This window comes from Pseudomonas sp. TE12508, from assembly GCF_056279485.1.
In genome coordinates, this window is record NZ_JBWCCN010000016.1 from 54,853 (window position 1) to 168,607 (window position 113,755).

The 113,755-nt window shown below is 58.9% G+C and carries 100 protein-coding genes and 3 pseudogenes (2 of these 103 running past the window's edge); 49 read left to right on the plus strand and 54 right to left on the minus strand.

Annotated features, from left to right (window positions below):
• The 6 genes from ACZ9IM_RS21620 to ACZ9IM_RS21645 form a co-directional block, all read right to left on the minus strand.
• Positions 1-732, minus strand: the 5' portion of a protein-coding gene (locus tag ACZ9IM_RS21620) for a lysylphosphatidylglycerol synthase domain-containing protein (protein ID WP_427625857.1). Its footprint begins 255 nt before the window's first position; 732 of the gene's 987 nt are visible here — the first part of the coding sequence; the start codon lies at positions 730-732; its stop codon lies off the left edge, out of view.
• Positions 729-2,015 (minus strand): cardiolipin synthase ClsB, encoded by a 1,287-nt coding sequence (gene clsB / locus ACZ9IM_RS21625; protein WP_427625858.1) that lies wholly within the window; start codon positions 2,013-2,015, stop codon positions 729-731. Before clsB ends, ACZ9IM_RS21620 begins: the two co-directional genes overlap by 4 nt.
• Complete coding sequence (locus ACZ9IM_RS21630; RefSeq protein WP_008073920.1) at positions 2,012-2,809, minus strand: endonuclease/exonuclease/phosphatase family protein; 798 nt, start codon at positions 2,807-2,809, stop codon at positions 2,012-2,014. The genes clsB and ACZ9IM_RS21630 overlap by 4 nt, the downstream gene beginning before the upstream one ends.
• A complete protein-coding gene (locus ACZ9IM_RS21635) occupies positions 2,806-3,732 on the minus strand; it encodes a DUF72 domain-containing protein (protein WP_008073923.1) in 927 nt (308 codons plus the stop codon). Before ACZ9IM_RS21635 ends, ACZ9IM_RS21630 begins: the two co-directional genes overlap by 4 nt.
• 215 nt (positions 3,733-3,947) lie before the next feature.
• Complete coding sequence (locus tag ACZ9IM_RS21640; protein ID WP_427625859.1) at positions 3,948-5,159, minus strand: MFS transporter; 1,212 nt, start codon at positions 5,157-5,159, stop codon at positions 3,948-3,950.
• Between the two features lie 453 nt (positions 5,160-5,612).
• A complete protein-coding gene (locus tag ACZ9IM_RS21645) occupies positions 5,613-9,929 on the minus strand; it encodes an Lhr family helicase (protein WP_476224908.1) in 4,317 nt (1,438 codons plus the stop codon).
• 309 nt (positions 9,930-10,238) lie between these two features.
• Here ACZ9IM_RS21645 and ACZ9IM_RS21650 point away from each other — a divergent pair, with 309 nt between their 5' ends.
• Entirely contained in the window at positions 10,239-11,123 is an 885-nt protein-coding gene (locus ACZ9IM_RS21650) for a sugar nucleotide-binding protein (RefSeq protein WP_218398890.1), read from the plus strand.
• Positions 11,116-12,045 (plus strand): NAD-dependent epimerase/dehydratase family protein, encoded by a 930-nt coding sequence (locus ACZ9IM_RS21655; RefSeq protein ID WP_427625861.1) that lies wholly within the window; start codon positions 11,116-11,118, stop codon positions 12,043-12,045. Before ACZ9IM_RS21650 ends, ACZ9IM_RS21655 begins: the two co-directional genes overlap by 8 nt.
• Before the next feature lie 149 nt (positions 12,046-12,194).
• Here the strand turns inward: ACZ9IM_RS21655 and ACZ9IM_RS21660 are convergent, their stop codons facing one another.
• The 5 genes from ACZ9IM_RS21660 to ACZ9IM_RS21680 all read right to left on the minus strand — a co-directional run bounded on the left by ACZ9IM_RS21660 (position 12,195) and on the right by ACZ9IM_RS21680 (position 16,360).
• A complete protein-coding gene (locus ACZ9IM_RS21660; RefSeq protein ID WP_427625862.1) occupies positions 12,195-12,893 on the minus strand; it encodes an OmpW/AlkL family protein in 699 nt (232 codons plus the stop codon).
• Between the two features lie 229 nt (positions 12,894-13,122).
• The gene (locus tag ACZ9IM_RS21665; protein ID WP_427625899.1) at positions 13,123-13,641 is read right to left on the minus strand and encodes a DUF3299 domain-containing protein; all 519 of its coding nucleotides are present in this window, start codon (positions 13,639-13,641) and stop codon (positions 13,123-13,125) included.
• 11 nt (positions 13,642-13,652) lie between these two features.
• Entirely contained in the window at positions 13,653-14,918 is a 1,266-nt protein-coding gene (locus ACZ9IM_RS21670; RefSeq protein ID WP_007906845.1) for an ABC transporter permease, read from the minus strand.
• Position 14,919: 1 nt separating this feature from the next.
• Complete coding sequence (locus tag ACZ9IM_RS21675; RefSeq protein WP_427625863.1) at positions 14,920-15,630, minus strand: ABC transporter ATP-binding protein; 711 nt, start codon at positions 15,628-15,630, stop codon at positions 14,920-14,922.
• A 136-nt stretch (positions 15,631-15,766) separates the two neighbouring features.
• Entirely contained in the window at positions 15,767-16,360 is a 594-nt protein-coding gene (locus ACZ9IM_RS21680) for a DUF2796 domain-containing protein (RefSeq protein ID WP_476224909.1), read from the minus strand.
• 135 nt (positions 16,361-16,495) lie between these two features.
• On the opposite strand from ACZ9IM_RS21680, the gene ACZ9IM_RS21685 reads away from it, so the two are divergent.
• On the plus strand, positions 16,496-16,843 hold the full coding sequence (locus tag ACZ9IM_RS21685; RefSeq protein ID WP_427625865.1) for a hypothetical protein: 348 nt from the start codon (positions 16,496-16,498) through the stop codon (positions 16,841-16,843).
• Between the two features lie 30 nt (positions 16,844-16,873).
• Here ACZ9IM_RS21685 and trxA read toward each other — a convergent pair whose 3' ends face one another.
• The 3 genes from trxA to ACZ9IM_RS21700 form a co-directional block, all read right to left on the minus strand.
• The gene (gene trxA / locus ACZ9IM_RS21690) at positions 16,874-17,746 is read right to left on the minus strand and encodes a thioredoxin (protein ID WP_007906841.1); all 873 of its coding nucleotides are present in this window, start codon (positions 17,744-17,746) and stop codon (positions 16,874-16,876) included.
• 197 nt (positions 17,747-17,943) lie between these two features.
• The gene (locus ACZ9IM_RS21695) at positions 17,944-18,600 is read right to left on the minus strand and encodes a class I SAM-dependent methyltransferase (protein ID WP_476224910.1); all 657 of its coding nucleotides are present in this window, start codon (positions 18,598-18,600) and stop codon (positions 17,944-17,946) included.
• Positions 18,597-19,061: a YbaY family lipoprotein gene (locus ACZ9IM_RS21700; protein ID WP_218398882.1), complete on the minus strand. Its 465-nt coding sequence runs from the start codon at positions 19,059-19,061 to the stop codon at positions 18,597-18,599. Before ACZ9IM_RS21700 ends, ACZ9IM_RS21695 begins: the two co-directional genes overlap by 4 nt.
• 117 nt (positions 19,062-19,178) lie before the next feature.
• Here ACZ9IM_RS21700 and nrdR point away from each other — a divergent pair, with 117 nt between their 5' ends.
• The 12 genes from nrdR to ACZ9IM_RS21760 all read left to right on the plus strand — a co-directional run bounded on the left by nrdR (position 19,179) and on the right by ACZ9IM_RS21760 (position 28,053).
• The gene (gene nrdR / locus ACZ9IM_RS21705) at positions 19,179-19,643 is read left to right on the plus strand and encodes a transcriptional regulator NrdR (protein ID WP_007906838.1); all 465 of its coding nucleotides are present in this window, start codon (positions 19,179-19,181) and stop codon (positions 19,641-19,643) included.
• Positions 19,640-20,773 carry a bifunctional diaminohydroxyphosphoribosylaminopyrimidine deaminase/5-amino-6-(5-phosphoribosylamino)uracil reductase RibD gene (ribD, locus tag ACZ9IM_RS21710; protein WP_427625867.1) on the plus strand — a complete coding sequence of 378 codons (1,134 nt, stop codon included), beginning with the start codon at positions 19,640-19,642 and terminating at the stop codon, positions 20,771-20,773. Before nrdR ends, ribD begins: the two co-directional genes overlap by 4 nt.
• 47 nt (positions 20,774-20,820) lie before the next feature.
• Positions 20,821-21,498, plus strand: a complete 678-nt coding sequence (locus ACZ9IM_RS21715) for a riboflavin synthase (protein ID WP_123720561.1) — start codon at positions 20,821-20,823, stop codon at positions 21,496-21,498.
• Positions 21,499-21,529: 31 nt separating this feature from the next.
• Positions 21,530-22,621 carry a bifunctional 3,4-dihydroxy-2-butanone-4-phosphate synthase/GTP cyclohydrolase II gene (gene ribBA, locus ACZ9IM_RS21720; RefSeq protein ID WP_427625868.1) on the plus strand — a complete coding sequence of 364 codons (1,092 nt, stop codon included), beginning with the start codon at positions 21,530-21,532 and terminating at the stop codon, positions 22,619-22,621.
• Positions 22,622-22,712: 91 nt separating this feature from the next.
• Positions 22,713-23,189: a 6,7-dimethyl-8-ribityllumazine synthase gene (ribH, locus tag ACZ9IM_RS21725; RefSeq protein WP_003228649.1), complete on the plus strand. Its 477-nt coding sequence runs from the start codon at positions 22,713-22,715 to the stop codon at positions 23,187-23,189.
• Positions 23,186-23,686, plus strand: a complete 501-nt coding sequence (nusB, locus tag ACZ9IM_RS21730; RefSeq protein ID WP_007906833.1) for a transcription antitermination factor NusB — start codon at positions 23,186-23,188, stop codon at positions 23,684-23,686. Before ribH ends, nusB begins: the two co-directional genes overlap by 4 nt.
• An 18-nt stretch (positions 23,687-23,704) precedes the next feature.
• Complete coding sequence (thiL, locus tag ACZ9IM_RS21735) at positions 23,705-24,670, plus strand: thiamine-phosphate kinase (protein ID WP_476224911.1); 966 nt, start codon at positions 23,705-23,707, stop codon at positions 24,668-24,670.
• Positions 24,667-25,170, plus strand: coding sequence for a phosphatidylglycerophosphatase A family protein (locus tag ACZ9IM_RS21740; protein ID WP_008073949.1), 504 nt, complete (start codon positions 24,667-24,669; stop codon positions 25,168-25,170). The genes thiL and ACZ9IM_RS21740 overlap by 4 nt, the downstream gene beginning before the upstream one ends.
• Before the next feature lie 47 nt (positions 25,171-25,217).
• Complete coding sequence (locus ACZ9IM_RS21745; protein ID WP_476224912.1) at positions 25,218-25,931, plus strand: substrate-binding periplasmic protein; 714 nt, start codon at positions 25,218-25,220, stop codon at positions 25,929-25,931.
• Positions 25,932-26,183: 252 nt separating this feature from the next.
• On the plus strand, positions 26,184-26,801 hold the full coding sequence (ribA, locus tag ACZ9IM_RS21750; RefSeq protein ID WP_007906827.1) for a GTP cyclohydrolase II: 618 nt from the start codon (positions 26,184-26,186) through the stop codon (positions 26,799-26,801).
• On the plus strand, positions 26,798-27,217 hold the full coding sequence (locus ACZ9IM_RS21755; protein ID WP_427625872.1) for an MFS transporter: 420 nt from the start codon (positions 26,798-26,800) through the stop codon (positions 27,215-27,217). The genes ribA and ACZ9IM_RS21755 overlap by 4 nt, the downstream gene beginning before the upstream one ends.
• Positions 27,217-28,053 (plus strand): cobalamin-binding protein, encoded by an 837-nt coding sequence (locus ACZ9IM_RS21760; protein ID WP_476224913.1) that lies wholly within the window; start codon positions 27,217-27,219, stop codon positions 28,051-28,053. The genes ACZ9IM_RS21755 and ACZ9IM_RS21760 overlap by 1 nt, the downstream gene beginning before the upstream one ends.
• 104 nt (positions 28,054-28,157) lie before the next feature.
• Here the strand turns inward: ACZ9IM_RS21760 and ACZ9IM_RS21765 are convergent, their stop codons facing one another.
• The 7 genes from ACZ9IM_RS21765 to ACZ9IM_RS21795 form a co-directional block, all read right to left on the minus strand.
• On the minus strand, positions 28,158-30,041 hold the full coding sequence (locus ACZ9IM_RS21765) for a TonB-dependent receptor domain-containing protein (protein WP_476224914.1): 1,884 nt from the start codon (positions 30,039-30,041) through the stop codon (positions 28,158-28,160).
• Positions 30,042-30,191: 150 nt separating this feature from the next.
• Positions 30,192-32,090: a 1-deoxy-D-xylulose-5-phosphate synthase gene (dxs, locus tag ACZ9IM_RS21770; protein WP_476224915.1), complete on the minus strand. Its 1,899-nt coding sequence runs from the start codon at positions 32,088-32,090 to the stop codon at positions 30,192-30,194.
• Between the two features lie 91 nt (positions 32,091-32,181).
• Complete coding sequence (ispA, locus tag ACZ9IM_RS21775; protein WP_476224916.1) at positions 32,182-33,069, minus strand: (2E,6E)-farnesyl diphosphate synthase; 888 nt, start codon at positions 33,067-33,069, stop codon at positions 32,182-32,184.
• Complete coding sequence (locus tag ACZ9IM_RS21780) at positions 33,066-33,308, minus strand: exodeoxyribonuclease VII small subunit (protein WP_007894317.1); 243 nt, start codon at positions 33,306-33,308, stop codon at positions 33,066-33,068. The genes ispA and ACZ9IM_RS21780 overlap by 4 nt, the downstream gene beginning before the upstream one ends.
• A gap of 260 nt (positions 33,309-33,568) precedes the next feature.
• Positions 33,569-34,714 (minus strand): Fic family protein, encoded by a 1,146-nt coding sequence (locus ACZ9IM_RS21785; RefSeq protein ID WP_476224917.1) that lies wholly within the window; start codon positions 34,712-34,714, stop codon positions 33,569-33,571.
• A 79-nt stretch (positions 34,715-34,793) separates the two neighbouring features.
• The gene (locus ACZ9IM_RS21790; protein ID WP_427625877.1) at positions 34,794-35,114 is read right to left on the minus strand and encodes a type II toxin-antitoxin system RelE family toxin; all 321 of its coding nucleotides are present in this window, start codon (positions 35,112-35,114) and stop codon (positions 34,794-34,796) included.
• Positions 35,104-35,343, minus strand: a complete 240-nt coding sequence (locus tag ACZ9IM_RS21795; protein WP_054616768.1) for a type II toxin-antitoxin system RelB/DinJ family antitoxin — start codon at positions 35,341-35,343, stop codon at positions 35,104-35,106. Before ACZ9IM_RS21795 ends, ACZ9IM_RS21790 begins: the two co-directional genes overlap by 11 nt.
• A 430-nt stretch (positions 35,344-35,773) precedes the next feature.
• Here ACZ9IM_RS21795 and ACZ9IM_RS21800 point away from each other — a divergent pair, with 430 nt between their 5' ends.
• Entirely contained in the window at positions 35,774-38,008 is a 2,235-nt protein-coding gene (locus ACZ9IM_RS21800) for an McrB family protein (protein WP_476224919.1), read from the plus strand.
• Entirely contained in the window at positions 37,941-39,134 is a 1,194-nt protein-coding gene (mcrC, locus tag ACZ9IM_RS21805) for a 5-methylcytosine-specific restriction endonuclease system specificity protein McrC (RefSeq protein ID WP_476224920.1), read from the plus strand. Before ACZ9IM_RS21800 ends, mcrC begins: the two co-directional genes overlap by 68 nt.
• Positions 39,135-39,187: 53 nt before the next feature.
• On the opposite strand, the gene ACZ9IM_RS21810 is transcribed toward mcrC, so the two are convergent.
• Positions 39,188-40,105 carry a hypothetical protein gene (locus ACZ9IM_RS21810; RefSeq protein ID WP_476224921.1) on the minus strand — a complete coding sequence of 306 codons (918 nt, stop codon included), beginning with the start codon at positions 40,103-40,105 and terminating at the stop codon, positions 39,188-39,190.
• Positions 40,106-41,101: 996 nt separating this feature from the next.
• Positions 41,102-43,249 carry a DNA recombination protein RmuC gene (locus tag ACZ9IM_RS21815; protein ID WP_476224922.1) on the minus strand — a complete coding sequence of 716 codons (2,148 nt, stop codon included), beginning with the start codon at positions 43,247-43,249 and terminating at the stop codon, positions 41,102-41,104.
• Between the two features lie 611 nt (positions 43,250-43,860).
• Here ACZ9IM_RS21815 and zorA1 point away from each other — a divergent pair.
• The 5 genes and pseudogenes from zorA1 to ACZ9IM_RS21840 form a co-directional block, all read left to right on the plus strand.
• A complete protein-coding gene (gene zorA1, locus ACZ9IM_RS21820; RefSeq protein WP_476224923.1) occupies positions 43,861-46,050 on the plus strand; it encodes a type I Zorya anti-phage system protein ZorA1 in 2,190 nt (729 codons plus the stop codon).
• Positions 46,051-46,066: 16 nt separating this feature from the next.
• On the plus strand, positions 46,067-46,810 hold the full coding sequence (zorB1, locus tag ACZ9IM_RS21825) for a type I Zorya anti-phage system protein ZorB1 (protein ID WP_476224924.1): 744 nt from the start codon (positions 46,067-46,069) through the stop codon (positions 46,808-46,810).
• A complete protein-coding gene (zorC, locus tag ACZ9IM_RS21830) occupies positions 46,807-48,447 on the plus strand; it encodes a type I Zorya anti-phage system protein ZorC (RefSeq protein WP_476224925.1) in 1,641 nt (546 codons plus the stop codon). The genes zorB1 and zorC overlap by 4 nt, the downstream gene beginning before the upstream one ends.
• Positions 48,447-51,695, plus strand: a complete 3,249-nt coding sequence (zorD, locus tag ACZ9IM_RS21835) for a type I Zorya anti-phage system protein ZorD (RefSeq protein WP_476224926.1) — start codon at positions 48,447-48,449, stop codon at positions 51,693-51,695. Before zorC ends, zorD begins: the two co-directional genes overlap by 1 nt.
• Positions 51,696-51,715: 20 nt before the next feature.
• Positions 51,716-51,877 (plus strand): annotated as a pseudogene (locus ACZ9IM_RS21840) (DUF6119 family protein); the annotation flags it as partial.
• A gap of 61 nt (positions 51,878-51,938) precedes the next feature.
• Here ACZ9IM_RS21840 and ACZ9IM_RS21845 read toward each other — a convergent pair.
• The 12 genes and pseudogenes from ACZ9IM_RS21845 to exaC form a co-directional block, all read right to left on the minus strand.
• Positions 51,939-52,286 (minus strand): annotated as a pseudogene (locus tag ACZ9IM_RS21845) (M48 family metallopeptidase); the annotation flags it as partial.
• A gap of 161 nt (positions 52,287-52,447) precedes the next feature.
• A pseudogene (locus ACZ9IM_RS21850) lies at positions 52,448-52,560 on the minus strand (integrase domain-containing protein); the annotation flags it as partial.
• Between the two features lie 996 nt (positions 52,561-53,556).
• A complete protein-coding gene (locus tag ACZ9IM_RS21855; protein ID WP_476224927.1) occupies positions 53,557-54,798 on the minus strand; it encodes a tyrosine-type recombinase/integrase in 1,242 nt (413 codons plus the stop codon).
• Positions 54,799-55,331: 533 nt separating this feature from the next.
• Positions 55,332-56,078, minus strand: coding sequence for a S24 family peptidase (locus ACZ9IM_RS21860; RefSeq protein ID WP_476224928.1), 747 nt, complete (start codon positions 56,076-56,078; stop codon positions 55,332-55,334).
• 237 nt (positions 56,079-56,315) lie between these two features.
• Positions 56,316-56,843, minus strand: a complete 528-nt coding sequence (gene ppa, locus ACZ9IM_RS21865) for an inorganic diphosphatase (RefSeq protein WP_008052339.1) — start codon at positions 56,841-56,843, stop codon at positions 56,316-56,318.
• 113 nt (positions 56,844-56,956) lie between these two features.
• Positions 56,957-57,769, minus strand: a complete 813-nt coding sequence (locus ACZ9IM_RS21870) for a M90 family metallopeptidase (protein ID WP_476224929.1) — start codon at positions 57,767-57,769, stop codon at positions 56,957-56,959.
• A gap of 6 nt (positions 57,770-57,775) precedes the next feature.
• Positions 57,776-58,432 carry a DedA family protein gene (locus ACZ9IM_RS21875; RefSeq protein ID WP_008070178.1) on the minus strand — a complete coding sequence of 219 codons (657 nt, stop codon included), beginning with the start codon at positions 58,430-58,432 and terminating at the stop codon, positions 57,776-57,778.
• Between the two features lie 342 nt (positions 58,433-58,774).
• Positions 58,775-59,236 (minus strand): GNAT family N-acetyltransferase, encoded by a 462-nt coding sequence (locus ACZ9IM_RS21880; protein ID WP_427625880.1) that lies wholly within the window; start codon positions 59,234-59,236, stop codon positions 58,775-58,777.
• A gap of 112 nt (positions 59,237-59,348) precedes the next feature.
• On the minus strand, positions 59,349-60,173 hold the full coding sequence (gene eutC, locus ACZ9IM_RS21885; RefSeq protein WP_427625881.1) for an ethanolamine ammonia-lyase subunit EutC: 825 nt from the start codon (positions 60,171-60,173) through the stop codon (positions 59,349-59,351).
• An 8-nt stretch (positions 60,174-60,181) separates the two neighbouring features.
• The gene (locus ACZ9IM_RS21890) at positions 60,182-61,576 is read right to left on the minus strand and encodes an ethanolamine ammonia-lyase subunit EutB (RefSeq protein WP_427625882.1); all 1,395 of its coding nucleotides are present in this window, start codon (positions 61,574-61,576) and stop codon (positions 60,182-60,184) included.
• A 114-nt stretch (positions 61,577-61,690) separates the two neighbouring features.
• Positions 61,691-63,061 (minus strand): ethanolamine permease, encoded by a 1,371-nt coding sequence (gene eat, locus ACZ9IM_RS21895; protein WP_476224930.1) that lies wholly within the window; start codon positions 63,059-63,061, stop codon positions 61,691-61,693.
• A gap of 265 nt (positions 63,062-63,326) precedes the next feature.
• Positions 63,327-64,847: an acetaldehyde dehydrogenase ExaC gene (gene exaC, locus ACZ9IM_RS21900; RefSeq protein WP_030129557.1), complete on the minus strand. Its 1,521-nt coding sequence runs from the start codon at positions 64,845-64,847 to the stop codon at positions 63,327-63,329.
• A 480-nt stretch (positions 64,848-65,327) separates the two neighbouring features.
• On the opposite strand from exaC, the gene ACZ9IM_RS21905 reads away from it, so the two are divergent.
• The 4 genes from ACZ9IM_RS21905 to ACZ9IM_RS21920 all read left to right on the plus strand — a co-directional run bounded on the left by ACZ9IM_RS21905 (position 65,328) and on the right by ACZ9IM_RS21920 (position 69,748).
• Complete coding sequence (locus tag ACZ9IM_RS21905) at positions 65,328-67,247, plus strand: sigma-54-dependent Fis family transcriptional regulator (protein WP_476224931.1); 1,920 nt, start codon at positions 65,328-65,330, stop codon at positions 67,245-67,247.
• 245 nt (positions 67,248-67,492) lie between these two features.
• Positions 67,493-68,842, plus strand: coding sequence for a UDP-N-acetylmuramate:L-alanyl-gamma-D-glutamyl-meso-diaminopimelate ligase (mpl, locus tag ACZ9IM_RS21910; RefSeq protein WP_476224932.1), 1,350 nt, complete (start codon positions 67,493-67,495; stop codon positions 68,840-68,842).
• Positions 68,839-69,471, plus strand: coding sequence for a flavin prenyltransferase UbiX (gene ubiX, locus ACZ9IM_RS21915; RefSeq protein ID WP_007894343.1), 633 nt, complete (start codon positions 68,839-68,841; stop codon positions 69,469-69,471). Before mpl ends, ubiX begins: the two co-directional genes overlap by 4 nt.
• Positions 69,464-69,748, plus strand: a complete 285-nt coding sequence (locus ACZ9IM_RS21920; protein WP_123498534.1) for a YceK/YidQ family lipoprotein — start codon at positions 69,464-69,466, stop codon at positions 69,746-69,748. Before ubiX ends, ACZ9IM_RS21920 begins: the two co-directional genes overlap by 8 nt.
• Positions 69,749-69,877: 129 nt before the next feature.
• Here the strand turns inward: ACZ9IM_RS21920 and ACZ9IM_RS21925 are convergent, their stop codons facing one another.
• From ACZ9IM_RS21925 to ACZ9IM_RS21935, 3 genes are all read right to left on the minus strand, one after another.
• On the minus strand, positions 69,878-70,519 hold the full coding sequence (locus ACZ9IM_RS21925; RefSeq protein WP_007894345.1) for an oxidoreductase: 642 nt from the start codon (positions 70,517-70,519) through the stop codon (positions 69,878-69,880).
• A 27-nt stretch (positions 70,520-70,546) separates the two neighbouring features.
• A complete protein-coding gene (locus tag ACZ9IM_RS21930) occupies positions 70,547-72,262 on the minus strand; it encodes a C13 family peptidase (protein WP_476224933.1) in 1,716 nt (571 codons plus the stop codon).
• Positions 72,263-72,376: 114 nt separating this feature from the next.
• Positions 72,377-72,832: a MaoC family dehydratase gene (locus tag ACZ9IM_RS21935; RefSeq protein ID WP_008009033.1), complete on the minus strand. Its 456-nt coding sequence runs from the start codon at positions 72,830-72,832 to the stop codon at positions 72,377-72,379.
• 194 nt (positions 72,833-73,026) lie between these two features.
• Between ACZ9IM_RS21935 and ACZ9IM_RS21940 the strand changes: the two genes are divergently transcribed.
• From ACZ9IM_RS21940 to ACZ9IM_RS21950, 3 genes are read left to right on the plus strand one after another with little or no spacing between them, the layout of a single operon-like run.
• Positions 73,027-73,389: a CidA/LrgA family protein gene (locus ACZ9IM_RS21940; protein ID WP_427625887.1), complete on the plus strand. Its 363-nt coding sequence runs from the start codon at positions 73,027-73,029 to the stop codon at positions 73,387-73,389.
• On the plus strand, positions 73,386-74,102 hold the full coding sequence (locus ACZ9IM_RS21945) for an LrgB family protein (protein WP_008070140.1): 717 nt from the start codon (positions 73,386-73,388) through the stop codon (positions 74,100-74,102). The genes ACZ9IM_RS21940 and ACZ9IM_RS21945 overlap by 4 nt, the downstream gene beginning before the upstream one ends.
• 10 nt (positions 74,103-74,112) lie before the next feature.
• Positions 74,113-74,703, plus strand: a complete 591-nt coding sequence (locus ACZ9IM_RS21950) for an LON peptidase substrate-binding domain-containing protein (protein ID WP_063342415.1) — start codon at positions 74,113-74,115, stop codon at positions 74,701-74,703.
• A gap of 102 nt (positions 74,704-74,805) precedes the next feature.
• Here the strand turns inward: ACZ9IM_RS21950 and ACZ9IM_RS21955 are convergent, their stop codons facing one another.
• Together ACZ9IM_RS21955 and ACZ9IM_RS21960 are read right to left on the minus strand one after the other, a co-directional pair.
• The gene (locus tag ACZ9IM_RS21955) at positions 74,806-76,122 is read right to left on the minus strand and encodes a bifunctional DedA family/phosphatase PAP2 family protein (RefSeq protein ID WP_476224934.1); all 1,317 of its coding nucleotides are present in this window, start codon (positions 76,120-76,122) and stop codon (positions 74,806-74,808) included.
• 177 nt (positions 76,123-76,299) lie between these two features.
• Positions 76,300-76,998 (minus strand): DNA-3-methyladenine glycosylase, encoded by a 699-nt coding sequence (locus ACZ9IM_RS21960; protein ID WP_427625889.1) that lies wholly within the window; start codon positions 76,996-76,998, stop codon positions 76,300-76,302.
• Between the two features lie 189 nt (positions 76,999-77,187).
• Here ACZ9IM_RS21960 and ACZ9IM_RS21965 point away from each other — a divergent pair, with 189 nt between their 5' ends.
• The 13 genes from ACZ9IM_RS21965 to ACZ9IM_RS22025 all read left to right on the plus strand — a co-directional run bounded on the left by ACZ9IM_RS21965 (position 77,188) and on the right by ACZ9IM_RS22025 (position 89,765).
• Positions 77,188-78,459, plus strand: a complete 1,272-nt coding sequence (locus tag ACZ9IM_RS21965) for a glutamate-5-semialdehyde dehydrogenase (protein WP_476224935.1) — start codon at positions 77,188-77,190, stop codon at positions 78,457-78,459.
• A gap of 1 nt (position 78,460) precedes the next feature.
• A complete protein-coding gene (nadD, locus tag ACZ9IM_RS21970; protein ID WP_465806811.1) occupies positions 78,461-79,150 on the plus strand; it encodes a nicotinate-nucleotide adenylyltransferase in 690 nt (229 codons plus the stop codon).
• Between the two features lie 72 nt (positions 79,151-79,222).
• The gene (gene rsfS, locus ACZ9IM_RS21975) at positions 79,223-79,717 is read left to right on the plus strand and encodes a ribosome silencing factor (protein ID WP_038981377.1); all 495 of its coding nucleotides are present in this window, start codon (positions 79,223-79,225) and stop codon (positions 79,715-79,717) included.
• Between the two features lie 9 nt (positions 79,718-79,726).
• A complete protein-coding gene (rlmH, locus tag ACZ9IM_RS21980) occupies positions 79,727-80,194 on the plus strand; it encodes a 23S rRNA (pseudouridine(1915)-N(3))-methyltransferase RlmH (RefSeq protein WP_003185785.1) in 468 nt (155 codons plus the stop codon).
• 10 nt (positions 80,195-80,204) lie between these two features.
• The gene (mrdA, locus tag ACZ9IM_RS21985) at positions 80,205-82,100 is read left to right on the plus strand and encodes a penicillin-binding protein 2 (protein WP_008070114.1); all 1,896 of its coding nucleotides are present in this window, start codon (positions 80,205-80,207) and stop codon (positions 82,098-82,100) included.
• 31 nt (positions 82,101-82,131) lie between these two features.
• Positions 82,132-83,235 carry a rod shape-determining protein RodA gene (rodA, locus tag ACZ9IM_RS21990; protein ID WP_161990844.1) on the plus strand — a complete coding sequence of 368 codons (1,104 nt, stop codon included), beginning with the start codon at positions 82,132-82,134 and terminating at the stop codon, positions 83,233-83,235.
• 17 nt (positions 83,236-83,252) lie between these two features.
• On the plus strand, positions 83,253-84,263 hold the full coding sequence (gene mltB, locus ACZ9IM_RS21995; RefSeq protein WP_476224938.1) for a lytic murein transglycosylase B: 1,011 nt from the start codon (positions 83,253-83,255) through the stop codon (positions 84,261-84,263).
• Positions 84,263-85,273 carry a septal ring lytic transglycosylase RlpA family protein gene (locus ACZ9IM_RS22000; RefSeq protein WP_007894385.1) on the plus strand — a complete coding sequence of 337 codons (1,011 nt, stop codon included), beginning with the start codon at positions 84,263-84,265 and terminating at the stop codon, positions 85,271-85,273. The genes mltB and ACZ9IM_RS22000 overlap by 1 nt, the downstream gene beginning before the upstream one ends.
• A gap of 182 nt (positions 85,274-85,455) precedes the next feature.
• Positions 85,456-86,613, plus strand: a complete 1,158-nt coding sequence (locus ACZ9IM_RS22005) for a D-alanyl-D-alanine carboxypeptidase family protein (protein ID WP_427625894.1) — start codon at positions 85,456-85,458, stop codon at positions 86,611-86,613.
• 80 nt (positions 86,614-86,693) lie between these two features.
• On the plus strand, positions 86,694-86,969 hold the full coding sequence (locus tag ACZ9IM_RS22010) for a DUF493 domain-containing protein (RefSeq protein ID WP_007894389.1): 276 nt from the start codon (positions 86,694-86,696) through the stop codon (positions 86,967-86,969).
• Positions 86,969-87,616: a lipoyl(octanoyl) transferase LipB gene (gene lipB, locus ACZ9IM_RS22015; protein WP_258617303.1), complete on the plus strand. Its 648-nt coding sequence runs from the start codon at positions 86,969-86,971 to the stop codon at positions 87,614-87,616. The genes ACZ9IM_RS22010 and lipB overlap by 1 nt, the downstream gene beginning before the upstream one ends.
• Position 87,617: 1 nt before the next feature.
• The gene (gene lipA, locus ACZ9IM_RS22020) at positions 87,618-88,640 is read left to right on the plus strand and encodes a lipoyl synthase (protein WP_007946663.1); all 1,023 of its coding nucleotides are present in this window, start codon (positions 87,618-87,620) and stop codon (positions 88,638-88,640) included.
• Positions 88,641-88,814: 174 nt separating this feature from the next.
• Positions 88,815-89,765, plus strand: coding sequence for a S66 peptidase family protein (locus ACZ9IM_RS22025; protein WP_476224939.1), 951 nt, complete (start codon positions 88,815-88,817; stop codon positions 89,763-89,765).
• Between the two features lie 129 nt (positions 89,766-89,894).
• Here ACZ9IM_RS22025 and ACZ9IM_RS22030 read toward each other — a convergent pair whose 3' ends face one another.
• From ACZ9IM_RS22030 to leuS, 5 genes are all read right to left on the minus strand, one after another.
• A complete protein-coding gene (locus ACZ9IM_RS22030) occupies positions 89,895-91,217 on the minus strand; it encodes a lytic murein transglycosylase (RefSeq protein ID WP_476224940.1) in 1,323 nt (440 codons plus the stop codon).
• 62 nt (positions 91,218-91,279) lie between these two features.
• Positions 91,280-91,444, minus strand: coding sequence for an alternative ribosome rescue factor ArfA (arfA, locus tag ACZ9IM_RS22035; RefSeq protein WP_046069682.1), 165 nt, complete (start codon positions 91,442-91,444; stop codon positions 91,280-91,282).
• A gap of 263 nt (positions 91,445-91,707) precedes the next feature.
• Entirely contained in the window at positions 91,708-92,745 is a 1,038-nt protein-coding gene (holA, locus tag ACZ9IM_RS22040; RefSeq protein WP_476224966.1) for a DNA polymerase III subunit delta, read from the minus strand.
• A gap of 39 nt (positions 92,746-92,784) precedes the next feature.
• Complete coding sequence (locus tag ACZ9IM_RS22045) at positions 92,785-93,390, minus strand: LPS-assembly lipoprotein LptE (RefSeq protein WP_427625898.1); 606 nt, start codon at positions 93,388-93,390, stop codon at positions 92,785-92,787.
• Positions 93,391-93,479: 89 nt separating this feature from the next.
• Positions 93,480-96,086, minus strand: a complete 2,607-nt coding sequence (gene leuS, locus ACZ9IM_RS22050) for a leucine--tRNA ligase (protein WP_476224941.1) — start codon at positions 96,084-96,086, stop codon at positions 93,480-93,482.
• Positions 96,087-96,366: 280 nt separating this feature from the next.
• Here leuS and ACZ9IM_RS22055 point away from each other — a divergent pair, with 280 nt between their 5' ends.
• Together ACZ9IM_RS22055 and ACZ9IM_RS22060 are read left to right on the plus strand one after the other, a co-directional pair.
• On the plus strand, positions 96,367-96,687 hold the full coding sequence (locus ACZ9IM_RS22055; RefSeq protein ID WP_427627975.1) for a hypothetical protein: 321 nt from the start codon (positions 96,367-96,369) through the stop codon (positions 96,685-96,687).
• A 106-nt stretch (positions 96,688-96,793) separates the two neighbouring features.
• Entirely contained in the window at positions 96,794-97,573 is a 780-nt protein-coding gene (locus tag ACZ9IM_RS22060; RefSeq protein WP_476224942.1) for a YdcF family protein, read from the plus strand.
• Between the two features lie 117 nt (positions 97,574-97,690).
• On the opposite strand, the gene lnt is transcribed toward ACZ9IM_RS22060, so the two are convergent.
• The 5 genes from lnt to miaB form a co-directional block, all read right to left on the minus strand.
• The gene (gene lnt, locus ACZ9IM_RS22065; protein WP_476224943.1) at positions 97,691-99,214 is read right to left on the minus strand and encodes an apolipoprotein N-acyltransferase; all 1,524 of its coding nucleotides are present in this window, start codon (positions 99,212-99,214) and stop codon (positions 97,691-97,693) included.
• A gap of 15 nt (positions 99,215-99,229) precedes the next feature.
• Positions 99,230-100,069 (minus strand): HlyC/CorC family transporter, encoded by an 840-nt coding sequence (locus tag ACZ9IM_RS22070; protein ID WP_007894419.1) that lies wholly within the window; start codon positions 100,067-100,069, stop codon positions 99,230-99,232.
• 5 nt (positions 100,070-100,074) lie between these two features.
• Positions 100,075-100,569 (minus strand): rRNA maturation RNase YbeY, encoded by a 495-nt coding sequence (gene ybeY, locus ACZ9IM_RS22075; protein WP_007894420.1) that lies wholly within the window; start codon positions 100,567-100,569, stop codon positions 100,075-100,077.
• The gene (locus ACZ9IM_RS22080) at positions 100,562-101,578 is read right to left on the minus strand and encodes a PhoH family protein (protein ID WP_008070090.1); all 1,017 of its coding nucleotides are present in this window, start codon (positions 101,576-101,578) and stop codon (positions 100,562-100,564) included. The genes ybeY and ACZ9IM_RS22080 overlap by 8 nt, the downstream gene beginning before the upstream one ends.
• A 225-nt stretch (positions 101,579-101,803) precedes the next feature.
• Positions 101,804-103,132 (minus strand): tRNA (N6-isopentenyl adenosine(37)-C2)-methylthiotransferase MiaB, encoded by a 1,329-nt coding sequence (gene miaB, locus ACZ9IM_RS22085; RefSeq protein ID WP_032830243.1) that lies wholly within the window; start codon positions 103,130-103,132, stop codon positions 101,804-101,806.
• Positions 103,133-103,266: 134 nt separating this feature from the next.
• On the opposite strand from miaB, the gene ACZ9IM_RS22090 reads away from it, so the two are divergent.
• Positions 103,267-103,596, plus strand: a complete 330-nt coding sequence (locus ACZ9IM_RS22090) for a DUF1820 family protein (RefSeq protein WP_007894425.1) — start codon at positions 103,267-103,269, stop codon at positions 103,594-103,596.
• A gap of 215 nt (positions 103,597-103,811) precedes the next feature.
• On the opposite strand, the gene ACZ9IM_RS22095 is transcribed toward ACZ9IM_RS22090, so the two are convergent.
• The 4 genes from ACZ9IM_RS22095 to ACZ9IM_RS22110 form a co-directional block, all read right to left on the minus strand.
• A complete protein-coding gene (locus ACZ9IM_RS22095; protein ID WP_007894427.1) occupies positions 103,812-104,366 on the minus strand; it encodes a tetratricopeptide repeat protein in 555 nt (184 codons plus the stop codon).
• 224 nt (positions 104,367-104,590) lie between these two features.
• The gene (gene hemL, locus ACZ9IM_RS22100) at positions 104,591-105,874 is read right to left on the minus strand and encodes a glutamate-1-semialdehyde 2,1-aminomutase (protein ID WP_007894429.1); all 1,284 of its coding nucleotides are present in this window, start codon (positions 105,872-105,874) and stop codon (positions 104,591-104,593) included.
• Between the two features lie 18 nt (positions 105,875-105,892).
• On the minus strand, positions 105,893-106,516 hold the full coding sequence (gene thiE, locus ACZ9IM_RS22105) for a thiamine phosphate synthase (RefSeq protein WP_427627969.1): 624 nt from the start codon (positions 106,514-106,516) through the stop codon (positions 105,893-105,895).
• Between the two features lie 18 nt (positions 106,517-106,534).
• Complete coding sequence (locus ACZ9IM_RS22110; RefSeq protein WP_008012635.1) at positions 106,535-107,332, minus strand: hydroxymethylpyrimidine/phosphomethylpyrimidine kinase; 798 nt, start codon at positions 107,330-107,332, stop codon at positions 106,535-106,537.
• A 428-nt stretch (positions 107,333-107,760) separates the two neighbouring features.
• On the opposite strand from ACZ9IM_RS22110, the gene ACZ9IM_RS22115 reads away from it, so the two are divergent.
• The 4 genes from ACZ9IM_RS22115 to ACZ9IM_RS22130 form a co-directional block, all read left to right on the plus strand.
• On the plus strand, positions 107,761-110,145 hold the full coding sequence (locus ACZ9IM_RS22115; RefSeq protein ID WP_476224944.1) for a 7TM diverse intracellular signaling domain-containing protein: 2,385 nt from the start codon (positions 107,761-107,763) through the stop codon (positions 110,143-110,145).
• Positions 110,146-110,220: 75 nt separating this feature from the next.
• The gene (locus ACZ9IM_RS22120; protein ID WP_476224945.1) at positions 110,221-111,870 is read left to right on the plus strand and encodes an acyl-CoA dehydrogenase family protein; all 1,650 of its coding nucleotides are present in this window, start codon (positions 110,221-110,223) and stop codon (positions 111,868-111,870) included.
• Positions 111,871-112,061: 191 nt separating this feature from the next.
• Complete coding sequence (amn, locus tag ACZ9IM_RS22125; protein WP_367373065.1) at positions 112,062-113,561, plus strand: AMP nucleosidase; 1,500 nt, start codon at positions 112,062-112,064, stop codon at positions 113,559-113,561.
• A 71-nt stretch (positions 113,562-113,632) separates the two neighbouring features.
• Positions 113,633-113,755: the start of a pseudouridine synthase gene (locus ACZ9IM_RS22130; protein ID WP_476224946.1), read on the plus strand. The gene runs 513 nt beyond the window's last position; only the first 123 of its 636 coding nucleotides appear in the window; the start codon lies at positions 113,633-113,635; its stop codon lies off the right edge, out of view.

The following is a 113,755-nucleotide window of genomic DNA, read 5'->3' on the forward strand; positions in this document are numbered from 1 at the left end:
GTCCAGTTTGCTCGGTAGCAGGGTGAAGATCACCGCCGCCATCAGCGACCAGTTCAGTGCGCCGAGGGCCAGTTGCAGGACGGCCATGTGCAGCGACGGCAGGTTGATTTCCACGCCGCGAATCGACCATTCCCGTCGCCTGGAAAACCGACAGGCCGCCAGATAGCCCGCGCTCAGCAGCAGCAATAACACGCCCACGCCTTGCAGGGCGTCGCTGCTCAGCTTCCAGCCTGGCGGCATTCGCACCAGTCCGCTGCTGAACACCGTGCCGGCAATCACCATGTAGCCGAACCAGTTGGTCGCCAGGCTCAGCCCGAGGATTTTCGCGATGTTGCTTTTGCTCACGCCGAGCCGCGAATACAGCCGATAACGCATGGCAACCCCGCCGACCCAGGCGCTCAGGTTAAGGTTGAAGGCATAGCTGATGATCCCCACCGGCAGGATCTGTCGCCAGGTCAGGTCCTGTCGGATATAGGTGCGGCCGATCAGGTCGAAACAGGCGTACACCAGAAAACTCAGCAACGTCAGTCCGGACGCGATAATCAGTGTGCGCACTTTGAAATCGGCGAGGGTATCGAACACTTCGCCCCATTCGATGCGTTGGGCGAGCATTGTGAACAGTACGATCAGCGCCAGAAAAAACAGCATCGTCAGCGGCTTTTTCCAGCGGTGCCAGTGGGATTTTCGCGGCGTGTCGGAGTGAGGGGCCGGCCGCGCATCAGAATGGCTCATGCCTTATCGCTCCCGGTCGGATGAATGAAGGGTTTGAGGCGCGGTTTATGCGCCGGCAGCCAACCGGCCCATGCCGGGAAATGCTGCAGGAAGTGAAACACCAGAAAACCGATGGTCATGTGCCAGACCCGTCCGCGAGGCGCCTTGTCCGCCGACATGACCTTGCAGTGGTTGCTGCTCAATTCGTCGAGACGCTCGAACAGGTCGCGGTTGAAGGCGCGGTCGCGGATCAACACATTGGCCTCCAGGTTCAGGGCCAGGCTCAGCGGGTCGAGGTTGCTTGAGCCGACGGTGCTCCAGTCTTCGTCGACCAGGGCGACTTTGCCATGCAGGGGACGGTCGCAGTATTCGTAAATCGCTACTCCGGCTCGCAGCAGATAATCGTAGGTCATGCGCGCGGCGAGTCTGGCCACCCGCAAATCCGGCTGCCCCTGAAGAATCAGGCGTACCTCGACCCCTCGGCGTGCCGCGTTGCGGATCTCTCGCAGCAGCCGATAGCCGGGAAAGAAGTAGGCGTTGGCGATCACCACGCGACGTCGGGCACTGCGCACGACCTGCAAGTACACCTCTTCGATATCGCCCGGGTGTTCGCCATTGTCGCGATACACCAGTCGCACCTGACCATCATGATCGCTGACCGCCAGTTCTGCGCGCCTCTGTCTACGGCGTTGCCACCAGTATTTGGCCCGGGCCGGGCGACCGCTTTGCAGCAAGGCGAAATGATGAATATCGGCCACCGCCGGGCCTTGCACTTCAACCGAATAATCCTGTTTGGCTTCAGGGCCGAAGTCGGCCAAATGGTCGGCGGAAAAATTGATTCCGCCGAGGAACGCAATCGTCCCGTCGACCACCACAATCTTGCGGTGCATGCGGCGGAACCAGTTGGTGCGGATGCCGAAGTGACGCGGCGCGGGGTCGAATATTTGCAGGCGCACACCTGCATTGCTCAGCGCCGCAAGGTACTCCGTGCTCAGTTCGCCGCAGCCAAAACCGTCGAGGTTGACGGTGATACGCACCCCGCGTTGAGCCGCTTCAATCAGGATTTTCTGCAGTTCATTGCCGACCTTGTCCTCGAACACAATGAAGGTCTCCAGCAGGATTTCACTCTGGGCCTGGCGCAGCGCTTCAAACACCCGTGGAAAGTATTCCTCACCGTTCTCCAGCAATTGGACCCGGTTATTCCCGTGCCAGCCGTATACGACATCAACCACTGCGGGCTTGCGCACCGGCGGAGGTGTGGAAACGTGTTCAACCGTGGTTTTTTCCATCAATGGACCGGTCATAGCTCGATCTCCACCGATAGCGGTGCATGGTCGGAAAGGTGTGACCAGGGCCGGGCCGCCAGTACTTGCGGATGGCTGGCCTTGAGGTTGCGCACGTAGATGCGGTCCAGGCGCAACGCAGGCAAACGCGCCGGGAAACTGCGCGCCGGTTTGCCATGCAACTCGGCAAAGACTTCACGCAAGCCGCAGGGCTTGAGCAGCGCATCAGCACGCAGGCGCCAATCGTTGAAGTCGCCGGCGACCACCACCGGGGCATCTTCCGGCAACTCTTCCATACGTTGGATCAGCAGCCTGAGTTGTGCCTTGCGATGACTTTCGCGAAGCCCCAGATGGACGCAGATGGCATGCACTTCCCGACCATCGCCGGGCATCCGCAGCACGCAATGCAGGATTCCACGGTTTTCATGGCCACTGATGGAAACGTCGAGGTTGTCGTGGCGAATGATCTGGAACTTCGACAACAGCGCATTGCCGTGATCGCCTGCCGGATAGACCGCGTTGCGCCCATAGGCAAATTGCGGCCACAAGGTATCGGCAAGAAATTCGTACTGCGGCATCGCCGGCCAATTGAGGTAGCGCTGTGGATGATGTTCGTGGGTGCCATGCACCTCCTGCAAAAACACCACGTCGGCGGACACACTGCGCACCGCCTCGCGTAACTCGGGCAGGATGAAGCGCCGGTTGAGCGCGGTGAAACCCTTGTGGGTGTTGACCGTCAGCACGGTAAAACGGCTCACGGCGCTGATAATTGGCTGCTGTTCATCCGTCGTTCCGACCGGTTCGGGAATGCTCATGGCAGCACTCCTTCGGCAACCGGCTCACCGGGTGCGGTGGCAAGGTCTTTGTCGAGATGCAAACGCTCAAGCAGGCGGCGGGCATCGAAGGGCGCGCGGACTTTGATGTCGTTATCGAAATAGCAGAATATTTCCCGGGCTCTGCGTGTCTTGGGTTTTTGCCGAGGCGCGATCAATTGCGGATCTGCTGGTTGCTGTCCGTGATACCAGGCCTCGATCCGGTCGCCCCAGCGTTTCAGCGCTTGGGGGGTATAACCGCTGGCGTAGAGTTCTTCGGCACCGTGCAGGCGCAAATAGACGAAATCACTGGTGAGGTCTTCGCGATACGGCCATTTGCCGGCAGTGTCAGCAATGACTAGCGCGGTGTTGTAGCGTTTGAGCAGACGGACGAAAGCGGGATCGACAAAGCTTTCGTGGCGAATTTCCACGGCATGGCGCAGCGGTTTTTTGCCGTAAGCCTTCATGCTGGCGTGACCGTTCAGGCGTGGCTCATGCTGGCGGGCGAGGGCGGCGGCCTGTTCCGTGTCGTGGGGTAATTGTTCGAGAAAGCTTTCGAACAATTCCGGGTCGAATTTAAAGTTGGGTGGAAACTGCCACAGGATCGGGCCGAGTTTTTCCTTGAGTTCCAGTACCCCGGAGGCAAAGAAGTTCGCCAGCGGCTTATGAATGTCCCGCAGGCGCTTGATGTGGGTGATAAAACGCGGCGCCTTGACGCTGAACACGAAGCCCGCCGGGGTTTCGGCGTACCACTGGGCATAACGTTCGGGCCGTTGCAGGGCGTAAAACGATCCATTGATTTCGATGCTGTTCACTGCCCGTGAAGCGAATTGCAATTCGCGCTTCTGGGTCAGCCCCTTCGGGTAGAACTCCCCCCGCCAAGGCGTGTAGCGCCAGCCTGAAATACCAATATGAATCGCCGCCATGTCGCCTCCCGTCTATGTAGCCCTCGGACAGCCTCTGTCTTTTGATGACTGCCGGGCGGGCGAGAAAGTTTCGATGGGGCTACAGACGGTAAAAGTTAGACAAAACACCACAAATCAAATGTGGGAGCGGGCTTGCTCGCGAAAGCGGTGTGTCAGTCACATCAATGCTGGATGTGCCGCAGCTTTCGCGAGCAAGCCCGCTCCCACAGGGTCCGTCAGTGACTGGCGACGATACGTTGTGAACCCTCAGCCGGTTCGACATACACCGGACCCAACCGGTCAAGACGCCCACTCCAGGCGGTCAGTGCCAGTGCGACCAATACCACCAGGCCGCCGATCCACGCGGTATGAATCAGACCCATGTGCGCCACGATCAAACCACCGCCCCACGCCCCACCGGCAATGCCGAGGTTGAACGCCGCAATGTTCAGGCCCGAAGCCACGTCCACCGCATTCGGGGTGTGATGTTCGGCCTGACGCACCACATACACTTGCAGGCCCGGCACGTTGCCGAAAGCAACGGCGCCCCAAACCAGCACGGTGGCCAGGGCCAGCCATGGATTGCCGGCAGTGAACGTCAGCACGAACAGCACGCCGGCGAGCAGGGCGAAGATGATTTTCAGGGCGCTGATCGGGCCGTGCTTGTCCGCCAGTTTGCCACCCCAGATGTTGCCGACGGCTACCGAGATGCCATAGACCAGCAGCACCAGGCTGACAGTGCTGGCGCCGAAGCCGGAAATGTCCTGAAGAATCGGCGCCAGAAAAGTGAAGGCAATGAACGAGCCGCCGTAACCGACCGCCGTCATGGCATACACCAGCAGCAGGCGCGGCTGCTTGAGCACCTGCAATTGCTGCAACAGCGAAGCCGGTTTGCTGTGGGCGATGTTTTTCGGCACGTAGAGCAGGCTGCCGATGAAGGCGATCACACCCAAAGCAGACACGGCGAGAAAGGTTTCACGCCAGCCGAAATGCTGACCGATAAACGTCCCCAATGGCACGCCGGTGACCAGCGCCACGGTCAGACCGGTGAACATGATGGCAATCGCGCTGGCGGCTTTCTCCTTCGGCACCAGGCTGGTGGCGATGATCGAGCCAATCGAGAAAAATACCCCGTGAGCCAGGCCCGTGACGATCCGCGCAATGATCAGCGACTCGTAGCTCGGCGCTTTCCAGGCCAGCAAGTTGCCGAGCGTGAACAGCACCATCAACGACAACAACAGCAATTTGCGCGGGACTTTGCCGGTAAGGGCGGTCAGCACCGGCGCGCCGATGGCCACGCCAAGTGCATAAAGGCTGACCAGCAGACCGGCGGACGGCAGGCTGACACCGAGGTCGGCACCGATGGTGGGTAACAGGCCAACGATGACGAACTCCGTCGTCCCGATGGCGAAAGCGCTGAGGGTCAGTGCGAGCAAGGCAATGGGCATGGCTGCAACTCCGGTGGATTGATTGATGGAGCGCAGTGTCGGGGTTGGGGGCGTGCGGAAAAATACAGGGATGGGCATTTGATATTTGCGTGCAGGTCAAATATCGAGTGGCGAATGAAACCCCGTGGCGAGGGGGCTTGCCCCCGTTCGGCTGCGCAGCAGTCGTAAACCGGTCAACGCGGGTGTGCCAGAAGAAACCGGTCGGCAGGTTTTGGGGGCGCTTCGCACCCCAACGGGGGCAAGCCCCCTCGCCACAGGTATTTGAGTCGGGCAGGTAATATGCGGTGAGTCGGGCGCCGGATCAGCCGCGAACCCAATGATTTGTGTTGGCGCGGATGACCCCATCGCGGGCAAGCCCGCTCCCACAGTGTTTTCTGTTGTTCACAAATATTGCATTCACAGAAGATCCCTGTGGGAGCGGGCTTGCCCGTGATGGGGCCGGTCCGGACAACATCAATGCCGGATCAGTTTGCTACGCACCTCGCCACTGGCTTGCTGATCCAGCTCCAGCCAGAACTGCTGCTTGCCGGCGATTTCGGCGGCGGCTGGCAAGCCGTCGCGATACACCAGTCGATTGCTCGCCAGCGCCGGCACTTTCGCGCCTGGCAACAGGGTGCCGGCGAGGTTCAGCGGATCCACCCCACACACCGCGATCAGACTTCCATCATGCGGTCGCCGCCTGACTTCGCGCAGCAATGGAATCGCCTCGGGCAGCGCAAATTGTTCCCCCGCCAGGCCACTGACAAACCGCCCGCCACGAATCTCGCCCCGGGCCTCAAGCCGATGGAATGTGCGCAGCAATTCCCGCCAACTCGGCAACCAGTCCGCCTCACGCTCGAGCAAGCGCCAGAACACCACGCCGTAACGGCGCAGCAAGGTCATGGCGATGTGTTCCAGGGTTTCGCTGGGTGTGGGCGCGGGTCGTTGCTTATCCACAACCGGCGCGGCAGCACCGCGGCGCAGCAACGCCCAACGCCCGGCATCGTCCATGCCGCCGACAAATGCTCCGCGCCCGCGTCGGCTGCTGCGATTCTGGCGTTTGCTGGCCGGGGTAATCAGCGCCCGCAGGCCGGCGAAGCTGTCGGCGTTTACCAGCCCGGCACCGACCAGTTCCTGCAAGGCGATTTCCAGTTCCGAGCGCAGCAGATGGGCTTCATGAATCAGCTCATCGAAAAACAGTGCGCCGTGCTGGCTGAGCGCTTCATGCACCTTTTGGGTTTTGGGCGACAGTTCGCTGACCGGCGTCTGTTCGGTCAAGCCGCTCCACAATCCGACCTGACTGCGCGGCAGCAATAGAATCGGCGTGCTGCGCAATGCCGTGCTGGTGCTCTTGTTGCGCGTGGTCAGGCGGGTCCACACCAGTTTGCCGCTGCGGCATAACTCATCCAGCCAGCCCGCCGAATAGTTTTTGAGCCGCGCCGGTAGAATGTCGCTGTCCCACGCCGAAGCGGCGGCGGGGTAGCCTTCGAACTGGCTGATAATCGCCGGCAACACCGCGCGGCCCTGGCCTTGGCTCGCGGCGGAAAGATGCTGCCAGTCGAACAGAAAACGCATGAAATCCTGCAACGCCACTGGCTCGATTTCCCGTCGCAGCCGTTTGACCGTGTAGCGATGAATCCGCGCCAGCAGATGCCGTTCGCACCATTCTTCATCAGGGGCGCCCGGGGTGAATTGCCCGCGCAGTACATAACCTTCGCGCTCCAGTTGCGCCAGGGCCTGAGTGACTTGAGTCGGCGGTAAACCAAGCGGTTCGGCAATCGCTTTCAGCGGCAACGGGCCAAACGCGCTGAGCCGCGCACGGATCACTTCCAGCACTGCTTCGTCCGGCTCCCAGGTTTCATCGAAACCGGGCAACGCCTCCAACGGTGGAACCAATATGGCCTGGGGATAAATCGCCCTCAGGCAGGTCAGTCGCTCCAGCGCCAGCCACAGCGATTGCTCAGCGTTGATCTGCAAACGGCTGGCGCGGCCACTGTCGGCCAGGGTGTTCAGCCAATCGAGCCAATTCGGGTTGGCTTGGGCCTCGGTCTCGGTAATGCACGCCAGGCTCATCAGCGCTTCATGCATTTCATCAATGCCGGTGGGCGTAGGCCAGGCTTCATCACGCACCGCAGTAATCGCCTCGGCGTCCAGCGCACCGAGATCATCGGTGGATTGCGGATCACTCCAGCGTCGGGTGAGCACTGCCTGAGTGCGGCGCTCTTCCAGCGGCGCATCATCGAGGAAGGTGTAGGGGCGGGCGCTGAGAATCTCCGCCGCCAGTGGCGAGGGTGCCGGCAAATCGCGGCTGATCAGGCGGATGTCGCCCTGTTCCATGCGCCGCAACAATGCCAGCCAGCCTTCGCTGTTCATGGCTTCGTGCAGGCAATCGTCGAGGGTTTGTTCCACCAGTGGATGGTCTGGAATCTCGCGCTCGCCGGCGAGGTTTTCCACGCAGGCGATCTGATCGGGAAACACGCTGGCGATCAAATCTTCGCTTTTCATCCGCTGGATCTGCGGCGGTACTTTGCGTCCACCGCTGTAACGCGGCAGCGCCAAAGCGACCCCGGCGTTCCAGCGCCAGCGCACGCCGAACAATGGGGCCTCGAGCACCGCTTGAGTCAGGATATGTTCGGCACTGTTGCTGTGCAGATAGTGCCAGACATCATCCAGCTCGAAGCTGTGACCGGTGGACAGCGACAGCACGATGGCGTCCTCGCTGGCGGCGGCCTGCAATTCGAAGTTGAAGGTGCGGCAGAAACGCTTGCGCAGGGCCAGGCCCCAGGCGCGGTTGATGCGGCTGCCGAACGGCGAATGGATGATCAGTTGCGTACCGCCGGACTCGTCGAAAAACCGCTCCATCAGCAGCGTGTCTTGCGACGGCAAGGCGCCGAGGGTCAGTCGCGCCCGGGCCAGGTAATCCACCAGTTGTTCGGCACTGGCGAGGTTCAGACCGAGGGTGTCGGTCAACCAGTCGAGGGCCGGCTGCAAGTTGCCGGGTGTGGCGCCGAGTCGCTCATCGAGTTGCGCTTGCAGGCGGGCCACGGCGAACGACAGTTCATCACTGCGCCCCGGTGCTTCACCGAGCCAGAACGGAATGGTCGGCGGCTGGCCCTGAGCGTCTTCGACCCGGACCTTGCCGGTTTCGACCCGCAGGATTCGATACGAGGTATTGCCCAGCTGGAAGATATCCCCGGCGATGCTTTCTACCGCGAAGTCTTCGTTGACGCTGCCGATGTTCAGCCCTTGAGGCTCCAGCAAAACGCTGTAGTCGGCGTTGTCCGGAATCGTCCCGCCGCTGGTCACGGCAGTCAGCTTGGCGCCTCGACGGCCGCGCAGGGTGCGGCTCACGGCGTCCCGGTGCAGGTAAGCGCTGCGAACACCCAGGCGTCCGTTGTAGCCCTCGGCGAGCATCTGCAGCAATGCCTGATAGTGCTTTTCGTCGAGGGTGGCGTAAGGCGAGGCTTTTCGCAGCATTTCCAGCAACGCCTGTTCCTGCCATTCCTGGCAGCTGACCTCGGCGATGATCTGTTGGGCCAGCACGTCCAGCGGTGCTTCCGGGATCAGCAACGTGTCGAGTTCGCCACGGCGCACGCAATCGAGCAGGGCGGCGCATTCGATCAGGTCGTCGCGGGTGGTGGCGAACAACCGGCCCTTGGGCGTGCCGCCGACCTGGTGCCCAGAGCGGCCGACCCTTTGCAGAAACCCGGCAATCGAGCGTGGCGAAGCGATCTGGCACACCAGGTCGACGTCACCGATATCGATCCCCAATTCCAGCGAAGCGGTGGCGATCAGCACTTGCAGTTCGCCGCGCTTGAGGCGTTGCTCGGCGTCCAGGCGAAACTCCTTGGCCAGGCTGCCATGGTGGGCGGCAACGGTATTCTTGCCGAGGCGCTCACTCAAATGTCGACTCAGGCGTTCGGCCAGACGCCGGGTGTTGACGAAAATCAGCGTGGTCCGGTGTTCACGGGCGAGGGCGGCGAGTCGGTCATAGACCAGTTCCCAGATGTCGTTGGCCATTACCGCCGACAACGGCACGGGCGGCACCTCTATATCGAGATCCCGTGGGCGGGCATGGCCGATGTCGATGATTTCGCAGTCGCGATCACGGCCAACCAAAAAGCGCGAGACCGCTTCGATGGGTTTTTGCGTGGCAGACAGGCCGATACGCACCAGCGGTTGCGAGCAGAGCGCCTGCAAGCGCTCCAGGCTCAGGGCCAGATGGCTACCGCGTTTGCTGGCGGCAATGGCGTGGATTTCGTCGACGATCACCGTGTGGGTGGTGCCGAGCATTTGCCGGCCGGAGTCGGAGCCGAGCAGCACGTAAAGGGATTCCGGGGTGGTCACCAGAATGTGCGGCGCGGTTTTGCGCATGGCCGAGCGCTCTTTTTGCGGCGTATCGCCGGTGCGCACGGCGGTGCTGATCGGCACGTCGGGCAAGCCCATCACGCGCAACTGTTCGGTGATGCCGGCCAGCGGGTTTTGCAGGTTGATCCGGATGTCGTTGGACAGGGCCTTGAGCGGCGAAACGTAGACCACCAGGGTTTCGTCGGGCAGGCCGTCCGGGCTCTCCAGGCCACGATGGACCAGATCGTCGAGCACGGCCAGAAACGCGGTGAGGGTCTTGCCGGAGCCGGTGGGCGCGGCTATCAGGGTCGAGCGGCGCTGGCGGATCAACGGCCACGCCCGGGCCTGTGCGGCGGTGGCCGTTGCGAAGGTGTTACTGAACCAGGCGCTGACGGCGGGGTGAAAGCCCGCCAGAGCAACGTCTGTGGGGATGGGCAGATTCATGGAGTAATTTATGCGGGTGGGGGCGGGAAGTTGCAAGTACCGCTCAGGATCTGGGTCGATCCTTATGGCCCCATCGCGAGCAGGCTCGCTCCCACATTGGATTTGTATGCGCCACACATCCCTTGTGGGAGCGAGCCTGCTCGCGATGGGGCCGGTTGCAGCACCGCAAATCCGGGCGATCTACACTTTACGGATGACGGTTGCGCACTAAACCCGCAAAATGCAACGATTCCGGCAATTATTGAGGACATCGCCTGCGGGCGCTGTCGATAAAGCCATCGTTCCAATCAGACTGGGCCTGCTGACTCTATGCGAATGCGCCTTATGTTACTGGGCGGCGGAAATGCCCTTGGGCAGGCGCTGATTCGCCTCGGTGCGGAGGAAGACATCGGTTTCCTCGCCCCCCGCCCACCACAAGACGGCTGGGACGCCGCGAGCCTGACGCAACTGCTCGACGATACCCGTCCGGATGCGTTGATCAATCTCGCCTACTATTTTGACTGGTTCCAGGCGGAGACCGTCAGCGAACAGCGTCTGGCCGGGCAGGAGCGAGCCATCGAACGGCTGGCCGAGCTGTGCCAGCATCACAACATTGTGCTGCTGCAACCGTCGAGTTATCGCGTGTTCGATGGCTCCCGGGCGACCGCCTACAGCGAAAAAGACGAACCGGTACCGCTGGGCCTGCGCGGTCAGGCCTTGTGGCGAATCGAGCAAAGCGTGCGCGCCACCTGTCCGCAGCATGTGTTGCTGCGTTTCGGTTGGCTGCTCGATGACAGCCCCGATGGCACCCTCGGGCGGTTCCTGGCCCGGGCCGAGAAAGCTGAAGAACTGCTGATGGCCGATGACCGTCGCGGTAATCCGACGCCGGTGGACGATGCTGCCCGGGTGATCATTTCGGTGCTCAAGCAACTCGATTGCTCCGCGCCGCTGTGGGGCACTTACCACTACGCCGGGCATGAGGCGACCACGCCGCTGGCACTGGGGCAGGCGATTCTTACCGAAGCGCGCGCCCTGCACCCGTTGGCCATCGAAGCGCCGACCGCCCAGGCTCACGCCGCGCGGCCCGACGCCGCTGAAGAACCGCAACACGCGGTGCTGGCCTGCAAGAAAATTCTGCACACTTTCGGGATCAAGCCCCGCGCCTGGCGCGCGGCACTCCCGGGCTTACTGGATAGGTTTTATCGTCATGGCTGAAGGCCCTGTTTTAATCACCGGCGGTGCCGGTTTCATCGGTTCGCACCTGACCGATGCCTTGCTCGCCAAAGGTCACTCGGTGCGTATTCTCGATGACCTCTCCACCGGCAAACGCAGCAACCTGCCGCTGGACAATCCCCTCGTCGAACTGATCGTGGGCGATGTCGCCGATGCCGCATTGGTGGCGCAGGCGATGGTCGGTTGCAGCGCTGTTGCGCACCTGGCCGCGGTGGCCTCGGTGCAGGCTTCGGTGGATGACCCGGTGAAGACTCACCAGAGCAATTTCATCGGTTCGCTGAATGTCTGCGAAGCCATGCGTCAGACCGGCGTCAAACGGGTGCTGTTCGCGTCCAGCGCGGCGGTCTACGGCAATAATGGCGAAGGCGAGTCGATCGACGAAGACACGCCCAAGGCGCCGTTGACGCCGTACGCGGCGGACAAATTGGCGAGCGAGCATTACTTCGATTTCTATCGTCGCCAGCACAGTCTGGAGCCGGTGATTTTCCGCTTCTTCAATATCTTCGGCCCGCGCCAGGATCCATCCTCGCCGTATTCCGGGGTGATCAGCATATTCAGCGAGCGCGCGCAGAAAGGCTTACCAATCACTGTGTTTGGCGATGGCGAACAGACTCGGGATTTTGTCTATGTCGAGGACCTGGTGGACGTGTTGGTGCAAGCCATCGAGAAACCGCAGGTCGAAGTCGGCGCGGTGAATGTCGGCTGGAATCAGGCGACGACCCTCAAGCAAATGCTTGCAGCCCTTGAAGCGGTAGTCGGCAAGCTGCCACCTGTGAGCTACGGCCCGGCTCGTTCCGGTGACATCCGCCATTCACGGGCGAACAACCGACGTTTGCTGGAGCGGTTTACCTACCCGCAGCAGACGCCGATGAGTGTCGGCCTGGCGCGGTTGCTGGGACGATAGATCGTTCCCATGCTCCGCGTGGGAACGCAGCCAGGGACGCTCCGCGTCCCAAGAGCGGACGCGGAGCGTCCGGTGAGGCATTCCTTTGCTGCGCGTGGGAACGATCAATGAAAAAGGCGCCTGTCGAGGCGCCTTTTTTTGCAGCGGGTTTAGAACTTGTAACCCAAACCAACCATGTAAATGAACGGGTCCACATCAACGTCGACCTTGGCCCGGGTGCCCGGCGCGACGGCGTTGTTTTCCACGGTCGCGGTGGTGTCGATGTCGATGTAGCGGACCTGGGCGTTGATCATTACGTTGTCGGTCAGCATGTAGTCGGCACCGACCTGCCAGGCCAGCCCCCAGGAGTTTTCCGCCTTGAAGTTGCTGAAGCCGTTGGCTGCGGCTTCGCTGCCGACGTGCTCGTCGTAGATCCAGGTGTAGTTGATACCGCCGCCGATGTACGGCTGGAACGCGGACTTGGAATCCAGTGGGTAGTAGACCAGGCTCAGGGTCGGCGGCAGGTGTTTGAGCGTGCCGAGTTTGCCGTTGGCGGCGCCGAGCGCGGTGCCTTTGAGCTTCACGTCATGCTCGAACGGCGAGGCCGCGAGCAGTTCGATTCCCAGGTTGTTGGTGATCATGTAGGCGAAGTTCAGACCCAGTTGCGTGTCGCTGCTCATGGTGGCCTTGCCACCCAGATCGGCGCCCTTCAGCGGGCCTTGATCGACCTTGACGCTGGAACTGTCGGCATCCGGGTTGACGGTGATCGCACCGGCCCGAACGATGATGTCACCGGCGGTGTGAGCATGGACGAGCGGGGCTGCGAGCGCGAGGGCGAACAGCGAAGCGCAGAGCTTGGACTTGTGCATGGGGGCTCCAAAGGACGTTAAAAATGTTCGATGTCCAATGGTAGGGATCCAACTGATACGGTCTTTTGACTCAGCTCAATGAAACAGTGATGGGCGGGTTTTGGTGGAATCTTTGATGGCATCATCGCGAGCAGGCTCGCTCCCACAGGGATTTGTGTTGATGCACAGATCCAATGTGGGAGCGAGCCTGCTCGCGATAGCTATCTTTCAGATCACACATAACTGCCGGTCACTCCGGCAATTCATACACATAAATCTTGTCCGCCTCCATCTGATACCCGGCATCCGCCAACTCGCTGGTGGATGCTTTCACCTGCAACGAACCTTCGATCCAGTACGGCTGATACAACTCATCTAGTTTCACGCCGACTTCGCTTTTGACATGCACGATCTGGTTCGACGGTGGCGGCGGCACATGGATGCAGGCGCCGAAATACGGCACCAGCAAAAACTCCGTAGTGCGGCCTTCTTCACTGACTTCCAGCGGCACGATGTACCCCGGTAAACGAATGTTCTTGCCATCGAGGCTCTTCACCACCGGCGCGTTCGGCATGTCCTGCTTGGCGGCCGGGGCCGATTCTGCGGACAACGCGTCGCTCATCTTCGACAGGTCATGCAGGGGCGTCATGTTCGGCACTTCTGGCGCCGCATCCGGCGGGATCATTTCCGACCAGGTCAGATCCTTCGGCTCGGCCGCCCACAACGGAAGGGCAACCAGCATCAATAGCGCAAGCACAGCGCGGGGCATCATTAATGTCCTCATAGTCGGATTGACAGGCCATCGGCCAAGGATTGGCGATACGCGCGCCAGGCCGGCACGCTGCCCATCAGCAGCGCGGCGATCAGGATGCCACCGAGCAGCGTCCATTCATATTCACTCGGCCAGGCCAGCGGCAAGTACAAGCCGTAATTCGCCTGCACGTAACCCTGCGCCACAGCGATGCACACATACAGCAGCGCCACACCGGCAATCACTCCGGACAACGCCAGGGCAAAGGCTTCCAGCACCAGCAGGGTCGCAATGTGCCACGGCCGCGCGCCCACCGAACGCAGAATCGCCATCTCTCGGCGCCGCTCGTTGAGGCTGGTGAGGATCGCCGTGAGCATGCCGATCAACCCGGTCAGTACTACGAACAGGGAGACGACGAACAAGGCTTTTTCCGCCGTGCTCATCAAACTCCACAGCTCCTGCAATGCCACACCCGGGAGGATCGCCAGCATCGGTTCGCCACGGAATTCGTTGATCTCCCGTTGCAGCGCAAACGTCGAAATCTTGCTGTTGAGACCGAGCATGAACGCGGTGATCGCTTGCGGCGTCAGGTCCATGTTGCGCGCCTGGTCGGCACTGATCCGCCCGTTGCCACGTGCCGGAACGCCGTTGTGCCAGTCGACGTGAATCGCTTCCATGCCGCCGAGGCTGATGTGCAGCGTGCGGTCCACCGGGGTGCCGGTGCGTTTGAGAATGCCGACCACGGTGAACGGTTTGTCGTCGTGTTTGACCAGGCTGATCACCGCCACGCCATGGGCCAACACCAGTTTGTCGCCGAGCTTGTAGTGCAGCGCATCGGCCACTTCGGCGCCGAGCACCACTTCGAACGGATCGCTGGCGAAGGCACGGCCGTCGGCCAGTTCCAGGTGCTGTTGATGGCCGTACTGGTAATGCTCGAAGTACGCCTCGGTGGTGCCCATCACCCGATATCCGCGATGGGAATCGCCGAGGGACATCGGTATCGCCCACTTCACTTTCGGGTTGTTGGCAAAGTGTTCGAAGCTGTCCCAGCGGATGTTATTAGTGGCGTTGCCGATGCGGAATACCGAGTACAAAAGCAGATTTACCGAGCCGGAACGCGCGCCGACGATCAGGTCGGTGCCGCTGATGGTGCTGGCAAAACTGGCCTTGGCTTCGGTGCGCACGCGCTCCACGGCCAGCAGCAGGCAGACCGACAGGGCGATGGCGAACGCGGTGAGGATCGCGGTGAAGCGACGGTTAGCCAGGCTGGCCATGGCTAGACGAAACAAATACATCTCAAACCTCGGACGGGGTGGCGGCGCGATTGAGATCGGCCAGCGACAGGTGGCGATCGAACAGCGGCGCGAGGCTCTGGTCATGGCTGACAAACAACAGGCTCGACCCGGCTTCTCGGCATTCGGCAAACAGCAGGCGAATGAAGTTTTCGCGGGCGTCGTAGTCCAGCGCCGAGGTCGGTTCGTCGGCGATCACCAGTTCCGGCTGACCGATCAACGCACGTGCGGCGGCGACCCGTTGCTGCTGGCCGATGGACAGCGAATCGGCGCGGCGGCTGAGGATGTTTTCATCCTTCAGGCCCAAGTGGGCGAGCAGGGTGGCCGCGGCTCGATCGACGCTGCCGTGGCGCTGTTTCGCCCGTTCGGCACGCAATTTGGAGAAGTGGCAGGGCAACTCGACGTTCTCGCGTACCGAGAGAAACGGCAGCAAGTTGAACTGCTGGAAGATGTAGCCGGTGTGATCGACCCGGAAGTGGTCGCGGGCGCCAGCGGAGAGTTCGGTCAGCTCTTGGCCGAGCAGGCGAATGCTGCCGTGATCAGGCTTTTGCACACCGCCGAGCAGGCCGAGCAGGGTGGTCTTGCCGCTGCCGCTGGGGCCTTTGAGGAACAGGGTTTCACCGGGTTCCAGGCGGAACGCCGGGATGTCCAGCAACGGCGGATGCCCGGGCCAGCTGAAGCTCAGGTCGGACAGTTCGATGAGTGCTTGGGTCATGTGAAACCGGTCAGGTTGGTGGTGAACCCTGTGGGAGCGGGCTTGCTCGCGAAAGCGGTATTTCAGTCACATCATTGCTATATGTGCTGCCGTCTTCGCGAGCAAGCCCGCTCCCACATTGGATTGGTGTGTCGGATCAGAATTTCAGGGCGGCAGCCTTGGCTGTTACTTCAACCCCTTGCTGCCCGCTCGGGCTGATCAGTTGTACCTGAATCTTCTGGGTGGCCGGGAATGTGTTGAAGATATTCGCCAGGTCCAGAGTCTTCAGCGCGCCCGGGGCCGAGCAGCTGAGTTGGTAATGGGCGTGGATCTCGCTGTGGTCATGGTGGTGCTCGTGACCGTCCTTGTCCGCTTCGTCGTGGTCATCGTCGGCATCTGGCTTGTCACCGAACAGCGGGCTTTCCAGTTCCTGAGTCGCGACCACGCAACCGGCGGCTTTTGGCAGATTGAACAGCACCAGCGGTTTTTCCAGCTGCGTGCGGACGGCGGTGACTTTGGCCTTGTCGGCGTCAGTGGTGGCGGCGTGTTCGAAACCCACCAGGTTCATCGCCGGGCTTTCCAGCTCCAGCTCCAGAGTCTGGCCATCCAGCGCCGCATTCAGGCGACCGACGCCATGTTCGTGGGCGCTGAGGCTGCCATGTTCATCATGATCGTGATCATGCTCGACCGCCGCATGGGCGACAGCCAGCGGCAACAAGGCAAACGGCAAAGCGAGCAGCAGACGGCGCATGACGGGTCTCCGGAAAGTAAAATGAAAAGTTTGTTATGTAATCTTATAACGAAAGTGCGGAGAGTTTGACCGTCTGCTTGGCGTTGCGCAAGACCCATGGGAGCATGCGAGTCAGGTATGGGCAGGAGCAGACTTATGTTGCGAATACGCGGAAGCATCGGCGACTGGCCGGTGGATTTGACACTGGAGCTCGATGAAGGCGACTGGGCGCAGCTCGGTGCGCAGTTGCAGGCAGCAAAAACCGAGGCGAGTGTTGCGCCCGCCAAACCGGTGAATCAGGACGATGCGCTGTGGCAGATCGCCCAGGAGTTGCTACGCAAGGCCGGACAATTGAGCGGGCCGGATTTGCTGGAGCAACTGGAAGGGTTGACGGGCAGCGCAGCGGCGGGCAAGCGCTTGTTGGTGCGCTTGCGCCACTGTGCAGACGTCAAAGTGGTGAGCGGCGGGGATACGCCGCTGTACAGCTGGCATAAGCCAGCGTAGGAGCTGCCGAAGGCTGCGATCTTTTGATCGTTAATAGAGAGCTGCGAACAACTTGCGACGGTACGTGGTCACCAGCGGGTGATCGTTGCCCAGCAGTTCGAACACTTGCAGCAAGGTCTTGTGCGGCAAGCCTTCGCTGTAGCTGCGATTGCGGATGAACAGTTTCAGTAGGGCATCCAGCGCCGCGTCGTATTGCTGACGGGCCAGTTGCTGGATCGCCAGTTGATAGACGGCCTCATCGTCCTGCGGATTTTTCGCCAGACGTGCTTTCAGGTCTGCCGCATCCGGCAAATCCCTGGCCTGACCGAGGAACTGGATCTGTGCCTTGGCGCCGGCCAGGGCAGCCTTGTGCTCATCGGTCTTGACCGCGTCGAGCACGATTTGCGCTTCACCCAGTTCGCCGCGCTCAGTCAGGCAGCGGGCGTAGAGGATCAGCGCCTTGGCGTTAGTGTTGTCTTCAGCCAGCAGTACTTTGAGGGTGGCTTCGGCGTCGGCGTAACGGCCGTCATCGAACAGCGCCTGAGCCTGTTCGAACGGGTCGGCCGCAGCGGGCGGCGGCATTTGCACGTGGGGTTCGAGCATCGTGCGCACAGCCGATTCCGGTTGTGCACCGGCAAAACCGTCCACCGGCTGACCGTCCTTGAATAGCACCACAGTCGGCAGACTGCGAATGCCGAAGCGCGCAACAATGTCCTGCTCGATGTCGCAGTTAACCTTGGCCAGCAGCAACTCGCCCTGATAGCTCTCGGCGATGGTTTGCAGCATCGGCATCAAGGCCTTGCACGGCGCACACCATTCGGCCCAGAAATCCACCAGCACCGGTTTGTGAAAAGAGTTCTCGATCACCGACTGGTCGAAATCGGCAGTCGTGGCGTCGAAAATGTACGGCGTTTCCTGACTCATGGGCTATCTCGTAAAAGCGTGGATGGGTCAACTATACGGCTTGGTGGGGGGTGGCCGGAAGCGGTGTGCCATTGAGAGGTGTGCTGCCCGACGGGACGCCTTCGCGAGCAAGCCCGCTCCCACATTGGATCTGCGGCGAACCGGGGATTTGTGATCGATACAAATCAAGTGTGGGAGCGGGCTTGCTCGCGAAGCCTTTAGAATCGCCGCGCGTGGTAAAGGCTCACATGCCGAAACTCTTCGGGTTCGGCCAGATCCGGCAAGGTCATTGCCTCCAGCATTTCAATGCGCTGATACAACGGGTGGCGAAAATCCCTCACGCGCGAATCCGCCACCAACGCTTCCCGGCCACGGCTGAGAAACTCGTCGAGCAACGGCAGGTTTGCCCGGTCGTACAACACGTCGGCCACCAGAATCAGATCGAACCGATCGGCCTCGGTGAAAAAGTCCGTCGAGTAGCTGAGCTGCACGCCATTGAGTTCGGCGTTCGCCCGACACGCGGCAATCGCCAACGGGTCCAGGTCACAGGCCACCACTTCCAGTGCCCCGGCTTTCACCGCCGCAATCGCGGCGACCCCTGAGCCGGCGCCGAAATCCAGCACCCGTTTACCTTCGACCCATTGCGGGTGCTCGGCGAGATAGCGAGCCACGGCCAGCCCACTGGCCCAGCAAAAACTCCAATACGGCGGTTCGTGAAGAATGCGCCGGGTTTCTTCCGGGCTGAAGGCGCGATCCATATTGTCGCCATCGATCAGCCACAGTTTCAGTTCGGTGCCTGGTAATTCACAAGCAATAAGCTGTGCATCCCCAAGCAGTTCACTCAACGCCTGTTGCAGGTCGAGCGGTGCAATCATGGCGCTTTGACGAATTGCAGCTGACCCAATGCCTGGGTGGTTGGCTGTGTGATCATTTGCGCCGGCAGATGCAGAATCAACTGCCCGGACTGGCTGGCGCGGCCGCGAAGCTCGACGCGGGCACCGGCCGGAAAGGACTCGGGGTTGAAACGCAGGCGAAACGGCAACACTTGATTGGTGCCGATCAGGCTGGAACTGGCGAGCAATAGTTGTGGACGATCCTTTTCGTCGATCACCAGCAACGCCAGTTCGACTTCGGCACCGGCCGGCACGCCCTGCAGGGTGCCGCTCAATTCACGTTGATAAGCCGGCAGGGGGCCGAGTTCGGTCGACGCCTTGGCTTTCTTCTGCGCCTGTTGCGGTGCAGGGCCGGGCGTTGGCGGCTGGGGCTTGGGCGCATCGCTGCCACAGGCCACCAACAGGCTGAAAAGACTGAGCAAAATGAGTGGTCGTAAAGACATTGGCGGCTCCAGCAAGTGAAATCCATAGACAGCCAGTCTGTATACCGCAAACCCTATGGCTTGTCTTGCCACGGGGATGCGCTACCATGGCCCTCCCATTTTTTGTTGCCTGCCACCATGCACTGTCCCTTCTGCGGTGCCAACGACACCAAGGTCATCGACTCGCGTCTGGTCGCCGAGGGCGAACAGGTGCGCCGCCGGCGTGAATGCCTGGCCTGCGGCGAACGTTTCACGACGTTCGAAACCGCTGAACTGGTGTTGCCGCGCCTGATCAAAACCGACGGCAGTCGCCAGCCGTTCGACGAAGAAAAACTCCGTGCCGGCATGCAACGGGCGCTGGAGAAGCGCCCGGTGAGTGTCGAGCGCCTCGAATCGTCGCTGGTGCACATCAAACACAAGCTGCGCGCCACCGGCGAACGCGAGGTCAAATCCCTCGTGGTCGGCGAACTGGTGATGGCCGAGCTGAAGAAGCTTGATGAAGTCGCCTATATCCGCTTCGCTTCGGTGTACCGACGCTTCCAGGACCTCAACGAGTTCCGCGAAGAGATCGATCGCCTCGCCCGTGAGCCGGTGAAAGAATGACCACCTCCCCCGAACAAGCCATCCTCGACGCGCATTACATGGCCCGGGCCCTGGAACTGGCGCGCAAAGGTCATTACACGACGCATCCCAACCCCCGGGTTGGCTGCGTGGTGGTGCGTGACGGGCAGATTGTCGGCGAAGGCTGGCATGTGCGCACCGGTGAGCCCCACGCCGAAGTCCACGCCCTGCGCGCCGCTGGCGACAAGGCGCGGGGCGCCACGGCTTACGTGACGCTTGAACCTTGCAGCCATCACGGCCGTACACCACCCTGCGCGGATGCATTGGTGAATGCCGGTGTGGCGCGCGTCGTTGCGGCGATGCAGGACCCGAACCCGGAAGTCGCCGGTCGCGGTCTGCAGCGCCTGGCCCAGGCCGGTATCGCCACTGAAAGCGGTGTGCTGGAAGGCGAGGCGCGCAAGCTCAATCAAGGCTTCCTCAAACGCATGGAACATGGTTTGCCGTTCGTGCGGGTCAAGTTGGCGATGAGCCTCGACGGCCGCACAGCGATGGAAAGCGGCGAGAGCCAGTGGATCACCGGGCCGGCGGCGCGTTCGGCGGTACAGCGTTTGCGCGCCGAGGCCAGCGTGGTGCTGACTGGCGCCGACACGGTACTGACGGACAACGCGCGCTTGACCGTGCGTGCCGACGAATTGGGGCTGGACGCTGAACAGACCGCGTTGGCCATGAGCCGTCCGCCACTGCGCGTGCTGATCGACGGTCGCCTGCGAGTGCCGCTGAACGCACCGTTCTTCAAGGCGGGTCCGGCACTGGTCGCCACGTGTGTCGCGGTGGAAGAACAGTACGCTAACGGCCCGGAATGCCTGATCGTGCCGGGCGATGATGGCCAGGTCGATCTGCATCAGTTGCTGGTCGAACTCGCCAATCGTGGCGTCAATGACGTGCTGGTCGAGGCCGGCCCACGATTGGCTGGCGCATTTGCCCAGCTCGGGCTGGTGGACGAATTCCAGATCTTCATCGCCGGCAAGTTTCTCGGCTCCTCGGCCCGACCCTTACTGGACTGGCCACTGGCGCAGATGAAAGACGCGCCCGAGCTCAAAATCACCGAAATCCGTGCGGTTGGCGATGACTGGCGAGTCACTGCCATCCCTGTGCCATCGGCGAGCGTATAATTCCTGGCCATTGCTCTAGCGCTGGCTCTGTTCTCGAGGAGGACTCCATGTTTACCGGCATCATCGAATCCATCGGCAGTATTCGTGCATTGACCCCAAAAGGCGGAGATGTGCGGGTTTACGTAGAAACCGGCAAGCTCGACCTGAGCGACGTAAAGCTGGGCGACAGCATTGCCGTCAATGGCGTGTGCCTGACCGCGGTTGAATTGCCGGGCAATGGCTTTGCAGCGGACGTCAGTCGCGAAACCCTCGACTGCACCGCCATGAATGACCTCAAAAGCGGCAGCCCGGTGAACCTGGAAAAAGCCCTGACCCCGACCACGCGTCTGGGTGGGCATCTGGTCAGCGGTCACGTCGATGGCGTGGGCGAAGTGGTTGCCCGTACCGAGAATGCTCGCGCTGTGGAGTTCCGCATCCGTGCCCCGAAAGACCTGGCCAAGTACATCGCCCATAAAGGCTCGATCACCGTCGACGGCACCAGCCTGACCGTGAACGCAGTCGATGGCGCCGAGTTCTTGCTGACCATCATTCCGCATACCCTGAGCGAAACCATCATGGCGTCGTACCAGCCGGGTCGCCGGGTGAATCTGGAAGTCGACTTGCTGGCACGTTATCTGGAACGCCTTCTTTTAGGCGATAAAGCCGCAGAGTCTGACTCTTCGCAAAGGCCGTCCAGTAACATCACCGAAAGCTTTCTGGCCGCCAACGGCTACCTCAAATCCTGAAGCTCAAATTTCGAAAGAAGGGGGGTGCCTTGTGGCGCTCAATAGCATCGAAGAACTGGTTGAAGACATCCGCCAAGGCAAGATGGTCATCCTCATGGATGACGAAGACCGCGAGAACGAAGGCGACCTGATCATGGCCGCCGAGTGCTGCCAGCCTGAACACATCAACTTCATGGCCAAGCACGCCCGTGGCCTGATCTGCATGCCGATGAGCCGCGAGCGCTGCGAACTGCTCAAGCTGCCGTTGATGGCGCCACGCAACGGTTCCGGTTTCGGTACCAAGTTCACCGTGTCCATCGAAGCCGCCGAAGGTGTGACCACCGGTATCTCCGCGGCCGACCGTGCGCGCACCGTGCAAGCCGCTGCCGCCAAAGACGCCAAGGCTGAAGACATCGTCAGCCCCGGCCACATCTTCCCGCTGATGGCCCAGGCCGGCGGCACGCTGGCCCGCGCCGGTCACACTGAAGCCGCCTGCGACCTGGCGCGCATGGCCGGTTTCGAGCCGAGCGGTGTGATCTGCGAAGTGATGAACGACGACGGCACCATGTCCCGTCGCGCCGAACTCGAAGCCTTTGCCGCTGAACACAACATCAAGATCGGCACCATCGCCGACCTGATTCACTACCGGATGATCCACGAACGTACCGTTCAGCGGATTGCCGAGCAGCCGCTGGACAGCGAATTGGGCCAGTTCAACCTGGTGACCTATCGTGATTCGGTAGAAGGCGATGTGCACATGGCCCTGACCCTGGGCACCGTGTGCGCTGAAGAGCCGACGCTGGTCCGGGTACACAACATGGACCCGCTGCGTGACCTGTTGATGGTCAAGCAACCAGGCCGCTGGAGCCTGCGCGCCGCCATGGCTGCGGTTGCCGAGGCTGGCAGTGGCGTGGTGCTGTTGCTCGGTCACCCGCTCGATGGCGACGTGTTGCTGGCGCATATCCGCGAAACCGCCGACCACAACGCGGTGAAAAAACCGACCACCTACAGCATCGTCGGTGCCGGTTCGCAGATCCTTCGAGACCTTGGCGTGCGCAAAATGCGCCTGATGAGTGCGCCGATGAAATTTAATGCGATATCCGGTTTCGATCTGGAAGTTGTAGAATACGTGCCCTCCGAATAATGACCGGCAATTTGCGGGCCTGTATTCGCGGTTAACACATCACTGAGGGACGCGTAGAAAACGCGTCCCGGCTCTTTAAGAGATCTAACGAATGACCCTGAAGACCATCGAAGGTACCTTCATCGCCCCTAAAGGCCGCTACGCTTTGGTAGTGGGCCGTTTCAACAGCTTCGTCGTTGAAAGCCTGGTCAGCGGTGCAGTTGATGCCCTGGTTCGCCATGGCGTGAGCGAAAGCGACATCACCATCATCCGTGCGCCTGGCGCCTTCGAAATCCCGCTGGTTGCGCAAAAAGTCGCTCAGAAGGGCGAGTTCGCGGCAATCATCGCCCTGGGCGCAGTCATTCGTGGCGGTACTCCGCACTTCGAATACGTGGCGGGCGAATGCACCAAGGGCCTGGCCCAGGTGTCCATGGAATTCGGCGTACCGGTCGCTTTCGGCGTACTGACCGTTGATTCCATCGAACAAGCCATCGAACGTTCCGGCACCAAGGCCGGTAACAAAGGTGCTGAAGCTGCCCTGTCCGCTCTGGAAATGGTCAGCCTGCTGGCGCAGTTGGAGGCCAAGTGATTAGCGACGAAAGTGATCGTTTCAACCCGCGCGATCCAAAGCCTGCGGATGCCGGCAAGCCATCGAAAAGCGTCAAGCGTCGCGAAGCCCGTCAGCTCGCGACTCAGGCGCTGTACCAATGGCACATGGCCAAGCAGTCGCTGAACGAGATCGAAGCGCAGTTTCGGGTCGATAACGATTTCAGCGATGTCGACGGCGCCTACTTCCGTGAAATCCTGCATGGGGTTCCGGCTCAGAAGGACCGGATCGACGCCGCACTGGCGCCATGCCTGGACATCACCATCGAAGAGCTGGACCCGGTTGAACTGGCGGTGCTGCGCCTGTCCACCTGGGAGCTGCTCGAGCGCGTTGATGTGCCGTACCGCGTTGTGATCAACGAAGGTATCGAACTGGCGAAAGTCTTCGGTTCCACCGACGGCCACAAGTTCGTCAACGGTGTGCTCGACAAGCTGGCCCCGCGTCTGCGTGAAGCTGAAGTGAAGGCGTTCAAGCGCTGATTGGCGCTTGCAATCGCTATGGGTGAGTTTGAGCTGATCCGCAATTTCTTCGCCGCCGCGCCTTGTGCGCAGGGCGGCGAAGGCGTTGCCCTTGGGGTTGGCGATGACTGCGCCTTGCTGGCTGTTCCTCCCGGGGAACAGTTGGCCATTTCCACCGACACGCTCGTGGCCGGTGTGCATTTCGCAGACCCCTGCGACCCGTTTCTGCTCGGTCAGCGCTCGCTGGCTGTGGCTGTCAGTGATCTGGCCGCCATGGGTGCCGCTCCCATTGCCTTTACCCTTGCCCTGACCTTGCCGACGGTGACCACCGATTGGCTGGAAGCCTTCGCCCGTGGTTTGAACCTCATGGCGCAAAATTGCGGTGTTGCGCTGGTGGGTGGCGATACCACCCGCGGGCCGTTGAGCCTGACCATGACCGTGTTCGGTCGGGTGCCGACCGGTCTGGCGTTGACCCGCAGTGGCGCTCAACCGGGCGATTTGCTCTGCGTGGGCGGAGAGTTGGGTAACGGCGCGGGCGCATTGCCGCTGGTGCTCGGCCAACGGATGGCTGAGCCGGCCATTGCTGATCCGTTGCGTGCCCATTACTGGTCGCCGCAACCGCAGCTTGGTCTGGGCATGGCGTTGCGCGGCAGAGCCACTGCGGCGCTGGATATCTCCGACGGGCTGCTCGCCGACTGTGGGCATATTGCCCTGGCGTCGAAAGTCGGGGTTCAGGTGGAGCGCAGTAAGCTGCCGTTGTCGAAGTCGCTGCTGGCCTTCCTCGGTCAGTCCGGCGCTGAGCAAGCCGCCCTGAGCGGCGGTGACGATTACGTGCTGGCCTTCACCTTGCCGCCCGCCGAGTTGCCATCATTGCTGGCGGACGGCTGGCCGATCCATGTGCTTGGGCGGGTGGTGGCGGGGCAGGGCGTGACACTGCTGGACGCCGACGGACACGACATCACCCCATCAATCCGGGGCTATCAACATTTTCGGGAGACACCGTGACAGATCATCCCAAACAGGTCCCGGCGGAGTTCGTACCGCCGTCGGTCTGGCGCAATCCTTGGCATTTCCTGGCGTTCGGCTTCGGCTCGGGCACCCTGCCAAAAGCGCCGGGCACCTGGGGTTCGTTAGTGGCGTTACCCTTCATTCCGTTGTGGCAGATGCTGCCCGATTGGGGTTATTGGCTGATGCTCGGCATCACCATGCTGTTCGGCTTCTGGCTGTGCGGCAAGGTCGCCGATGATTTGCGCGTACACGACCATGAAGGCATCGTCTGGGACGAAATGGTCGGGATGTGGATTACCCTGTGGCTGGTGCCGGAAGGCTGGTATTGGTTGCTGGCGGGGTTCCTGATGTTCCGCTTCTTCGACATCCTCAAGCCCTGGCCGATTCACTGGATCGACCGGCATGTGCACGGTGGGGTCGGGATCATGCTCGACGACGTGCTGGCAGGCGTATTTGCGTGGCTGGCGATGCAAGGGCTGGTGTGGTTTTTCGTCTGAGGCGCCAAGTGAGAGAACCGGGGATAGCGCGACGCGGGTTGCTGCTGATGGCTTTCGCGCTATTTTGCTCGTTCGCCCAGGCGGGGGATGCGCCGACGACGCCGTCCGTGATTCACCTGGCCAGCGAAGCCTGGGAAGACTTTACCGCCGCCGATGGCCATGGTTTGGGCTGGGACGTGTTGCGCGAAGTGTTCGAGCCGGCGGGCGTCAAACTGGATATTCGAATCGAACCGTATACACGCGCCATGGGCTTGGCCCAGCGTGGGGAAGTGGACGCTTGTGTCGGTTCTTATCGGGAGGAGGCGAGCGACCTGCTTTATCCACGATGGAATTTCGATTCCGACCACATCTACGCCTTGGGCTTGGCCAGCAATCCGGCGCCGACCCTGGATACCTTGGGCCGCTACCGATTGGCTTGGGTACGCGGCTACAAATATCAGGCTTATCTACCCAATGTGCAGCGCTATAACGAAGTCGTGCGGCGGACGGGAATTGCGTCCATGCTGACCCACAATCGCGCCGACTATTACATCGATGCACTGACCGAAGTCGATTACGTCCTTAGCCGAGTCACGGACACGTCGCAGTTTCGCCGCACGCATATCGCGGAATTGCCGCTTTACCTGTGCTTCGCCAATACACCTCGGGCTCGCACGTTGATGGCGCTGTTCGATCAGCGCATGGAAGTGTTGGTCAAAAACGGCCAGCTGAAACCGATTTTCGAACGCTGGAAGCAACCCTATCCGTTTGACTCGAACTGAGCACGGATCATGCGGCCGGAGAGGACTTCCCTGTGGGAGCGAGCCTGCTCGCGATGGCGGACTGTCAGCTAACACAGATGTGACTGACAATCAGCTATCGCGAGCAGGCTCGCTCCCACAGAGGGGCAGGGGGATTCGATATCAAACTTTTTGATCGTTATGCCCCATAATTCAGCCTAAGCGTCTGTAGGAACGTGCTGTTACAATGCCGCCTCTGCGAATCTTCAGTACCTATAGATCAGGAGCACACCGGTGCCTGTCGTTTTTGTCGCCGCTTCCAAGCTGCCAACGCCTTTTGCGCAATTCACCATGCATGGCTTTCTCGATGAAGAGAACGGGCGCGAGCACGTAGTACTAAGCCTGGGTGAATTTGCCGACGGTGCTCCGGTACTCGGCCGGTTGCACTCCGAATGCCTGACCGGCGATGCCTTGTTCAGCCAGCGCTGCGACTGCGGTTCGCAACTCGAGGCAGCCCTGCAGGCAATCGCCCGTGAAGGCCGTGGCGTGTTGCTCTACTTGCGTCAGGAAGGTCGCGGCATTGGCCTGCTGAACAAGATCCGCGCCTATGAATTGCAGGACGGCGGCGCCGACACCGTTGAAGCCAACGAGCGTCTGGGTTTTGCCGCCGACCAGCGCGACTACGCCATGTGCCTGCCGATGCTGGAGCACCTGGGTGTGAAGTCCCTGCGTCTGATGACCAACAACCCACGCAAGGTCAAAGCCTTGACCGACATGGGCATCGTGGTTGCCGAGCGCGTGCCGTTGCACACCGGGCACAACCCGCACAACAAACTCTATCTGGCGACCAAGGCGAGCAAGCTCGACCATATGATGGGCAACGAGCATCAGGGCGAGGTTGACCGGGCGTGACCCGCGGTCAGGTACGGCGGCGACTGTCCGTCAATTGGTGGCAATACCTGGCGCTGGCCTTGGTGCCGCTGTTCGTGATCAACGGCGTATTCGGCCAGGGCGAGGCGATTCTGCCGGTGCTGGCCATGCCGTTGTTCATCGCCGGTGTGGCCTCGATGTTTGTCAGCCTGAAGTTCTTCGGCGGCTACAAACACGCGCTGATCGCCACCCAGAAAGCCCTCGATACCCCTGATGAACCCGACGCCTGGATCGCCCTGGCCGCGAAACGCCGCACCGCGTTTCTGGCGGCCGGCCTGCCCGCCTGGATCGGTGCGCTGGCGGTATTCGTCGGGCTTGAAGCTGTTCCATTGGTGCTGCTGGCGCTGTCGACCACAGTGCTGTTCTACCTCTACCGTATCCCGCGTCAACTCGGCTGATGCGCAGTATCTGGCTGGCAGTGTCGCTGCTGGCTGTCAGCGGTTCGGCGGCTGCGGTTGAACGGGTCGTCAGCCTGGCGCCGTCGCTTTCTGAGATTGTCGTTGAGCTGAACTCGGCTGACCTTCTGGTCGGTGTGCTGGATGCTGGCGAACGTCCCGCTGAACTCAAAGACATTCCTTCTGTTGGCAACTACGGTCAGTTGGACATGGAGCGACTGCTCAGCCTCAAACCCGATCTATTGCTGTTGTGGCCGGGCAGTGTGGGGCCGGCGCAGCGTGAGCAGCTCAAACGGCTGAACATTCCCACCTATGTCGCCGAACCCCACAACCTCGAACAACTTGCCGCCCAGATTGAAGTGATCGCTACGCAGCTCGGAAGACCGGAGCGTGGCGTTTCATTGGCCGAAAATCTGCGTCAACGACTCGATTCCCTGCGCCAGCGTTATCGAAGGGATGAACCGTTACGGGTGTTTTATCAAGTCTGGGATCGGCCGCTGTACACCGTGGGCGGCGGGCAGATCATCAGCGATGCTCTAGCGGTGTGCGGGGCGCGCAATGTGTTTGCCGACCTGACGCAGCCTGCACCGCAGGTCAGTGTGGAGGCGGTGTTGCAGCGCAATCCCGAGGTGATTCTGGCCAGTGATCAGGCGCAACTCGATGCGTGGAAGAGCTGGCCTCAGGTAACGGCGGTGACGCGGGGGCAATTGCTGCTGGTGACGGACAAAGGCCTGGAGCGGCCGAGTGGGCAGATGATCGAAGCGACTGCCAAGTTGTGCCAGCTAATCGCGCCCTGTGGCGAGGGGGCTTGCCCCCGTTCGGCTGCGCAGCAGCCGTAATTCGGTTGGTGCGGTGTGTCTGATAAAACGCGGTTGCTGAATCTGGGGCAGCTTCGCAGCCCAACGGGGGCAAGCCCCCTCGCCACAAATGACCGAGTCGGCTTTTAGCGCTCAGGCGTCCAGGTCACCCCGAACATCCACGCCCGGCCTTCTTCGCGATACCCATACTGACTGCCGTCATGGCTGTACAACGCCCGGCTGTAACCCTTGTCCAGCAGGTTATCGACCTTCATTTCCAGCTTGATCTCGCGATTCAGCGCCCAACTGCTGCGCAACCCCAACAAGGCATACCCGCCTAACGGCTGCTGGTTGTTCTCGTCGTCATAACTGCTGCTCACCGCTTGCCAACTGGCACCGAGGCCGAGCCGGTCGAACTGCCGATCCAGGTCCAGGCTCAAAGTCCGCCGTGCACGACGGGCGAGGGTGTGGCCGCTGTCGCGATCCCGTGGGTCGATGATCGCCACGCCGAGGTTGCTCTGCCAGCCGAACAGCTCTTGTTTCAAGGCCGCTTCGAAAGCGTTGATCCGCGCCGAGGCGACGTTCGCCGGGCGGTTGTTGCTGCCGAAAATAATCGCGTCTTGCAGATCGGTGCGGTACAGCGAAGCTTCCAGGCGACTGGTTTCTGTCAGCTGACTGCGCCATTGCAGCTCATAACTTTTCGAGGTTTCGGGTTTCAAATCCGGATTGCTGAAATCCGGGTAGTACAGGTCGTTGAAGGTCGGTGCGCGGAAGCCTTCGCTGTAGGTCAACAGTACATCGTTGTCCGGGTTCAGCGGCAGGGTGAAGGTGCCGCTCCAGCTGTTCTGGCTGCCGAACTGCTGATTCTGGTCGCGACGCAGGCCCAGTTCGGTAGAAAAGCTGTCGGCTTGATAGCGATGCTGGATAAACGCTGCACGGTTCCAGCGGCTGTCTTCGTCGAACGCTGTGTTGCTGTTGATTCGGTCTTCGTACCAGTCGCCGCCGAGGATCAGGCTGTTGCGTTCATCCAGGGTCAGGTCGTTCTGCCAGTTCACCGAATCGCGGTAGGTGTTGAACACGCTGCGCTCGTCGCTGAGCTTGTCGAGCGTCTTCTCACGGTTTTCGCTATGGCCGAACTCGACGCGGGTTTTCCACCGGTCATTGATCCTCGCGTCGACATAACTGCTGACGCTGCTCACAGAGAACTCGCTGTAGGGCTGTTGCTGGACCGATTCAAAGGTGTTCATGTCGAAGCGGCCGAACGGATTGTCGAATGCGCTTTTGCCCTGGTTATCCAGCAGATTGGCGCCGACTTCGATGTCATCTGTGAGGGCGTGACTCAGGCTTAAGCTGACCGACTTATTGCGGTATTCATCGTGATCGCCATCACTGGGATAAGACTGGTGAGTGCGATTGATGCCTGCCGTTTCATCGAGGCTGGCACCGAGATTGAAGCGGGTCTGCGCGTCGCCGCCAGACAATCCAAGGCTGCGTTCCCAGGTCTGATTGCTGCCAACCCCCACGTGCATGCGGGGTTGCAAGCCCTGTTCGCCACCACGGCGGGTGAAGATCTGGATCACCCCGCCAATCGCATCGCTGCCGTAAATCACTGAACGCGAACCACGCAGCACTTCCACGCGCTCGACCTGTTCGATGTTGATGTGTTGCAGGTTGCTGTCGCCGGAGGTCGAGTTGCCGATGCGTTGGCCGTCGACCAGCACCAGACTTTGCGCCGACTTGGTACCACGAATGTAAACCCCCGGCAGACTGCCGCGCCCGCCAGTTTGCCCGACCTGTACGCCCGGCACCCGACGCAGTAGGTCAGTGACACTGCTCGGTTGCAGACGGTCGATATCGTCGCGGGTGAACACCGTGTTGGCGGCGCTGCTGTCGTTACGCGCTTCGACCTGACGGTTGGCGCTGATCAGCACGTCGGGCAGTTTCAGGGCCTGGTCGCGTTCGAAGGTGTCGGCCAAGAGTTGGCCGGCCGGCAGAAGCGTCAGCGTCAGGGCAAAAGGGGAGAGTTTCATGGATGATCCGAGGTGAATTCAGATACGACGCAACCCCCGTAGGAGCTGCCGAAGGCTGCGATCTTTTGATTCTGTTTTTTCAGGTTTGGAGCCGCCGAAGATCAGGATCAAAAGATCGCAGCCTTCGGCAGCTCCTACAGGGGATCGGGTTTACAAGTTCAGCAGCTGCAGGCGCTGACGCACCGCTTCTTCGATCCCAACCTCATCCAGTCCGCATTCAGCCAGCATTTGCGCAGGCTTGGCGTGTTCCACATAGGCATCCGGCAAGCCCAGGTGCAGCACCGACTTGAGGATGTTTTCGCGGGCGAGAAACTCGCTGACCGCGCCACCGGCACCGCCCATGATGGCGTTCTCTTCGACGGTCACCAGCAGTTCGTGACTGCCGGCGATTTCGCGAACCAGTGCTTCGTCGAGCGGTTTGACGAAGCGCATGTCGACCACGGTCGCATCCAGTTTCTCGGCGACTTTCAGTGCCTCGGCCAGTTGCACGCCGAACACCAGCAGGGCGACTTTGTTGCCCTGACGGCGCACGACACCCTTGCCGATTTCAATCGGTTCGAGGTCTTTCGCGATCGGCGCATTCGGGCCGGTGCCGCGCGGATAACGCACCGCCGCCGGGCCGTTGTACAGGTGGCCGGTGCTGAGCATTTTGCGCAGTTCGTTTTCGTCGCTCGGGGTCATCACCAGCATGCCGGGGATGCAACGCAGGAACGACAGGTCGAAGCTACCCGCGTGCGTCGGGCCGTCTTCGCCCACCAGACCAGCACGGTCGATGGCGAACAGCACGTCGAGGTTTTGCACCGCCACATCATGCACAAGCTGGTCGTAGCCGCGTTGCAGGAAGGTCGAATAGATCGCCACCACCGGTTTTGCGCCTTCGCAGGCCATGCCGGCGGCGAGGGTCACGGCGTGTTGCTCGGCAATCGCGACGTCGAAATAGCGCTCCGGGAAGCGCTCGCTGAAGGCCACCAGGTCGGAGCCTTCCTTCATCGCCGGGGTAATCCCGACCAAGCGCGGATCGACCGCGGCCATGTCGCAGAGCCATTCACCGAACACACCGGAGTACTTCGGCCCGCCGGCTTTCTTCGGCGCGGCGGCCGGAGCATCCACAGGTTCGAGTTTGGTGATGGCGTGGTAACCGATCGGGTCGACTTCCGCCGGAGCGAAGCCTTTGCCTTTTTTGGTGACCACGTGCAGGAATTGCGGGCCTTTCAGATCGCGCATGTTGCGCAGGGTGGCGATCAGGGTCGGCAGGTCGTGGCCATCGATCGGGCCGATGTAGTTCCAGCCCAACTCTTCGAACAGCGTGCCGGGAACCAGCATGCCTTTGGCGTATTCTTCGGTACGACGGGCGATTTCCCAGGCGCCGGGCAGGCGCGACAGGACCTTTTTACTGCCTTCGCGCATGCTCGCGTAAGTGCGGCTGGAAAGGATTTTCGCCAGATAGTTCGACAGCCCGCCGACGTTGCGCGAAATCGACATGTCGTTGTCGTTGAGGATCACCAGCATGTTGGCGTCCACTTCCGGCGCGTGGTTCAGCGCCTCGAAGGCCATGCCGGCGGTCAGTGCGCCGTCGCCGATCACCGCGATCGCCTTGCGATCACTGTGTTGCAGGCGGGCGGCAATCGCCATGCCCAGCGCTGCGCTGATCGATGTGCTGGAGTGGCCGACGCCAAAGGTGTCGTACTCGCTCTCGGAGCGACGCGGGAAGGCGGCAACGCCGTCCTTCTGGCGCAGGGTGCTCATGCGCTCGCGACGGCCGGTGAGGATTTTGTGCGGATAGGCCTGATGACCCACGTCCCACACCAACCGGTCATCCGGGGTGTCGAAGACGTAATGCAACGCGATGGTCAGCTCGATGACGCCCAGGCCAGCACCGAAATGCCCGCCGGTCTGACCGACCGTGTAGAGCAATTCCAGGCGCAACTCATCAGCCAGGGTTTCCAGCTCGGCTTCGCCTAACCGGCGCAGGCCGTCCGGCGTGTTGGCACGGTCGAGCAGGGGCGTGGTCGGGCGCTTGCGGGGAATCTCATGAAACGTCGTGGGCATCAGGCGAATCGTTATAGGTATAAAAGATGCGGCAGTTTACCTGATGCATCGCCCCCTGCCCACGCGTTGGTTTTTTTTGGCGGATACGCCGTCAGCTGCGGCGATCGACGATGTACCGGGCCAGATCGCGCAATGGCTCGGCCGCCGCGTCAAACGGTCGCAGCGCGTGCAGGGCCTGGTCGCGCAGTTCCAGGGCATAGGCCTTGGCCGCGTCGAGACCGAGCAGGGCCGGGTAGGTCGGCTTGTCCCGGGCGATATCGGCGCCCTGGCGTTTGCCGAGGGTTTCGGTGTCACTTTCAACGTCGAGAATGTCGTCCTGGACCTGAAATGCCAGGCCAATGGCCTGTGCATAACTCTGCAGGGACTTCAGTTCGTCCTTCGCGGCATGACCGCTGGCCAGGGCACCGAGCTTGACGCTGACTTCAATCAACGCGCCGGTCTTGTGCCGGTGCATGTATTCAAGGGCTTTTTGATCGAGCTTCAGACCCACCGAACCGAGATCGATGGCTTGCCCGCCGACCATGCCCGCCGGGCCCGCCGCCAACGCCAGGGCGCTGACCATCAGCAGGCGGGTTTCGGCGTCGCAACTGCTCAGGCGAGGGTCGAGCAGGGCGCTGAAGGCCAGGCTCTGCAAACCGTCACCGGCGAGGATTGCGCAGGCTTCATCGAATTTTTTATGCGTAGTCGGCTGGCCGCGACGCAGATCATCGTCGTCCATGGCCGGCAAATCATCGTGCACCAGCGAATAGGCGTGGATCAGCTCCACCGCGCAGGCCGCGCCATTGGCTTGCTCGGCCTTGCCGCCCAACGCCTCACACGCGGCGTAGGCCAGCAACGGACGCACGCGTTTGCCGCCGTTCATCACGCTGTAGCGCATGGCTTCGTAGAGGCGTGCGAGCTCGGGGCTCGGCGGGTTGAACAGGGTTTCCAGTGCCGCGTTGACGCGAGCCTGGCTGGTCGCCGAATACGCCGCAATCATTCTGGCTGATCCGCGTCGAAGGGTTCCTCGGCCAGCTCACCATCACGCTCGAGCAGCACTTGAACCTTCTGCTCGGCCTGAGCCAGCGCCGCCTGGCAATCGCGGGTCAGCCCGATGCCCTGCTCGAAAGCGGTCAGCGAGTCTTCCAGCGACAATTCGCCGTTCTCCAGACGCTCCACCAGCGTTTGCAGGTCGGCGAGGGATTGTTCGAAATCCAGTGCAGCTTTTTTGCGGGCCATGGCGGCTATTTCCGGTTGACGTTAAACCGGCGCGACACTAGCAGACATAGGGGTTATGGGCAAATGAGCGGGGCGTTTCGGACAATGGTTTTTGGGAGTCAATGCGGCCCTGTGGCGAGGGGGCTTGCCCCCGTTGGGTTGCGAAGCGACCCCTGAACCAGACGGCGTGTTTCTTCAGGCACACCGCATTCAGCAATGTGCGACTGCTACGCAGCCGAACGGGGGCAAGCCCCCTCGCCACAGTGCGGTATCGATCATGATTAATCTGTTGAGTCATCGGGATAGCTGATTTGATATCGAGTACTGCGCCCGCCGCCGGGCAGGCGTTTCAGGCAGCCCTTTTCCAGCAGTTCGGCCAGATGACGGGTTGCGGTGGCTTTGGAAACCTTTGCCACTGCCTGGTATTGAGCGGCGCTGATGCCATTATCGAAACCTCGTTCCCCGCCATCGAGCAAGCGATTCAGTACTTTGGTCTGCTCGGTCGACAGTCCGGATTCCCGATGTGCCTGCCAGAGACGCGTCTTGCCCAGTACCGACTCAATCCGCGTCATGGCCTGCTGCAAGCTACGCAGCAAAGTCTGAAGAAACCACTCCAGCCACTCGGTGATATCCAGCGTGGCTTTCTGGCTGGTTTCCAGCACTCGGTAATAGCCAGAACGATCATCCAGAATGCTCGCCGACATGGCGTAGAAACGGATGGCCTGAGCCTCATCCTGAGCCAGGGCCAGATCAGTGATCGTTCGCGTCAGGCGACCGTTGCCATCGTCGAAAGGATGCAACGTCACAAACCAGAAATGCGCGACGCCGGCCCGCAGCAAAGGGTCGAGGCCGACCTGATTTCGGCTGGCTTCAAACCAGGCCAGGAAGGTTTCGAGTTGTCGTTCAAGACCAAGGCGAGGCGGCGCTTCGAAGTGAACGGTCGGTCTGTCGAGGCGCCCGGACACCACTTGCATCGGCTCGTCGCCGCGCAAGGCTCCGACATGGATCGATCGGGCGGCGAGATCCGTGTCTTGCTCAGGAAACAGCCATTTATGCCAATCCAGCAATCGAACCAATGTCAGTGGTTCAGCGAAATGCCGGGTCGCGTCGAGCATCAATTGCGCAAGGCCTTCGCTGCGCTGGCTGATTTTATCGCCCGCGACCTGTTCCAGCCCCAATCGTCGCGCCAATGACGAACGAACCGAGCCGATATTCAGCTGTTCGCCCTCAATCGCCGACGAGGTCACGATGTTCTGCAACAGCGCATCCAGTTCGCTTTGCGCGCTCAACGAGCGGCCTACCGAACTGGCCATGCCCATCAACCGACCTTGCGCCTGAACGCAGTCGCGTAACAGTGGCGCCAAACGCTCGGCTTGCCATTGAAAGTTCGGCCAATCAGGATGCTGCCAGATCCAGTGAGGTGCCATGAACTGCTCTCGAAATGATTGTGCCGAATAATGACGCTATTCGGCTCATATGGTGAGCCGAATATGACGCCTATTCGGCTCATCGTCTAGCTACTTCCGAGTCAGCAGGCTGCTGACCAATTCGCTCCTGCGCATCTTGGTAAGCGGCTTCACGCTCGCGCTTTCCAATTGCAACCACAAACACCACGACCTCTTGATCCAGAACCTGATAGATCAGGCGATAGCCGGCGCTGCGGAGCTTTAGCTTGTAGCAATCTGGCAAATTACGAAGTCGGTTGGCTTCGACGCGAGGGTTCTCCAAAACCTCAGCGAGCTTCTTTTTGAACTGCTGGCGCAACGTGTCGCCCAGTTTGTTCCACTCTTTCAACGCGCGACGATCAAATTCGAGGCTATAGGTCATCCAGACTGACCTTGACTCGCTGAGGTGCGGCGAGACGTTCGGTGACCACTGCGATGAGTGCTTCATCCTCTTCACTAAGTAATGCAGCTTTGAAAGGCAATTTACCGCGCTCGGCGACATATTGAAGGGTTTGGCGCAGGAGCTCGGAAGGCGTTACCCCGAGCTTTTCCAATTCGGCAAATGAGCGCTGCTTCAGGTCATCGTCTATACGGATGTTGATGGAAGCCATGGTGATATACCTGTAATGACGTTTGTCGTTACGGTAGCAATTGTGTCCCTGGCCCGACAACCCCTGATCCAGGGTTTCAGATGACAGGTACGCTTTCTTCCAGACATTAAAAAGCCGGCTTGTGGTTAGCTTTTTATCGTTGTAGGTATTTGAAAATCAATAAGTTATGGTTTTTATATAACCTTCAGTTCCCCCATTTGTTCCCCCACTTTTTGGCGTTTTTTCCTGATTTTTTTCCGGCAAAGACCGGCTTTTTTTGAACCGGGTTTCCTGAGTTTTTTGTTGTTCAAATTGAGTGGTCGAACTTTCCTGGTGCGTCTTCAAAAAACTGAGTCGATACTGCCATTTTGCTACCCAACGAGGGATACTCAGCCACAATTGTCAATACCTCGGTGGCATCAACTCCCCCGCAGCGATTAAAGGGATTTACATGACTAATACATACAAAGGAACCTCTGCTCAGCCCGTTTGGTTCGTCGGTGCAGCCTATGGAAAAACGGATGACCAGACGCAACGATTTCTGAGCGAAGGGATCTGGGAAAATGGCTACAACGACAAGCACCTGGACCTTGTCCGGAGCATGCAAGTCGGCGAGCGCATTGCAATCAAATCGTCCTATACCCAGTTACACGACTTGCCGTTCGATAATCGAGGTAATCGAGTTTCGGTTATGGCGATCAAGGCGATCGGTGTCATCACCGGAAATCGCAATGACGGAAAGCAAGTCAGTGTTAATTGGACGCCGCTTCAGCCAGGACGTAAATGGTATTTTTACACCCATCGGGGCACCATCTGGCGTGTAGTGCCTGGCGACTGGAAGAACGATGGGCTGATTGCCCTAACGTTCGACGATGCACCTCAAGACATTCAGCGCTTTTGCAACGCCCCATATTGGAGAGCGCGCTTCGGAAGCCAAGGGGCAGGTCTCGAAAAGTTTGCCTGGACCCGTTTCTACATGGCTATTGCAGATGGACTGCTTGAGTACCGACACAATCGAAAAGCCTTGGTGGCAGGACTGCAGGAGATATCAACCCGAGTGGCAGCACTTGGTTACCTTGACGCTGATACCTATCCGAATGGCGAGCGCGGCTTTGTACGGGATATTTGTCCGTTCACCGTAATGGGGGCGTTCAACCGGCAAACCACGGAGATAAACCGTCAAACCATCGCGGCTGAGATAGCGAAATTTCTGGGTGTAGATCAGTCGGTGCCCAAATCTTTTGAAGGTGTGCCGGTGCTGCACAACCTGAAGTCCTGGTTCTTCCCTCCGGAGAATAAACGCGATGCTGATCATGTCGATTCCCTGTGGGATACTTTTGCGGCTGCAATCGTCTACGCCGACAGTGAAGGAGATCGGGGAGAGGTGGCGCGAGCGGCTTTTGCTAAAGCCTTCGAGAACAGCAATGGGCGTCTAGGTGTCGCCTGGAACCTGACAATGGGACTTTACTGGGCCAGGCCCTGGGCCCTACTCAGTCTCGATGAGCTCTCCAGGAAGTTCATCAGGAACACGCTGGCCATTGCCATCAACACGAATGGCCCGAGTAAACGTTGTAACGCTTCGGATTACCTCCAGGTGGTAGATATCCTTGAACCTCGATTTCAGGAGCCCTCATATCCTGCCCACTCTTTCCCAGAGTTGTCGCTTCAAGCGTGGAGCTTTGAGCCTGAAGTAATTCTGGATAACGACGAAGAGCTCCAAGAAGAATTAAGCGCGGATGAAGCGTTGGAGGTAGGTGGTGTCGAAGAAACGATCGTCGTGTATTCGGCTATACCGGCCTATACCTTGGACGACATACTCATAGAAGGTTGCTTCTTGGAGTACGTCGAGCTGGAAAGCATGCTCATTCGTTTGCGTGAGAAGAAGAATCTCATTCTTCAAGGCCCGCCCGGTACAGGTAAGACGTGGCTGGCCAAGCGGCTGGCTTTCGCATTGATTGGCGCACGAGACATCAAGAAAATCCGCTCGGTGCAGTTCCATCCGAACCTGTCCTATGAAGACTTCGTAAGAGGTTGGCGTCCTAACGGTCAGGGCGGTCTTGCCTTGGCTGAGGGTGTTTTCATGGAGGCAATCAAAGCCGCGCTGAAAACTCCCGATTCGACTTTTGTAGTCGTTATCGAGGAGATTAATCGGGGTAATCCGGCGCAAATATTTGGTGAACTTCTGACTTTGTTGGAGGCGGGTAAACGCACTCCGAGCGAAGCGCTGGAGTTGAGCTATCCAGACTCCGACGGCAATCGAACCTCCGTGCATATTCCTGAAAACCTCCATGTCATTGGTACCATGAACATAGCGGATCGATCACTGGCTCTGGTCGACCTGGCTCTGCGGCGTAGATTCGCGTTCATCGGGTTGACCCCGAGGTTGGGTAATCGCTGGCGCAAGTGGGTGACCGAACAGGCTGGTGTCGATGCACGACTGGCGCAGGACATCGAACAGCGAATGGCTCAGCTCAATGCCAAAATTGCAGAGGATGATAGGCTCGGTCAGCAATTTCAGATCGGCCATAGCTACGTAACGCCGAGCAATTTGCTTGAAGAGGGCACTACGCGAGACTGGTTCATTCGAGTGGTCGAAACCGAAATTTCTCCGTTGCTTGATGAGTATTGGGCGGATACACCTGCCAGAGCAAAAGAGGCGGTGGCAAATCTTTTGTCGGGTTGGTGATATGACTGACTTGACGCAAGGGGGGGCGCCGCAAGCCTTCGAGAGAACTGTCGGCCGTATCCCGGTCAGAAATCTTTGGCTTCTGATGCTGTATGCCTCGGATCTTTACCGGACACTCGGCCAAGCCAGGACTGCGAGTGAAACCATGCCGGATGAGTTGCCTCGCTTGGTTGGCGAGATCCTGGCCAATGCCGTCGAAGCTCGTATGCGACGGCACCTAGGGCTTGGTTATCAGCATAGCGAAAAAATCCTCAACCGAGTTCGCGGGCGAATTGACGTTCTGACCACCGAGCGCAGGCAGTTGCTGATGCGCGGTCAGATAGCCTGCCGGTTCGACGAGCTGACACTGGACACTTCGCGTAATCGCTTCGTACGCGTGGCCCTGGAAAAGGTATCCGGGCTGCTGTATCAGCACCCCGTTGGTAGACGCTGTCGTCAACTCGCGCAGCGCATGACCGAGATGGGGGTATCTGATCAGGGGGTGAATCGCTCACAGATCGACCTTGATCGATTTGGCGCGCACGATTCGGCGGAGCGCCTGATGGTTTCTGCTGCGAAACTGGCCTACGACATGGCATTGCCCAATGAGTCTGAGGGCAAGCATTTTGTGCAGCAGCCTGAACGGGATGAGGTCTGGGTGCGTCGCCTGTTCGAGAAGGCAGTGGTAGGTTTTTATCGTGTGGCGCTGACGGATGGGTGGATCGTACGGCCTGGTGTGAAATTAAAATGGTTTTCCAGCGATCGTACTCCTGGTCTAAATTCGGTCTTCCCGCAGATGACCGTTGATATGATTCTTGAAAACTTGGATTTGGGGCAGCGGATGGTGATCGATACCAAGTTCACGTCCATCTACACGAAAAGTAATTACCGAGACGAGACTCTGCGTAGCGGTTACCTCTATCAGATTTACGCGTACCTTCGCTCACAGGTCGCTGACTCGGACATCCTCGCACAGAGCGCCAGTGGATTGCTGTTGCACCCTGCCATAGGTGAAACAGTCGATGAAAGTGTTGTCATACAGAGACACTACATCCGCTTTGCGACGGTGGATCTTGCTGCGAGCAGTAGAGACATTCGTGAGCAACTGCTGAGGATGATAAAACCGGATCCACGTTGCACAGCTTGATTTTTCGGTATGGGAGGACTCAGCTTCTGCTGAGCCTACCTAGCCGGGGGGGCTCAGTTAGATGCAGCGGTTTTTAGACTGTCCGAGTTGCTTGCTTGGTTAATACACATATCGATCACGGATTTTTTTTGTGTCTCATCTTTCGCAAGGTTCACGAGCGCGATGCATTGCTCGATCACACCTCTTGTATGGATACCTTGGGTCAGATTTTGGGCAGCGACACCGGTGGAAAACATTTTGCCTAAATTTTGCGAGAGTCCGGTGCTTTGGCCGTTGTCAACATTTGAGGCAAAGCTGCCGAATACGGACATGGCATCGCGCTGACTAATATCAAAGGTTTTCTCAAGCGCTCTTCTGTCTTCGTCCACTTTGTCGTCCAAACGTGTGATTTTTTCTTTCAGCGGCTCGACAGCAACTTTTACTTCATTGCTACTCAAAGGTTCTTTTTTATCGAGTTTTTCCTGAATGGTTTGGGGCAGTATCTGGGTGCTCTTAAGCTCTATGATATCGTCGGTCAGGGCTTTCTTTATCACGGAAGCCTGAGCTTTGGGAGCTGAGCTAAGCGTTTCGACTGATTTGTTATAGCTTTCCACCTGAGCATCCAATGTCTTCAGTTTTGCAATGGCTTCATCTCGGCTTTCCAACGTTTTAGTCAATTGTTCTATCTTCATTTTTTGCTCGGCTTGCCGCTTTTGGTCTTCAGCGCTGTTCTGATGGCCCCTGCCATAGGTGGCATAGATTTCCTTTAGTTTCGTGTCATCTGCAGAGCCTTCCTTCTTGGAAACGGCAACCGGAACGTAGGCCGCATCCACATTTTTAAAACCCAAGTTGAAGGTGACGCCGGTTGACTCGGTGGTAGGAGCCGAGATATCGATCCCCAGAACTTGTTTCGAGGTGTAGACCAGCGGAGCTTGTTGCAATGGAGCACACCCACTGATCAGAAAGGTGATGGCGAGCAAGCATTTATTCATTCTGAACTCCCTGTAGGGGGAAGGTGCAAATGTTGTTAAGTTCCACTTTCGCGGTATCGAGAGTTACCAAAAGCTCTTTTGTGGCGTCACGTGTAGGGTTTATAAAAACGGCGGCACACTTATCCTTAGATATTGCGAGATAGGTTTCCCTAGCATAGCCCAGGGAAACACCTGTGGGGCTTGTCACTACCCCAATCCCAAAGCTTTCAATGTAAACGGCCTCATCGAGCGGTGAGGTGTTAATGGTGAAGATAGGTAATCCAAAACGCTGCTGGACGCGAGTGCTACCTTCATAGACGTTGATGACACTACAGCTCGAGACGCAAGAAGCTAACAATACGATGGATGCGACAGCTAAAATTTTATATGAGGCGTTACGACGTTCCTTCGTGGGGCGTGAACGGATCTGCACAAAGTACCCCGCTGAGTTAAAATCGCACCGTGCCTTAAGTGATAGATGATTTTACTTGAATGTCAAATCGCCTGGTCGCGATTTTTCGGATGCCATACTTAACATGTCCGCCATTTCTGCTTTACGAACAGAATTACGGCAGCAGATCCTAGGCATCGAAATGGAATAGTTGAGTAGTGATTTACCGATCAACCTGGCGGGTATCGTTGTAGCCCTTTATAGAACGCGAACTCATCCATGATCAGTCGCTTGGGTTGTACTTGTGGTTAGCTTTTAATCGAAATAATCAATTGAAAACAAAAGAAAAAATGTGTGGGTTTTTGGGTGTTGTTCCCTCATTTTGTTTCCTGGTTTTTTTGGTTTTTATTACAGGTTTTTTCGGGATTTCCCCGGTAAGAATATGCCTGGAGGGCCAAGAGTAAATGAAGGGGAATGCTTGCTGGTAGGCAGGTCGTTTGAAAATGTCGCAGTGGCGACACGCAATGCTTTAGATATGCGGACCGTGATAAATTCACGGTCCGCTACTCGCGGATATTGCCCTTTGTTTTCGTTCACCATGCGAGGGGCGTCAAGGTTTGAACCTCTCACTCATTTGCAGCTTCTTCGATAGGTACCAATTCTGCCTCGCTATGTTCGTCGTCATCGTTGATCGTCATGGATGCAGGCAGGCGTTTAATTACCTTAACGCCCAAATCGACGAACTTGTCGACTGTTTTGGTCAGGCTGCCGTGTTCACCACTCAGAGTGGTCATACTTTCTGTGTACGTCTTCTGTACGGTTGAGAGCTGGTTGCCCAGCCTTTCCATTTTCTCCACAAACACCCGCAATTTGTTGTAAACCTTGGAGGCCTGCTGGGCGAGTTCAAAGGTACTTTGATTCTGTCGCTGAATGCTCCAGAGGTTTGAAACGACACGCAGTACTGGCAACAGTGTGGTTGCGGTGACAATTGCTATCCGTTGCTCATAGGCCGACTGAAAAACGGATGGACTGTGTTCGGCGGCGACCAGATACGCAGGTTCCACGGGCATGAACAAGAACACGAAATCAGGTGAGTTCATCCCGGTCAATTCCGGGTATTTCTTACCGGCGAGGCTGCTAATGTGAGTTTTCAGTGCGAGTACATGTGCAACCAGTGCGGTGGCACGTCCCTCATCGGTCTCTGCTGACACATAGTCTGTATAGGCCACCAAGGACATCTTGCTGTCGATGATGATGTGCTTGCCTTCCGGTAATTGAATGACAAAATCTGGTCGATTATTTTCAGCATCGTCATTCTTGAAGTTGGCTTCTCGTTGGTACTCGAAGCCTTTGCGCAAACCTGCTTGCTCAAGCAGCATTTCAACCTTCTGCTCGCCCCACGTCCCCTGCAGCTTTTTGTCACCTTTTAGCGCCTTAGTGAGGTTTGACGCCTCGGTGGTGATCTGCGCATTCAGCTCCATCAGCTTGCCTAGTTCGCTCTTCATTGAACTTTGGCCCTGCACTGTATCGGTGTGCACTTGATCGACCCGCTGCCGAAAAGACTCCAGCTGATCCTTGAAAGGTTTCAGCAAGGCGTTGAGCCCTTGGCGACTTTGCTCTGAAAAGCTTTGCTGCTTAGTTTCAAAAATATGGTTTGCGAGGTTTTGAAACTCCTGTTTGAGTTGCTCCTTGTTCTCTTGCAGTAACTGGAGCTTTTCATCTGCCGCCTGTTGGTCTTTCTGTCGGCCGGTGTTGAGTTGCGCGACGTCTGCTTGTGCTTCGCTCAGCGTATTGCGCAGGTTACGCAGTTCGCTTTCCAGGCTAAGCACTTTTACTCGCGTATCGTCTAGATTCTGTTTTTGTTCTACGGCTTGCCCGAGCTGCTCACGCTGTTTCTTGGACTCTTCACTTATATTTTCCAACCGTTGATTCAGCTCCGCGTTCAGACTCTTGACCTCAGTCAGCTGCAGCGATTGCTCCGCGCTTTGGCCCAACTGCTCGCTTTGAGTCCTCAACTGCTCCTGGGCTTTTTCGAAACGAAGGTGCAGAGCCTCATTGGCAGTTTTGAGTTCAGTCAACTGTTTGCCCTGCTCTAGGCTCTGCCCTAGCTGCTCACGCTGTTTCTCGGACTCTTCACTAATATTTTCCAACCGTTGATTCAGCTCCGCGTTCAGACTTTTGAACTCGGCCAGCTGTAGCGATTGCTCCGCGCTTTGTCCCAATTGCTCGCTTTGTGCCTTCAACTGCTCCTGAGCTTTTTCGAAACGAAGGTGCAGAGCCTCGCTGGAAATTTTGAGTTCGGTCAGCTGTTTGCCTTGCTCCAGGCTCTGCCCAAGTTGTTCCCGTAGGGAAGTGTTCTCATTTTGCTGTTCGCGGATCTGCGCCGAATGCTCTTCGATTTTCTTGGTATTAGTAATAATTTGAGCGATTTTGTCCTGTGTCCGCGCCTGCTCTGCAATCAGCTTTTCTTGTGAGGCGCTCACCTGTGTAGCCAGGATTTTCTCAATATTACGCATCTCGTCCAACGCATTGCGCAATTCTTGATGCTGAGCCTGTTGCTCCGAAAGCTCATTGACCAATTGATTTTCACGTTGTTTGGCCAGAGCCAGGTCACTCGACAATTGCTGTTGATCGGTTTGTGCTTTGCTGTGCAACTCGGCGGTTAGCTGAGCCGCTTTGCTAGCGAAAAAGCGGCTTCCAACCCAATAGCCGATTATAAGAAACGCGAGACTGAGGGCAAAAAAAATCGAGAGTGTGATGAGGTCCTGAGGCATCGTGAAATCCTTTCGAGAGGAGTTTCCGGTTAAAAAGCACTGATATCTAGATGATGGCATTGCGCGTCTGAAGCATAGACGGTCAATAAGATAGGACGAGCAAATAGTCCTTTATTTGGCCTCTTTTTCTCAAAATTCCGACGACGGCGAGATCGATTCTGATTGATACGTCGACCTGTACATCTGGCGACTCTTTTCGTGATTAACGACATATTGTTGTTTGCGTAAGCGAGGTAAGGGCATCACTCCCCTTGGCCATTTCCAGTGGATCACTATGCAATGAGGCTCATCTGCACTTGAGAAGGATTCAATGTAGGAGGCGTTAATTTCCGATCACTTATAGCTTTACCGCTTATTGCGCGAGGGCTAAGGTGATGGCGAAAGGACATAAAAATGACGTATGTCCAGGGATGGTTTTTAGGCGAGTTGTCGTACTACAGACACTGCCCAGTCCCCTCCCATTTTTCTCGTTACACCGAGGAAGAAAAGCCAGTCAGGTTTTCTTTCCGTATCGCCACTGTCTGAAAAACGACCCGGCTTCGAGCGAACTGACGGTCGTGCGCGTAAGTACTAGGCAGTGCTAACGGTTTGATTCTTTGAAGGCAGTGGATATGGATTACTCGACGTTGTTGCGGCTGTGGGAAGGCGCGAGCTCTGAGCAGTTGATCGCACCCAAGGTAGTCATCGGCCTGGTCGTTGTTTTATGCCTCTGGTACCTCGTACGCTATTTTTACCGATCCTTCAGATTAAGCCGCCGTCTGAAAAAAATGACTGCAAGCCTGGTCCGCGCCAAGACACTTCCACCTGCCGGGCTTCGGCCCGAGCTCGAGCGGTTATTCAAAGGGACAAGACTAGAGAATTCGTGGGATGAGTACTCGGAAACCTTGCACGACCAATTTGAGTATCGAGAAGGTGAGCAGGTGTTGGTCCGTTCGCGCGCGACTGCTGGGGCTGCCCACTTTTTTTCAGTGCAAAGTGTGATTGAAACGCCACTGGGCACAGAGTTTTACAAGCATCTGCCTGGAATTTTGACTGGGATCGGCATTGTCGGTACGTTTTTCGGATTGATGTTGGGGCTGCAGCACTTTGATCCGAGTACTCCCGAGCAGGTAAATGCCAGCGTCGATAAGCTTCTCAAGGATGTGTTGTTCGCCTTTATTGGTTCGTTCATCTCCATCATGGCCTCCATTGCCGTCACGATTACCGAAAAGTGGCGGCTGGGTCGATGCTACAAGCATCTGGAAAAACTGAATGAAACAATCGATGGTCTTTTCGACAGTGGTGTAGGCGAGGAGTACCTCGCTGAACTGGTTAGGTCCAGTGCTGAAAGTTCGGTACAAACCCGTCAACTAAAAGACAGTCTGGTCACGGACTTGCGGGAAATGCTGCAAAACCTCGTCGATACCCAGGTTCGCGAAAGTCTTAGGTTGGCCGACACGCTGTCCACGACTTACCGCGATTCTGGGCAATTGCTTGCCGATCAAATCAGCGGTGCGATCGAAAATAGTTTGAAATCCCCACTTGAAGCCATTGCTGGTGCCGTGCAAACGGCGAGCGGCGATCAATCCGGCCTGGTGCAGAATCTGCTGCAGGATGTGCTGATCGCTTTCATGAACAAGCTTGAAGGAATGTTCGGCCAGCAATTCAATGGTCTGCACGAAATGATGGGGCAGTCCATGGCGACTATGCAGTCGATGCAACAATGCTTCGCTACCCTCATCCAGGACATGCGTTCGGCCAGCGAGACGTCTACTCAAACCAGCTCCACCATGATTGCGCAGTTACTGGCGGATATGCAGGCCGGGCAGAACGCCATGCAAGCAGGCATGAACGAGATGTTAGCTAACTTGCAAGTATCGATCACTCGCATTGGTAACGAAGGCGAGGACGCGGGGGCTCGTATGGCGCAGCAGTTAGAGAAGCTGTTTGCTGATAGCGAAGCCCGTCAGGAAGCCATGGCGGAAAATCTCCAAGCGTTCGTTGAATCCATCAAGCAGAACATTGGCCGGGGCCAGCAAGATACGATGGCCGAAATCGCGAGCTCTGTGGAAGTGCTCGGTGAGCAGTTGTCCTCGGTCTTCAAGCAACTAGAGTTGGGACGGCAGCAGATGGATCAGTCCACTCGTGCCGCTCAGGCAGATCTCCATCAGGGAATGCGGGAGGTCGTTGGCGGATTGGATGGACAGGTTAAAACTTTACTGCAGGCGATTGCCGAGCAACAAAAATCATCCCAGGACACCATTAAGGCTCTGAGCGCACAAACCGAGCAACATTTGCAGAGCATGCAGCTCGGAGCGGACAAAATGCATGCCGCTGCCGAACGCTTTGAAAGCGCAGGGCAGAGTGTCGCTAAGGCCAGCGAGTCGACAGCTGGGTTGCTAGGCACGGTTCAAGGTGCTGGCAGCGAGCTTGCACTGGCCTCTCACGAGTTGAATAACGTTGTTGCTGACTATCGAAATAATCGTGAGGCGATGAGCAAAACTCTCGCTGTGATCGAGGGGATTGTTGCCAGTGCTCAGGTTGAGGCTGGTGGACGTAGCCAGTATCTGCTGGATCTGAAACAGCAGACTGAGCGGATGCAATCGCTCAATCGTGAGGTTCAGGAGTACTTGGAGAATATCAGCAGCGTGCTGGGCAGCGGTTTCAAAGAGTTCGGCGATGGGATGGACAGAGTCCTAAGTCAAACCCTTGGTAGTTTGGATAACGAATTAGACAAAGCAGTTAAGAGCCTGGCGGCGGGTGTTGAGGGTGTGAGGGATAGCGTCGAAGCCTTCATTGATGTAGCCGAAGCAGCCAGATAATAACGGAGGCTCGCCCATGCTTGGTAAACGAATGCCTTCGACTGCTCGCTCCAAGGATGAAGGGGAAAAGCCGTTCTGGATTTCTTTCGCTGACCTGATGACGGCGATGATGATTCTGTTTCTAGTCGTAATGGTGGCATCACTCAGTTCGGTGACACAGCGAATAAACCAGGCTGAACAGGGGGAAAAACAGCGAACTCAAGACATTGTACGGCTATGTGATCATCTGAAACTTAAGGCGCGTAACTCCAGTACCACAATCTTGGTGGACTGTAAGGACAACCGTATCAGCTTCGGCGAGGCGGGACGTTTTGGTCATAACTCGTACTCCTTGAGTGATCAGGGGCAAACCGCTCTCCAGGATGTCTTGCCCTTGATCCTGGACGCCGCGGACAGCGAGGAAGGCCGTAAGTGGTTCAAGCAAGTAGTCATCGAAGGTTTCACTGACACGATTGGTTCGTATCTATACAACTTGCATCTGTCCTTGCAGCGTTCGGAATGGGTCATGTGTAGCCTGCTAGACAGCCGTAGTCCTCTACAGAAAGGCCTTTCTGCGGAGCGTCAGCAACAGATTCGGTCAATGTTCCTGGCCGGTGGTGTTTCATTCAATAACGCCAAAGATACCAATGAGGCCAGTCGTCGTGTCGAACTGCGGATGCAGTTCTACGGGTTGAAAGAGCAGGGGGAGAACCTCAAGGCTGAAGTTCCGGTATTTATCGGTACTGAATCGGAGAAATGCCAGTTGGTAATGACACCATGACCAATGCGTTGGCAAAACTAACGGCATCTATAGAACTAGGCCTGATCGCATATAGTCTCGCCGTCGCGCCTGAACCTTTGACCAGGTTTCCTCGTTTGCAGAAAGCCAGTGTCGATTTGTATGAGCGCTTTGATCGCGCCAAGAAAGCATTGCTTCCTCCTCAGGAAAAGCGCCGTGTAGCTATCAACAGATTCAGAAACGCCCTATCGCTAAATCCCTCTGAATGGCGGATGGTTTTTGCCGGCTTGGCTGACAAGAGCGAAAGGGTCGGGCCGCTGCTTGAAGATGAACAGCTTTTTGATCGAGTGCACAGCGAGGTCCGCCAGCGTATAGAACGGCAAAAATTTAGTAGGCGCGATTGGTTGGCGCTGTGCTTTAGCTATTTTGGTTACGAGTCGGATACGCCGGCTGATAATGCCAATTGGTGTGTGCTCCGCGATGATGTCCGCCAAGGCTTCGAATGTGTGAGAAGTCAGCAGAAACGCGAGAAAGAATGGATTCAAATCGTCCAACATCATCAGGAACTATTCACTGATCAAGCCGGAGCGATGCTTGGTGAGCTGATGTTCAACGGCGAGATCAGCGACTTGTCGTTGCTTCAAACCATCGCGCAGATACCTGTTAGCAGTTGGTTATGGCGTCGGATTTTCAACGTGCTGCTGTCGCGAATCTCCAATCTGGATGACGTTGAGTTTTCGAAGCGCATACCAGATTTCGTTGAGATAGGTCAGCTATATGATCGGTATTTGAACGACATCTTAATAGCTTGCCTAACCCGCTATCACCACGCGTACTATCGCGAACAGCCGTCGACACTGCTCAAGCAAACGGCACAAGATAATTGGGGAAGCCCGCAAATTCTCTCCAAGCAAAACAGCTGGCTGCAGTATGTGAAAAAAGACGTCTGTGCCATGGTCGTCGCCTGGTTTGCTAAAGAGGATCTTGAGCATTTCTTCAAACTGCTCAAGGGAGACGCCGAGGTTGATCAGGCACGACTGCACTACTGGCTGCGTTTTGCTAACCAGATGAGCTACACGCGGATTGTTATGGGGGCAGATGCCTGGAATGAACGTGGTAGAGATTTTGTTCATTTCCGCGAAAAAAATAAAGGACGTTTAGGCAAGTTGATGGGCGGTCCTGGTCACAACAATGCCGTGATAATGCAGATTGGGAAATACCTTTTCGTAGAGTTTTCAGGTACGGGCAACGCTTGCTTTGTGTACAAGGCAGACGATGCCCCATTCAATCCGGAAAAGTATCAGCTTGATTTGAAATCTGATCTTAAGCAGGCAGACAGGGCAGTGCAGCGGATGCTGCATACCCCGGCACCCTCCAGACCTACTCGAATTGAAGGCTGGCTGCACAAATTTGATAACGCTCTGCGCGGGCTTCGTATATCCATTCAAAGTCAAACTGGTGAGACAAATATTGTTAAGCCAAGGCAGGCACCTTATGCCTATGAGGCCCAAGTCCAGGAAGCGTTGAAAAGCATCGAGCACCAAATCTTTGATATGCGATCCAAAGGGGGGGTTTACCAAGTTCAGTTGAGCCAAGAAGACTTGTCTGCTATAGCGGCGTTACAGCGCCTTGGCTTCAAACCCGTTAGTGCGAACCCACTGAGGTTCTGGAAAAAATGATGTTCAAACGTTTTCTATCCAGTAGCGGCCTGCTGCCGAAAGCTCCTTCTATGGACCAACAGCTCGCTTACCGGGTTGAAGAGCAGGGCCTCAGCTTCCCACTAACCCTCGCCAACGATGCCAAGTCGTGGCCATTGGCAAGTTATCTGGATCAGTTGGAGGAGGAAGAATATGCCTCACAATTGAGTGACAGCTGGCTGCTGCCCTGGGATGAGCTGTATAGGCTACTCGACAATCCTGAGCACATCACAAGCCTGCCTTTACTTGGCCTGCCGCGGTTGTCCGGGCTGCTCCCTCAACTCAGCAGTCATGGGAGCCTCGCGTCGGATGACTTTAAGGTGTCCATTGGAGCATGGCGGGATGCAGTATCAAGCGCCACCGTACAGTTTCAGCGCACGGGTGCCATTGTCCAATACGGAGGGAAAACCGAGCTGCTGCCTGAAGCTGCCTGGATGCTGCTCGGAGCAGTACGTCAGCTCTACATGTCCCAACAAGAAAAACCGGGTGAAGCTACAAACCAGATCGGATGGTCAAGCATTCGCAAGTTAGCCCGTAAGGCGAGGGCGGGCATGGACGGCTTCCTCGAAAAGACGATCGTGATCAAGCCTGAAAGCTTGCGGCTGAACCCTCGAAAATCGACTTTCGGGAACACTCCCGTTATTGAGTTGGAGCCCTCGTTCGAAGGCCAACCGACAAACTGGTTAGAGAGCTTTGATGCTCACAAGCAAGTTCAGGATCGGTACCGCGTTACTGATGCAGACGGGTGTCTGACCCATGTACTGATCGAACCGGAAGTAAAGTCGGTGCTGGATTATGTGCGCTCGCTTCCTGGGCGGCGAGTTGCTGGCGATGATGCGCTCTCGTTTGTACGTAATCCATACAGCGTATTGGGGGACAGCGCGGGTCACGTTCTGGATGCCGACACTTACGAAAAAGAGCTTGCTGACGCAGGGATTTTTTTCCACCGCTTTCTTCTGGGGCCTGAGCTTGATGAGGCTGGTCTGCGCATCTTAAGTGTGAAATTAACCCTCGAGCCTATTTCGCCTACACCACAAGATCCGGTCGAAATGTTTTTCAGCGCGGCTTACGAGTTTGCTCCCTTCGTCCACGAGTTACAGCTCAAGCTCGCAGCTGGGATGCCGGCCGGGTTTTGGCAGGGGTACGAACTTGAGCTCAGCGACTTCGACTTGCGTCAGATGTCGGGCATCGGAGAGCTGCTCAAACGTTGGCAAAATGAAGCCGCTGGTGCCGAATTCGACTCGGTATTGGACCTTTCACTCTATGGCGATAGAGTCACTGGAATTGGAGAGGCCGAGCGAATCACCTCGCCCTTCCTAGTAAAAGAGGCGACGGAGAATTGGCTACCCAGGGATATAGCTGATCTTGGCTTGGATGCCGAAATACTAGGCCGGTGGAATCCCTCTGATCGAGAGCATTTTGACGCGTTTGAGCGACGCTTGGATGAAGCCCGCGCGGCAGGTGACAACACAGTCTTCCTGTATGAATCGGAAACGTCTTTATCGATTTCTGCTGCGGAGCAATTACTCGACGTCTGGTCGAAGAAAATAAGTACACCTTCAACCCCATCTCAAGACAAGGTTGAGAAGACCAGTCGCGCAGTTCTCCAAATCGGCCATAACATTGATGAGCCCACATATGTTCAGCTTCGCCAAGCGGCGCTGCGAGCCGCCCTGGATGCTCAGCCTGAACTACCTTCGTTGCTCAAGCCTGAAGTCGAGTTGAGAGAGCACCAGCTTCAGGGGGTGGCATGGCTACAGCAGCTATTCCGCTTATCTCCATCTGACGTATCTGGCTGCTTGCTCGCGGATGACATGGGATTGGGTAAGACAATCCAGTTGCTGACTTTTTTGGTTTGGTACCTTGAGCAATATCCTCAGGACAAACCGACACTGATCGTGGCGCCCGTTTCGTTACTGGATAACTGGGAGCGTGAGCTACAGCGATTCTTTTTCTCTGACGCTATCCCTGTTCTCAAGCTATACGGTGCCGAGCTGAGCGCCGTGAAATTCAAGAAAGATGAAATTCCCAATGATTTGAAAGCCAAGGGCATCAAAAATCTGCTTCGCCCGGGTTGGATTGGCGGAGCTCGAATCGTATTGACCACTTACGAAACACTTCGCGATCAGGAGTTCTCTCTTGCTCGCCAGCAGTGGTCAATTGTCGTATGCGATGAGGCGCAGAAGCTCAAGAACCCAGCGGCATTGGTAACTCAGGCCATCAAGGCTATTCCTGCGCGATTCCGGGTGGCGTGTACCGGTACTCCCGTCGAGAATACCTTGATCGACCTCTGGTGCCTGTTCGATTTTATCCAGCCGGGATTCCTGGGTGGACTCAATCAGTTTGGTCGCGAATATCAGCGGCCGATTGAAGCGGCCCTCGAGCGAGACCCAGCAACGCTAGAGCGACTGAGGGTCCTGATTGACCCGCAAACGTTGCGGCGTACCAAGCAGGATATCGCAAAGGATCTACCGGCCAAGATCGAGGATACCGCCTGCCGCTCCCTGGCTATGCATACCTTGCAACGCAATCTCTACCTGTCCGAAATTACGGCCTACAGCCAGAAACAACAGCTAGAGGAACATCTCGATCAGAAAACCTCGGGCATGCTTGGCCTGCTTCATAAGCTCAAGCTCATTTGTGCTCATCCCTACAGCGTTCAGCCAGACCAACGCTTGCGTGAGCACTCCCCCAAACTGTGCTGGCTGATGCAGACACTAGAGTCCATCAAGAAAGCCGGCAAAGGTGACAAGGTCATTGTCTTCACCGAGTTGCGGGATATTCAGCGCGAATTGCAGCATGCCATTTTGGAGCGTTTTGGATTCCGCGCGACTGTTATCAATGGTGACACCAGTACCAGCAGTCAGAGTGCGAACAGTCGGCAGAGATTGATCGACCAGTTTCAGGAACTGCCAGGGTTTGCGGTGATTATTCTGTCGACCATCTCTGTAGGGTTCGGCGTGAACGTGCAGGCGGCTAACCACGTGATCCACTTCACTCGCTGCTGGAACCCAGCCAAGGAAGATCAGGCTACAGATCGTGCTTATCGGATAGGGCAGGAGAAGGATGTATATGTGTATTACCCGACGATCCGGGATTCTGAAATGCCTACCTTTGAGGCGACCCTTGATGAACTGCTGAGTAAACGGCGGTCGCTGGCGCGGGACATGCTAAGTGGGTCAGCAGAGATCCAGACGTCCGAGTTTGGTGAGTTGCTAGGTGCACGCTAGGCAAGGCCAGCAAATTTCCTCGCCAAGATTACACCGTGGTTTATGGGATCATGCGAAAGCCATATACCGACGGATCGATTGACTTACCGTTCTTTAGTAAAGTCAGCCTACAAGCAGCTTGTGAGCGAATCCGTCAGTTCGGGCTTTCCATTGCAATTGAGCTTATAGACAAGCCTGCTTAACGACCTCCAGAGAAGTGTGTTTAGCGCTTACGAGCGCTGGAAGCTCGACTCAGCCCGACCTTTATAGTCCTTCCACCTCAATCCCATGCTCAGCCAGCCATTCCTTGCGCTTTGCATAATCAGGCATGGCGCGCTCGAGCCGTAGCCAGAACTCTGGGGTGTGGTGCGGCTCGTGTAGATGGACCATTTCATGGACCACGACATATTCGGCGATGCGTTTGGGCAGAAGGATGCTCTTCCAGTGGAAGTACAGAATTTCACCTTTGCCGCATGAGCCCCAGTGATAGCCAAGATCCTGCACCCGTACACCGGTGGGGGAAACGTCCATACGTCCTTGGTACTCTTTTGTCCGCAAGGCGAGCCAGTTACGGGCATGTAGGCTGTACCAGCGAATAAAGTGCTCCCTTGAGGGGCATTACGGTTTTCCTTTTCGTCGTTCTGTGAGCGACGGATTCCCAAGGGGATATAAATGATGGGCAGGATTCTAACCCAGGATGCCTCAGCAAGCTGTCTGACAGTACTGGATGCGGTTATGCAGCCGGAAATTGGGAGTGCAGGACAAAACCGTATGACCGCCCCGTAATGCCCGCCGCCAAATAGGTTGCGCAACGCCTGCGGTCCGGCATAACTCAGTTGCCGTCTATATCCGAAATTACGCCGTCGCGTCTACCGACCAATGCCATGATCAAATTCCTCTCGAAGCCAAAACTTTTAAAACCTTCCCCACGTCATCCCGCCAAGAATGTTGAGTGTTATCAGGGATCAAGGCCCCTGCGACCTGTGAGGGTTGTCCACTAACGCGGGACTGACGGCTCCTTACGACCGGGAGCTTGGGCATCTCATGATCTAGCCTCCTGAGCACTTCCGAAGAAGCGGGCGGGTGGAGGCTGCATTGGCTGACGAGACCAGCGCCGCGAGATCCTGAGTCGGGTGAAGGCAGTGAAGCGATGACCGGGGCATGCCTGACTGTCAGTCAGGTGCAGTCCATTCCGTGGGCTGCGGCACCATCATCTGCATCGCTGTTGCTGGTGACTTCGGTGTTTGTCATGCTGATTGTCACGAGGGGGAATGCCGCAAAGCCTTGTACGAGATGGGCTGCAGCAGCGGTAGGAGCGCCCGTCTCTTTCCGGGAGAAAGAGACGGGCGCAGGTTGGCGCAATGAAATGGCCAAGCGGATGAGTTGCTGCAGCGCAGCTATGAAGGGGGTATGAGTTGCCGCAGTGGGCGCTCTGATAGAAGTAGGCATCCATCACATCGCTGTGACCGTGCGAGCCGCCGGACGCTAATCGCACTTTGGGAGAACCACCACGGTGTGGCGTAGCCTTAAAGGTTCGGGCTACCTGGGTTGCTGTCAACGACAGCGCTTTGCCCGATCTTTTCTACGCCGGTGGATAATTTGGGTCAAGGCGGGATTTTGCGCTCTCTCTGCGGCAGCTTGCGGTCTTGGCGGGTCCTGGAAATCGGTGGTGCCTCCTGGATTCCGAGGTGTTTTATTCTTTTTTTAATGTAGGTCCCTTCAAGCAGGGAGGCTACGCATCCCTGCTTGAAGGGACCCGGCTTTAAAGTCCATAACCAGAGATCTCGTGGCGCTACACTGGTGTTGGTTGCACCGCGGTTCCGGGATTGTCGCCTTGATACGTGTGCCTCAAGATCCTCCGCATTCAGCGGTTTCCGTCTCATCATTCTCCCGAGCTTTCGCGTTGAGCCTTATCCGCGTGTTCAGGTGTGGATGTAGCGTAGATGGCCCACGCGTGCATCAGCTCCCGTCGCTTATCAAAAAAGTCTGATCGAGAATATGCGCTTTCCGTTTCCCCGCGCTCGTCATGGGCCAGTGCGAGCTCGCAGATATCTCTCGGGAAAGGCGTCTTTTCACCTGCCCAGTCCCGGAAGGTTGAGCGGAAGCCGTGACGAGTGATGTGCTCATAACCAAGGTCATGCAGCAGATTACGGATGCCATTGGCGTGCATCACGCCACTGCGACCGCGTCCCGGAAAAACGTAAGGGCTCTTGGCGTCGATTTTCGGAAGGCCTTTCAAAAGTGAGACCACTTCCGGCGCTAGCGGGATCGCGAAGGCTTGTCGCGTCTTCATGCGTTCGTCCGGTAAGGACCAGCGACCTGAGTTCAGATCAAACTCATCCCAGCGCGCAAACCGCACCATATGCGTTCTTGCTCCGGTCAGAATCAGCAACTGAGCCGCCACGGAGACGTGACTCGGATCCTTACTCAAGGTTTTCATCAGTTTGGGAAGATCCTGCCACTGCAGTGCCGGATGGTGGGCGCGTTTTCGTGCTTTCTTCTTCTCATGCCGGCTGAGCAGGTTTTCCAGGTGGCCGCGCCAGCGTGCCGGATTCTCTCCAGTCCTGAGACCTCGGGCTCTGGCGGCATCCAGGATTTGTTCGATTTGCCCACGTACTTCGTCAGCCGTCCGCGTTTTGGTTGCCCAAAGTGGTTGCAGTGCCTTGATCAGATGTTTGGTCTCGATCTGGTCAGCTGACAGCTTCCCTATTGTAGGGAAAGCATAGAGCTCGAGTTTTCTCAGCCAGCCCTTGCGCCATTTCTCTGACCAGCTCGAGCCATGGGCGTCTCGGTAGTCAGTGGCCAGCTTCTCGAAGGTAATCAGCTGCGCCAGTTCCCGGCGTGCGGCTTCCCGCTGAGCCGCTTGTTCAGCCTGTCGTTTCGCGAGTGGATCAGTGCCATTGAGGATCTGGATTTTATTTTCATAGGCGGCTGCGCGGGCTTTTTTCAGGTCAAGCTGAGGGTAGCTCCCCAGACCCATCTCCCTGCGTTTGCCATTCAATTGAAAGCGGAGCACCCAGGTTTTTCGTCCTGAGGGTTTCACTAAAAGACGAAGCCCGTCACCGTCTTCGTACGTTCCAGCCTCAACCAAATTTTTGACTTGATTTGCGGTCAGCTTGCCCATTTTTTCGCCCTCTGTTCCCCCACTTGTTCCCCCACATACGCGTGGAACGCCTCGGATCAAAACGGAAGTCACAGGAACGAAAATAGGCTGAAACCCTTGATCTATCAAGGCTTCAGAGGGTTTTAGTAGATGAGAGTGGCTTTCAAAAAGACATTAAAAAGCCGGCTTGTGGCCGGCTTCTCGGGGACTGGCTTGGTTTATTTTTGGTAAACCGCGCCAGCCTTCAAAACGTACACCCGGATCTTGCGTCCGGCTGTGGGACTTGGCGAGAAAGTCATCTGCCTTGTCGGTGCGATCTGAGCCTGAAGAAGGGTCGATGCGCAAATGTGGGGCGCAGCATACTGATTTTTTTGAGGAATTCCCAGCGGGAAGTGCCGGGTAGAGCGATGGGGTATTTGTTGGTAGGTTTCTGTATAGGGCCGGGCAGTTGGGTTTCGGGTCGATTGCCAGGATCGCAGCCTTCGGCAGCTCTACAGGGGCCTGCATTTCCCTATCCCACCAAGGAGCTACCGCAGGCTGCGATCTTTTAACGCTTACAGGAAGGGCACGGAAGGTCGGCGTTTATTGAGCGTCGACCACCAGAATACCCACCCCAATACCCTGATGTTTTGCTTATCGATCTGCTCGGCACTAAAGATCTCGTCGGGATACTCGGCTTTGTTATAGCTGCGCAATCGCAACGCATTCCCTGGCATCCGGTGCAGGTATTTGATCCGCAGCATCCCGTCATGCTCGATCGCATAAATTTCCCCATCAATAACCTGAGTCAGCCCACGGTCGATCGCAAGCGTGGAGCCATCTTCAATCTTTTCGCCCATGCTGTTGCCGATCATGTGGGTACAGATAGCATTGGCGTGGTTGATTTCCAGGGAGTCCAGGTGGCTGCGAGGCAGGCGGATGGATTGGCTGGGGTCTTTGACGATGTGAGTTTTGTTGGAGCCCGGGGCGGTGGCTGTTTCTATATAGAAGGGCAATTCGACGTCGATGGGCTCGATCACCGTGTAGATGCCGCGGATGGCCTGGGCATCGAAGGTGTTGCCGGACTCGTCGAGCACGCGCAGGCGTGAGGACTCTTTCGGGCCTTCGCCGGTTTTCAGCCAGTCGCTGTTTACGGACAGTAGTCTGGCGACCTCTTCCATGCGGTAGGCGGGCACACCTCGGGTGTACCAGTTGTGGATATTTTGCGCTTCCGTGTCGAAGAAAGCGGCAAATCCAGTGGTTGTGATTTTCGCTGTTTCGAGGAGTGCTTTAAACCGTGGGCCGCTAGTGTTCTTTTTCATAAACACGAGTCTACTGGCGCAGGATGGGGGTTTGAATAAACGATCCGTTCAAATTTCGAGGGAAATTTAAGACTGGATGTAAGGCGCTTTTAGTGGAAATTAAACAAGCAAAAACCGAAGCCAAGAAGCGTTCCACGTACCGTTAAAGGTTAGTGTCTGAGCGGAGCGCGCACAAAAAACCCCGGATCAACCGGGGTTCTTCTTCAAACGTCGCAGCTAGCAGCTTACCGCGGCTTCTCAGCCTTTATAGGCAGCAACCGACTTGGTGATCGCGTCGCGGGCGGCATCTGCGCCGGCCCAGCCTTCGATCTTCACCCATTTGCCTTTTTCGAGATCTTTGTAGTTCGCGAAGAAGTGCTCGATCTGCTGAATCAGCAGCGGAGGCAGATCGGTGTATTCCTTCACATCGACGTACAGCTGGGACAGCTTGTCGTGTGGAACCGCGATCACTTTGGCATCGCCGCCGCCGTCGTCGGTCATGTTCAGGATGCCGACTGGACGCGCGCGGATTACCGAACCTGGGGCAACCGGGTAAGGGGTCACGACCAGCACGTCGAGGGGATCACCGTCGTCAGCCAGGGTGTTGGGGATGTAACCGTAGTTGGCCGGGTAGAACATCGGGGTGGCCATGAAACGGTCAACGAACAGGCAATCGCTGTCTTTGTCGATTTCGTATTTGATCGGCGCGTGGTTGGCCGGGATCTCGATCGCGACGTAGATGTCGTTCGGCAGGTCTTTGCCAGCCGGAATCTTGCTGTAGCTCATTGGGCGGTGCCCCCGTTAGTTGACCAAAAAAACTTGGCCGGATTGACCAAAAAGTGGCGGCGATTATAGGCATATTCTGCCACCGTTGCCATGCGCCAGAGGTCGTGTAGACCTTAGTCGTGTGCCTGATAGACAGGGTTCTCGGCCAGAAGTTGCTGCAATCGGGCCAATGGGTCCTGCCGATAAAACAGCTTCAGCTGCTCATAAACCTGTGGATAAGCCTCGTGCAGCAAATCCGGGGCGCTGAAGAAATACTCGCTGGTGACGGCGAAGAACTCGGCGGGGTTTTCCGCTGCGTACGGGTCGATGGCGGTTTCGGCGTCCGGGTTGCGGTCCAGTTGCCGGTCGAGGTCGTCATAGGCTTCTTGCATGATTCTGGCCCAGTCGCTGACGCGCATGTCGGCATGCAGCGGGGGGAGGCCATTGGCGTCGCCGTTGAGCATGTCGAGTTTGTGCGCGAGTTCGTGGATCACCAGGTTGTAGCCTTCCCAGCCACCGCTGGCCATCACGCCGGGCCAGGCTAGGATGATCGGGCCTTGCTGCCAGGCTTCGCCGCTGTGTTCGCCGTCCCATTCGTGTTCGACGCCGCTGGCATCGCGATGGCGCTGGGGGCTGAGGAAATCGTCGGGGTAGAGGATGATTTCGTGAAAGCCCTGATACCAGTTCAGATTGCCCAGATGCAGCAGCGGCAATTGGGCCTGGGCGGCGAGCAGCAGGCGTTGCTCCTGGTGAAGCTCGACGCCGGGCAGGGCGGTCAGGTGTTTGTCTTGCAGGAACAGCACGCAGGCTTCCCGCAGCCACTGGTCTTCGGCTGCGCTGATGCCATCGAGAAAGCTCAGGTGATGGCGCACCCGTTGCCACATGTCGTCGGCAATCGGATGCCTGGCCAGGGTGCGCCGGCGTCGCCAGGCGCTAAGGAACCACATCGTGAGTCAGCGGGGTTCGGCTTTGGACGCGGCATGCCCGAGGCGGCTGCGGATCACGCTGATGATCATCGGTAGCAGCGACAGCAGGATGATGCCCACTACCAGCAGTGACAGGTTTTTCTTGATGAACGGTACGTTGCCGAAGAAGTAACCGAGGGTGACCAGGCCGCCCACCCAGAGGATGGTTCCGAGAACACTGAAGGCAAAGAAACGCGGGTAAGGCATTTTGCCGACACCGGCGACGAACGGGGCAAAGGTGCGGATGATTGGCATGAAGCGCGCCAGGGTCACGGTTTTGCCGCCGTGCTTGTCGTAGAAGTCGTGGGTTTGTTGCAGATAGTCGCGGCGGAATATTTTCGAGTTCGGGTTGCTGAACAGCTTTTCGCCGGCGGTGCGGCCGATTATGTAGTTGGTGCTGTCGCCGAGAATCGCCGCCAGCATCAGCAGGCCGCCCAGCAGCACCGGGTCCATGCCGCCACCGGCCGCTACGGCGCCGGCGATGAACAGCAGGGAATCGCCCGGCAGGAATGGCATAACTACCAGACCGGTTTCGCAGAAGATCACCAGAAACAGAATGGCGTAAATCCATGCCCCGTAGTTAGTTACCAGCAGGTCGAGGTAAACATCGAGATGCAGGATAAGGTCGATCGGGTTGAAATCCATGGAAAGCACCTGTGGTGATGGCCCGACTCTGCAGGCCTGTGCGGATGGCTTCGCGTAAGACTACAGCTAACTGTGATTTTTCTTACGAGCCGGAAGAATGGGCATTATACGGGGAGAGAAGTGAAAAACGCCTCGAGTTTGTAGCGGGGGATGTCGATGGGGCGACCATGGGGCTGTTGGCTTTGCACAAACCTTGTGGCGAGGGAGCTTGCTCCCGTTGGGTTGCGAAGCGACCCCTAAACCAGGTAGTCACGGTTTTTCAGATACACCGCATGCTCAGGTTTTACGACGGCTGCGCCGCCGAACGGGGGCAAGCCCCCTCGCCACAAAGGCCTCAGTGCGTTACAGCCCCTCACTGATCGGCAACACGTAGTTCTTGAACTCGGTGTCTTCCCTGAACCCGATGGATTCGTAGGTTTTCTGCGCGACTTCGTTGTTGCTGCTGGTGGAAACGCGCATGCGCACCGCATTGGTTTCCTTGGCCATTTTTTTCGCGGTACGGATCAGGTTGTCGGCCACCAACTGGCGGCGGGCGTCTTCAGCGACGTAGATATCGTTGAGGATCCACACGCGTTTAAGCGAAAGAGACGAAAAGCTTGGGTATAACTGACAAAAACCCATCAGTTTGTTGTTGTCGTCATCGGCCAGGGCCAGGTAGATCACCGATTCCTTGCGCCGCAGACGTTTCTCGAGGAACGCCCGGGACGAGTCCGGATACGGCAGGGAACCGTAAAACTCACGATATTTGACGAACAACGGGGTCAGCAGGTCGAGGTGTTCGAGGGTCGCTTGAATAATCCGCATGGTAGGTCTCGTCTTCAAGTGGCTGTCTTACGTGGTGACGGCGACGGGAAACCCTGGCGGCCGTGCATCGATCCTGCCTGAAACCTGAATAGAAACGCAATGCGGAAACGGTTCAGGTATCCGACGGGCTCAGTAGGAAATTACCTTTCATATCTGCACTAATGTCCGACTCCAGCGTCTGAACCTGGGCTTCGTCCTTCAGACTGACCCCCGATAACTGCCGCCGACAGGCTTCGCGCATCAAATACAGCAAGCGGTGTGCCGCCATGCCGTAACTCAAGCCTTCGAGCCGAACATTCGAGATGCAGTTGCGATAGGCGTCTGTCAGTCCGACTTTGGGATTATAGGTGAAATACAACCCCAGGCTGTCTGGTGAGCTCAAGCCGGGGCGTTCGCCGATCAATATGACCACCATTTTTGCGCCCAGCAGCTCGCCGATCTCGTCGGCTACAGCTACACGGCCCTGTTCCACCAGAATCACCGGCGACAGTGACCAACCCTCAGCGGCTGTCTGTTCTTCCATGCGCGCCAGAAACGGTAAGGTGTGGCGATGAACGGCCAATGCCGAGAGGCCATCGGCCACCACAACGGCCAAATCGATGCCGCCAGGATGGCTCAGCGCGTAGTCGCGCAGGGTCTGCGCCGACTGATCACTCAACTTGCGCCCCAGATCGGGGCGCTGCAGATAGCTGTTCCGGTCCGTGGCGGCGCTGTGCAGCAGCAAACTCTCACGTCCACGCTCGGCCAGTTGCGAACCGAGCCCCCTGTGGTCGAACGGCAGGTGCACCGCATCCCGGGCCTGTGCATGGGCGTACTGAAAATCCAGCTGTGCGCTGGTCGGCATACTGGTGCCTGTACGACCGAGGGCAATACGTGCCGGGGTCAGGCGACGCAGTTCCAGCAATGGGTTCTGCGGATCGACAGGTGGTTTATCCATCTCAATACTCATCCCAGTTGCGCCATGGCTTGACGGAAGGCCGGCGGCAGGTTGTCGCCGAAGTGAATTTTGCCGTCTGCCTGGGTGAAGATGCCCATGTTCGCCAGCCACTGTTCAAACTCCGGCGCCGGTTTCAGGCCCAGGGTTTTGCGGGCGTAGAGGGCGTCGTGGAACGACGTGGTCTGGTAATTGAGCATGATGTCGTCAGAGCCGGGGATGCCCATGATGAAGTTGATCCCGGCTACGCCCAGCAGGGTCAGCAGGGTGTCCATGTCGTCCTGATCGGCTTCGGCGTGATTGGTGTAACAGATGTCGCAACCCATCGGCACGCCCAGCAGCTTGCCGCAGAAGTGGTCTTCGAGGCCGGCGCGGATGATCTGTTTGCCGTTGTAGAGGTATTCCGGGCCGATGAAGCCTACGACGGTGTTTACCAGAAACGGTTTGAAATGGCGTGCCACGGCATAGGCGCGGGTTTCGCAGGTCTGTTGATCGATGCCGTGATGGGCGTTGGCCGACAAGGCGCTGCCCTGGCCGGTCTCGAAATACATCAGATTCTGGCCCAACGTGCCGCGATTCAGGCTCAAGCCCGCGTCATAGCCTTCCTGCAAGACGTTTAGGTTGATACCGAAACTGGCGTTGGCCGCTTCAGTGCCGGCGATCGACTGGAACACCAGGTCCAGCGGAATGCCGCGATTCACCGCCTCGATGGAGGTGGTGACGTGGGTCAGCACGCAGGCCTGTGTAGGAATTTCGTAGCGCTGGATGATCGCATCGAGCATTTCCAGCATGGCGCAGATCGAAGCGATGCTGTCAGTGGCCGGGTTGATGCCGATCATCGCGTCACCGTTGCCGTACAGCAGTCCGTCGAGAATGCTCGCGGCGATGCCGGCCGGTTCGTCGGTGGGGTGATTGGGTTGCAGGCGTGTCGAGAGCCGGCCGCGCAAGCCCAGAGTGCCGCGGAATTTCGTGATCACGCGGATTTTCTGCGCCACCAGCACCAGGTCTTGCACGCGCATGATCTTCGACACGGCGGCGGCCATTTCCGGGGTCAGGCCCGGGGCGAGGGCACGCAAGCTCTGTTCGTCGGCGGCGTCGCTGAGCAGCCAATCGCGAAAGCCACCGACAGTGAGGTGGCTGACCGCTTTAAAAGCCTGTTTATCGTGAGTGTCGATGATCAGCCGGGTGACTTCATCGGCCTCGTAAGGAATCAGTACTTCCTGCAGGAAGTGAGTCAGCGGGATGTCAGCCAGGGCCATCTGCGCGGCCACTCGCTCGCCATCGTTGAGGGCGGCAACGCCGGCCAGAAAGTCCCCGGAGCGCGCCGGGCTGGCTTTGGCCATGACGTCTTTGAGACTGTCGAAGCGGTAGGTCTGGGCGCCGACGGTATGGGCAAATACGGCCATGGGGCGGTGTCCTCCTGATTCAATAAATAACTCAAATGCACCGCCGAACCCTTGTGGGAGCTGCATGCACTTCAATATGGCAGGCGCCGGGAATCAGCCCGGCGCCGGTGCAACTCAGACGCCTTCGAGCATCGCATCCGCCGGTGCGTCGGAACGCTGCTTGGCCGTCAGTTGGAAATACAGGTAACCGGCCGCCATGAACCCGAGGAACACACACCCGATCAAGGTGTTGAACCACGCCATCGCCACCAGGCACACCACGGCCAGAAACAGCGCGATGCCCGGTACGATCGGGTAGCCCGGTGCGCGGAAGGTACGTTCCAGGTTCGGCTCGGTTTTACGCAACTTGAACAGGCTCAGCATACTGATGATGTACATCACGATGGCGCCGAATACCGACATGGTGATCATCGCAGCCGTCAGCGTCATGCCCTGCAGGTTGATCAGGCCGTCGCTGTAGATCGCCACGATGCCGATCACGCCGCCCGCCAGAATCGCCCGGTGCGGCGTCTGGAAGCGCGAGAGTTTGGCCAGCCCTTTGGGCAGGTAACCGGCGCGAGCCAGGGCGAAGAACTGTCGCGAGTAGCCGAGGATGATCCCGTGGAAACTCGCCACCAGGCCGAACAGGCCGATCCAGACCAGCATGTGCATCCAGGTCGAATTATTGCCGACCACGGCTTTCATCGCCTGAGGCAGCGGATCGTTGATGTTCGACAGTTGACGCCAGTCGCCGACGCCGCCAGCCATCACCATGACGCCGATGGCCAGGAACACCAGGGTCAGAATGCCACTGACGTAAGCCCTGGGAATTGTGCGTTTCGGGTCCTTGGCTTCCTCGGCAGCCATGGCGGCGCCTTCAATGGCGAGGAAGAACCAGATCGCGAAAGGTATTGCCGCAAAGATGCCGGGGATCGAGGCGATGGTGAATTCGTTGGACCCCGACCAGCCATTGAGCACGAAATTGCTGAAGCTGAAGCCCGGTGCGACCACGCCCATGAACACCAGCAACTCGGCGACCGCAAGCACGGTGACCACCAATTCGAACGTGGCAGCGATGCTCACGCCGAGGATATTCAAGCCCATGAACACGAAATAGGCACCAACAGCGGCGATCTTCGGGTCCAGTTCCGGGTATTGCACGTTGAGGTAGGCGCCAATGGCCATGGCAATTGCCGGTGGCGCAAAGACGAATTCGATCAGGGTCGCAATGCCGGCGATCAGTCCGCCTTTTTCGCCGAAGGCCCGTCGGCTGTAGGCAAACGGCCCGCCAGCGTGGGGAATGGCGGTGGTCAATTCGGTGAAACTGAAGATAAAGCAGGTGTACATCGTCGCCACCATCAGGGCGGTGACGAGAAAACCCAGGGTCCCTGCGGTGCCCCAGCCGTAACTCCAGCCGAAGTACTCGCCGGAAATCACCAGGCCGACGGCAATGCCCCATAGATGCAGGGTGCCGAGTGTGGGTTTGAGCTGTGTAGTAGAAGTCATAAGTCCTCTCTGTCTTTTTTATTGTTTGATCTGTTGGACTTTCGGGTATGGCATTTATGTGTGGAGCAGGCACGCAAAGCCCATGCCAGACAGGCAGGGCGACGATTGGTGTGTCGTTGAGGACGCCATCGCGAGCAGGCTCGCTCCCACAGGGTCAGGTGGTGAATCAACTTTTGGGGGTTGACCCAAATCCAATGTGGGAGCGAGCCTGCTCGCGATTGCCATCTGAAGGGCGACACCGAAACATCGGTATCGCCCCCGGTTTTTAGAAGAAGCCCAACGGATTGATGTCGTAGCTCACCAGCAGGTTTTTGGTCTGCTGATAGTGATCGAGCATCATTTTGTGGGTTTCACGACCGACGCCGGACTTTTTGTAACCACCGAACGCGGCGTGAGCCGGGTACAGGTGGTAGCAGTTGGTCCACACGCGACCAGCCTTGATGGCGCGGCCCATGCGGTAGGCGCGGTTGATGTCGCGGGTCCAGAGGCCGGCACCCAGGCCGAACTCGGTGTCGTTGGCGATGGCCAAGGCTTCGGCTTCGTCCTTGAAGGTGGTGATGCTCACCACCGGGCCAAAGATTTCTTCCTGGAACACGCGCATTTTGTTGGTGCCCTTGAGTAGGGTCGGCTGGATGTAATACCCGGTCGCCAGGCTGCCCTCGAGTTTTTCTACCTTGCCGCCAGTCAGCAGTTCGGCGCCTTCGCCCTTGGCGATTTCCAGGTACGAAAGGATTTTGTCGAATTGCTGCTCGGATGCCTGGGCGCCGACCATGGTGTCGGTATCCAGCGGGTCGCCACGTTTGATTTGCAGGACTTTGTTCATGACCACTTTCATGAACTCGTCGTAGATCGACTCTTGCACCAGGGCGCGGGACGGGCAGGTGCAGACTTCGCCCTGGTTGAAGAATGCCAGCACCAGGCCTTCGGCGGCTTTCTCGATGAAAGTCGGTTCGGCTTGCATGATGTCGGCGAAGAAGATGTTTGGCGACTTGCCGCCCAGTTCCACGGTGGACGGAATGATGTTTTCGGCGGCGCATTTCATGATGTGCGAGCCGACCGGGGTCGAACCGGTGAAGGCGATCTTGGCGATGCGCTTGCTGGTGGCCAGGGCTTCCCCGGCTTCTTTGCCGAAGCCTTGCACCACGTTCAGCACGCCGGGCGGCAGCAGGTCGCCGATCAGTTCCATCAGCACGGTAATGCCCAGTGGCGTTTGCTCGGCCGGTTTAAGGACCACGCAGTTACCGGCGGCGAGGGCCGGGGCGAGTTTCCAGGCGGCCATCAGGATCGGGAAGTTCCACGGAATGATCTGCCCGACCACGCCCAGCGGTTCATGGATGTGATAGGCCACGGTGTTGCCGTCGATCTCGGCGGCGCTGCCTTCCTGGGCGCGGATGCAACCGGCGAAGTAGCGGAAGTGGTCGGCGGCCAGCGGGATGTCGGCATTGAGGGTTTCGCGCACGGCCTTGCCGTTGTCCCAGGATTCGGTGATCGCCAGCACTTCCAGGTTCTGTTCGATGCGATCGGCGATTTTCAGCAGGACCAGCGAGCGAGCCTGGGCGGACGTGGCGCCCCAGGCATCGGCGGCGGCATGGGCAGCGTCCAGGGCCTTTTCGATGTCTTCGGCTGTGGAACGCGGGAATTCGGCAATAGGTTGGCCGTTGACCGGCGATGTATTGGTGAAGTACTGACCTTTGACAGGCGCGACGAACTCGCCGCCGATGTAGTTACCGTATTTGCTCTTGAACGAAACGATAGCGCCTTCAGTACCGGGGTGAGCGTAACGCATGATGGGTTTCTCCTTGGCTTTTGTGCTTATAAGGGAGGACGCGCTAAAGCGCTGCATTAAGCGTAGAGCAAAGGTCGGGCCACTGCGTTGCAGGTCAGGTAAATCAAGGCCTTGCGTGTTTTTTGTCGGACAGATTGGCGGCGTTTGTGACGCTTGCGGTACAACCCCCGTGACACTTTGTACCGTTTGTGGCACAGCTTGTGACCGATGGGTCTTGCCAGCATTGCAATGCGTCGATGGCTGGAGGATGCTGGGCCTCAAATTGCCACACAGGTAATCCTCTGTGGCGAGGGAGCTTGTGTGGCGAGGGGGCTTGCCCCCGTTGGGCAGCGAAGCAGCCCCCAAGCAATTCACCTCGATTTACCAGACACACCGCATGCTCAGGATTTACGACTGCTGCGCAGCCGAACGGGGGCAAGCCCCCTCGCCACAGGAAGTGGCTATAGGTAAGCACTCACCTATCGGGGAGAATAATAAGAAATGCACGATAACCATTTGAGTCGCCATGCCCAGCAAGTGCTGACCGTGACCCAAGGCAAATCCCACCTGCATGGTCCCGGCAGCGATCCGTCCATTGCCCGTTCCTGGCTGCGTTGTCTTGAGGATTATCATCTCGACCCGGCCCTGACCATGGCGCCGACGGTACTGGAGCATGGCCGCGTGCTGGAAAGCCGTGAACGTTTGCAGCAAGTACTGCAGATCGCCGGCACCGAAATGACCAGCCTCCACCAGCAACTTTCCGGCGCTGGCCACGCGGTGCTGCTGACCGATGCTCGCGGGGTGATCCTCAACTGTGTCACAGCGCCTAGCGAACGGAAGATTTTCGAGCGTGCTGGCCTTTGGCTTGGCGCCGACTGGAGCGAAGCCTGCGAAGGTACCAACGGCATCGGCACCTGCCTGGTGGAGCGCCAATCCCTGACCATCCACCAGGACGAACATTTTCGTGGCCGACATACCGGCCTGACTTGCTCGGCGAGCCCGGTGTTTGATCCTCACGGCGAGCTGCTGGCGGTGCTCGACGTGTCTTCGGCGCGTCACGAGGTTTCGCGGCAGAGCCAATTCCACACCATGGCCTTGGTCAATCTGTCGGCGAAGATGATCGAGAGCTGCTATTTCCTGCGTTACTTCGACAATCAATGGTTGCTGCGTTTTCACCTGCAGGCCGAATCTGTCGGGCTGTTCAGCGAAGGGTTGCTGGCGTTTGACGGGGAAGGGCGGATTTGTGCGGTGAACCAGAGTGCGCTGAATTTGCTGGGGCATGTTCGTGGTGGGCTGTTGGGCAAACCGGTGGAGGCATTTTTCGACTGCTCGCTGGATGAATTGCTCGGCCGTGCGAGCGCCAATGCCAGCGCCAGCTGGCCATTGCGCACCCGTGACGGGCGGCGGTTGTTTGCCGTATTGCGCGGGCAGCCGCGCAGTATTCCGGTGCCGGTGGTGCAAAGCCCGATGGTTGCCGAGCGTCCGCGCTTGTCAGGCATTTGCCTGGGCGATGCCGCGTTGCAGGAGGATTTCCGCAAGGCCTTGCGCGTGTTTGAACGGGACGTGCCGTTGCTGATCAATGGCGAAACCGGTTCCGGCAAGGAAGCCTTCGCCAAAGCCGTGCATCAGGCCAGTCAACGGGCAGCAAAATCGTTCGTCGCCCTCAATTGCGCGGCGATCCCCGAAAGCCTGATCGAGAGCGAACTGTTCGGCTATCGCGGCGGCAGTTTCACCGGCGCTCGTAAGGAAGGCATGCGCGGCAAGTTGCAGCAGGCCGATGGCGGTACTTTGTTCCTCGATGAAATCGGTGACATGCCGCTGAGCATGCAGACCCGGCTATTAAGGGTGTTGGAAGACCGTCAAGTGGTGCCGATTGGCGGTGAGCCGGAACCGGTCAATGTGCGGATCATCAGCGCCACTCACCGCAATCTGCTTGAGCGGGTGCAGGACGGCAGTTTTCGCGAGGATTTGTATTACCGGCTCAATGGGCTGGAGGTTGCGTTGCCGGCGCTGCGCGAGCGCGCTGACAAATCACAGTTGCTCGACTTTTTGCTGGCCGAGGAAGCGGGCGGGGAGACGGTGCTGATTGATGCTCCGGCGCGGCAGGCCTTGCTGGATTTTGCCTGGCCGGGGAACGTGCGGCAGTTACGCAATGTGCTGCGGACTCTGGCAGCGCTGTGTGATGGCGGGCGGATCGGGCTGGAGGATTTGCCGGCGATGATTCGCCAGGCCCGGCCGGTGACGGCGTCGGCGGTTGAAGAACCTTCCGAGTATCCGCTGGACGATGCCGAGCGGTTGGCATTGCTGACGGTGCTGGAACAGCAGCGCTGGCATATGACGCATACCGCTGAACAGCTGGGTGTCAGCCGCAATACCCTCTACAGAAAGTTGCGCAAACACGGTATCGCCCGCTCTGTCTGACTGATTGAGTCCTGTGGCGAGGGAGCTTGCTCCCGCTCGGCTGCGCAGCAGTCGTAAAGTCGGCAATCGGGTGATCCGAATGACCGCGTTGACTGGTTTTGGGGCTGCTTCGCAACCCAGCGGGAGCAAGCTCCCTCGCCACCAAAAGCGTGCCGGATCAGCCAAACGGTTGCCTCACGCTCAGCTAAAGAGTGCGATTTTCCCCACCCTAAGCTAACCTGCGGCCATGTTTTACGAGGTCGACTATGCACATTCATATTCTTGGTATCTGCGGCACTTTCATGGGTTCGATGGCGGTTCTGGCCAAAGAGCTGGGCCATCATGTGACGGGCTCCGATGCCAACGTCTATCCGCCAATGAGCACTCAGCTGCAAGCCCAGGGCATTGAGTTGACTCAAGGTTACGACCCGGCGCAGCTCGATCCGGCCCCGGACCTGGTGGTGATCGGCAATGCCATGTCCCGCGGCAACCCGGCCGTCGAATACGTGCTGAACAAAGGCCTGCCGTACGTCTCCGGCCCGCAATGGCTGGCCGATCACGTGTTGCAAGGCCGCTGGGTGCTGGCGGTTGCCGGCACTCACGGCAAAACCACCACCAGCAGCATGCTTGCCTGGGTCCTGGAGCACGCCGGCATGAGCCCGGGTTTCCTGATCGGCGGCGTGCCGCAGAATTTCTCGGTGTCGGCACGTTTGGGCGGCACACCGTTCTTCGTGATCGAAGCCGACGAATACGACAGTGCATTTTTCGACAAGCGCTCGAAATTCGTTCATTACCGCCCGCGTACGGCGATCCTGAACAATCTTGAGTTCGATCACGCCGACATCTTCCCCGATCTGCCGGCCATCGAGCGGCAGTTCCACCATTTGGTGCGGACCATTCCAAGCGAAGGCCTGGTGATCCATCCGACCACCGAACCGGCATTGCTGCGGGTTATCGAAATGGGCTGCTGGACCCCGGTGCAAACCACCGGTGCCGGCGGTCAGTGGCAAGTCAAACTGCTCAGTGAAGACGGCTCGAAATTCGAAGTGATGTTCGAAGGCGCCGTTCAAGGCGCGGTCGAGTGGGACATGACCGGTCAGCACAACGTCGCCAACGCCTTGGCCACCTTGGCCGCCGCTCGTCACGTCGGCGTAGTGCCGTCGATGGGCATCGCTGCACTGAGCGCGTTCAAAAGCGTGAAGCGGCGGATGGAAAAGGTCGCGGAAGTCCGTGGCATCACCATATACGACGACTTCGCCCACCACCCGACCGCCATCGCCACCACCCTCGACGGTCTGCGAAAACGCATTGGCGATGCGCCGTTGATCGCGATCATCGAGCCGCGCTCCAACTCCATGAAGCTTGGCGCGCACCGTGATGGCTTGCCGGAAAGTGTGGTCGATGCCGATCAGGTGATCTGGTATTCCCCGGCCAACCTCGGTTGGGATCTGGGCGCCACTGCGGCGTTGTGCACTGTGCCGTCGATCGTCAGCGATTCGCTGGAAGGCATCATCGAGCGCGTGAAGAGCCAGGCTCAGCCCGGCACTCATGTGGTGATCATGAGCAACGGCGGCTTCGGCGGCCTGCACGGCAAACTCGCCGAGGCGCTGCAATGAACAACGGCCCGGAACGCATCACGCTGGCGATGACCGGCGCTTCGGGCGCCCAGTACGGTTTGCGCCTGCTCGACTGCCTGGTGCGTGAAGACCGCGAGGTACACTTCCTGATTTCCAAGGCTGCGCAACTGGTGATGGCTACCGAGACCGATGTCTCGCTGCCGTCCAAACCACAGATGATGCAAGCCTTCCTCACGGAATACACCGGCGCCGCCGCCGGGCAGATTCGGGTGTACGGCAAGGAAGACTGGATGTCGCCAGTGGCGTCGGGCTCTGGCTCGCCAGCGGCGATGGTGGTGGTGCCGTGTTCCACCGGGACCTTGTCGGCTATCGCGACCGGAGCCTGCAACAACTTGATCGAGCGGGCTGCCGATGTGACGTTGAAGGAGCGCCGCCAGCTGATTCTGGTACCGCGCGAGGCGCCGTATTCGAGCATTCATCTGGAGAACATGCTCAAGCTGTCGAACATGGGCGTGACGATTTTGCCGGCGTCGCCGGGCTTCTATCACCAGCCGCAGACTATCGATGACTTGATCGACTTCGTCGTGGCGCGAATTCTCAACTGTTTGAATATCCCGCAAGACATGCTGCCGCGTTGGGGCGAACACCATTTGAGCAGCGATGAATAAGCTGCTGATCATCCTGCTGGCTTTGCAATTGGCGGGCTGCGCCACCGCGCGCACCCTCGATGCCGCCAAGCCTGGAGCGCCGGTGGTGTATTCGGGGACGCGTCTGGATTTGTATGCGATGAACGGCGGGTGCTGCGCCATGGACCGATTTGGCGCCGAAGCGCCGAGTTATCCGGCTGTTGACCTGCCGGCCAGCGCCTTGCTCGACACGTTGCTGTTGCCGCTGTCGTTGTTGACGGTGATTGGTGTCAGTTTTCAGGCGACTGGCGGATTGTAAGAGAGCCATGTGGCGAGGGGGCTTGCCCCCGTTGGGTCGCGCAGCGGCCCTCCGTTTCTTGAGTCGCCTGGATTTGCGACTGCTTCGCAGCCGAACGGGGGCAAGCCCCCTCGCCACAGGTCCGCTGAATTACTTGCCCAACTTGCGCAACTCATCCGACTCGACAATCCGCACGCCATCCTGCTCTTCCAGCGCCAGGCGCCACATGGCGCGGGCCAGTTGGCAGGCTTCGATGCCGTGATACTTGCCCGGAATCAATTTCGACAATGGGCCGGCAACCCGCTCGCCTAGTCGCGGCTCGACGCGATCGCCCAGCAACAGCGAAGGCCGGCAAATGGTCAGCTGCGGCCAATTCTGCGCGCGCAATGCGTGTTCCATCTCGCCTTTGACCCGGTTGTAGAAAATCGAGGATCTGCGATCGGCACCCAAGGCGCTGATCACGATCAAGTGCCGTGCGCCCATTTCTCGCGCACGTTTGGCGAAAGCCACCACCATGTCCAGATCCACCGCGCGAAACGCTTGCTCGGAGCCGGCCTGTTTGATCGTGGTGCCGAGGCAACAGTAGGCAATGTCGACGCGACCGTTCAATTGCGGCAAAAACACCGCCGGGTCGCCGACCGGGTTTTCCAGGTGAGGATGCTCTGCCAGTGGCCGGCGTGAGGGGGCTAATACCCGTGTAATCGTTGGCTCGTTGAGTAGACGGTCAAGCAAATGTTCACCGGTTAACCCGGTAGCTCCGGCAAGCAATACATGCTGAGGCGTCAAGTACATAGTAATTCCCCCTTGATACTATTCAGCTTAGTTGCTCTTTTCATCCTTGCTGATAGAGACACTTTGCAGTGCCTTTCGTGCCTGTTGTTTGCGCAACAGCTGCCAGTGGCTGAGAACGGTTTTCGGCGCCCAGATCTGTGGCTCGGAAGCTTCGAAGCTGTCGGCCAGTTCACGCTCGGCCACGGTGGCGCTGGCCAGTTTGAAGGCTTGCTCCAGATCGTCGGTCTGGTTCAGCGCCTGGGCGAACAGCGCGTCGCCGAAGTACGTGAAGTTGGCTTCTTCCGAACACCCGAAGGACACTCGATCGGCGCGCGAGGCGGTCATGATCAGGGTGCGTTCGTCCTTGAGGGCGGGAATGAAGCCGCCGGAATAGCACGATGAAATCACGATGATCTTGTCGCGCTTTTTCAGGGGCGCGAGGACGGCGGCGAGTTCGTCGGCCGGCAAGTCGGCCAGTTCCATGCGTGGCTGGTCGAGTACCAGTTCGTGTTCACTGGAGCCATGGCTGGTCAGATAAATGAACAGCAAGTCTTCCGGGCCGCTGCGCTCGGCCAGGGTCTGGGCGGCGCGGCGCAGGTTTTCCCGGGTGGCCATCGGCCGGTCGCCGAGGTGATCGCGATGGTTGACCAGGCGGATCTGGCCGAAGGCGCCGAAACGGCTGGCGAGCATGTTGGCGACGTAGTCTGACTCACGCAGGAACACGCTCTGCTTGCCATCGCCGCCGAGGGTCAAGGTGTACAGTTCGACCGCCGGGGTCGAGGCGGGGACGTTGGCCAGCGCATCGTCGAGCAAGCGTCCCTGGGCCAACAAGCCGAGTTCGAGAGGGTCGGGCAGCAGCTTGCCGTCGGCGTCGCGTACGCGCTGACTATTGACCCAGGTGCCGCTCTGCACCGTGCCATCGGTCAGCACCAAAGTACCTTGGCCCTGATAGTTGTCGCTGTCGAACTGGCCGACATAGAAACTGCCATCAGCCAGGTTCAAGCGACCTTGACCGGTGAAACGCCAATCGCTGAACTGACCGATGTAGTGACTGCCATCGGCGCCGATCAACTCGCCCTTGCCGCTGAGCACGCCTTCCTTGAACTGACCGAGCCAGACATCGCCATCGGCGTTCTCGTAGCGGCCCTTGCCGTGCAGTTGATTGTTCTTGAAACCGCCGACATAGATATCGCCATCGGCGCTGTTGAAGGTGCCATTGCCTTCCAGCTGACCGTCGGCGAAATGCCCGGTGAACTGATTGCCGCTGGCATCGCTGCGCTGGCCTTCGCCGTTGGGTTTGCCGTGGGCGAATTGACCCTGGTACTGGCTGCCGTCTGCGAGTTCCAGACGACCGAGCCCTGAATATTGATCGGCCTTGAATTCGCCGCGGTAGGTCATGGCGTTTTCTTTGAGGGTGCCTTCACCGTCGCGTCGACCCGCCTTGAAACCGCCGGTGTAGCTGCTGCCAGTGGTGGTCAGCGTGCCTTGGCCGTCGAATAGTCCTTGCTGGAATTGCCCGCGATAGACCTCGCCGTTGCTGCCATGCCATTCACCCTGGCCATGCCATTGGCCTTTGTCGAACTGGCCGGCGTACCAGCTGCCGTTCGGGTAATCGATGCGGCCTTCACCTTGCAGCAAACCATTGACCAGATCACCGCGATAGCGTCCGCCGTCCGGCAGGCGGGCATCAGGGGGCAACAGCGATTCGCCATCGCCGCAAGCGGTGAGCAACAGAGTCAAAGCAAGGAGTGCAAGTGAGCGCATAGCGGGATCCGGGCAATTAGGCGACCGAGTATGCCGCAGCTATGTGTCGCATTTATAGAGACACGGCACAGACACGGCGCGAAACAGCGTGAGCTGCTTCGCATCCGGGATGCTTTACACGAAGCAGAGGGACAGTGGCTCGGCGATATATGCCGGTTTGTCCGACCCTTCAATTTCAAGCGTGGCGGTTGCCTTGAGCAACCATTGGCCGGGTTTCTTCTCGATGACCTCGTTCATGTCAACCTTGAGTCGAACCCTGGAATTGACCTTCACAGGCTGGATGAAACGCACGCTGTCCAGACCATAGTTGACTACCATCTTTGCGCCTTCGGGCAGGATGAGGATGTCTTCCATCAGTTTGGGGATCAGCGACAACGACAGGAAACCATGGGCGATGGTGCTGCCAAAAGGTGTTTGCGCGGCTTTGACCGGGTCGACATGGATGAACTGATAATCACCTGTGGCTTCTGCGAACAGGTTGATGCGTTCCTGGTCGATGGTGAGCCATTCGGAACGTCCGAGTTCCTTGCCGACATAATCTTTGAGCTCTGCAACTGGAACATAGGGCATTGAGACTCTCCTTGGGTCATCGGTTTTATAGTTTTCGAGTGGGGGGATTTGACCTCCCTGCGAACCACTTTAGATCAACATGGCAAATTGCTCCGGTCAACTATCCATGCTTTTGGCGAATGCCGATTCATAGCGTTGGCGTGCTTATAATGCCGGGCCCCTTCTTTGTGGGGAGCACGCGTGGGAGAGAATGGATGTTGTTACGTGGCCTGACCTGGCTGGTGCTTTTTCAATTGCTCGGCACCGCCCTCAACCATTTGTTTTTGCCGGTACTACCGGGGCCGATCATTGGCCTGCTGTTGCTACTGGGATATCTGATTATTCGCGGTCAAGTCGGCGAGCCGCTGAACCTCGCGGCCAGCAGCCTGCTGCGTTATCTGCCGTTGCTGCTGGTGCCGCCAGCGGTGGGCGTGATGGTTTACGCCGCCGATATCGCCGCGGATTTCTGGGCGATCACCGGTGCGCTGGTGTTGTCGCTGCTGCTATCGATGGCCTTCGCCGGCGTATTGATGCAGCGCCTGGTCAGGCGTCACGCTCATCGCGAGGACGACCAATGATTTTCGATTGGCAGGGCGCCTGGGCGTCGGTGATTCATCATCCATTGTTCGGTATCGGCATTACGTTGGGCGCGTATCAATTGGTGCTGGCGGCATACGAGAAAACCCGCTGGATTTTTCTGCAACCGGTACTGGTTTCCATGTTGCTGGTCATTGTTGTCCTGGTGGGTTGCGGCCTGAGCTACGCCGAATATCGCAAGAGCACCGAGATCCTCAGCATCTTGCTCGGGCCGGCCACTGTTGCGCTGGCGGTACCGCTGTACCTCAATCTGCGGCGGATCCGGCAGTTGTTCTGGCCGATATTTACTACGCTGGTGATAGGCGGCGTGGTCGCCACGGGCATGGGTGTGTTGCTGGGTTGGGGCTTCGGCGCCGAACACATGATCCTGATGACCATGGCACCCAAATCGGTCACCTCGCCGATTGCCATGCTGGTGGCAGAGCAGATTGGTGGCGTCGCGGCGCTGGCGGCGGTGTTCGTGTTGATTACCGGGGTAATCGGGGCGATCTTCGGGCCGGGTCTTTTGACTCGTCTCGGTGTCCACAGCCCAGAGGCTCGAGGCATGGCCCTGGGCATGACCGCTCATGCGGTCGGCACCTCGGTGGCCTTGCAGGAGAGTGAAGAATGCGGTGCCTTTGCGGCGCTGGCGATGAGTCTGATGGGCGTAGCCACGGCGGTATTCCTGCCGTTGGCGGTGTCGATGGTGGTGTAAGGAAATGTCTATGAGTCTGCCGCTTTTTCCGCTGAACACGGTGTTGTTTCCGGACTGCATCCTCGACTTGCAGATCTTCGAGGCGCGCTACCTGGACATGATCGGTCGCTGCATGAAACAGGGCGGCGGCTTCGGCGTGGTGTGCATCCTCGACGGCGAAGAAGTCGGCATCGCCCCTGAAGGCTACGCACGGGTCGGGTGCGAGGCGCTGATCACCGATTTTCATCAGCAAGACAATGGCCTGCTGGGCATTCGGGTGAAAGGCGGGCGGCGCTTTCATGTGGTGCGTACCGAGGTGCAGCGCGACCAGTTGATCGTCGCCGAAGTCGAATGGCTCAAAGATGAACCCGAACAACCGCTACAGGATGAAGACGCTGACCTGGTCGCGCTGCTCAAGGCCTTGGCGGAACATCCGATGGTCGAAGCGCTGAACATGGGCACCGAAGCGACGGGGCAACAGTCGCTGGCCAATCAGTTGGCGTACCTGTTGCCGTTTGCCGAGGTGGACAAGATAGACCTGCTGCAACTTGATGATCCGCAGCAGCGCCTGGATGCGATTCAGGCGTTGCTGGATGAGTTGCAGGGTGAGTTGTTTGCCTGATGTCCGCTAAAAAGATCGTAGCCTTCGGCAGCTCCTACATTAAATTGGTGTACACCCTGTAGGAGCTGCCGAAGGCTGCGATCTTTTGATCTTTTGATCTTTTCAGTACGCGTATCTCAACATCGCATGCGGCATGTGCCTCAACACAAAGAAACCGAACAACGCCACCAACGACGGTAATACCAGCCACCAGATTTTCGGCGGCATGGCGTCGAGCGAAGTCTGGCGTTGAGTCAGCCAAAGGCTGGCCGCGCACACGCACGCCGCCAACATCGCGCCGGCCAGTACATCGGTCGGCCAGTGCGCGCCCAGGTACACCCGTGACAAGGCAATCATAAGCGCTGGCAAGCAGCCCACCAACAACCAGGTCAGGCGCATGCGCGGCGGTTGTCCGCGCCCGGCCAACACCGCGAGCGTCAAGAACAGCGCGAAAGAGCCCGAGGCATGGCCGCTGGGCATGCTGTAGCTGGTCAGCGGGTCGCTCAGCACTTCCGGGCGCACGCGGGCGAAAAAGTGCTTGGTCGCGGTATTGCCCAGTGCGGTGAAAAGCAAAGTGCCGCCTGCGAAAAGCGCGTGCCGCCATTGTCGTGTCAGCAACAGCAAGACTGTCAGCAGCGCGCTGAACATGAACATGTTGCGGAATTCGCCGATCAGCGTGAACACCACGGCCACTTCATCGAGCACCGGGCTGCGGTGTTCCTGTATCAGGGTCATCAATCCTTGGTCGAGGGCGGTCAGGTGCGGGTAGCCGATGAACAGACCGATCAGGATCAACAGGCTCATGCTGCTGATCCAGATGGTCGCCCGGCGATGGCGGCGCAGGCTGCTGTTTGCGCTCAGACCGACCATCACCGCAATGCTGCCGGCGACAATTGCGGCTTCAGGCCAGAAACCTTCCGGCAATGGCAAGCGGATCGCTGCCCCGGTGGCCCAGCCCGGCAGGAGATAGGCGATGCTCCAGCCTGCGGCAGCCAACAGGCTGACGACGGCGAAGCGCGGGAAGGGCATGTCGCACATCCCGGCAACCATCGGTAGCATCGGCCGCAAGGGGCCGATAAAGCGGCCGACCAACAGGCTGGCGATGCCATAACGCTGGAAATACGCCTCGGCCCCGGCCATCCATTCCGGATGATGGCGCAACCCCGGCAGGCGACGGATGTTCTGGTGGAAATGTCGCCCTAAAAAGTATGAAACGATGTCGCCCAGCACGCCGCCGAGGAAACCCAATAGCAGCGTTTCACCCAATGACAACGCGCCACTGCCGGCCAGCACCGCCACGGCAAACAGCAATACTGTGCCGGGCACGATCAGCCCGGCAATCGCCAGGCATTCAATGCAAGCCACAATGAACACTGCCGCGGCCAACCACTGCGGATTGACCGTCAGCCAACCGGTCACGCTATCGAGCCATGGGCCCATAAAAACAACTCCATCGAATAATCAATTGGCCTCAAGGGACAAACGCAATCTTCAAAACGCTACAGGTCTCATGTGGGAGCGAGCCTGCTCGCGATAGCGGATTGTCAGACGACATCTACTTCGACGATCAGTCTGCTATCGCGAGCAGGCTCGCTCCCACAATGGATTTTCAATAATTCAGGACAACAAAAAATAATCGCGCCCTTCGACTTGCCCCCGGCGCAGCGGGTTGCGCGTGCAATAAAGTGCGTAAGCCGCATCAACAAAACGGTACATCAAGTGTTCGTCGCGCCCGTGGGGAATGCCCAGGCGTGTGGTCTGGATAATGTGGCCGGGCGCCGGCCCGACATCTTCCACCAGCAGTACTTCATGGTCGAAGCGCTTGGCGTCCCAGACCGGCACCTTCAGCCCCAGCGCCTTGCAAAGCAGCGTCTGCCCGGCACACAGCTTTTGTGAGGGGCGAGGGCGGCCCTGAGCATCGGGATTGTTCAATAGCATCTGCGCCAGACTCGCTGGCCCGCTCAGTTCATCGACCCACGGATAGGCTGATTTGATCAATACCGCATTACCCGGACCCTGAGCGCTGAAGTTCAACGAATCGCCACCGCGCGCGTAATACATATAGATGTGGCCGCCATCCAGAAACAAAGCCTTACGCTTTTCTGTGTAGCCAAGGGAGGCGTGGCTGCCTTTTTCTTCGCAGTAATAGGCTTCGGTCTCGATGATCCGGGCACTGAGCCACAGGTCGCCGACCTTATGGCGGATGATTTTGCCCAGTAAATCCCGGGCCAGCGTTTGGGCATCGCGGTCGAAAAATGCATCCGGCAACCCCGTGGGCTGGCGCGTAGCGGACGCAGAAACAGGCAGGTTGGTCATGATGAACAGCGTTTATCAGGGCTGATGGAGCCGTGATGATAACAATATGCGGCTTAATCACGGCTGAACGTCGGCAAATTGCGCTCCATTTCGACCATCCGCCTGTCACCGCTGTTAGTCCCGGGACGCGACAGCTATAATCTGCCGCTTTACTCTTTACCAAGACCTTAGCAAAGACCATTGCAGACCATGACTGAGTCCGTTCTTGACTACATGACCCGTTTGGGTCGCGCCGCCCGCGAAGCTTCCCGCGTGATCGGCCGTGCCAGCACCGCGCAGAAAAACCGCGCCTTGCAGGCGGCTGCCAATGCGCTGGACGCTGCACGCGCCGAGCTGACCGCGGCCAATGAACTGGATTTGACCACCGGCCGCGCCAATGATCTGGAACCTGCTTTGCTGGAACGCCTGGCACTGACCCCGGAGCGCATCGACGGCATGATCGTCGGTTTGCGTCAGGTCGCGGCACTGCCGGACCCGGTGGGTGCGATCCGCGACATGAGTTATCGCCCGTCGGGCATCCAGGTCGGCAAGATGCGCGTGCCATTGGGCGTGATCGGGATCATCTACGAATCACGGCCGAACGTGACCATCGATGCCGCCAGCCTGTGCCTGAAGTCTGGCAACGCGACCATCCTGCGTGGCGGCTCCGAGGCGATTCATTCCAACCGTGCCATTGCCGCCTGCATCCAGCGCGGCCTGGCCGAGGCCGGTCTGCCGGCCGCCGTGGTGCAAGTGGTCGAAACCACCGACCGTGCGGCCGTCGGCGCATTGATCACCATGCCGGAATACGTCGATGTCATCGTGCCCCGCGGTGGTCGTGGCCTCATCGAACGAGTCAGTCGCGATGCCCGCGTGCCCGTCATCAAGCACCTGGACGGCATCTGTCACGTCTACGTCAGTGCCCACGCCGATCTGCCGAAAGCCCAGCGCATTGCGTTCAATGCCAAGACTTACCGTTACGGTATCTGTGGCGCCATGGAAACCCTGCTGGTGGATCAGGCAGTCGCCAATGAGTTCCTGCCGTCGATGGCTGCCCAGTTCCGCGAAAAAGGCGTCGAACTGCGCGGTTGCGAGCGCACCCGGGCGATCATCGAGGCTGTTGCGGCCACTGAAGAAGACTGGCACACCGAATACCTGGCGCCGATCCTTTCGATTCGCGTGGTCGACGGTCTGGATCAGGCCATCGAGCACATTAACAAGTACGGCTCCCATCACACCGATTCGATCGTCAGCGAAAACCTGGCCGACACCCGGCGTTTCGTGGCTGAAGTCGATTCGTCTTCGGTAATGATCAATACGCCGACGTGCTTTGCCGATGGCTTCGAATACGGATTGGGTGCCGAGATTGGCATTTCTACTGATAAGCTGCACGCCCGCGGCCCGGTGGGCCTCGAAGGGCTGACCTGCGAGAAGTACATCGTGGTCGGTGACGGTCAGTTGCGCGGCCAGGAGTCGCTCTGACTTGGGCGACTTCGACCCGTCAGCCCAAGTGACCGCCAGCGAGTCCCAGCCTCGACGCATTGGCGTGTTGGGCGGGACCTTCGACCCGGTGCACATCGGCCATTTGCGCGGTGCATTGGAAGTCGCCGAATCGCTGGCGCTCGATGAATTGCGTCTGACACCCAGTGCCAGGCCGCCTCATCGCGGTACGCCGCAGGTGTCGGCGAAGGACCGTCTGGCGATGGTCAAGTGCGCGGTGGCCGGTGTGCCACCGTTGGTAGTGGACGCCCGCGAATTGCAGCGGGACAAACCGTCCTACACCATCGACACCCTGGAACTGATGCGCGCCGAACTGGCCGCCCCAGACCAGGTTTTTCTACTTTTGGGCTGGGACGCATTTTGCGGCCTGCCCACTTGGCACCGCTGGGAAGAGTTGCTCCAGCATTGCCACATCCTGGTGCTGCAACGCCCGGATGCCGACAGCGAACCGCCGGATGCCTTGCGCAACCTGCTGGCAGCGCGCTCGGTGAGCGACCCGCTGGCCCTCAAAGGGCCGAGCGGACAGATTGCATTCGTCTGGCAGACGCCGCTCGCGGTATCCGCCACCCAGATCCGTCAACTGCTGGCCAGCGGTAAGTCGGTACGTTTCCTGGTGCCCGACGCGGTCCTGGCCTACATCGATGCGCACGGGCTTTACCGTGCGTCGAACTGAAAAAGGGCGCGCTTCAAGGCACGTGAATGCGTGTATCGAAGCGCCCGAACACACGAGCAAAACGAGTTTTATATGACTGACAAAGACGTAAACAAAGTAAAGCGCAAGGGCACGTTCAAGAGCGCTCCGCTGCCAGTAGTGGCCAATACCGGCCCGGAACTGCGCGGCGAAGAGCTGGTCAAGGTTGCCGTAGCGGCCCTGGAAGACGTCAAGGCCCAGGATGTTCTGGTGATCGACGTTCGTGAAAAGCAGAGCATCACTGATTTCATGATCATCGCTACCGGTACTTCCAACCGCCAGATCGGCGCGATGCTGGATAAGGTCCGCGAGGCGGTCAAGGCTCAGGGCGTCAAGCCGTTGGGTGAAGAAGGCAAGGGCGACAGCGACTGGGTGCTGCTGGATATGGACGACGTCATCGTGCACATGATGACTGCCAGCGCTCGCCAGTTCTATGACCTGGAGCGTTTGTGGCAGGGTGCCGAGCAGAGCCGTGCCGGCAGCGCCGCGCACCACAGCCCGGAAAACACCCATGAGCATTTCATCAAGCTCAACAAAGACCAGCAATAAGGGACCGCTGTGCGACTGCGACTGATCGCCGTCGGTTCACGCATGCCCAAATGGGTGGAAGAAGGCTGGCATGAATATGCCAAGCGTCTTCCGTCCGAGCTGGCGCTGGAACTGGTGGAAATTCCGCTCAACACTCGCGGCAAGAACGCCGACGTGGCGCGCTTTATCCGTCAGGAAGGCGAAGCCATGCTGGCCAAGGTCGGGCCGAATGAGCGCATTGTCACCCTCGAAGTCCACGGCAAGCCCTGGAGCACCGAGCAACTGGCGGTTGAGCTCGATCGCTGGCGGCTGGACTCGCGCACGGTGAATTTCATGGTCGGCGGCCCCGAAGGGCTGGCGCCGGAAGTCTGTGCCCGGGCGGATCAACGCTGGTCGTTGTCACCGTTGACGTTGCCGCACCCGCTGGTGCGGATTCTGATCGGCGAACAGCTGTATCGTGCCTGGACAGTGTTGTCCGGCCACCCTTACCACAAGTAGTTCTGCCCTCATGCCCCAGCCGATCCGTATCAAGGACCACGAAAAAGACGCCCGTCTGGTGCGTGGCCGCGTCGTGTTCGGGGCCATTGCAGTGGTGGCGCTGATTGGCGTGCTGATCGCGCGGCTGTATTTCCTTCAGGTGATCCAGTACGAGTACCACTCGACACTGTCGGAAAACAACCGCGTCCACGTACAGCCGATTCCGCCGACTCGCGGGTTGATCTTCGACCGCAATGGCGTGGTGGTGGCCGATAACCGGCCCAGCTTCAGCCTGAGCATGACCCGCGAACGCTCCGGTGACTGGCAGCAAGTGCTCGACGTGATCGTTGAAGTGCTGGAGCTGACGCCCGAGGACCGGGTGATTTTCGAGAAGCGCATGCGTCAGGGGCGCCGACCGTTTGAGCCGGTGCCAATCCTGTTCGAACTGAGCGAAGAGCAGATCGCCCGCATCGCGGTGAACCAGTTCCGCCTGCCTGGTGTGGAAGTGGTCGCGCAGCTGGTGCGGCATTACCCGCAGGGCGCGCACTTTGCGCACTCGGTGGGTTACATGGGGCGGATCAACGAGAAAGAGCTCAAGACGCTCGATCCGGTGAGTTACAGCGGCACCCATCAAATTGGTAAAACCGGCATCGAGCGGTTTTACGAGCCCGAGCTGCACGGTCAGGTCGGTTACGAAGAAGTCGAGACCAACGCCCGTGGCCGCGTGTTGCGGGTGCTCAAACGTACCGAGCCGATTTCCGGCAAGGACATCGTCCTGAGCCTGGACATCAAATTGCAGGAAGCCGCCGAAGCCGCGCTCGGCGGTCGTCGTGGCGCGGTAGTGGCGCTGGACCCGAAAACCGGCGAAGTCCTGGCGATGGTCAGTCAGCCGAGTTTTGACCCGAACCTGTTCGTCACCGGCATCAGTTTCAAAGCCTATTCCGAGTTGCGCGATTCCATCGACCGGCCATTGTTCAACCGCGTGTTGCGCGGTCTGTACCCGCCGGGCTCGACGATTAAACCGGCGGTGGCAATTGCCGGCCTGGATGCGGGCGTGGTCACCGCATCGACCCGGGTCTACGACCCCGGTTACTACCAACTGCCCAATTACGATCACAAATACCGTAACTGGAACCGTACCGGCGACGGTTACGTGGATCTGGACACGGCGATCATGCGGTCCAACGACACCTACTTCTATGACCTGGCGCACAAGCTGGGGATTGATCGGTTGTCGGCTTACATGAGCAAATTCGGTATTGGTCAGAAGGTCTCTCTCGACATGTTCGAAGAGTCGCCGGGGTTGATGCCGACCCGGGAATGGAAGCGCGCAACCCGTCGTCAGGCCTGGTACCCGGGCGAAACGCTGATTCTCGGGATCGGTCAGGGCTACATGCAGTCCACTCCGTTGCAGTTGGCGCAGGCCACGGCGCTGGTGGCCAACAAGGGTGTGTGGAATCGTCCGCATTTGGCCAAGACCCTCGAAGGTGCGAAGCCGGTGGACGAAAATCCGATGCCGGACATCATTTTGCGCGACCCGTCGGACTGGACCAAGGTCAACCACGGCATGCAGCAGGTGATGCACGGTGCCCGCGGTACGGCGCGCAAGGCATCCATCGGTGCTCAATACCGGATTGCCGGCAAAAGTGGTACGGCCCAGGTGGTCGCGATCAAGCAGGGCGAAAAGTACGACCGCTCCAAGGTTCAGGAGCGTCACCGCGACCACGCCTTGTTTGTCGGCTTCGCGCCGGCCGACAACCCGCAAATCGTGGTGTCGGTGATGGTCGAGAACGGCGAGTCCGGTTCCGGCGTCGCCGCGCCAGTGGTGCGTCAAGTCATGGACGCCTGGCTCCTGGACCAGGACGGCCGACTGAAAGCCGAATACGCCAGCCCTATCAGTGCGGAGGCTACGGCCCGTGAAGAGTAATTTCGATCGCATCCTCTCCAGCGAGGATGTGATGCGTCGCCGTGCGACGCTGTTGCAACGCATGCACATCGACGGCCCGTTGCTGATCCTGCTGTTGACCCTCGCGGCCGGCAGCCTGTTCGTGCTGTATTCGGCCAGCGGCAAAAGCTGGGATCTGCTGGCCAAGCAAGCCACCTCCTTCGGCATCGGCCTGGTGTCGATGATCGTCATCGCCCAGTTCGAGCCGCGTTTCATGGCCCGTTGGGTGCCGGTCGGTTATGTGATCGGCGTGCTGTTGCTGGTGGTGGTGGATGTCATGGGCCACAACGCCATGGGTGCCACGCGCTGGATCAACATTCCCGGGGTGATCCGCTTCCAGCCCTCGGAATTCATGAAGATCCTGATGCCGGCGACCATCGCCTGGTACCTGTCCAAGCGCACCTTGCCACCGCAGCTCAAGCATGTGGGCGTCAGTCTGTTTCTGATCGGGTTGCCATTCATCCTGATCGTGCGTCAGCCCGACCTCGGCACTTCGCTGCTTATTCTCGCCGGTGGCGCGTTCGTTCTGTTCATGGGCGGCCTGCGCTGGCGCTGGATTCTCAGCGTAATTGCCGCGGCGGTGCCGGTGGCGGTCGGCATGTGGTACTTCATCATGCACGACTACCAGAAGCAGCGAATCCTGACCTTCCTCGACCCAGAGAGCGATCCGTTGGGCACGGGCTGGAACATCATTCAGTCGAAAGCAGCCATCGGTTCCGGTGGCGTGTTCGGCAAAGGCTGGTTGCTTGGCACCCAGTCGCACCTGGACTTCCTGCCGGAAAGCCACACCGACTTCATTATTGCGGTGATGGGCGAAGAGTTCGGCCTGGTGGGCATCTGCGCATTGTTGCTGATTTACCTGTTGTTGATCGGTCGCGGGCTGGTGATTACCGCCCAGGCGCAGACATTGTTCGGCAAATTGCTCGCGGGCAGCCTGACCATGACGTTTTTTGTTTACGTTTTCGTCAACATCGGTATGGTCAGTGGCCTGTTGCCGGTTGTGGGGGTGCCGTTGCCGTTCATTAGCTACGGAGGAACTTCGCTGGTGACGCTACTGTCAGCGTTTGGGGTTTTGATGTCGATCCATACCCATCGCAAGTGGATCGCACAGGTTTGAATAAGGTGAAGATTTCAATGCAAGTAATGCGTGGCTGGGCGACTCGATACGCACCGTGGGTCGGCCTGGTAAGCATCCTTGGTACCGCGCAGCAAGCGTGGGCCGGCGATTACGAAGGCTCACCCCAGGTGGCCGAGTTCGTCGGTGAAATGACCCGCGACTATGGCTTTGCCGGTGAACAGCTGATGGGCGTGTTCCGCGAAGCCGAGCGCAAACAGTCGATTCTGGACGCGATTTCCAAGCCCGCCGAACGGGTTAAGCAGTGGAAAGAATATCGCCCGATGTTCATCACCGATGCGCGCATCGCCCGTGGCGTGGACTTCTGGCGTCAGCACGAAGCGATCCTGGCTCGTGCCGAGCAGGAATACGGTGTGCCGGCGCAGGTCATCGTCTCGATCATCGGCGTGGAGACCTTCTTTGGTCGAAATACCGGCAATTTCCGGGTGATCGATGCCTTGTCGACCCTGGGTTTCGACTATCCTCCCCGTGCCGAATTCTTCCGCAAGGAATTGCGTGAATTCCTGCTGCTGGCCCGTGAAGAGCAGGTCGATCCGTTGACCCTCAAAGGCTCCTATGCCGGGGCCATGGGCTTGCCGCAATTCATGCCGAGCAGTTTTCGCGCCTATGCGGTGGATTTTGACGGTGACGGCCACATTAATATCTGGACCAACCCGGTTGATGCCATCGGCAGCGTCGCCAGTTATTTCAAGCGTCACGGCTGGGTCGCCGGCGAACCTGTGGTCAGCCGCGCCGATGTGCGCGGCGATCAGGTAGATGAAGGTTTGACCGCAGGTATCGAGCCGACGAAAACTGTCGGGGAGTTGCGGGCGCTGGGCTGGTCGAGTCATGATGCGCTGCGCGATGATATGCCGGTCACGGCTTTCCGCCTGGAAGGTGACAATGGCCCTGAATACTGGATGGGTCTGACGAATTTTTACGCAATCACGCGTTATAACCGCAGCGTGATGTACGCCATGGCCGTACATCAACTGTCTGAACAGCTGGTCCAAGCACGGGGCGTCAAGTAATGCGGGCATTGCCTATGAATAAACCCCTGAAGCTCATGGCGTTCGCCGCGTTGACGGTTCTGGTCGCCAGTTGTTCGACCAGTCGCGCGCCGGCTCAGAAGTCCCCGACCGCCGTTCGTTCGGCACCTGGCCTGGATATCAACCGGGCTCACAAGGATGGCGCACCCTGGTGGGACGTCGACGTAACGCGCATTCCAGATGCCACGCCGACCCTGCACAGCGGTCCTTATAAAGCCAACCCGTACACGGTGCTGGGCAAGACTTATTTCCCGATGCAAGAATCCAGGACCTACGTGGCGTCGGGCACTGCGTCCTGGTACGGCACCAAATTCCATGGCCAGAACACCGCCAACGGCGAAGTGTATGACCTGTACGGCATGAGCGCAGCGCACAAGACCCTGCCACTGCCAAGTTACGTTCGGGTGACTAACCTGGACAACAACAAGACGGTCATCCTGCGGGTCAACGACCGCGGGCCGTTCTATTCGGACCGGATCATCGACTTGTCCTACGCGGCCGCCAAGAAACTCGGCTATGCCGAAACCGGTACGGCGCGGGTCAAGGTCGAAGGCATCGACCCGCAGCAATGGTGGGCAGCCAAAGGTCGCCCGGCGCCTTTAATGCTTAACGAGCCGAAAGTCGCACAAAATAGCGCGCCGGTGATGACGGCATCGGCCGGCACCGTCGAGCAATGGACCCCACCGCCGCAGCAACACGCCGCGGCCGTAGTGCCCGTGCAGATCGATGCAAAAAAAAACGCTTCTGTACCAGCCTCTGGCCAGTATCTGCAGGTGGGCGCGTTCGCCAACCCGGACGCTGCAGAACTCCTGAGATCGAAGCTCAGCGGGATGGTGAGCGCTCCGGTGTTCATCAGCTCGATCGTGCGTAACCAACAGACACTGCATCGGGTGCGCCTGGGGCCGATCGGCTCGCCGGGTGAAATCCAGCAAGTGCAAAACAGCGTGCGGCTGGCCAATCTCGGTTCGCCGAGCCTGGTCAGCGCCGAGTAACACGTAGTACTTGATTGACGGTTCGCTTGCGGTTTGGGGGGCGAACCGGGTTGTTGGCTCGTTGAAGAACAAAAGCCCGGCAAGGGTTGCAGAGTGAGCAACTGAACACGCGACAACTTTTTAGAGAGTTGTCTGATTAGTTTTGCCCTAGGGCAGTTTCCATTAGCGATTTCGAGAGACGGATGAACATCACCACCTTTGCCAAACGCCTGTGCCTGCTAGTCCCGCTGCTTCTCTCACCCGCGGCTTTCGCGGCCGAGATAATGCCGTCGCCACCGCAACTGGCCGCCAAAGCCTACGTACTCATGGACGCCAGCAGTGGCAACGTGCTGGTAGAGAACAATGGTGACCAGCGTCTGCCACCGGCCAGCCTGACCAAGCTGATGACCGCTTACATCGCGACCCTGGAAATCCGTCGTGGCCAGATCGGCGAAAACGATCCGGTGACCGTCAGCGAGAACGCCTGGCGTACCGGCGGTTCGCGGATGTTCATCAAGGTGGGTTCGCAAGTCACCGTCAGTGATCTGCTGCACGGCATCATCATTCAGTCGGGTAACGACGCCAGTGTTGCGCTCTCCGAGCACATCGCCGGCAGCGAAGACGCGTTCGCCGACATGATGAACAAAACCGTGGCCGACCTGGGCATGACCAACAGCCACTTCATGAACCCGACCGGTCTGCCAAACCCTGAGCACTACTCGTCGGCTCACGACATGGCCGTGCTGGCTCGCGCGATCATCCACGAAGACCCGGCTCACTATGCGATCTACTCGCAGAAAGAGTTCTTCTGGAACGGCATCAAGCAACCTAACCGCAACCTGCTGCTATGGCGTGACAAGACCGTCGACGGTCTGAAAACCGGTCACACCGACGAAGCCGGCTACTGCATGGTGTCTTCGGCTGTACGTGATGGCATGCGCCTGATCGCCGTGGTGTTCGGCACCAACAGCGAAGTGGCCCGTGCTGCTGAAACCCAGAAGCTGCTGACTTACGGTTTCCGCTTCTTCGAAACCCAGACCTTCTATCAGAAAGGCGCCGAGCTGGCCCAGGCACCTGTCTGGAAAGGCACCACCAATCAAGTCAAGGCGGGCCTGGCTCAAGACCTGACCATGACCCTGCCAAAAGGCCAGCTGAAAAAGCTCGCCGCCAGCATGACCATGACCCCGCAACTGGTCGCGCCAATCGCCAAGGGCGATGTGATCGGTAAAGTCGAAGTGAAACTGGACGACAAAGTGGTGCACAGCGCCGACCTGATCGCTCTGGACGCGGTTGACGAGGGTGGTATCTTCCGCCGCATGTGGGATAGCATCCGTCTATTCTTCTACGGCTTGTTCAACTGAATTAGTGTGGACCTGCATGGCCCCGTTCCAATCCGGAGCAGGGCCATGTCCGTTGCCACGGCTTACGAGGCCGTTACGCCATGACAGAAACTGAAGTAAAGGCGCCAAAAATCGAATTCCCCTGCGCGGATTACCCGATCAAGGTAATCGGCGACACCGGCGTGGGTTTCAAGGACAAGATCATTGCGATCCTTGAGAAACACGCGACCGTTGACCACAACACCTTTGCCGAACGGCAGAGTACCAACGGCAAGTACACGACCATCCAGTTGCACATCATCGCCACCGGCCAGGAACAGCTGTACGACATCAACAGCGAGTTGCGGGCTACCGGTTTCGTGCACATGGTGCTGTGATGTCTGGCACGCTGGGCTTTCGCGAGCTCGGCCAGATGGCTTACGAGCCGGTCTGGCATGCCATGCAGCGCTTCACCAACGAACGCGGCAGCGATGCCGCCGACGAAATCTGGCTGGTGGAACATCCGCCGGTGTTCACTCAGGGCCAGGCTGGCAAGGCCGAGCACCTGCTGCTGCCGGGGGATATTCCGGTGGTGAAGGTCGACCGCGGTGGTCAGGTGACTTATCACGGTCCCGGCCAACTGGTGGCCTACCTGTTACTGGACGTGCGCAAGCTGGGGTTCGGCGTGCGTGATCTGGTCAGCCGCATGGAGCAATGCCTGATCGAGCTGCTGGCCAGCTACGGCGTGACCGCGGTGGCCAAGCCGGATGCGCCGGGTGTCTATGTCGATGGCGCGAAAATCGCTTCTCTGGGTCTGCGGATCCGCCACGGTTGCTCCTTTCATGGCCTGGCCTTGAACGTGGATATGAACCTGGAACCGTTTCGACGGATTAATCCCTGCGGCTACGCCGGGCTGGCAATGACCCAGCTGTGCGATCACGCAGGATCGATTGAATTTGCCGAGGTAAGTGCCCGGCTGCGCGCGCAGCTCGTCAAACACCTCGACTATGCTGAGCAGACGACCCTAACGGGCGGAATCGACTGATATGACTACTGATGCAGTGCAAACCATGATCCCGACGCTCGATGTCACCGAGCGTCCGGCCCCGCGTGCCAAGGTTGAAGCCGGCGTCAAGCTGCGCGGCGCCGAGAAGGTTGCACGCATCCCGGTGAAGATCATCCCGACCACTGAACTGCCGAAGAAACCCGACTGGATTCGCGTGCGCATCCCGGTTTCCCCGGAGGTCGACCGCATCAAGGCCCTGCTGCGTAAACACAAGCTGCACAGCGTGTGCGAAGAGGCGTCCTGCCCGAACCTGGGCGAGTGCTTCTCCGGTGGTACCGCGACCTTCATGATCATGGGTGACATCTGCACCCGTCGCTGCCCGTTCTGCGACGTTGGTCATGGTCGTCCGAAGCCACTGGACGTCAACGAGCCGGAAAGCCTGGCCATTGCCATCGCCGACCTGAAACTCAAGTACGTCGTAATCACCTCGGTAGACCGCGACGACCTGCGTGACGGCGGTGCCCAGCATTTTGCCGATTGCATCCGCGAAATCCGCAAACTGTCGCCGAACGTGCAGCTCGAAACCCTGGTCCCGGACTACCGTGGCCGCATGGACGTCGCGCTGGAAATCACCGCCGCCGAGCCGCCTGATGTGTTCAACCACAACCTGGAAACCGTGCCGCGCCTGTACAAGGCTGCGCGTCCGGGTTCGGATTACCAGTGGTCGCTGACCCTGCTGCAACGCTTCAAGCAGATGATGCCGCACATTCCGACCAAGTCCGGTTTGATGCTGGGCCTGGGCGAAACCGACGAAGAAGTCATCGAAGTCATGAAGCGCATGCGCGAACACGACATCGACATGCTGACCCTGGGCCAGTACCTGCAACCGTCCCGCAGTCACTTGCCGGTCCAGCGCTTCGTACACCCGGACACCTTCGCCTGGTTCGCCGAGGAAGGTTACAAGATGGGCTTCAAGAACGTTGCTTCCGGGCCGCTGGTACGCTCCTCGTACCACGCTGACGAGCAGGCGAAACTGGTCAAGGCCGAGCTGATGTCGTCCTGATCCCGTTTTGAGAGCAAAAAAGGCCCGCAAGGCTTCCAGGCCTTGCGGGCCTTTTTTTAGCAGTGCTCACGGCGATTACAGTCTTTTCCTGCAAACCGTGGTGCGATTGACCCTCTTCTGTTTATTCCCGTTCCTGACTACTGTGTGCTGAAGCGTTCACAGGGAGAATCATGGATGACTGCTCGACCGACCCACACCCTTTGTCCACATGCCCCCGTTCCGGCCTTGCCGCCTACAGGGCTGATTGGCGTGATCGCGCCCGCCGGCCCCGCAGCGCTGGACACCGATAAAGCCATCGGCTGGATGCGCGCTCGCGGCTATTCGCTGCGCGTGTTTCCCGGCGTTTATGAGCAAGAGGGTTATCTGGCTGGCAGTGATGATGTGCGGCTCAATGATTTGCATGGCGCATTCGCCGACAGCGAGGTCGATGCCATCATCTGTCTGCGTGGCGGTTACGGTACACCGCGTTTGCTTGATCGCATCGATTTCGAATTACTGCGCAACAACGCCAAGCCCTTTATCGGCTACAGCGACGTTACTGCACTGCACTCGGCCATCAGTCGTTATGCCGGGTTCGTGACCTTCCATGGCCCGATGCTCAACGCTGACCTGCTGGGTGACAAGCAGCAACCCACCGAGTTCTCGTTTTTCAACATGCTGCGCGGGCAGGTGAAGGCGGGCAGTGTGCTTTCTCACCCGGTGGCCTGGCCGTTGACCACAATCGAGCCCGGCATCGCTCACGGGCGTTTGCTGGGGGGCAATCTGTCGATGATCGCCGCGACCATGGGCACGCCTTACGAGATCGATGCCGAGGGCGTCATCCTGTTCATCGAAGACATCAACGAGCCGCTGTATCGCATCGACCGGCTGCTGACGCATTTGCGTCTGGCCGGCACGTTGCACAAGCTGCGTGGGGTTCTGGTGGGGGATGTGGCTGGGGTTGATGCGATTGCGCTGGAGAAGTTGCTCAAGCAGACCTTTGCGCCGTTGCGCATCCCCGTGCTGGCCGGATGGCGTAGCGGGCATTGTGATCCGAATCTGACGCTGCCGATGGGTGCGCTGGTCAGGCTGGATGCGGGGGAAAAGGCGTTGGTGTTGGAGCAGGATGTGGTGATCAAGGCTTAGGAATTCATCGCCTGACAGTCAGTCTTCGCGAGCAAGCCCGCTCCCACATTCGACCGCGTTTTCATCAAAGAACTCGGTCAACTGTGGGAGCGGGCTCGCTCGCGAAAGCGGTATCAGCCGTTCGTCTTACTATCGGCTACGCAACCCTTCCAGCAACTTGTGCGTCGGATAACCATCCGCCGGCCAGCCAAACGACTGCTGCGCGCTGCGGATCGCTTTGCGGGTATTGGCGCCGATAATCCCGTCGGCGGTCCCTGCGTCGTAGTTCTGGGCGCTCAGCAGGTTTTGCAGCTCGATTCGCTCGGTACGGCTCAGCGGCAAGTCATCTTTTGGCCATAGACCGCTGATCAAACCGCCACCATTGAAGCGCTCGGACAGCAGACTCACGGCCAAGGCGTAGGACGAAGAGTTGTTGTACTTGAGAATCGCGCGGAAGTTATCGAGGACCAGGAACGCCGGGCCGCGATAGCCTGCCGGCAATAACAGGGCGGCCGACAGGTGTTCGGAGCCTGCCGGAACCTGGCCGCCATTGGGCAGGCTTACCCCCAGTTGTCGCCACTCGGCCACGCTCTTGCGAATCGCGCCATCGGCCAGGACGTAATTGAAGCCGCTCGCCAGTTGTACTTCGAAGCCCCAGGGCTGACCTTTCTGCCAGCCGGAGCTTTGCAGGTAGTGCGCGGTCGAGGCCAATGCATCAGCAGAGCTGTTCCAGATGTCGCGGCGGCCATCACCGTCGAAGTCTACGGCGTGGGTGTTGTAGGTGGTCGGAATGAACTGGGTCTGGCCCATGGCGCCTGCCCAGGAGCCGAGCATTTTCTCGGGGGCGATATCGCCCTGTTGCAGGATTTGCAAGGCTGCGATCAGTTGCGCGTGAGCAAAGCCCGGACGTCGACCTTCATAAGCCAGGGTCGCCAGGGAGTTGATCACCGACTTGCTGCCCTGGAACTGACCAAAGTTACTTTCCATGCCCCACACCGCGACCAGAGCCTGACGGTCGACGCCGTAGCGCTGTTCGATGCTTTGCAGGATGTCGGCGTGTTCGCCGACAAGCGCCTGACCTTTGCGCACCCGTAGCGGCGACAGCGCGCCATCGAGGTACTCCCACACCGGGCGAGTAAATTCCGGTTGGCTGCGATCGGCACGGATCACGCTGTCGTCCACGCTGACATTGGCAAAAGCACGATCGAACAGGTCGGCGCGAATGCCGGCGGCGAGGGCGTCTTTACGGAAACCCGCCTGCCATTCGGCAAAGGTCTGGGTAGGCTGGATGTCGAGATTTTCACCGGTTGGAACCACCGGCGGAATGATCGCAGGGGCCGTCGCAACGGTGCGGGTCTGAAGCGGTTGGGCGTCGGCAGCGGTGGGTTTTTCCGCGCAGGCGACAAGCAGTACGAGGCTGGAGGCAGCTATCAGTTGGCGAAGAGGCCAACGACGGGAAATACAAAGGGGCATGCACAGGTCCAGAGGATACGAATCAGGTGCAGACCTTAACATGTTGAGCGATGGCTTGCCTTTCAGGCCGCCAGAAAGTAAGAAGCCTCCCAGCTGTTAGACTGGAAGGCTTCGCGGCGGTAGCTGCCTTTGCCCTTGCCGGCTCGTTCCTGACGGCTACGGAACAGTGGCTGGGCGACGATGGATTTGGCCTTGTTGGGGCCATGTTTAGATGGCTTTTTGCTCATGATGGTCTCTCGCAAGTGAGTGGGTTTTGCGGGGGGGATAATCTGCCGAAGCAAGGGTTCTGTCTAGTCCCTACGTTGTGTAGGACCTTTCGGCATTCTTTGTAGTGAGGTTGGTTTTTGTGGCGAGGGGGCTTGCCCCCGTTGGGCTGCGAAGCAGCCCCAAAACCGGCTGTGGAGGTACAACAGGTAAAGCGCGGTGAGGCGATCGGATTTACGACTGCTGCGCAGCCGGACGGGGGCAAGCCCCCTCGCCACAAAAAACATTACTCGGCCGGCAACGACAATCTCTGCCCGGCCATCAACAGCGTCAACCGACTAAGGCTCATCCATGGCGAACCCGCCGCCTGGCCTTTGATTTGTGCATCGATGCGCTGGGCTTCGAGCAACAACTGCGCCCAGCGTTGTGCCGAATAGCGTTGCAGCGCTTTGCTCATCAACGGTTTGCGTTTGTCCCAGATTGGCGGTCGGGCCTGGCTGAAAGCTTTGTCGAGCGGCACGCCTTGGCTGTATTGCAGCGACAGGTTGGCCAGCAGACGCAGTTCTCGGGCCAGCGCCCAGAGGATCACCGGCGGTTCGACGCCTTCGCCGCGCAACCCTTCGAGCATGCGCAGGGCGTGAGCAGCTTCGCCATTGAGAATTGCATCGGTCAGGCCGAAGACATCGAAACGGGCGCTGTCGGCTACTGCCGCTTGCACGGTTTCGACAGTGATCTGCCCACCCTCTGCCATCAGCTTGAGCTTTTCGATTTCCTGGGCGGCAGCCAGCAGGTTGCCCTCGACCCGAGCGGCGATCAGTTCGACAGCGTCCTGGCTGGCGGAAAGCCCGGCCTGGGACAGGCGTTGACGGATCCAGTTCGGCAACTGGTTGGTGTCCACGGGCCAGATCTGCACAAAGTGGGTCTGCGGACCTTCGACCAGCGCCTTGCCCCACTTGGTCTTCTGCGCACTGCCGTCAAGCTTGGGCAGGCTGATCAGCAACACCGTGTCTTCGGCCGGGCGCGAGCAATACTCAATCAATGCCGCGGCGCCTTTGTCTCCGGGTTTGCCGGAGGGCAGACGCAGTTCCAGAAGACGTTTTTCGGCGAACAGCGACATGCTGGCGCCGGCCTGCAGCAGCGTACCCCAGTCGAAACTGGCGTCGGCGGCAAAGACCTGGCGTTCATCGAAACCTTGCTGGCGGGCAGCCGCGCGAATGGCGTCGGCGGCTTCCTGACACAGCAGTGGGTCATCGCCACTGATGACGTAGACCGGCGCGAGGGCACCTTGCAGGTGTTTACCGAGTTGGGCGGGGGCGAGTTTCATAAGAAGAGGCAAACGGGGCGCCTGAGCGCCCCGTAAGGCTTATTGCTGCGGCAGTTCGACAGGCGACTGACGCGGCGTCTGCGCTTCAGCCTTCTGCGCCGCTTCCAATGCGTCGGCTTCAGCCTTGGCCCTGGCATCAGCGGTCTGTTGCAGTTGTTCCAACTGCGTCGGGGTCATCTGTTGCAGGCGCAGCATCATGCGTTGAACCAGTTCACGACGCATTTCCTTGCGGGCATCGTTGGCTTCCTGGTCGGAACCCACCAGGTTGTTGCCGTCATGGATGAAGACTTTCTGCACTTCGAGCTTGTCGCTCAGCAGTGGCAGGTTGCTCTGACCCCGGATGTCATAGTTCAGCACCATGGTCATCTGGTACTCGCCAGTACGACCGGCGCCTGCGTAACTGAGGATGCGCTGGCTTTCCTGCTCATCGGTCAGCACCAGTTTGTGAGGTGCGCCGCTGTAGACCTTGACGCCACTGCTTTCCAGCACCTGACGCAATTGCGTCACGGTTTCGCCGTAGGCATTGCGGGCGCTCAGATCGAGTTCCTTGATCACCAGTTCAGTGGTGCCGGTGCCGCGCAGCTGGAAACCGCAGGCGCTCAGCAGGACTGCAAGGCCCATCACCAGCAAATTGCGTTTGATCATCTTGTTGCTCCCCTTGAAACCATGTGGGCCGGTCAAGCGGCCCGAAAGGTTTTACTCGGCGCCAGGCATGACCTGGCGCCCGATCCAATTTAGCTGGCGACGATATTGACCAGTTTCCCGGGCACTACGATCACTTTGCGAATAGTCAGGCCATCGACGAAGCGCAGGACGTTTTCGTTGGCCCGTGCGGCCGCTTCGACTTCTTCGCGGCTGGCGCTGGCCGGCATTTCGATGTGGCCGCGCAGCTTGCCGTTGACTTGAATGACAAGCTGCAGGCTGTCCTGTACCAGGGCACTTTCATCCAGCACCGGCCAACCGGCATCGATGACCGGATCGGCGTGACCCAGGCGATGCCACAGTTCGTGGCTGATGTGCGGGGTGATCGGAGCCAGCAGCAGGACTACGGTTTCCAGACCTTCGTGAATCAGTGCGCGATCCTGTTCGGTGCCTTGCGCGGCTTTTTCCAGCACGTTCATCAGCGTCATCACTTGGGCGATGGCGGTGTTGAATTTGTGGTTCTGGCCGACGTCGTGGCTGGCCTGCTTGATGGCCTGGTGGATCGAACGGCGAATGGCTTTTTGCTCGTCGTTCAGGCTGGCGACGTCCAGTTTGCCCGGCAGGCCCTGAGTGACGTGCGCTTGAGCCAGGCGCCAGACGCGCTTGAGGAAGCGGTGCGAACCCTCTACGCCGGAGTCGGACCATTCCGCGCTCATGTCTGGTGGCGAGGCGAACATCATGAACAGGCGGCAGGTGTCTGCGCCGAACTGGTCAATCATCGACTGTGGGTCGACGCCGTTGTTCTTTGACTTGGCCATCTTCTCGGTGCCACCGATTTCCACCGGCAGGCCGTCTGCGATCAGCTTGGCGCTAATGACCTTGGCCTTGCTGTCGCGTTCAAGTTCGACATCCGCCGGGTTGAACCACGTGTAGGCACCGTTGGCTTCGCGACGGTAGTAAGTCTCGGCGATCACCATGCCCTGAGTCAGCAGGTTCTTGAATGGCTCGTTGGAGCTCACCAGGCCTTCATCACGCATCAGCTTGTGGAAGAAGCGCGCATAAAGCAGGTGAAGAATGGCGTGTTCGATGCCACCGATGTACTGATCCACTGGCAACCAATGGTCGGCCGCCGCTTTTTCCACCAGACCACCTTCATAGTGTGGTGAGGCGTAGCGGGCGTAGTACCACGAGGACTCTACAAAGGTGTCCATGGTGTCGGTTTCACGCTTGGCTGCAGCGCCGCATTTCGGGCAGTTGCACTCGTAGAACTCGGGCATGCGCGCCAGTGGCGAACCGGCACCGTCCGGTACGACGTCTTCCGGCAGCACCACGGGCAGTTGATCTTCCGGGACCGGCACATCACCGCAGGTGTCGCAGTGGATGATCGGGATCGGGCAGCCCCAGTAGCGCTGGCGGCTGATGCCCCAGTCGCGCAGGCGGAACTGGGTGCGCGAGGCACCGAGGTTTTTCTTGATCAGCGCAACTTCAATGGCGTCGAACGCACCTGCGAAGTCGAGGCCGTCGAATTCGCCGGAGTTGATCAGCGTGCCGTGCTCGCCGTACGCATCCTGCCAAGGAGCCGGGTTGGTGTCACCGGAACTCGTGCGCACCACGGATTTGATCGGCAGGTTGTACTTGGTGGCGAACTCGAAATCACGTTCGTCGTGAGCCGGAACAGCCATGACCGCGCCATCGCCGTAATGCATCAGCACGTAGTTGGCGACCCACACCGGGAGTTTCTCACCGGTCAGCGGATGCTCGACGAACAGCGAGGTCGGCAGGCCTTTTTTCTCTTGAGTGGCGACGTCGGCTTCGGCAACGCTGCCGCCCTTGCATTCAGCGATGAACGCTTGCAGCTCAGGGTTGTTCTGCGCGGCCAGGGTCGCCAGATGGTGTTCGGCGGCCACCGCAACGTAGGTTGCGCCCATCAGGGTGTCTGGACGGGTGGTGAAGACTTTCAGTGCGCCGGTTTCGCCGATGGAATCGACGTCGTACGGGAATTGCACTTCCATGCCGCGGGATTTGCCGATCCAGTTGCGCTGCATGGTCTTGACCTGTTCAGGCCAGCCTGTCAGTTCGTCGAGGCTTTCCAGCAGCTCATCCGCATAAGCGGTGATCTTGAAGTAGTACATCGGGATTTCGCGCTTTTCGATCAGCGCGCCGGAACGCCAGCCGCGACCGTCGATCACTTGCTCGTTGGCCAGAACGGTCTGGTCGACCGGGTCCCAGTTCACAGTGCCGCTTTTCTTGTAAATCACGCCTTTTTCGAACAGGCGAGTGAACAGCCATTGTTCCCAGCGGTAGTAATCAGGCTTGCAGGTGGTCACTTCGCGCGACCAGTCCACCGCCAGGCCCAGGCTGCGCAGCTGGCTTTTCATGTAGGCGATGTTTTCGTAGGTCCACTTGGCGGGCGCTACGTTGTTCTTCATCGCGGCGTTTTCCGCCGGCATGCCGAAGGCGTCCCAACCCATGGGTTGCAGGACGTTCTTGCCTTGCATGCGCTGGTAGCGGGAGATCACGTCGCCGATGGTGTAGTTGCGCACGTGCCCCATGTGTAGCTTGCCGCTGGGGTAAGGGAACATCGACAGGCAGTAGAACGTCTCCTTGCCTGGCTGTTCACTGACTTCAAAGGACTTTTGCTCGTCCCAGAATGACTGGGCGGCGGCTTCGATTTCACGGGGCTGATATTGTTCGTGCATGGCTACTTTTGAACTGAATAGGGGTGGCCTAATCCTCTTCAATGCAACGCTGGACGGTGATAACGCCAAATCGACGTTTCGGTGCCCAGGCGAGCTGGAAGTGGAGTTACAGGAAGCGCCGTAGCATACATGACCGCACTCTACCGAGGGAAACCCTGATTACACGCAAGGACGTGGCCAATACCCGCCCCGAGGGCCGTTGGTCGCGGCACTCAGCCGGTTTTTTCAGCGAGGCTAAGCTCTAAAAGGGGAGTGAGTCTTATCTTCAATGAGGTGATGGATGGTTGAGTCACGGCAAAAAGCTACAAAACCGGAGCTGTACGAAAAACTGATAGACCGTCTCGCAATGGCGCTGGATTCGGCCAAAACTGCCGGACGGCTGCGTGATGAGCGTCCCCTGGAGCTGGAGCTGCGTGGTTTGAGCCCCGCAGAGTTTGAACTGGTCAAGGCCTATCTGGATCGTAGTGAACGTGAAACGCACGGATGCTTGTCAGCGGCAGTGAAGCAACTCGAGGCACCACGTTCGGCCAAGATCATCTGGCTCAAGGATAAGGCACCCGGCAAAGGCGCGGTAAAGGTCCGGTCTTTGCAATTCAAGTAAGGGCACTTGAAGCCATGGAATATGGTTTTTTGAAACAAAGTCCTTCCACATTTGTTGTCGCATTGCGTCAACCCACCTAGGCTTCGGGCATCTATGGAGATGCCCGATGCCTTTTCGTTATTTCATTAAACAACTTCTTCTGCCGCCCGGCATTTTATTGCTGCTGCTGGTACTTGCCTGGTGGTGGCGCCGCTCAAGGCCGAGGCTGGCGGGGGTGTGTTTCGTCCTGGGCGTGGGCGGTTTCTGGTTGATGAGCCTGCCAGTGATGGTGGAGTGGAGTGCCAAGGCCCTGGAGCGCGAGCCGCCGCTGGCGCGCGAGGAATGGGCAACCTTGGGCCGACGGGCGGACGCGATCGTGGTGCTGGGTTCAGGGCGTGAGCGTGGCGACCCGGCCTGGGGCGTTGATCAGCCGACCGGTGTAGGCCTGGGGCGCGAGCGTTATGCCGCGCGCCTGGCCAAGGCGTCCGGCTTGCCGATTCTGACCAGCGGCGGCCTGCATTACGGCACGCCACCGACCGAAGCGAAGCTGATGGCGGACTCATTGCTCGATGATTTTGGCGTGACGGTACGCTGGCAGGAAGGGCGCAGCCGCACGACCTGGGAAAACGCGCAATTCAGCGCTCAGGTGTTGTTGCCGGAGGGGATCAAACGGGTGGTGGTCGTGACTCAGGCCTGGCATATGCCGCGAGCGGTCTGGAGTTTCCAGCAGGCGGGATTTGAGGTGGTGCCCGCGCCAGTAGGGTTTTTAGGTGTGGACAATGCCCGGCCGCTGGGTGGCTGGATGCCGGAGTTCAAATCGATCTGGCAGAGCGGGCAGTTGATGAATGAGGCGGTGGGGCAGATCGGGTATTCGTTGTTTTATCGAGGCGATGTCGACCCTGATTGATAGTGTGCCTGTGATGCCGTCTTCGCGAGCAAGCCCGCTCCCACATTGGATCTCGAGTGTTCACACATACTGTGTTCACCGCAGATCTACTGTGGGAGCGGGCTTGCTCGCGAAGCTTTAAACGGTCTTCGCCATCCGGTTCGCAACCAACGCCCAACCAAACAACAACACGCAACTGATGATCAACGGCCACGAACGCCATTCCAGGTAGGGCGTCAGGTTGTGCATCGGCACCACTTCGCCATACAGAATGCCTTGTTCGAACTGCGGGATCTGCACAGTGATCTGGCCAAACGGGTTGATCAGGCCGGTCACGCCGTTGTTGGTGGCGCGGATCATCCAGCGGCCGGCTTCAAGTGCGCGCATCTGCGCCATCTGCAAATGCTGCAGCGGGCCGATCGAGGTGCCGAACCAGGTGTCGTTGCTGATGGTCAGCAGCAAATCGCTGCGGGCGGCGAGGCCTGCGGCGAATTCCGGGTAGACCACTTCGTAGCAGATGAACGGCGCAATCTGATAACCCTTGGCTTGCAGCAGCGCTTGATCGGCCGGCCCGCGGGCAAAGTCGGACATCGGCAGGTCGAAGAAGGCAATCAGCCCGCGCAAGACTTCCTGCAGTGGCACGTATTCGCCGAACGGCACCAGTTTCTGCTTCAGGTAAGTGCCATCGCCTTCACCGACGACGGTAATGCCGTTGAAATAGCGCTTCTCGTGATGGAGTTCCTGGCGAATCGGCACGCCGGTGATCAACGCGGATTTACGCTCAGCGGCGAAGCTTCCCATCATGTTCAAGTAGCCCTCGGCGGACTCCTTGAGCACCGGGACTGCGGTTTCCGGCCAGATCAGCAGGTCGACGCGTTTGGAACTGAAACTCATGTCGCGGTACAGCGCCAGCTGCGCATTGAGCTGCGAGGGGTCCCACTTCATGCTTTGTTCGATGTTGCCCTGAAGCGCCGCGACGCTCAGTGGTGCGCCCGCCGGGCTGGTCCAGGCATGTTCCTTGAGCGCCATGCCGGTCACCCATGGGCCTGCCAGCAGTAACACGCCGACAGCGATGAAGCCTTTACGGCCAGTGCGTACCAGGCGCGCAGCGTTGTAGATCAGCGCAGCCGTCAGGGCCAGGGTGAAGGAAATCAGCCACATTCCGCCGACCGGCGCGAGCCCGGCCAATGGGCCGTCGAGTTGGCTATAACCGGAATAGAGCCATGGGAAGCCGGTAAGGAACCAGCCGCGAAAGGCTTCCTGACCCACCCACAACGCCGCAAATGCCAAAGCATCGGCCAGCGGCGCTTCGTTACGGCGCAGCCAGCGCGCCCAAATCCAGGCAGGCAGGGCGAAGAACCAGGCAATCGCCGCGGTGAAGGCCAGCATCAGCAACCCGGCCAGCAGCACCGATGCGCCGCCGAAGTTGTGAATGCTGTAGTAGATCCAGCTAGTGCCTGCGGCAAACAGGCCGAAACCGAAACACCAGCCACGGCCCAAGGCCTGACGGGGGGTCAGTTCACGCAAACCGGCATAAAAGAAACCGACCGCCAACAAGGCCAGCGGCCAGATATCGAACGGCGCCAGGGCCAGAGTGGTGAGTGCACCGGCCGCCACGGCCAGCAGGTTACCGGGCCAGCCGGGGCGGGTCATCCAGTGCATTTCTTTCCTTAATTTTTACCGGGCAATAGGTGTCAGACGCAGCAAGTGAATCCGACGGCTGTCGGCGTTCAGGATGCGGAAGCGATAGGCGCCGATTTCAGTGATTTCGTTGCGTTTTGGCAAGTGCCCGAACGCGCTCATCACCAAGCCACCGACGGTGTCGAATTCATCGTCGGAGAATTCGCTGTCGAAGAACTCGTTGAAGTTATCGATCGGCGTCAGGGCCTTGATCAGGAAGTCACCGCTGGGCAGCGGCTTGATGTAGCTGTCTTCTTCGACGTCGTGCTCGTCTTCGATGTCGCCGACGATCTGTTCCAGCACGTCTTCGATGGTCACCAGACCGGCCACGCCGCCGTATTCGTCAATGACGATGGCCATGTGGTTATGGTTGGCGCGAAACTCACGCAGCAGCACATTCAGGCGCTTGGACTCGGGCACGAACGTGGCCGGGCGCAGCAGGTCCTTGATGTTGAAGCTGTCGCCGTTCTCCTTGAGGATCAACGGCAGCAAGTCCTTGGCCAGCAACACACCCATCACGTCATCGTGGCTTTCGCCGATCACCGGGTAGCGGGAGTGGGCCGAGTCGACCACGGCCGGCAGGAACTCGCGGGGTGTCTGGGTCGCCTTGATGCTGATCATCTGCGAGCGCGGGACCATGATGTCCCGTACTTGCAGGTCTGCAACCTGGATGGCGCCTTCGACGATGGCCAGCGCTTCGCTGTCCAGCAACTTGTTTTGATGTGCATCGCGCAGCAGCTCCAGCAGCTCCTGGCGGTTTTTCGGCTCGTGGGCAAAAGCCTGGGTGAGCTTACCCAGCCATGACTTCTGCCCGTTGCTCGATCGATCTTCGCTCATAGCGATTACTCTGAATCCTTTGTTGTTACGATTGGGGATGTGTCTGTTTCGTCGTCCGCATAAGGGTCTGGATGACCCAACTCTGCAAGCAACGTTCGTTCCAGTGCTTCCATTTCTTCAGCTTCGTCATCATCTATATGGTCGTAACCAAGTAGATGCAAGCAGCCGTGAATGACCAGATGCGCCCAGTGAGCCTTTAATTCCTTGCCTTGTTCCGCCGCTTCGCGCTCCACCACTGCTACGCAGATCACCAGATCGCCGAGCAGGGGAATGTCGAGAAACTCATCGGGGACATCGGCCGGAAATGACAAAACGTTGGTGGCGTAGTCTTTCTGCCGCCAGGTGAAGTTCAGTTCGCGGGCTTCCTCTTCGTCGACCAGACGGATGGTCATTTCGGAGTCGGCAGTACGCTGGCGCAGGGCCAGTTCGCACCATTGACGGAATTGGGCTTCACTTGGGGCAGACGCTTCGGTAGCCAGTTGCAGGTCAAGCTCAAGCATCGGGGCGAGTGTCCTTGGGAGAGGGCTTCGCCGTTTCGTCGGCTATGCGATTTTCGAAGCGCTCATAGGCCTCGACAATGCGTTGCACCAACGGATGGCGCACCACGTCCTTGGGCATGAAGTGGGTGAAGCTGATCCCCGGAACGTCTTTGAGCACCTCGATCACATGATGCAGCCCGGATTTGGTGCCTTTCGGCAGGTCGACCTGGGTGATGTCACCAGTGATGACCGCAGTGGAGCCGAAGCCGATCCGGGTCAGGAACATCTTCATCTGTTCGACGGTGGTGTTCTGGCTTTCGTCGAGGATGATGAAGCTGTTGTTCAGCGTACGACCGCGCATGTAGGCCAGCGGCGCGACTTCGATCACTTGACGCTCGATCAGCTTGGCCACGTATTCGAAGCCGAGCATTTCGTAGAGCGCGTCATAGAGCGGGCGCAGATACGGGTCGATTTTCTGGGACAGGTCGCCGGGCAGGAAGCCGAGCTTTTCGCCCGCTTCAACCGCCGGACGAACCAGCAGAATACGGCGAATCTGCTCGCGTTCCAGCGCGTCTACCGCGCAGGCAACGGCCAGATAGGTCTTGCCGGTACCGGCCGGGCCGATGCCGAAGTTGATGTCGTTACCGAGGATTTCCTTCACATAGCGCACCTGATTCAAGCCGCGAGGGCGAATCATGCCTTTCTTGGTGCGCAAGGCGACGGACGGTTCGGCGGGGGAGTGGTTGTCCAGTTCCTCGACGGCCGATTCCTGCAGGAACAGGTGAACCATGTCTGGCGACAGCTCGGTACCTTTGGTTTCCCGGTACAAGCGGCGCAGCAGGTTTTCCGCGGAGGTGGTGTGCTTGGGCTCGCCGATCAGTTCGAACTGGTTTCCGCGGTTGCGGATCTCGATCGCGAGGCGCTGTTCGATCAAGCGTAGGTGCTCGTCGAATTGCCCGCACAGATTGGCGAAGCGGCGAGCTTCAAAAGGCTCGAGGATGAAACGATGTGGTTCTATGGGTGCGTTCAAGGTCGTATTTAGCCGCCCTGGGGCAATTATGATGAATCAAGGATAGCGCCAGTCGCCTGGGTGCGAAAGCTCTTAAATAAGATGCAGGTTGGCGCGTGATCTGTGGCGAGGGGGCTTGCCCCCGTTCGGCTGCGAAGCAGTCGCAAAATATTCGGGACCGCTTCGCGATCCAACGGGGGCAAGCCCCTTCGCCACAAAAGCCCGGCTCCCACAGGTGACGAGGTGTTACTGGATCAGTGAGCCCCGCAGCGAGTGCGGTTGCGCAGCATCGATGTGCACGTCGGCGAACTGGCCGATCAGGGTCGGATTGTCGCAGCGGAAGTTGACGATACGATTATTCTCGGTCCGGCCTTGCAGTTCACCGGGGTCTTTTTTCGAATAATCGGTTACCAGAATCCGCTGAATGGAGCCCACCATTTGTCGGCTGATCTCGAAACCTTGTTGGTTGAGGCGATGTTGCAGGGCGTTCAAACGTTCTTTTTTCAGTTCTTCCGGCGTTTCGTCGGCCAGATCGGCGGCCGGCGTGCCCGGACGCTGGCTATAAACGAACGAGTAGGAAAAGTCGAAACCGACGTCTTCGATCAGCTTCATGGTCTGTTCGAAGTCTTTTTCGGTCTCGCCCGGGAAACCGACGATAAAGTCAGAACTGATGCAGATCCCCGGCACGGCAGCCCGCAACTTGCGCAGTTTGGATTTGTACTCCAGCGCGGTGTGGTTGCGTTTCATCGCCGCGAGGATCCGGTCGGAACCCGATTGCACTGGCAAATGCAGGTGTTTCACCAGCTCCGGTACGTCGGCGTGGGCCTGGATCAGGCTGTCGGAGAATTCCAGCGGGTGCGAGGTGGTGTAGCGAATCCGGTCGATGCCATCGACAGCGGCTACTACCCGGATCAATTCCGCCAGATCAGCCAGGCGCCCATCATGAGTGGTGCCGCGATAACCGTTGACGTTCTGCCCCAGCAAGGTCACTTCGCGCACGCCGTTTTCGGCCAGGTGAATGATCTCGGCAATCACGTCGTCGAACGGTCGGCTGACTTCTTCACCGCGCGTATAAGGCACCACGCAGAAAGTGCAGTACTTGCTGCAGCCTTCCATGACCGACACGTAAGCGCTCGGCCCGTCGATGCGCGGCTCGGGCAAGTGGTCGAATTTTTCGATTTCCGGGAACGAGACGTCGACTTGCGGCAGTTTGGTCAGGCGCGCGGCGTCGATCATTTCCGGCAGGCGGTGCAGGGTCTGCGGGCCGAATACCACGTCGACGTATGGAGCGCGGTCACGAATGGCCGCGCCTTCCTGGCTGGCCACGCAGCCGCCGACGGCGATGACCATTTCCGGGTTAGCCAGTTTCAATTCGCGCCAGCGACCCAGCTGGGAATACACCCGGTCCTGGGCGCGTTCGCGGATCGAGCAGGTATTAAGCAGGATCACGTCGGCGTCTTCAGCGCGAGCGGTGACTTCCAGGGCCTGGTGTTCACCCAGCAGATCGACCATGCGCGAGCTGTCGTACTCGTTCATCTGGCAACCGTGGGTTTCGATGTAAAGCTTCTTGGCCATGGATAGAGTCATCACGTGATTCAAAGAACCGCGCATTATAGGGAACATGCACCAAGGTTCCTACCGTTGCGCGTCCGGCGGCTATGCTATAGTTCGCGCCCTCATTTTTATCCCCGATGTGTTACCCGCCCACCATGACCAAACGTGAAGCTCCAATCTACAAGGTGATTTTCCTCAATCAGGGCCAGGTGTACGAAATGTACGCCAAGCAGATCTATCAAAGTGATCTGTGGGGCTTCCTGGAAGTGGAAGAGTTCGTCTTTGGCGAGCGCACGCAAGTGGTCGTCGATCCGAGCGAAGAGAAGCTCAAGGCTCAGTTCGAAGGCGTTGTGCGCAGTTTTGTGCCGATGCATTCGATCGTGCGCATCGACGAGGTCGAGCGCCTCGGCACACCGAAAATCAGTGAAGCCCGCGGCGCGGTAGGCAATGTCATGCCGTTTCCGATGCCGATGCCTGAGAAGTAAGCCGCGGATTGGTTGGCTAGAGAGGGCTTGTTTTGGCTGGTGGTGCTTGTTGTGGCGAGGGAGCTTTTGTGGCGAGGGGGCTTGCCCCCGTTGGGCTGCGAAGCGGCCCCTGAATCAGCCACCGCCACCTTCCAGACAAACCGCGTGTGCTGACTTTACGACTGCTGCGCAGCCGAACGGGGGCAAGCCCCCTCGCCACAAAGCCCTCGCCACAGTCAAGGCAGTGGCGAAAACGGCGTACGCCCATCGGCGCTCTGCAATTCCATCAGGTATTTACGGAAAATTTGCCCCAGCACCTGGGTAGCGACTTCCAGATCTTCGCGGGGCATTTTTTCGGCGACTTCGTCGGCGGTGTCCAGCGCCTCTTCGGCGCCGTTGACCGCGGCCATTTTCAGCACGATATACGCCTGAACGTTATTGGCCGGTACGCCTTCACCGTGGAAGAACATGGTGCCAAGTTTGAATTGCGCCTGGGCGTGGCCTTGCAGCGAGGCCTTTTCGAAGTAGCTCAGGGCTTTATTGAGGTCGCGCGGCGCGTTTTTGCCGTCGTAGTAGAACTCACCCAACTCGTATTGCGCTTGCGCATCCCCTTCATCCGACGCTTTCTGACAGGCGGCGAGCGCTTGCGTCAGGTCTTGCGGCTGAGTATTGAGGGTGCAGCGACCCATCGCCGGGATCAACAACGAGTTGCCGCCTGCTTGTGCGAGCGCGAGCAGGGGCTGAAGGAGCAACAGGCAGCCCAATGCAAGGGTGCGGCCGGTGCGGTTCATGGGAATCGACTTACCTCTGAGGGGCGCGTGGATCCATCGAGGGATCCAATAAGCGCGCATTATGAAATAAGCAGGGCCAACCTTACAAAGTCTTTACTCGTTTTTCTGCTGCACGGGGAATATATCGCCCACTTTGCGGGGGAATATTGGCAGATGAGTAGGAAAAAGGGCGCGAATGTAGGTGAAAGCTGACGCTGGCAATCGCCAACGTCAGCGTTGCAGCTTTATTTCAATGCGGCGAATGCACGCTCGGCGGCGTCCAGTGTCAGTTTCAACTCGGTTTCGCCGTGGGCGATCGAGGTGAAGCCGGCTTCGAAGGCGCTTGGCGCCAGGTACACGCCGCCTTCCAGCATCAGGTGGAAGAAACGCCCGAACAGGCCGGCATCACTGGCCATCACGTCATCGAAGGTCACGATGTCGTCGGCGCCGCTGAAGTACAGGCCGAACATGCCGCCGGCCTGAGTGGTCACGAACGGAATACCGGCGGCGTCGGCGCGCTGCTGCAGGCCATCGAGCAGACGGCTGGTGTAATCGCTCAGCTCGGCGTGGAAACCAGGACGACTGATCAGGCGCAGCGTGGTCAGGCCCGCCGCCATCGCCAGCGGGTTACCCGACAACGTGCCGGCCTGGTAGACCGGCCCCAGTGGTGCGATTTGCTCCATGATCTTGCGTTTGCCGCCGAAGCAGCCAACCGGCATGCCGCCACCGATGATCTTGCCGAAGGTGCTCAGGTCCGGCGTGACGCCGTAGTGGGCTTGGGCGCCACCGAGGGCGACACGGAAACCGGTCATCACTTCGTCGAAAATCAGCACCACGCCGTGCTTGTCGCACAGGGTCCGCAGGCCTTCGAGGAAGCCCGGTGCCGGCGGTACGCAGTTCATGTTGCCGGCCACGGGCTCGACGATGATGCAGGCCACGTCCTGGCCGACTTCGGCGAGCATGGTTGCTACCGCGTCGATATCGTTGAACGGCAGGGTCAGGGTGTGTTTGGCGAACGCCGCCGGTACACCTGCCGAACTCGGTACGCCTTGGGTCAAGGCGCCGGAACCGGCCTTGACCAGCAGGCTGTCGGAGTGGCCGTGGTAGCAGCCTTCGAACTTGATGATGCTGTCACGGCCGGTAAAGCCACGGGCCAGGCGGATGGCGCTCATGGTCGCTTCGGTGCCGGAGCTGACCATGCGCACCATCTCCATCGACGGCACGATCGAGCAGACCAGATCGGCCATTTCGGTTTCCATCGCGGTCGGGGCGCCGTAGGACAGGCCGTGTTCCAGCTGTTTGCGCACCGCGTCCAGCACGTCCGGATGGCTGTGGCCGAGAATCATCGGCCCCCAGGAACCGACGTAATCCACATAACGCTTGTCATCTTCGTCGGTGACGTAGGCGCCTTCGGCGTGTTTGAAGAACAGCGGCGTGCCGCCAACACTCTTGAACGCACGAACAGGCGAGTTCACGCCTCCGGGAATGTGTTTTTGGGCATTGGCAAACAGGGTTTCGGAACGAGACATGATCGGGCTCTCAAAAAATCAGGATTTGAACAATTCGTTAAAGGCGCGGGCGCGGCGTGTCACTTCAGCCGTGTTGTCGGCGCCAAACAGGCCATGCACCACCGCCAGCAAGTCGACCCCGTGGGCCACCAGTGGCGCAGCGTTGTCCAGCGTGATGCCGCCGATCGCGCAGATCGGCAGATGCAATTTGCTGCGGGCCTGATCAAGCAGTTCGAGGCTGCAGGCCGGTGCGCCGGGCTTGGTGTTGGAATTGAAGAAGCGGCCAAAGGCGACGTAACTGGCGCCTTCTTTGGCGGCTTGTTCGGCGAGTTCGAGTTGCGCGTGGCAGGTCGAACCGATGATTGCCTGACGACCGAGCAGTGCGCGAACCGGCATCAGCGGGCCATCGGTCTGACCCAGGTGCACGCCGACATTCAGGCGCGCGGCCAGTTCGGCGTCATCGTTGATGATCAGCCGGGTTTTGTAACGTTCGCACAGATCGCGCAGGGCTTCGGCTTCGCGCAGGCGGCGGGCCTCATCGCTGCTCTTGTCACGGTATTGCAGCAGGGTGACGCCGCCTTCGAGCGCCGCCTCCACGTACGAAAGAAATTTACCGGCCAGTAACTGGCTGTCGGTAATGGCGTACAGGCCACGTAGTTTCATCGGACAAGCCTCATGGCGTTACGAACAGAAGTCCAGTGGCAAGCGGCGCGGTACGAACTGGCCTTTGCCCAGCTGCTCCGCATCACGCAAGGTGCGCCAAGTGTAGTCAAGCGCGCTCTTTACGGCACTGGCGAGGTGTTCGCCCTGGGCCAGGCGGCCGGCGAGGGCGCTGGCCAGCGTGCAACCGGAACCGTGATAACTGCCGGGCAGGCGCTGGCAGGTAAAGGTTTCGCGGCGACCGTCGCGGCTGTACAGGCGATTGTGTATTTCGTGTTCGTCGCCATGACCGCCGGTGATCAGCAGGTGTTTGACGAATGGCAGAAGTTTTTCAGCGCACTCGTCCGCGGTGCCTTCGGGCAGTTCGGCGAGAATGCGAGCTTCGGGAAGGTTGGGGGTGGCAATGATCGACAGCGGCAACAGGCGTTCGCGCATGGCGTAGCCGACTTCGTCCTTGCCCAGTCGTCCACCGCCGCCGGCACGCAGCACCGGGTCGCAGACCACCGGCAAATGCGGGTGCGCTGAAAGCAGTTCGACTACGGTGTCGACCATTTCCAGGGAACCGAGCATGCCCAGTTTGACGGCGGCGACTTCGGAGTCATTGAGCACGGCGTTGGCCTGGGCCAACACCCACTCGCGATCGAGAACGCGGAAGTCAGTGACGTTGACGGTGTCTTGCACGGTCAGGGCGGTGACGGCCGGAGCCGCATGACAACCCTGAGCGAGCAGGGCTTCGATATCTGCCTGCAAGCCGGCGCCACCACTAGGGTCGTGGCCGGAGAGACAGAGGACAACGGGGCGAGAGCTGTAGATATTCATGGTGCGCGAGCTTACCACCAAACATGTTTTTTCGGGTGTTGTGGCAGCCATCGCGGCCGATACATTGTGGCGAGGGGGCTTGCCCCCGTTCGGCTGCGAAGCAGTCGTAAACCTGCCGACGCGGTGTTCCAGACAGAAGGCAAAGGGGGCGCTTCGCACCCCTACGGGGGCAAGCCCCCTCGCCACAAGGAATCGCTATGCACTGAGGCATTTTCACTACCTGACCAAGCCAACAGCTCTAACTCAATGTATAGAGCTGGAACGCTTGTTCTAGAGCCTTTTCAGGAAAAATTTCAATGGTGCTCAATGGCCAGCAACGGCTATGCTAGAGTGGATCCAAACCAATAACAGGTAATACCGGTTTTACGTCTGCTCAAAAGGAATGGGGGGCTTCCTGACAGAACCGGACAGGCTACGCTGGGGCTTAAATGCGCTATTTGCTGATGTTGCTGTTGTGCTTGCCCCTCCTGGCGAGCGCCGTCGAATTCGACGAGTTCACCCAGAGCCTTCCCCTGGGCCGAACGATGCAGGTTTATGAAGACGCGGGCGGTCAGGCGACCATCGCCGATGTCCGTGCGCAAGCGGCGGCCGGGCAGTTCAAGCCTCATGATAAAGCCACTCTGAACGCCGGTTATTCGCGTTCGGCGTTCTGGCTGAAAATCGACCTGCAGTACCGCCCGACCAACCCGTCGGCGCAACGGGCCTGGTTGCTGGAACTGGCTTATCCGCCCCTCGATCACCTTGATCTGTATTTGCCCGATGCTGGCGGTGACTATCAATTGGTCCGACAGACCGGCGATGCGTTGCCGTTCGCCACTCGCCAGATCCGCCAGAACAACTATCTGTTTGGTCTGAACTTTGCGCCTGAGCAGGCGCAAACCGTGTATTTGCGCCTGCAAAGCCAAGGCTCGGTTCAGGCGCCCGTCACGTTGTGGTCGAGCACCGCTTACCTCGAAGAGCAGCCGGTCCGGCTCTATGTGCTGGGGCTGATTTACGGTGTGTTGCTGGGGATGCTGGTCTACAACCTGTTCATCTTTCTCAGCGTGCGCGACACCAGCTACCTCTATTACATCGTCTATATCGCCTCGTTCGGCTTGTATCAGCTGTCGGTGAATGGCGCGGCCGTGGAGTATTTCTGGCCCGACAATCCGTGGTGGGCCAACGCTGCGACGCCGTTCTTCATCGGCTGTTCAGGATTGTTCGGCAGCCAGTTCGCCCGCAGCTTTTTGCAGACGGCCACCCACAGTCGCTGGCTCGACCGTTTGCTGCTGGCGTTGATTGCGTTCAGTGCGCTGGTGGTCGGGTTGTCATTGATGACCAATTACGCCCTGGCCCTGCGTCTGGCGACGTTGCTGGCGTTGGTCTTTACGGTGGTGATTTTCGCCGCCGGGATTTTCGCCTGGTGGCGTGGCCTGCGGGTCGCGCGGTATTTCATCATTGCCTGGTCGGCGTTCCTGCTCGGTGGTGTGGTCAACACCCTGATGGTGCTGGGTTATTTGCCCAACGTATTCCTGACCATGTACGCCAGCCAGATCGGCTCGGCGATCGAAGTGGCGCTGCTGTCCCTGGCCCTGGCCGATCGCATCAACGCCATGCGTGAGCAACAGGCGCAAACGCTGTTTGATGCCGGCCAGAAACTCGAAGTGTTGAACCAGCAACTGGCTCACAGCAACAAGCTCAAGGACGAATTCCTCGCCACCCTGACCCACGAACTGCGCACGCCCATGAATGGTGTGATCGGTTCGCTGGAGTTGATGCAGACCGTCGAGATGAACCCTGAGCTGGAGCAATATCAACAAACGGCCGCCGGTTCGGCGCGGGACATGATGCGCATGGTCAACGGCATCCTCACCCTGACCGAATTGCAGGCCGGCAAGCTCAAGGTCTATCCGGACACCTTCAGTTTGCGCGGTGTGGTCGAGGCCTTGCGTCTGCAGTTCGATGGCAATGCGTCGAGCAAGTCGCTGGACTTCAAGGTCGAGGTGACATCCGGGCTGCCGGATCGTTTGCACGGCGACAGCGGCAAGCTGACGCAATGCCTGGAATGCCTGCTGGATAACGCGATCAAATTCACCCGGATCGGCGGATTGGCGCTGCGGGTGACGGGTAAACCGGTAGCGCCCGATCGGCTGGCGCTGTCCTTTGCGGTGATCGATACCGGCATTGGCTTCACCGATTTGGATGAGGCAACGCTGTATCAACGCTTTTTTCAGGTCGACGGCTCGATGACCCGTGAATACGGTGGTTTGGGTGTTGGCCTGGCCATTTGTCGGCAACTGGTCGAATTGCTCGGCGGGCGCCTGAGCCATCGCTCGGAACCGGGTCGCGGCAGTCGCTTTCAACTGGACGTCGAGTTCGAGCTGCCGTTGCCGGTGGTGGAATCTGCGCCCGCAATCACCCGGCAAACCACCGGCCTGCGTTTGCCTCAGGACTGCACGGTGTTGCTGGTCGATGACAACAGCATCAATCAATTGGTGATGCGTGGCATGTTGCTCAAGCTAGGGTTCCGCGTGCGCACAGCTGACAGCGGCGTCGCTGCGCTCGATCTCTTGCAGCGTGAAACCGTTGATGCGGCGCTGCTCGACTGTCAGCTGCCGCCACTGGACGGTGTCTCGATCGGCTGCCGAATCCGCGCCTTGTCAGGTTGCGCCGAATTACCCGTGTTCATGATTGCCCTGAGTGCGGACCGGGCCTATTGCCCGAGCGACACCGTGGTCGATTACCTGAGCAAACCGGTGAAATTCGAAGATTTGCAGGCGGCGCTCTATCGGCGGGTGCTCTGTCCGGGGCAAGGCGAAAGCGCCGACAGTTAGGCAGATATGCCACTTTGTTCAACCTCGGGGCGGTGCTTAACTGAAAGTCCCTTGGCTGACCAAAGGAGCCCCGTCATGAACCTGCATCAGTTCGCCGAAACCCACGAAGTCACCAATCAGCCGCCGTCGCTGGACGGCGCCAACCTCTATCGCATCGACCTGCCTTTGCAGGAGTGGTCGCGGCGTTTCGATGCCGGTTGGGCCGAGTCGCGAATTGACGCTTATGGCGTATTGGCCGGCGGGCCGCTGATGGAGGCGGGGTTTGCGGCCAATCAGAACAAACCGGTGTTCGTCAGTCATGACCGTTACGGCCATCGCATCGACCTGGTGGAGTTTCATCCCGCCTACCACGAATTGATGCGCACGGCGGTGGAGCATGGCCTGACAGGTTTGCCCTGGACCGACCCGCAACCGGGCGCCCACGTTGCCCGCGCGTCCATGACCTATTTGCACAGTCAGGCTGAAGCCGGCAGCGGTTGCCCGTTGACCATGACCTTCGCCAGTGTCCCGGCGATGCGCCTGCAAGCGGATCTGGCCAAACAATGGCTGCCGAAAATCCTCGCCACCGAATACGACCCGCGCAACGTCGGCATGGCCCACAAGGCCGGGGTCACCATCGGCATGGCCATGACCGAGAAACAGGGCGGCACCGATGTTCGGGCCAACACCACCAAGGCGTATCCGGTCGGTGCCAGCGGTCCCGGTCAGGCGTATGAACTGGTGGGCCATAAGTGGTTCTGCTCGGCGCCGATGTGCGACGCCTTCTTGACCTTGGCCCAGACCGACAAAGGCTTGACCTGTTTCCTGCTGCCGCGTCATCGCCCGGACGACTCACGCAATCAGTTCTACATACAGCGGCTGAAGAACAAACTCGGCAACTGGTCCAACGCCTCCAGCGAGGTGGAGTTCCGCGGCGCACTGGCCTGGATGGTCGGCGAAGAGGGCCGGGGCGTTCCGACCATCATCGAAATGGTCGCCATGACCCGCTTCGATTGCATGGTCGGCTCCAGTGCGCTGATGCGTCAGGCGCTGACCCAGGCCAGCCATCACTGCGCCTATCGCAAGGTCGCAGGCAAATTGCTCAGTGAGCAACCCTTGATGCAAAACGTGCTGGCCGACCTGGCCCTGGAAAGCGAAGCGGCGTTGGCTTTGAGTTTGCGCATGGGCCGGGCGCTGGATCATCTGGATGACGATCACGAAGCGAAATTCGCCCGACTGGTGACGGCGGTGGGCAAGTACTGGATCTGCAAACGCGCGCCCGCGATGATCAATGAGGCTGCCGAATGCATGGGCGGCGCCGGTTATGTCGAAGAAAGCATCCTGCCGCGTCTGTACCGTGAGGCCCCGGTCAACTCGACGTGGGAAGGTTCCGGCAACGTGCAATGCCTCGACGTATTGCGCGCATTGTCGAAAGAGCCGGGTGTGCTTGATGTGCTGTTCAGCGAGTTGGGCGACGGTCATGGCGACAAACGCCTGGCCGCACACATCAGCCAATTGCAGGCGGCGTTCAAGGACACCGACGACATTCAATACCGTGCCCGCCAACTCACCGAAGACATTGCCTTGGGGCTTCAGGCCAAGCTATTGCTGGAGGCGGGTAATGCGGCGGTCAGTGATGCTTTTATCGCCAGCCGTCTGGGTTCAGCCGGTCGGGTGTATGGAACATTGCCGCGCGGGCTGGAAGTGGAAGCAATTGTTGCCCGGTCGACGCCGCAAGGTTTCTGACCACAATTTGATCGACAGCACTGAAACCTGTGGGAGCGGGCTTGCCCGCGATAGCGGTTATACATTCAACAGAGATGTTGGCTGATAGACCGCTATCGCGGGCAAGCCCGCTCCCACAGGGTTTATCTGTGTCTCAGAATTGATGTGCAGCCAACACGCCACTGTTCCCGTGAAGCGATGATGCAGGCAAGATGAAGGTCTGCAAGTCAGAACACAGGAAGCTGATCGTGACCGAAGCGTTTATTGTCGTTCAAACCGCCGAGCAAGCCGTGGATCGGCTTGCTGCCTTGCACGAGCGTGCAACCACCGCGCTGAATCAGGCGCTCAAGCGTTATCTCAAGGATCGCGTCGAACCGGACGCTGAACAGCGGGCTCTGTTTCGTTATCCCGAGTTGCGTCTGACCTACCTTTGCCAGGGCGAAGTCCCACAGACCACTCGCGCCTATGCCAAGGTTCAATTGCCGGGGACCTACAGTGTCACCGTCACTCATCCGGCAGCCTTCCGTAAGTACCTGCTTGAACAACTCGTCCCGTTGATGCACGACTTCACCGTGACCGTGGAAGTCGGCGTCAGCCAGCAGAACATTCCTTATCCGTACGTGGTCGAGCAGGGCGATGAGCTGGCCGGTTCCGGCGTTACGGCGGCGGTGCTGGCGCGAGTGTTCCCGAGTACGGATTTGTCGGCCGCCACCGATGGCATCGCCGATGGCTTGTACGACTGGGAAAACACCGACCCGTTGCCACTGGCCCTGTTCGACGCCGCGCGAGTGGACTTCTCCCTGCGCCGACTGGTGCATTACACCGGCAGCGACTGGCGCCATGTGCAGCCGTGGATTCTGCTGACCAACTACCACCGCTACGTCGACCAGTTCATCGTTCATGGCCTGGAGCAACTGCGCAACGATCCGCGTTTTGTGCGCATGGTGTTGCCCGGCAACGTGATCATCGAAAAGAGCATGGACCATGGCGAAGCGTCGGCGATTGCCGCGGGCGTGGTCTGGCACCGTTACCAGATGCCGGCCTATCACCTGATCGCCAGCGACGGCCATGGCGTGACCCTGGTGAACATTGGCGTCGGCCCGTCCAACGCCAAGAACATCACCGACCACCTGGCGGTGCTGCGTCCGCATTGCTGGCTGATGATCGGCCACTGTGGCGGCTTGCGTCAGTCGCAGACCATTGGCGACTACGTGTTGGCCCACGCTTACATGCGTCGCGACGGGATTCTCGACCGGGTTGTGCCGCCGAACATTCCGATTCCGGCCCTGGCTGAAGTGCAGATGGCGTTGCAGCAAGCGGCGGCCAACATCACCGGTGAGAAGGGCGACGAGCTGAAGAAGCGCCTGCGCACCGGCACCGTGCTGACCTATGACGACCGTAACTGGGAACTGCGCTGGGCGCAGGAGCGTCCGCTGATCAACCTGTCCCGCGCCGTGGCGGTGGACATGGAAAGCGGCACCATCGCCGCGCAGGGTTACCGCTTGCGGGTACCATACGGCACGTTGCTCTGCGTATCGGATAAACCGTTGCACAGCGAAATCAAACTGCCGGGTTCGGCCAACGCCTTCTATGAACGCGCGGTCAGCCAGCACTTGAAGATCGGCATCGAAGCGGTGGATCTGTTGCGCACCGAGCTCAACTCGCTGCACTCGCGCAAACTGCGCAGCTTCGACGAGCCGCCGTTCCGCTGATTGTTCTCATGGTCATTTGACGGTTGGGGCACTAGCATTGGCAGCCCTGACCGTTAGATGTTCTTTTCGCCATGCCTCGTCCACCTCGTCCCGTCTCTCGCCGCCCTGGCGCGAACAACCCGCAATCAGCCCCGCGCCGTGTCGCCAAAGCGCCGCCGGCCGAGCCGAAGCTGATTCTGTTCAACAAACCTTTC

What these genes read in the sequence shown, in the direction of transcription:
- ACZ9IM_RS22005 (WP_427625894.1), top strand. Translation starts at nt 85,456, where the DNA reads ATGAACATCACCACCTTTGCCAAACGCCTGTGCCTGCTAGTCCCGCTG.
- ACZ9IM_RS21650 (WP_218398890.1), top strand. Translation starts at nt 10,239, where the DNA reads ATGCGAATGCGCCTTATGTTACTGGGCGGCGGAAATGCCCTTGGGCAG.
- ACZ9IM_RS21960 (WP_427625889.1), bottom strand. Translation starts at nt 76,998, where the DNA reads ATGACCAACCTGCCTGTTTCTGCGTCCGCTACGCGCCAGCCCACGGGG.
- ACZ9IM_RS22115 (WP_476224944.1), top strand. Translation starts at nt 107,761, where the DNA reads ATGCGCTATTTGCTGATGTTGCTGTTGTGCTTGCCCCTCCTGGCGAGC.
- ispA (WP_476224916.1), bottom strand. Translation starts at nt 33,069, where the DNA reads ATGATTGCGGCGTATTCGGCGACCAGCCAGGCTCGCGTCAACGCGGCA.
- ACZ9IM_RS22010 (WP_007894389.1), top strand. Translation starts at nt 86,694, where the DNA reads ATGACAGAAACTGAAGTAAAGGCGCCAAAAATCGAATTCCCCTGCGCG.
- ACZ9IM_RS21630 (WP_008073920.1), bottom strand. Translation starts at nt 2,809, where the DNA reads ATGAGCATTCCCGAACCGGTCGGAACGACGGATGAACAGCAGCCAATT.
- ACZ9IM_RS21925 (WP_007894345.1), bottom strand. Translation starts at nt 70,519, where the DNA reads ATGTACTTGACGCCTCAGCATGTATTGCTTGCCGGAGCTACCGGGTTA.
- ACZ9IM_RS21680 (WP_476224909.1), bottom strand. Translation starts at nt 16,360, where the DNA reads ATGCGCCGTCTGCTGCTCGCTTTGCCGTTTGCCTTGTTGCCGCTGGCT.
- ribH (WP_003228649.1), top strand. Translation starts at nt 22,713, where the DNA reads ATGACCCTGAAGACCATCGAAGGTACCTTCATCGCCCCTAAAGGCCGC.
- leuS (WP_476224941.1), bottom strand. Translation starts at nt 96,086, where the DNA reads ATGCACGAACAATATCAGCCCCGTGAAATCGAAGCCGCCGCCCAGTCA.
- ACZ9IM_RS21905 (WP_476224931.1), top strand. Translation starts at nt 65,328, where the DNA reads ATGCACGATAACCATTTGAGTCGCCATGCCCAGCAAGTGCTGACCGTG.
- ACZ9IM_RS22000 (WP_007894385.1), top strand. Translation starts at nt 84,263, where the DNA reads ATGCGGGCATTGCCTATGAATAAACCCCTGAAGCTCATGGCGTTCGCC.
- rsfS (WP_038981377.1), top strand. Translation starts at nt 79,223, where the DNA reads ATGACTGACAAAGACGTAAACAAAGTAAAGCGCAAGGGCACGTTCAAG.
- ACZ9IM_RS21795 (WP_054616768.1), bottom strand. Translation starts at nt 35,343, where the DNA reads ATGGCTTCCATCAACATCCGTATAGACGATGACCTGAAGCAGCGCTCA.
- thiL (WP_476224911.1), top strand. Translation starts at nt 23,705, where the DNA reads ATGGGTGAGTTTGAGCTGATCCGCAATTTCTTCGCCGCCGCGCCTTGT.
- ACZ9IM_RS21940 (WP_427625887.1), top strand. Translation starts at nt 73,027, where the DNA reads ATGTTGTTACGTGGCCTGACCTGGCTGGTGCTTTTTCAATTGCTCGGC.
- ACZ9IM_RS22060 (WP_476224942.1), top strand. Translation starts at nt 96,794, where the DNA reads ATGCCTTTTCGTTATTTCATTAAACAACTTCTTCTGCCGCCCGGCATT.
- ACZ9IM_RS22110 (WP_008012635.1), bottom strand. Translation starts at nt 107,332, where the DNA reads ATGAATATCTACAGCTCTCGCCCCGTTGTCCTCTGTCTCTCCGGCCAC.
- ACZ9IM_RS21665 (WP_427625899.1), bottom strand. Translation starts at nt 13,641, where the DNA reads ATGCCCCGCGCTGTGCTTGCGCTATTGATGCTGGTTGCCCTTCCGTTG.
- ACZ9IM_RS21745 (WP_476224912.1), top strand. Translation starts at nt 25,218, where the DNA reads ATGGCTTTCGCGCTATTTTGCTCGTTCGCCCAGGCGGGGGATGCGCCG.
- ACZ9IM_RS21855 (WP_476224927.1), bottom strand. Translation starts at nt 54,798, where the DNA reads ATGGGCAAGCTGACCGCAAATCAAGTCAAAAATTTGGTTGAGGCTGGA.
- ybeY (WP_007894420.1), bottom strand. Translation starts at nt 100,569, where the DNA reads ATGCTTGAGCTTGACCTGCAACTGGCTACCGAAGCGTCTGCCCCAAGT.
- miaB (WP_032830243.1), bottom strand. Translation starts at nt 103,132, where the DNA reads ATGGCCAAGAAGCTTTACATCGAAACCCACGGTTGCCAGATGAACGAG.
- zorB1 (WP_476224924.1), top strand. Translation starts at nt 46,067, where the DNA reads ATGCTTGGTAAACGAATGCCTTCGACTGCTCGCTCCAAGGATGAAGGG.
- zorD (WP_476224926.1), top strand. Translation starts at nt 48,447, where the DNA reads ATGTTCAAACGTTTTCTATCCAGTAGCGGCCTGCTGCCGAAAGCTCCT.
- thiE (WP_427627969.1), bottom strand. Translation starts at nt 106,516, where the DNA reads ATGAAACTACGTGGCCTGTACGCCATTACCGACAGCCAGTTACTGGCC.
- ACZ9IM_RS21645 (WP_476224908.1), bottom strand. Translation starts at nt 9,929, where the DNA reads ATGAATCTGCCCATCCCCACAGACGTTGCTCTGGCGGGCTTTCACCCC.
- hemL (WP_007894429.1), bottom strand. Translation starts at nt 105,874, where the DNA reads ATGTCTCGTTCCGAAACCCTGTTTGCCAATGCCCAAAAACACATTCCC.
- ACZ9IM_RS21935 (WP_008009033.1), bottom strand. Translation starts at nt 72,832, where the DNA reads ATGCCCTATGTTCCAGTTGCAGAGCTCAAAGATTATGTCGGCAAGGAA.
- ACZ9IM_RS21760 (WP_476224913.1), top strand. Translation starts at nt 27,217, where the DNA reads ATGCGCAGTATCTGGCTGGCAGTGTCGCTGCTGGCTGTCAGCGGTTCG.
- ACZ9IM_RS21655 (WP_427625861.1), top strand. Translation starts at nt 11,116, where the DNA reads ATGGCTGAAGGCCCTGTTTTAATCACCGGCGGTGCCGGTTTCATCGGT.
- ACZ9IM_RS21640 (WP_427625859.1), bottom strand. Translation starts at nt 5,159, where the DNA reads ATGCCCATTGCCTTGCTCGCACTGACCCTCAGCGCTTTCGCCATCGGG.
- dxs (WP_476224915.1), bottom strand. Translation starts at nt 32,090, where the DNA reads ATGCCCACGACGTTTCATGAGATTCCCCGCAAGCGCCCGACCACGCCC.
- ACZ9IM_RS21950 (WP_063342415.1), top strand. Translation starts at nt 74,113, where the DNA reads ATGAGTCTGCCGCTTTTTCCGCTGAACACGGTGTTGTTTCCGGACTGC.
- lipB (WP_258617303.1), top strand. Translation starts at nt 86,969, where the DNA reads ATGTCTGGCACGCTGGGCTTTCGCGAGCTCGGCCAGATGGCTTACGAG.
- ACZ9IM_RS21890 (WP_427625882.1), bottom strand. Translation starts at nt 61,576, where the DNA reads ATGGCCGTATTTGCCCATACCGTCGGCGCCCAGACCTACCGCTTCGAC.
- ACZ9IM_RS21955 (WP_476224934.1), bottom strand. Translation starts at nt 76,122, where the DNA reads ATGGGCCCATGGCTCGATAGCGTGACCGGTTGGCTGACGGTCAATCCG.
- mltB (WP_476224938.1), top strand. Translation starts at nt 83,253, where the DNA reads ATGCAAGTAATGCGTGGCTGGGCGACTCGATACGCACCGTGGGTCGGC.
- ACZ9IM_RS22030 (WP_476224940.1), bottom strand. Translation starts at nt 91,217, where the DNA reads ATGCCCCTTTGTATTTCCCGTCGTTGGCCTCTTCGCCAACTGATAGCT.
- ACZ9IM_RS21800 (WP_476224919.1), top strand. Translation starts at nt 35,774, where the DNA reads ATGACTAATACATACAAAGGAACCTCTGCTCAGCCCGTTTGGTTCGTC.
- ACZ9IM_RS21875 (WP_008070178.1), bottom strand. Translation starts at nt 58,432, where the DNA reads ATGGATTTCAACCCGATCGACCTTATCCTGCATCTCGATGTTTACCTC.
- ACZ9IM_RS21945 (WP_008070140.1), top strand. Translation starts at nt 73,386, where the DNA reads ATGATTTTCGATTGGCAGGGCGCCTGGGCGTCGGTGATTCATCATCCA.
- holA (WP_476224966.1), bottom strand. Translation starts at nt 92,745, where the DNA reads ATGAAACTCGCCCCCGCCCAACTCGGTAAACACCTGCAAGGTGCCCTC.
- ACZ9IM_RS21700 (WP_218398882.1), bottom strand. Translation starts at nt 19,061, where the DNA reads ATGTCTTTACGACCACTCATTTTGCTCAGTCTTTTCAGCCTGTTGGTG.
- ACZ9IM_RS22055 (WP_427627975.1), top strand. Translation starts at nt 96,367, where the DNA reads ATGGTTGAGTCACGGCAAAAAGCTACAAAACCGGAGCTGTACGAAAAA.
- lnt (WP_476224943.1), bottom strand. Translation starts at nt 99,214, where the DNA reads ATGCACTGGATGACCCGCCCCGGCTGGCCCGGTAACCTGCTGGCCGTG.
- ACZ9IM_RS22070 (WP_007894419.1), bottom strand. Translation starts at nt 100,069, where the DNA reads ATGAGCGAAGATCGATCGAGCAACGGGCAGAAGTCATGGCTGGGTAAG.
- mcrC (WP_476224920.1), top strand. Translation starts at nt 37,941, where the DNA reads ATGAGTATTGGGCGGATACACCTGCCAGAGCAAAAGAGGCGGTGGCAA.
- nrdR (WP_007906838.1), top strand. Translation starts at nt 19,179, where the DNA reads ATGCACTGTCCCTTCTGCGGTGCCAACGACACCAAGGTCATCGACTCG.
- mpl (WP_476224932.1), top strand. Translation starts at nt 67,493, where the DNA reads ATGCACATTCATATTCTTGGTATCTGCGGCACTTTCATGGGTTCGATG.
- ACZ9IM_RS21715 (WP_123720561.1), top strand. Translation starts at nt 20,821, where the DNA reads ATGTTTACCGGCATCATCGAATCCATCGGCAGTATTCGTGCATTGACC.
- ACZ9IM_RS21965 (WP_476224935.1), top strand. Translation starts at nt 77,188, where the DNA reads ATGACTGAGTCCGTTCTTGACTACATGACCCGTTTGGGTCGCGCCGCC.
- ACZ9IM_RS21815 (WP_476224922.1), bottom strand. Translation starts at nt 43,249, where the DNA reads ATGCCTCAGGACCTCATCACACTCTCGATTTTTTTTGCCCTCAGTCTC.
- ubiX (WP_007894343.1), top strand. Translation starts at nt 68,839, where the DNA reads ATGAACAACGGCCCGGAACGCATCACGCTGGCGATGACCGGCGCTTCG.
- ACZ9IM_RS21785 (WP_476224917.1), bottom strand. Translation starts at nt 34,714, where the DNA reads ATGGCACCTCACTGGATCTGGCAGCATCCTGATTGGCCGAACTTTCAA.
- ACZ9IM_RS21685 (WP_427625865.1), top strand. Translation starts at nt 16,496, where the DNA reads ATGTTGCGAATACGCGGAAGCATCGGCGACTGGCCGGTGGATTTGACA.
- ACZ9IM_RS21635 (WP_008073923.1), bottom strand. Translation starts at nt 3,732, where the DNA reads ATGGCGGCGATTCATATTGGTATTTCAGGCTGGCGCTACACGCCTTGG.
- ACZ9IM_RS21695 (WP_476224910.1), bottom strand. Translation starts at nt 18,600, where the DNA reads ATGATTGCACCGCTCGACCTGCAACAGGCGTTGAGTGAACTGCTTGGG.
- exaC (WP_030129557.1), bottom strand. Translation starts at nt 64,847, where the DNA reads ATGCGTTACGCTCACCCCGGTACTGAAGGCGCTATCGTTTCGTTCAAG.
- ACZ9IM_RS22025 (WP_476224939.1), top strand. Translation starts at nt 88,815, where the DNA reads ATGACTGCTCGACCGACCCACACCCTTTGTCCACATGCCCCCGTTCCG.
- ribD (WP_427625867.1), top strand. Translation starts at nt 19,640, where the DNA reads ATGACCACCTCCCCCGAACAAGCCATCCTCGACGCGCATTACATGGCC.
- ACZ9IM_RS22120 (WP_476224945.1), top strand. Translation starts at nt 110,221, where the DNA reads ATGAACCTGCATCAGTTCGCCGAAACCCACGAAGTCACCAATCAGCCG.
- ACZ9IM_RS21660 (WP_427625862.1), bottom strand. Translation starts at nt 12,893, where the DNA reads ATGCACAAGTCCAAGCTCTGCGCTTCGCTGTTCGCCCTCGCGCTCGCA.
- amn (WP_367373065.1), top strand. Translation starts at nt 112,062, where the DNA reads ATGAAGGTCTGCAAGTCAGAACACAGGAAGCTGATCGTGACCGAAGCG.
- rodA (WP_161990844.1), top strand. Translation starts at nt 82,132, where the DNA reads ATGCGTCGCCGTGCGACGCTGTTGCAACGCATGCACATCGACGGCCCG.
- ACZ9IM_RS21780 (WP_007894317.1), bottom strand. Translation starts at nt 33,308, where the DNA reads ATGGCCCGCAAAAAAGCTGCACTGGATTTCGAACAATCCCTCGCCGAC.
- ACZ9IM_RS21790 (WP_427625877.1), bottom strand. Translation starts at nt 35,114, where the DNA reads ATGACCTATAGCCTCGAATTTGATCGTCGCGCGTTGAAAGAGTGGAAC.
- clsB (WP_427625858.1), bottom strand. Translation starts at nt 2,015, where the DNA reads ATGACCGGTCCATTGATGGAAAAAACCACGGTTGAACACGTTTCCACA.
- ACZ9IM_RS21930 (WP_476224933.1), bottom strand. Translation starts at nt 72,262, where the DNA reads ATGCGCTCACTTGCACTCCTTGCTTTGACTCTGTTGCTCACCGCTTGC.
- ACZ9IM_RS22090 (WP_007894425.1), top strand. Translation starts at nt 103,267, where the DNA reads ATGACCAAACGTGAAGCTCCAATCTACAAGGTGATTTTCCTCAATCAG.
- ACZ9IM_RS21810 (WP_476224921.1), bottom strand. Translation starts at nt 40,105, where the DNA reads ATGAATAAATGCTTGCTCGCCATCACCTTTCTGATCAGTGGGTGTGCT.
- arfA (WP_046069682.1), bottom strand. Translation starts at nt 91,444, where the DNA reads ATGAGCAAAAAGCCATCTAAACATGGCCCCAACAAGGCCAAATCCATC.
- ACZ9IM_RS21920 (WP_123498534.1), top strand. Translation starts at nt 69,464, where the DNA reads ATGAATAAGCTGCTGATCATCCTGCTGGCTTTGCAATTGGCGGGCTGC.
- ACZ9IM_RS21765 (WP_476224914.1), bottom strand. Translation starts at nt 30,041, where the DNA reads ATGAAACTCTCCCCTTTTGCCCTGACGCTGACGCTTCTGCCGGCCGGC.
- ACZ9IM_RS22095 (WP_007894427.1), bottom strand. Translation starts at nt 104,366, where the DNA reads ATGAACCGCACCGGCCGCACCCTTGCATTGGGCTGCCTGTTGCTCCTT.
- ACZ9IM_RS21675 (WP_427625863.1), bottom strand. Translation starts at nt 15,630, where the DNA reads ATGACCCAAGCACTCATCGAACTGTCCGACCTGAGCTTCAGCTGGCCC.
- lipA (WP_007946663.1), top strand. Translation starts at nt 87,618, where the DNA reads ATGACTACTGATGCAGTGCAAACCATGATCCCGACGCTCGATGTCACC.
- mrdA (WP_008070114.1), top strand. Translation starts at nt 80,205, where the DNA reads ATGCCCCAGCCGATCCGTATCAAGGACCACGAAAAAGACGCCCGTCTG.
- eutC (WP_427625881.1), bottom strand. Translation starts at nt 60,173, where the DNA reads ATGGATAAACCACCTGTCGATCCGCAGAACCCATTGCTGGAACTGCGT.
- zorC (WP_476224925.1), top strand. Translation starts at nt 46,807, where the DNA reads ATGACCAATGCGTTGGCAAAACTAACGGCATCTATAGAACTAGGCCTG.
- trxA (WP_007906841.1), bottom strand. Translation starts at nt 17,746, where the DNA reads ATGAGTCAGGAAACGCCGTACATTTTCGACGCCACGACTGCCGATTTC.
- ACZ9IM_RS21880 (WP_427625880.1), bottom strand. Translation starts at nt 59,236, where the DNA reads ATGCGGATTATTCAAGCGACCCTCGAACACCTCGACCTGCTGACCCCG.
- zorA1 (WP_476224923.1), top strand. Translation starts at nt 43,861, where the DNA reads ATGGATTACTCGACGTTGTTGCGGCTGTGGGAAGGCGCGAGCTCTGAG.
- eat (WP_476224930.1), bottom strand. Translation starts at nt 63,061, where the DNA reads ATGACTTCTACTACACAGCTCAAACCCACACTCGGCACCCTGCATCTA.
- ACZ9IM_RS21670 (WP_007906845.1), bottom strand. Translation starts at nt 14,918, where the DNA reads ATGTATTTGTTTCGTCTAGCCATGGCCAGCCTGGCTAACCGTCGCTTC.
- ACZ9IM_RS21860 (WP_476224928.1), bottom strand. Translation starts at nt 56,078, where the DNA reads ATGAAAAAGAACACTAGCGGCCCACGGTTTAAAGCACTCCTCGAAACA.
- ACZ9IM_RS21870 (WP_476224929.1), bottom strand. Translation starts at nt 57,769, where the DNA reads ATGTGGTTCCTTAGCGCCTGGCGACGCCGGCGCACCCTGGCCAGGCAT.
- ACZ9IM_RS22045 (WP_427625898.1), bottom strand. Translation starts at nt 93,390, where the DNA reads ATGATCAAACGCAATTTGCTGGTGATGGGCCTTGCAGTCCTGCTGAGC.
- ppa (WP_008052339.1), bottom strand. Translation starts at nt 56,843, where the DNA reads ATGAGCTACAGCAAGATTCCGGCTGGCAAAGACCTGCCGAACGACATC.